The sequence below is a fragment of the Xenorhabdus sp. SGI 60 genome (genome assembly GCF_056632175.1).
Map to the genome: position 1 here is coordinate 1,950,159 of NZ_CP196860.1, position 115,343 is coordinate 2,065,501.

A 115,343-nucleotide genomic window follows, 5' to 3' on the forward strand; every position below is an offset into this window, starting at 1 on the left:
GGTTATTGACTATAGCCAGATTTTCTACAGGCTGGTTTATCGTGATGGTCCGGTCATCTGCCGCTATCCGTATCGGCGGCTCTGCCTGAGTATATTCCGCCAAGGTTGTCAGATACCGTTGCTGGGTGAGGAGACACGGGCTTTGGGTATCTTGCAGAATAAACTGCACCCGCTCCGGCGGGTATTCAGGGGAAATCGGTACATACGCACCACCGGCTTTCAGTACCGCCAGAATACTGATGACCATCTCCAGACTGCGGTCAAGATAGAGGGCGATGGGAGTGTCTGCTGACAAAGGGGCATTTTTATGTTGCTGATAATGTTCACGAATAACCCGGGCTAACTGATTGGCCCGTTGATTTAACTGCCTGTAGGTTAAGGTTTCTCCTTCAAACACCAGTGCCACATTATCTGGCGTCCTTTCTGCCTGTACTTCAAAGCGTTGCTGTAAGGTTTTATCTTGTGGGTAAGGCGCATCGGTCTGGTTCCAGATGTGCAGTAAGGTATAACGCTCTGCTTCACTGAGAAACAAGATGGCGGTATGAAGCTGGTGTGGATCACCGGACACAGCATGTAGAATGCGTTCAAACTGATGCAACAAGCGCTGTGCTTGTTTGTCGGTCAGCCAGTCTTCACCATAACTCAATTTAACCGTAAGACAGTTATTCTGCTCATAGGCCATCAGTGATAATGGATAATCGGTTTTTTCTATGGATTGGCGGAATATCAGGGTGTTTTCAAGAGCGGCCTTATTTTCGCTTGCCACGGGGATAGGGTAGTTTTCAAAGACAAACAGGCTATGGAATAACCGTTCCCCGTTAGATTGCAAACTGGCAAGTGAGACGGCACTGTGGCTGTTAAGTGCAGCGATATCTTTCTGTATAGCTTGTAACACGCTAATAACACTGCGGTTATTATCCCACTGCACCATTAATGGTAAGGTATTAATATACAGGCCGACGCTGGATTCAATACCGTCTACCGGTACATCGCGCCCGGATACGGTGGTGCCAACAATGGTCTGCTCATCTCCAGTGTAACTGTGCAGTAATTTATGCCAGGCAAATTGCAAGACCACGTTCAGGGTAATACCTTGTGTCCGGCACATATCTCTAAGCTGCGCATAATCGCTCCCCTGCACAGTGAGTGCCTGTTCAGCCGGTTTTTCGATGGTTTTTATCTGCGTCAAGTTAACATGACGATTTAATAGGTTTGACAGATCATTAGTTGCCTGGAAATGTGTTTTACGTTCCGCCCAATACCGCTCAGATTCGGCCAGATGCCCCAGATAATATTGCTGGGTTGCCAGATAAGCTTTCTCCACTACGATCTGAGGCATTTGCCCTTGCACCAGCATGTCGTAATACCCGTGCACAGTTTGTAATAAAATCGGACCACTCCAGCCATCAGTAATCGTGTGGTGTTGGGTTATCAGCACCGTTACCAGTTGTTCATTCTGTTTAATTAGGGTAAAGCGGATTAAACCAGGCTGACGTAAATTAAAAGGCAGAGTACGGTCATGTTGTTGAATTGTTTCAATTGCCTTGTTTCGTTCTTCTGCGGGTAAGTGGCTGATATCTTTGCTCTCGAAGTTAGCCGGACTAATACTGGCACCCGTAGTTACAATCTGCAAAATTTCCCCTTCCCAATCAAATGCTGTTCTGAGGATGGGGAAGCGCAGTGAAGCCAGAGACCAGGCTTGCTGATAGGCGGCAGGGTTGAGTGCGGTGTGATAATCCAGCAACAATTGCACACGATAGGCATCATCTTGTGGTTGAGCCAGATGATGATAAATAAATCCCTGCTGCAAGCTGGTTGCGGGATACAGAGTTTCCATCTGATAGTTTTGTTGCAAGCGCTTTAAGCGTTCGATTGAAACTGCTTTAAATTCATAATCACTGGGTGTTTTCACACTACCTAATTGGGCCTGTTTTTGGCCGGCGGCGATGACACTATTGAGTGCTTGCTCAAAGGCTGTGATAAATATGTGTGTTTGGGTTGACGGTAAACGAGACAATACACTGAATTGCAGCTTTCCTGCCTGAACTGCGCCATTGATATCTAGCAGTAAATGGCTTATGTTCTCGCTGGCAATCATTGAACCACACTCTTCATTGGTCAGCGCCCAATCCTGATGGTTCTCACCGCCCAATTGACCAAGGTAGTTAAAACTGATGGCTGGTAAATCCTCTGACAAGTATCCAACCTGACGTAGCGCCCCATAACCGATACCTTTGTTTGGCACGGCACGCAGCATCTCTTTCGTGTGAATAATCGTCTCAGCGATATTGTCCTGCGTTACCAGACGAACAGGATAGGTGGTTGTAAACCAGCCCACAGTTTCGGAGATATCCACAGCACTGTCGATGGCTTCCCGCCCATGCCCCTCAAGAGTAATGAAGTTCACCGCACGGGAGAACGTTGTCTGCAATGCCAGAGTGAGAGCACTAAGCAGCAAGTCGTTAATTTCCGTGTGATAACCTAGATTAGCCTCATGTAGCAGAGTATTTGTCAGTTCAGTTGATAAACTCAATTGATGCGTGTTGAGTTCTCCCATCAGCGGGTAAGTTTTTTCACCTGCCATGACTCCCTGCCAGTAGGGCACTTCATCTTGATGCTGTATGGCATAGTGATAGACAGCAGCAACCCATTGCCGGTAACTGCTGGTTTTCGCTGGCAGCGCTGTTCCCTGTAGCAGCAGGCGTATATCTTCCACAATAATCCGCCAGGACACGACATCAATAATCAAGTGATGAAATGCGAAGAATAAGCGGGCGCTGCCATCGGTATATCCGGTCAGATGAGCGGCTTGCCACAAAGGGCCAGTGCGATAATTAAAGCCACTTTGCCATTGTGTCAGCTGTTGATGATTTAATTCATTGAAATCACAATGCTGTAATGTGGGTAACCAGGGGGGTATTTCTGCGGAGTAGCACTGACGATAACCCTGTTCAGTTTTAACAAAATGGACGCGTAACATATCATGTCGCTCAGTCAGTGCGATCAGCGCCTGTTCAATCGCCGCGTGACTGATATTGCCTGGCAGCTGGATCATAAATGCCTGATTCCAATGGTGCGGGCATGTCAGGTTCAGGTTGAAGAAATCTTGCTGGATAGGCAATAAACCAAATTCCCCATGTAATAATCCCTGTTCAGCCACTACAGATACATGGGATGAAGTTTGTGTCAGCAATTGCGCCAACCGCGCTACCGTTGGTGCTTCAAAAATCGCTTTGGCTTGCAGGGAGAAACCGATTTGCCGCAGTTTGGAGACTAACTGGATGCTGACAATCGAGTCGCCACCGATACGGAAGAAATTATCCTCAATACCGATCCGTTCTAATCCTAAAACGTCTTGCCAGAGCATACACAATTGGGTTTCCAACTCAGTGCGTGGCGCTATATAACGATCCCGATCTTCCCATACCGGTGCTGGCAAAGCATGGCGGTCGAGTTTGCCGTTGATAGTCAAGGGGATGGCATCAATGCGGGTAAAACTGGCGGGTATCATATACTCCGGCAGGTGGGTTAAAAGATGCGCTATCAAAGTGTTATTGGTCAAGGCTTCGTCTGTGACCAGATAAGCCGCCAGTGCTTTATGGCCTGCATGATTTCGGTCGATCACCACTGCCTGTTTCACTTGCGGATGAGAGGATAAAGTAGTTTCGATTTCACCCAGTTCAATGCGGTAACCACGAATTTTGACCTGAAAATCATGGCGTCCCAGATATTCCAGGTTACCGTCTGGCAGCCAGCGTACCCGATCACCGGTTTTGTACAAACGAGTATAACCACGGGCGTTATCTTCATCTGTGGCAAACGGATTTTCCACAAAATGCTCGGCAGTCAGATCTGGACGATTACGATATCCCCGCGCCAGCCCTGCACCGCCGATATACAACTCTCCAGGGGCGCCAATGGGAGACAGTTTTCCATGATGGTTAAGGACATACAGGCGGGTGTTGTTATGAGCCTTGCCAATCGGAATAATGCCACCAATCTCATTGGTTACCTCAAAGTGAGTGACATCATTTGTCGTTTCTGTGGGGCCATAGAGGTTAATTAAAGTGCTTGAATGACTATTTATAAATCTAAACGCGTTGACATGGGACATCGTCAGCGTTTCCCCGCCACACAGAACGTAACGGATAGTGCGGGGTAATTGCTGTCCTAAGTCCCGTACTGTCTGGCAGAAAGCGCCTAACATGGACGGGACGAATTGCACCACCGTTACGCCAGTTTTCTCTATCAGCTGATATAAGTCCTCCGGCTGTTTATGGGTATCCGGTGAGGGCAGTACGATAGTGCCACCAAAACAGTTAGCTGCAATTAACTCCCAGACTGAAGCGTCAAAGGTATAAGGGATTTGTTGCAGGACCTTATCCGAGGCACTTAGTGGGTATTGGGATTGCATCCAACATAAATGATTGATGACGTTTCGGTGGGTCAACTCAACGCCTTTCGGCTGTCCGGTTGTCCCGGAGGTGTAGATAATGTAGGCCAAATCAGAACTTTTGTTCACTGGCACTAAATTTTCTACTGACTGGCCTTGGGTGACTGTTCGGTCATCTGCGGCTATCAGCGTCGGCTGAATTGGCAACGCGTAAGTATGCTGCTCTAGTGTTGTCAGATAGCGTTGTTGGGTGAGTACACATGGGCTTCCGGTATCTTCCAAAATAAACTGGACTCGCTCCGGTGGATATTCAGGGGAGATCGGTACATAAGCGCCACCGGCTTTCAGTACCGCCAGAATACTGACTACCATCTCCAGACTGCGATCGAGGTAGAGAGCGATGGGGGTATCTGCTTGCATCGGTGTATTGCATTGCCGCTGAATGACAACGGCGAGCTGGTTTGCCTGTTCGTTGAGCTGACGGTAGGTCAGAGTTCTCTCTTCAAACACCAGCGCCACGTTATTCGGTGTTCTTGCTGCCTGTGCCTCAAACAGTTGCTGTAGGATCTTATCCTGCGGGTAAGATGCATCAGTTTGATTCCAACTGTGCAGCAGGGTATGACGCTCCTGTTCTAATAAAATAGGTAATTCATGGACGAATAAAGAAGGCGTGTTAAGCAAAGCAATCAATACATTCTGCAGTCGCACAAGTAGTTGTTTTACATCTTGATCACTAAAATATTCCTGTAAATAATCTATCGCTATTGTTAGCTCCTGATCATATCCAAAGTCTTGCAAGCGAAAAACGATAGGGTCAGTGTTAAACCCGCCATCTACAATATAATGCTGCGCTTGGTTGATTTCAGATGCTGATGCTGAAAGCCTTTCATAGAAGATAAATATATTCGGTAAAGCAATGCCCTGGTTATTAGCCATGCGAATCAAGTGAGAGCGAGGAAATTGGCTGTGGTGGTAGCTCTCTTTTAGCGCTAGTTCGATTAGCTTAATCTGTTCGGTGACACGGATTGTGTGAGAAACATGGCAATGTACCGGATAAATATTGGTTTGCATCCCTACGACATATTTCTCTGATTTTGTCCTTCTGCCATGAGTAATGGTATTAAATGTTAATTCCTGTTGCCCTGTCAGTTCTGACATCATCATAATGACTAAGCTCGAAAAGACAGCAAGAAAGTTCGTTTTATTTTTTTCGCAAAAGGCAAGCAAATCAGCTTTAATTGAAAGCGGTAATGCCAACGTATCATTACGAGAACCCTTATTTTGATAACAAGGGGTTAATTGATGTATATCGTTTTTTGTTAAAAAATCGCCCCAGTATTTTTTGTCTTTTTCGTAACAAGAGGAAGTCAGATATTCTTCTGCTTTTTCTATCGTATCTAAATATTGTGGAATTTCTGTTAACCAGGTGGTTGAAGTTTTATTTTTCAGACATGCATATAACTTATGAGCATATTCATGGAACCGAAATAAACCAACCCCATCCATCATAATATGATGGAACTTAGTGAAGAAGTAATATTTCTCGTTGGTAATACGAAGCAATGCGGCCTGATATAAGGACTCGTTTGGAAAGTTAATGGGGATATTTATCTGTTGCTGCATCCAAAGTTTTGCTTTTTTTTCAGGATCAGGTTGCATTGTAAAATCATGGAATATGACTAATTCAGTCTCACTCTGATTCTGAACATATTGGGTTGCTTCATTATCTGAATTAATGGATATGCGTAACCTCAGCGTATCAATATGTTGATATAGCAATCGCCAGGCTTGTTGCAGGATGGCTATATCAACTTCACCTTCCATCAAGGTATACCAACCCAGGTTATGTAATGGGCTGTTTTCGTGAAAAGTTTGCTCATAAAACACATCCTCTTGAGCAGGATGAAGGTGATATAAGTTCGAATTCAACGAACCTTCAAGTGTTCTCATAGTCAATTATACGAATGCATTCCGTTTACAAGTTATTTGTCATTCATGATACAAATGAGTAGATTTCAGTGTTTGCCTAACCTTAATTTATTTATGTTTTGGCATTAACATAATTTATTACGTTATATCTGATGTTTTATGGTTTTTAACATCAGGTTATTATTTTATTTAATAAGTGTTGGCATGAGCTATCATGGTATCACTGCAACTAATCTCGCAATCTTTCAGCATTCTCCTTCATTTAAAATAGCTAATATTGTTTGTCCAAGGGTTTAAATTTTATTTTTTTGTCTATTTCAGTGTATATCTTCGACACTTATCCTGTTTCGCGCAGTTTGTTTTTATTTTCGAGAATAGTCATTATTTCCATCCATTATTCCATGATCATGATTTTATAGTCATAGTTCTTCAGGTTTCAATAGTGATAGTCATTTGTATTGAAGTCTATAATATTTTTATTTGTTATGGTTATATTTTTTAATTGCTTATGAATATAATGTTAGCTAAATAGGTTTTCATAATACTGAGAGTATCAGATGTTGGAGTTTCTTACCCCGCGCGGAGCGCGGGGTAAGGAATACTCCTATCATTTTGAAACGCTATTTAATTTAGTTTCTTTATGGTTACCTGTTGGTATTTAAATTGTTGTTATATACGCATTAAACTTCAAGTCGCAATTTACAACACGATATGAAGCCTGATTTCTCCCTACGAAGTAGGGAGAAATCACACGCATCTTGAAGTTAGATTGGTATAGTGTTTTTATCGCAAAAAAATAATTCCCTGTTCTTTTCTATATTGAAATAAATAATTTCTTTAGGTCATTTTCAGGATAAATTATTTGAGATGGTTTTTATAGGTAAAATAATATTGATGCCTGTGGATAGATTAACGAGGTAATCATTTTTATTTTATTGAGTCATTTCCTGCCAAATTTATATTTTATTTTTTCTTTATCGTTCTTTTTTTATCAAGAAAAAACACCTCATTTCTTTAAGGAGTTATATTTTAAGTTATGGTAGATTAAGCAGTTTTTCTGAAATTTGGTCTGTCTTATAACTTTGGCTTGGTGAGTAATATGAATGTATGGGGTTATTTGTTTATCGCGATTTTGTCTGAAGTGATAGCGACAACAATGTTAAAAACTGCTGATGGCTTCACTCGTTTAGTGCCGTCTATTGTTGTAGTGATGGGTTATTGCTTATCGTTTTGGGCGTTATCACAAGTAGTCAAAGTGATGCCTTTGGGGATTGCTTATGCTGTTTGGTCTTGCCTTGGTATAGTTTTAGTCTCTATTGCAGGTATATTTTTATACCAGCAAAAATTGGATTTACCGGCAATTATCGGTATTCTTCTTATTATTGCCGGTGTTTTAGTCATCAATTTGCTTTCTAAAAGTACAGGGCATTGATCTATACCCTAATCCGATAGTTAAACTGGAGAAAATATGCTGTTAAAGCGGGGAGTTATCCTTGTCAAGTTGTTGCTGGTAGGCGTTATATTAGCGGGTTGCAGCGGGCACCAAGCAGATATTTCATCAAGCCGATACAAACATTATCAATATTCTGATCTGGGTATTTATCTGAGTAAAGATGCCAGTGAAAGTTGCTCTGATGCTGGGGGAATTCCGGCATTAACCAAGCAATTGAGTGGTCATCAAACTCCTGTTTGCCAATTGGCGAATGGTCGTCGTTGTAATGAACAGGCTTTGTTGGATGGTGGGTGTACATCCTTTTAACTTAGGGAAAACCAGATATCACTCTGGTTTTCCCCGGAAGTATTATTACGGCCTATTTCAATATACGTTTAGTTTTCTTTGGCGGAATAAGGACGAACATATTTCATAATGCACTCCAGTTTTTCACAGGTTTCCTGCCATTCTCTTTCTGGCTTTGAATCTCTGACCAAACCAGCACCAGCCTGAAGCCAGCAGCGTTCTTTATGCTGATAGAGGGAACGTAATACCAGTGCAGCATCCAGTTTACCCGCGCTATCTAAGAGCATGACACAACCACTATAAAGCCGACGTGGTTCACCTTCATAACGAGAAATGGCGTGTAAAGCAGGTTTTTTCGGTATCCCTGAAGCAGTGACTGCCGGGAATAAGGCAATAAATGCATCCCAGCGGTTTTTGTCTGTGTGTAGCAACCCTTTTACTCGTGATGCCAAATGTTGTACCGAACCACGTTCACGAATAGCCATAAATTCTGATATATAAAGCGTTTCTGGTTGACAAATCGGTGCTAATTCTTCTAATGCAAGTTTAACCGAAACAGCGTGTTCGGAAATTTCTTTCGGATCAGAAAGTAAATCGGCTCGCAGTTGCTGATCTTGCTCCTTGTCATGTGTCAATGCCCTGGTGCCAGCCAACGGTTGGGTATTAATCCAACCCGAACCCTCTGCCTCAACGACGGTTTCCGGGCTGAAACCATAAGCAGAGAAATCTCCATCACGTAAGAAGAAAGAGCGGGCAGGTGTGTTAGCCTGACGGCCCAGCCAGTAACTGTGTGTAATATCAATATTTGAACCAAGCTCAACCCGGCGTGACAGGATCACTTTTTGGTAGTGACCTGAGGCAATATCCTTAACCGCATTGGCAACGTTGTCTTGATAATTTTTTGCCGTGTCTGCTGTGTTGATAATTTCCACCTCTTTTGTCTGTGGAAAATCTGGCGTGCCTAATTGATCTGCCCGCTTGATTCTCTCGCTCAATATGGATACTTGCGCTTCTTCAAGTGTTCGTATCAAAACCTGTCCTTGAGTTATGCGTAATTCATGTTGTGGAATAGTGATTTTTATTAATGCTTCATTTTGTTGTACTAATGATGGTTCTAATGGTAACCCATACGTCATATGGGAAAACTCAAATAATGTTCTGCCATAAGCACGCCAGTCTTTAATCGGAAGAGCGTTGAGCGTTTGCTCAAGTTTCTGGCTTAATGTATTGATATCGTATGGATGACGATGACCTTGTGAATCAATCAATTGTCCCGATGCATCGGCACTGATGGTTGCGGCGCAACCTATTCCCAATGACCATTCACCTTTCATCTCATAGAGCGTACAAGGTTGTGCATCATTATCGGCAAGCAAATGGGTAACCAGATCTAACGGCGTGCTGGTAATAGCAATAGTGTGTTCATGATACTGCTGCATCAGGCTGTTATTTTTTGCTTTTTCTGTATTTTCTGCTTGCGCCATTTGTACTAACTGGAGTTTGTTGATTTTTCCCACCGCGGTTAATGGCCAGTACGCCACAAATAGCCATTGATCAGGGATTTTATGGCGCTGAACGCCTTTCTGATGCAAGAATGCTTGCATTTGTGCAGGATCGGGTTGGTTGACACTTTTTGGCAGGCAAGCACAAATGCGTTCACCCAATAGTTCGTCCGGGACAGCGATCACAACTGCGTCATCAATATCTGGATGTTGCAGTAATAATGTTTCAACTTCTAACGTTGAAATTTTTTCACCACTGCGGTTAATCTGCTCTTTAATCCGTCCTTCAACGATCAGGTTGCCATCAGGTCTGATGCGAACCAAATCGCCTGTGCGGTAGAATCCATCCGTGGTGAAAGCGACGGTATTGTGCTGTTCAGCACGGTAATATCCTGTAATGGTGTAAGGGCCGCGTGTAATCAGTTCACCGACTTCACCCGGTGTAACAGGTTGCAGATTGGTATCAACAAGGTTGATCTCATCTTCTTCTGACAATGGGCGTCCTTGGGTATAAATGATAACCTCATAAGGGTCGTCTAGTCGGGTATAGCAAAGCAATCCTTCCGCTGTACCAAATACCTGTTGCAAAGGACCAAGGCGTGTCATGACCTGTTCTGCCAGTTCCGGTGTGAGTCTGCCACCACCGACTTGTAAGCAGCGCAGGGATGAAAGGTCGCTTTGTTCCCAGTCACGAGCTTGTTCCCAGAGCCGTGCAAGAGCCGGTACTAATGCTAAATGTGTTACCTTATGCTCTTCGATCAATGGCATGGCTTCATCACAACTCGCTGTATCACTGAGGAGTACACATCCTCCCTGAGAAAACGTGCCCAGAATCCCGGGGCTGCCTAAAGTGAAGTTATGTGCAACAGGCAATACCGCTAAATAAACGCTTTCAGTATTTACTGCGCACAGACGGGCGGAAAGCACAAAATCATAGGTATAAGCATCGTGAGTACGCGGGATTAATTTTGGTGTGCCAGTCGTGCCGCCGGAAAGCAGAAGTACGGCAATATCGCCATAACTTGGACCAATAATATTGAGCGGTTCATCCTCAATGGAAGCGAAGGGGATAAATTCTTCTGCCTCGCCATCAACGATAATATGTTTCAGTTCAGGGCAAGATGCTGCAACTTCCCGTGCCATTTCTCGATAATCAAAGCCGTGGATACAATCAGGAATAATATAAGCCACCGGACGGGCAATCTGGCAAAGCGCCTGAACATCATGTGCCCGTTGGGTAGGCATTAATAATACTGGGTGAGCACCTAGCCTAAACAAGGCGAAACAAGTGACAACAAAGGAGATACGGTTAGGTAGCTGTACCATAACGTTATCACCACGGCGTATTCCACGATGGTACAAGCCGCTTGCCAGCCTTTCCGCAGATTGATGGAGTTCATGGTAAGTTAGCCGCTGTTCTTGATAGATCAGCGCTGTTTTATCCCCCCAGATACTGGACCATCCGGCAAGCTGCTGATCCAGAGTTTTGCCATTCCAAAGATAGTTTGGCGTCGTAGTAAGTGTTTTCTCTGGGATAGAAAAAGGTGCCATTATGCGAACTCCTTTGAATAAACATATTGCATGAATTGGGTAACGTGAAAAATAAAATTCTGTGGTTTTTGCGTAATGTAAAAATGATCGCCGGCAATCTCTTGGCAGCAATACGCAAGATTTTGTTTGTCACTTGCAAGCCAATGGTGCCATTGCTGAACTTCCAGAGCGGAGGCCTCTTTGTCTTCATCGCCATAAAGCAACAATGCAGGTGTTTGTAGTTTTACTGAATCAGGCTGAATAGCGTGGTAATAGTGCTCTGTAGCAAAAAAATCAGCCCGTAACATGGGTAAGAACAGGGCAAGTAATTCAGGATCTTCCCGTAAAATCGGGCTGCAACCGCCAATATCAATCAGTTGTTCAATGAATTCATGATCAGGTAATCTGCTCAGTTGGCGGCGGGATTGAAGATGAGGGGCATGACATCCCGAAAGTACCAATGCCTTGGGGGCACAGTGATGTTGTTCGAGGCGTCGGCAAGTTTCAAAAGCGACTTGAGCTCCCATACTGTGGCCGACCAGTATCAGGTTTTCTCTCTGTGCGGGAGTCAATAATCTGATCACATCAGAAAGTGACTGAGCTAATGGCGTAATGCGGGTAACGGCATGTTCATTCATACGGCTGTCACGTCCGGGATAAATCACCAGTGAAACCGCAATATCTGAATCTTCCAATATGGACCAATTCCGAAATGCACTGGTACTGCCCCCGGCAAAGGGGCAGATTAGCAGCGTATATTTGGGTTTGTTGTGCGTCGTCAGGCATGGACGGATCATCGGATGGGCTGGGAGTTTCCACGTCATCAGAATACTTCCTTCGTCAGCATCAATTGTGCCGGATCAATCCAGACCGGTGGCTGCAAATCCTGAGTCACCGGCTCTCCCATCATGCGTAAAATTTGTTGCCACAAGCCTGCCAGCTGCAATTGGTAGTCGTAGTTAAAAGCAGGGGGACAGAGTGCACCATTCAATACCGAACTTAAGGTAGTGAGTAACAATGCCACACCTTCGGCACCATCACATTCAAATGCGGTCATCCAGTTTTGGGTGGCCGGACAAAGAACTTGTGATGTTGCCTGGTGCAGATAAGCGCCTTCAGGCTGACTGGCATTCAGGTAAAGGCTTTGTTCATTATTTAGATGGTTTGGCGCATGAAGAACCGGTGTCCAGATAACCGGTCCATAGCTGGCTTCCTGCGTAAGATAACCGGCTGGCCAGATCAGCGTCATTTTATGCATAACCAGGTTGTGCATATCGGGATCTCTGGGGTCCAGATAGGATTGAACGTCTAACGTTATTGTTGTTCCCGCAAAGCTGAGTTCAAAGCAATGAAATCCGTTACTCCGTTGGCCCACATAGGCTATCTCAATCTGTTCTGGACAATGACAGGCTTGTAACAGCAGATCAAGGGCTGAAAAGAGTAACTGGCGGCTGGTTGTCAGATAACCGCTTACTGGATGTTGCTGTGATAACTGATTGATTTGATGAGCCGCATGTAACCAGCTTCTGCCAGCATGGCATTGGCTGTAAAAGCTGTTTACCCAAAACATCACATTATGCTGGTTAGCTGTTGACTGGTGTCTTTTGATCGCTTCTGCATCAAGAGGGTGTTCCTGAATGACAGAAATACCCCGTGCCAATAACGCCTGGGTTAATTGGTCGCCTTTGCCACCAATAACCTCTGCACGTATTACCACACAGGCAATATCGATATCATCCGGCAATTCATCCAATGAGCGGAATAGGGGCACACTGAAATCGCGGGCAAGTTGCTGCGAACGAGGGCTTCCTTGCGCCAAGATCCCGGCCAGTTCCAGATCTGACCGAGGCTGTAGAAACGCATTAAGATACAGTTCACCAAATTTTGAACCGACAATCAAAACCCGCCGTGGCTTTATCATATGTTCTCCTTAACAGGCTCAACAGTTGGAACTGAACTCAGAATGTTTTTCAGGCACGCAACCAGAGAGCCGACATGTTTGTGGAATAGGCTGTAATGATCACCATCAAGTTGTGTCACATTGACTGGCCCGAAAGCTCGCCAACCAAGATCAGTTGCGGTGATGGTTGTTGGATCGAGGTAATCCATAAAATCAGGCAATGCCTGCTTTGCCCGGATAAGGCAGAAAGGGTGTGAAGTCTGGGGTGGACAATAGTCAAGCAATGCCTGCAAATTATGCTGCCATATGGCATAAAGTTCAGCCAGTGAGTTATCAATCTGGGCAGATTGCGGTAAGGCTTTGAGCAGTGCTTGCAGGAAGATTTCAGTATTTGCTGCAATAGCGCTGTTATTCAGTTCGAGGCCAGGGAATTGTCCCTGCAAATCGAGCAGGAAATGACGATGACCGAATGCATCATCCAGCGTCAGATCCGTGCGTATGTTCGGAGCGAAACTATCAATCAGGATGCAATCAGAAACGCTTTCTCCGGCAGCACGTAATTGATGAGCCATTTCATAGGCCACTAATCCACCGAAAGACCAACCCGCCAGTGCATAAGGTCCTGTAGGTTGGAACTTACGGATTTGTCTGATGTAATCAGCAGCCAGCGTAGCGACAGAAGGTTTATCGATATTCATGCTCTCTGGCGCAAATGCCAGACCAATCAGGCGCTGAGTACCCCAATTGGCTGCCAAATGACGATATCCTAACAGATGCCCACCAATTGGATGGACGATAAACTTTAAGGTAGATTGTTTTAAGGTAAATTGTTCAATGTTTCCCTTGTTCAATATTACACACTGGCAAGTGTTTTCTGGTTGATGCTCAATAAATTCCGCCAATGAATGTACGGTATCGTAGGTTTGTAACAGGCTGAGTGGATATTGGCGATTAAATGTCTGATTGATTTGCACCATTAATCGCACTGCTGCCAGAGAATCCCCACCAAGAGTAAAGAAACTCTCGTGTACGTTAATATTTTGTTGCTCTAATACTGATTCCCAAAGATTTAATACCGTTTTTCCTGTCGCGCTGAGAGTCACCGAGGGGGCTGAATCCGCTTCTTGCGCTTTTTCGACCAGGGTAATCAATGTACGTTTGTCGATTTTACCGTTGTCGGATACAGGTATCGTATCGAGAATAATAAATCGCTGTGGGCACATCCAAACCGGCAAGGTTTGCTGCAACCAGTGAGGCAGTATCGGTAACAGTTCGGCAGATACTGGCGCAGTATCGGTTAAACGTAAGCCTGCAACGAGTTGCAATGCACCATTTGACGTCGTATGTGCAAAGACTATCGCTTGTTGTATATCAGGGTGTTCACATAAGCGATGCTCGATTTCGCCCAGTTCAATCCGGTAGCCACGAATTTTAATCTGGTGATCATTGCGCCCTAAAAATTCGATATTACCGTCTGGCCGCCAGCGACCTAAATCACCGGTGCGGTAAAGCCGCTCGCCCGTTTGGGGATGGATGATAAAGGCTTGTTCCGTTTTTTCTGCATCATCCCAATAACCTAAGGCGAGTCCTCGTCCACCAATATAAAGCTCGCCGGTTACCCAGACTGGACAAGGTGACAGTGCTGAATTAAGCACGTAGAAAGTCTGATTTGCTAAAGGCTTGCCATAGGGGATGCTGCACCAATGAGGATCAACCTGTGCGATAGGATAAGCAATAGACCATATTGATGCTTCGGTTGCGCCGCCCAAACTGAGCAGGTTAAGCGCAGGGTGAAGGGCAGACAATTTTGCCGGTAAAGGGGTGGGTATCCAATCACCACTCATCAATATCCAGCGCAGGCCATTCAGGGGATATGGAGAATGAGAATAGCTTCGGGCATATTCCTCAAGCAGTTGCACAAATGCCGGCACGGAATTCCAAACAGTCACCGATTCTTGTTGTAACCATGTCAGCAGTTTGTCAGGTTGCCGAATGTCACCAGGAGCAGGAATAACCAGTTTTGCCCCACAACTCAACGTACCGAAGAGGTCATAAACGGAAAGATCGAAGGTTAACTCTGATATTGCCAGCACGCTGTCGTGTTCATTGAGTGCAATGCGTTGGTTAATATCCAGAATAGTGTTGACTGCGCCCCGATGGTCTATCATTACGCCTTTTGGTTTTCCGGTCGAGCCGGAGGTGAAGATAACATAAGCTAAATCTTCTGGCTGTACAGATAAACGTTGTTCTTCGGTTACGGATAAGTTACTGAGCAATGTTTCATCCAGAGAGATGACGTGGACATGCTCAGGCCAATTCATCTGTTGAGCAAACTTAGGTTGTGTCAGTACGGTATCAACTTGCCCTGATGCCAATAACTGATGGTTCCGCTGTTGCGGATAACTGGCATCAATAGGCAGATAAGCCCGTCCTGCCAATAAAATGGCAAGCACGGCGACAACCTGTTCCCAGCCTTTTTCCATGACCACACCAATCAGGGATGAAGTCTGATTTTCCTGTGCTTGCAGATGGGCCGCCAGTGTCAGGCTGTGTGACCACAAAGTGCGATAGTCGATCTGACGCGAGGTATCGACCACAGCGGTACGTTGAGGATAACGATTTACTGCCTGTTCAACGAGTGAGCAGAGTGTATGCGATGGAAAAACGTTTTGTGTCGCATTGCTGTTCTGGCACAAAGCGCGATCGGTTGTCGGCAGCCAGTCAGGAAGCGGGGTGTCCCACTGGTAAACCGGTTCAAGCAAGGCAACAACACAAGCTTGATAATGGGCAAACATGTTTTCTGCCACTTGGGGTTGGAACAGTTGTGGCAAGATCGCCCATTGTAGGGTGACACCCCCTTCTGTACCGGAAATTAACATACAGTCGAGATAAACATGGGGAGTTTGCGCACCAAAGAGCTTGAGTGTTCCCAACCCTGATGGCCCTTTGCCCGCTGTACCGGTTGTATCGTTGAATACAATCGGCATACCGGCGTTTAGGTTGTGGCGGTGTTGATTTTTCTCCCTAAGTACCAGTTGCCCGTCAAACAGCGCATGTTGAAGATCGGCCAGCCATTGCCGTTGTATCCGGCTTACAGCATCACTGAACCCTGTAATATTGCGCAGATCCACTTCCAGCAATGATGTGGTCGACAGATTGCCGACTAACGTATCGCAATACTGAGGCATTAACAGGCGGTTACCATGCAGGACATTGATGGTGAAATGCTCGTTGTTGCTCCACATGGACAAAACATGAGCAAATAGGGTTAGCATCACTTGTGAAGGTGATATGCGATATTCTGCGGCACGTTGTTGCAAACGCTGCCATTGTTGTGGGCTGATATGTCCGGTCAGGCACTGTTGATCGAGTTGCTGTGACTGATGATCTTGTAGTGGTAACACCGGAGCATCAGGTAACGAAGGTAAGCGATCAAGCCAGTATTGCCGGCTTTGTTGCCAGATTTCTCCGGTTTTCTCATTCTCCAGTGCCTGAATATAGTCGCCAATCGTTGCTGCCGGTGGCTCTGGTTGCCAGTCAGGTTCCTGATATCCATGGTGTAAATCACGTAAGATTAACGTCAGGCTTTTACCATCCGCAACCAGCAGGTCGATGTTCAAATGCAATAAATATGCCTGATCATCGGTATGGTACAGCGTTAAATCAAACAGCGGCCAGTTGTCGCTGGGAACGCCTTGAGTACGTAGCGTGTCGCGGGCATGATTCAGTTGCGCCTCGCGTTCATTTGACAACATGTCACGGCAATCAATGATTGTTGGTGTATAGCGGGGAACTGCCGGCAAAATGCGATATTGCCCATCCTTCACATAACCGCGTAATTGCGCATGATGGTTTATCACACGGTTCCAGGCGGCGGTGAAACGAGGCAGGTCAAGCCCGTTGATAGCCAGTTCCGCATAGAAATGAGCGATACCGTTACCAAATTGGAACAGTTGGCTCTCTCCCAGCCAATAAGCGTATTGTAGTGCGGTAAGTGGCAAAATCTGCTCAGATGCAGGTTCAGTTTGAGGCGGTATCACAAGTGTCGCTGAACGGGTTTCGGCTACCCGCAGAGTACGACAAAATTCACTTAACTTAGTGTGTTCGAATAGCTGTTGCAGACTGGCTTGTTCGTAACCTTGGCGGCGTAGTTGCACCACCATTCGGGTGGCAATCAGGCTGTCTCCGCCACTTTGGAAAAAGTCACTGTGACGCTGTATTGACTGAGGCAGCAGTGAACGCCAGAGCGCAATAACTTGTTGTTCAATATCATGAAGTTGGTCATCTTCTGTTTCTGGTTGACCGGTTTCTGTGATTAACGGTTGTACCATGCTCTCTTTCGCTGTCATTATCAATGGTAACTGCTCTTGCTGTTGAATATGCAATGAGTAAGGCAAGGTGGAAAATTGGGCTGCTATTTCACTGATATTAAGCCGTGCTTGTTGTTCAACCCGTGCCAGGATCAGCTGTTGATGCAGTTCAGGCCCGTTTTGCCCCGGCCATTCCAATGAAACCCGATAACCGGATTGCGTCAGGCACTGACGCCAGCCTGCAAGTTCCATCAATGCACTATTACCGTGATTATCACCGCGATCGTCAACCCAGGCGTTAATACCTTCAATAAATCCGACACTGGTGAGTTGCATGGCACTTTCGTGTTTGGTTGATTCAATAATCAGCAACCATCCACCGGCTTTCAATAAACGGGAGAGGCGTCGCAGGGTATTTCTCAGATGGATCGCATCATGTAATACGTTAACCGCCATAATCAGGTCATAACCGGATGCTGGGTGCTGACTAAAATCAATACGCTGGTTAATATCGAACAGGGCAAATTTTACCGTTTCTCCGTAATGATTGAGTAACTGGCGGGCATCATCCAGGAATAGCGGTGAAACATCCGTAAAGTGGTAGCTTTGAATGACTTGTGCATTGTGTGTCAGTACTTTCTCTGAGGTTGCTCCGGTTCCTGCACCAACTTCCAGTACAGAGAAATGTTCGGATGTCTGGCTCAATTGCCGGACAATTTCAGCGGCAGCTTGGTTCAGGCAACGTAAGGCGGGGTTCTCACTGTAGAGGCTGGTTGTGATTTGTTTATCGGCGAACAGCAGTTCCAATGCATTGCCACGTCCGGCAAGCAGGGTATCATGTTGTTCGATGCAGGCGGTGACATAACGACTAATGGTTTGACACCATACTGCATCATCCAGTTTTGCTGTAGGGACCGGAACATGGCTAAGTGGTTGCAGGCAACGATATCCGTCAGCGGTTTTTTCAATAAACCCCTGATTATTGAATAACGTCAGCCATTGGGTCAGCAGGCGTTGATACTGTGGCGCCAGTTGTAAGCGTTGTTCAATCTCTTCACGAGAGTGATATTGTTGTGCAGCAGTGAATAAGTTATGGCGCAGTAAGGTCTGGCTCAGGCCAAATAACGCTTGTTGCTCAATATGTTGCCAGGAGCGCTCAAACACTTGTTGTTCTGCCAGCGTCGGTAACGGTAAGGCATCGGTGTTGATAACCAGCGGTTCTGGCAGTGATAATGGCAAATGATCTTCTGCAACCAACCATATGTTGTAACCTTGTGTATCGTCCTGACGAGGCTGAATTTCTGCCAGCCGTATTTCAGGTTTAGTACGCAGATAGTGTTCGGCTTGACGCAATTCAGGGTGTTGCGGCCAGAAGTCATAACGCGTATGACCAGACGGTGGCGTATGCAGATCATAATACTCCATGCGTTCAGGCTGGTGGCAAATTTGCACTAACAGCGCGTTATAAGCGGCAAACAGTGATTCGATAACACCTGCCTCTAGCACATCATCCATGCAATACCAGTTAAACAGCAGCTCCCCCTCGACTTCCATGACCTGATGATCTAACCAGACTTGTGGTGTCTGGCTCAGAACAAAGACCGGATCGCCCAATAATTGAGTGATGGATTGTTTGATAGCGACACCTTCTTGTGCCATTCCTAACATACTGGTGAAAACGACCGGTGTCAGTGGCTGTCTGCTTTGAGTTTCGCCATTTTGTTGGCGGCCAAGTTCCCGCAACACTTCAACACCATTGACATGACTATGGCTTAACCGTTGCCAGAACAAAGCCTGAGTTTTTTCCATGCTGGCACGCAGGGAGGTTGTCTTGCGTAAATCAAAATCCATCAACATCACTGAGGTAAAATCACCAATCAGTTCTTGCACCTCTGGATGGAAAGGTTGCCGATTAAAGAAAGTCAGGTTAAGGGTGAACAGCGGATGACGGCTGTACCATTCAAGGGTATGGGCAAACAGCGTCAACAAGCCAGCGGAAGGTGTGACTCCCCATTTTTTCCAACTCTGTTTAAGGCGTTGCCAGTCAGATTGCGCCAACCGACCTTCATAAGTCGTGAATTGTGGCTGATTACGTTGAGACAATTGTGGTTGAGATAATTGTGGTTGAGATAATAGTGGATTCAACGGTAATCGTGGCGCGGGCGGCAATGAAAGTAATTGTTCCTGCCAGTATGCCCATGATGCCCGCCATTCTTTACTTTCACGTTGCGCTTGTTCTGCCATCACATAATCGCGGAAAGTAAATGCTTGTGGGGCCAGAGGTTGTTGATGATAAGCGAGTTGTAGATCGTCCATCATGATCCGGAAACTTTGTACATCAAACTGCAACAGATCCAGGTTCATATGTAAGCGACAACGTTTATTCGGTAGCAGTGATACAGAGACATCAAACAACGGCCACTGTTCTGCCGGTGGTACTTGGTAGGAGAGGGTATGACGACGCTGGGCCAAAGCCTGTTCGCAGGCGGTATTATCCCGCGTGCGCAAATCAGCCTGAGACAGAACATACCACGGCGTTTCCGGCAAGATCCTTTGTTGCCCATCTTCGTCGACTATCATGCGTAACATGCCATGGCGCTGAATCAACGCATTCCATGCCTGTTCAAAACGCGGGATATCAAAGTTATCCAGTGCCAGATCCCATTCAAATAAGACGTGACAAGCGACTCCCCCAAAATCAATGGCCTGTGTACGACCAATCCAGTAAGCGTGCTGAATGGGGGTCAGAGGAAAGGGAGCGTGACGCTGGGAACTGTCAACAATTATCTCAGGTTGGGAAGAGATGGCAGGCTGCTCAGGCAGGGCATTCCCAATGAGCGTATTAAGTCCCTCTAGTGTCATATTTTGATAAGCCAAACCAGCGGTCAATCTAAAGCCAAATTGCTGGTGGATCGCCGCGTTCAACTCCAGGAATAGCAAGGAATCCAAACCGAATTGTAATAAATCCTGTTGTGGTTCTAAACATTCAGGCTGTTCCAGGCGCAATAAAGTTGCAACACGCTGACGCAACCAGTTAAGCCGTTGTTCATTGTCCAGATACCGTGTGTTATCGGCAGAGAGTGAAGATGCGGATTTTGCAATTATATGGGGGACATCAGTCTGCAAGCGTCGCGAAATATCAGGGTGATGTTCATCTAGCCGCATTGCCAGATAGCAAGGAGATACGGTGTACAGAAATTGATTGAGATGCCAGATACCTTCATTTGTGCTGAACGGCAACATGCCATCTTGCGCCAGTTTTTCTACCAACCGCCGGTCGCTGGCCATACCAATGCCACCCCAAACGCCCCAAACCAACGTTTTAACCATCAATTGATTTGGTGCTGTTAGCGCTAAAGATTCCAGACAAGCGTTGGCGATGGCATAAGCACCCTGCCCTTGGGCACCTAACATTGAGGCGGCAGAAGCGTGCAGCAACAGGTATTGTGCATTATGTTGTTGGAGCGCAGTTTGCAACGCCGATGCGCTGTGAGCCTTGACGGATAAGAGTTGTGACAGGTGTTGACGCTCAAGTTTTGCCAGTGGAGTATGGTCGGCAATGCCTGCGGCATGGATCGCGCCCGCGATACGATCTTCTTGTGCCAGAGCTTGCACCGCATTTAGTAAGGCTGGTGTATCAGTGACATCAAGGTTAATCCAACGTATTTCACCTTCGCTACTCAGTGACAATTCTTGCACAAAATCATCCCAATCCGCATGTTTGCGGCGGGCAAACACGGCAATCTTGCGTGCGCCCTGGGTCAGCAACCAACGGATGGAAATGCGGCCGATACCGCCCATGCCGCCTGTAATAATGTGCCAACCCTGATGGGGAATTGATATCGGCTGCTGTGACAGTTGTTGTGATAATGGTAATGATTGGCGTTGTAAAACCGGCACAGCGATTTGATTTCCGCGTACTCTCAGCCAGCGATTGTGTCCATAATTCTGTGCATCCAAATAGCCAAGCGCTAATGACAAAGCGTCCGTATCGTAGATATCAGCGATATCAATCGCCTGAATGCGGCGGTGGGGATACTCTTCAACCGCGACACGCAGCAATGCCCAAATAGCGTATTGGGCAGGATTGATATCCTCTTTTAATAAGGTGGATTCTGGTTGGGCACAGCAGGTTACAACGGTTAAAGGTGCTGTTTCATCGCGTTTTAGTTCACTAATAACCTGATCACATAATTCTGCAACATCATTGCCTTCAAGCAGCAATAACCTATTTCCGTTTTCAGGCTGTAAATGAATACCTGCCTGACGCCAATGATTGATCATCTCGCCATTTGCGGTATTTATTGTGCGCCAATGCAAGGCATAGTGAGTATCAGGGCATGGCCGCGGTGTAGGAAGCCAGGCTTTTGTCATAGATCGAGGTGCCACCGACTGACGGGGCAGATCAGCACGATCACTCAACAGAGCGAATAGGCGCTCACCCGCATAAATCAGTGCCGGGAAAGCCGTGAACAAACTCGCCTCTAATAACCGGCGTCTGGCATAAGGCAAGGCACGGTAAGGACGATATATTTTACTTACCGTTGGAGCGGAAATTTCCTGGTAATAACCTTGCTGCACACAGTGGGTTAATAACTGCTCCAGCAACGGACGCCAGCAAGGTTGTAGCCGACCAGCCCGAATCGTGTCGATGGCACTGAAACCTTGTCCGGCCTCACGCCCATGACACTGATATATCAATGCATCGGTATACAATGCCCGCAGTATTGCTGCATCGGAGTTTTGTTCAATGGCAGGATCAAGCAGGGAATTGACATCAAGCTTAGTGTTGGCTAAGAGTGGCTCGGTTTTGCTTACAGGTAATTCGGTTGCGGAGAAGCGGTAATGCTGCTCATCAAATGGATAGAGTGGGGCATGGCATTTTACTCCGGTGAATGGGAAGAGATGCTGCCAGTCAAGATGTGTACCGGCACAGTAAAGTTGCACGAGTGCCGTTTGTTGAGCTGCTTCTGGGGAGCTTTGACGATATGCACTCGCAATCCAGGTTTCCTGCGGCAGACTGGCACGTCGTCCGATCCCTGTTAGCTGTGCATCAGCACCAAATTCCATGAACAGTGCAACACCTTGTTGGCGGGCAAACTCAATAGCCTGATGATAACGTACCGTGTGGCGCATATGGTTACACCAGTAATCTGGTGAGCCTAATTGCTCATCATCTGCCAGATTGGCTGTCAAGGTAGAAATGAGTGGAATTTCTCCCGATGCAGGTTGTAACCGACTGCAATACAGGGAAAATGCTGCCAGAACAGGATCAAGCATGGCTGAATGTGCGGCACAGGCAACATTAAGCCGTTGGCAACGAATCTGCTGCTGTTCCAGACGTTGTGCCAGGATAGCAATTTCTGTCTTAGTACCGGCCCAAACCCAGTGTTGCGGGCCATTGCAAACCGCCAGATCCAAAGATAATGAATGAGTAAAAGGAAGAATATCTTCTTCGTTGGCAAAGGCTGCCAGCATTGCGCCTCCCTGGGTGCAGCTTTGCATCAGTTTGCCCCGTACCGCGACCAGCGGCATGATTTGTTCAGGCGTGAAAATGCCGGCAACAACGGCAGCCGCGAACTCACCGACAGAATGCCCCAGTACATAATCCGGTTTTAACCCAAGTGCACGCCAATGTGCTGCCAACGCAATTTGATGAGCCACAATGGCTGGTTGTGCATATTCGGTGGTCGCTAGTGCGGCATCATGCTCGCCGAACATAACGGCTTTTAGTGGCAGTGCTAATTCGGTGGCACAGGCGGTACAGCAACGATCTAACATGGCGGAGAAAACAGGAGAACTGGCATACATGGCTTTTCCCATGCCAGACCATTGACAACCCTGACCGCTGAATTGCCACAGTTGCTTGTTTTCATTTTTGGTTTGCCCGCTAAAGAGGTTTGGTGTTGCGATATTGTTCGCAAAAGCGGATAGGCTCTCCGCATTTTTCTCACTATCTTGTGGCGATAATGTCAGCGCTAAACGCCAGGGCAGTGAAAGATCGCGCCCCTGCAATGCAGTCCAGGCCAGATCGGCATAATGTTCCGGGGTATTATTGAGTGCAGTCGCGTAGCGTTGCGCCAACTGACGTAATGAGGCTTCAGAAGCTGCAGAAAGCAGCAACGGTGCTGTTGGTGAATGGTTAATACGGCGACGATGTAATTCTGTTGGCAATGATTGCACCACAATATGACAGTTAGTGCCGCCAATACCGAATGAAGAAACGCCGGCGGTACGCAATTCTTGCGTCCAACGTTGCCCTTGTGTTGCCAGCCTGAACGGGCTTTCTTGCAGTCGTAATGCCGGATTGGGTTGCTGTACATTGAGAGTTGGAGGGATGTAACCATGCCTGACGGACAGAACCACTTTGATCAAACTGGCAATACCTGCGGCAGTATCGAGATGACCGATGTTGCTTTTTACTGAACCAAGATAACAAGGCGGTACTGACCCACTGCGGTCAGAGAATACAGTGCGTAATGCATCAACTTCAATGGGATCACCCAGTGGTGTCCCTGTGCCATGTGCTTCAATCATGCCGACGTCATCAATGCTGACATCAGCCAATTGTAATGCTTCGCTAATCACACGGCGTTGACCCTTCAACGAAGGTGCCGTAAAGCCAACTTTTTCGTTGCCATCGTTATTAATTGCACTGCCACGCAACACGGCCATGATGGGATCGCCATCGCGTAAGGCATCACTCAGACGTTTCAGTGCGACAACACCAACACCATTGCCGCCGTAGGTGCCATTTGCCTGACTATCAAAGGGTCGACAATGCCCGTCAGGTGAGAAGATCATCCCTGGTTGATACAAGTAACCGCTTTCTTGTGGGAAAGAAACCGCCACACCACCGGCCAGGGCCATGTCACACTCACCGGAACGCAGGTTCTCACAAGCCATATGTACGGCAACCAGTGAACTTGAACAGGCTGTTTGTACGGTGAGTGCAGGACCTTTCAGGTTTAATTTATAGGCAGTACGAGTCGCAAGATAATCTTTATCATTACTCATTAACGCCTGTAATCCTTTCACCTTGCCAACATCGGTCATCGCAAACTGTGACCATGAAGGCCAGGTACTGATCCGGCTGCAACCAAAGACACCGGTTTTCAGGGGGACATGACGCGGTGCATAACCGGCATGTTCAAGCGCATGCCAGGCTGTTTGCAGGAATAGACGCTGTTGAGGATCGAGCATTTCTGCTTCCTGACGCGAATAGCCAAACAGCGTGGCGTCAAATTGTTCCGCGTTCTCCAGTATTGCAGCCTGATTGACAAAGTTTTCACTATCAATGAGTTCAGGAGGAATACCTGCATCCAATAATGTTTGACGGGAAAGTGTCGTTGTACACTCAACCCCATGTTGCAGGTTATGCCAAAAAGTATCGCTATCTGGTGCCTGTGGAAAACGACAGGCAAGGCCAATCACTGCGATGGGATCGCAATTATCGTAGTGAGGCGTTAAGTGAGTCATTGTACAGCTCCTTTATGACGTTTTTCCCGTTGTTGCAGCCGCTTTTGTTGTTGACGTTGACGAAGGGTGATTGACTGGCCATTTTCGTTTGGGGCCTCTTTGCGGCAACGTAAACTGAGCGCCTCTGGTGTCGGATAAGCAAATAAATCAGTAACAGCAAGATGCTGGAAGCCCGCATGTTGTAATTTGTTATGCAGTTGAACGAGCTGTAGCGAGCTGGCTCCTGCCTCAAAAAAGTTTTGTTGAGCATTTATCGGGCAATGGGTTACAGATAAAAACAGGCGTTGAATTTCATTGCATGTTTCACGGCATATTTGTGGCTCGAATCCTTCTACGCGTGGTGATGATGCAATAGCCACAGCAGGATTATCTGCAACGATCATGCTTTGCTGACGTGGCAGCAGTTGCTCCAAAGCTGAATGCCAACTTTCTGGTTGTGCAGCGAGGGTGCGCAATAGCGCCATATAGCGGTTGAACATGTTTTGTAACTGGTGTGGTTCAAATAATTCTTCGACTGCATCCCAGTTCAGGCAAAGTTCATCATCAGATTCGTAAACCTGATGATCCAGCCAGATTTGTGGGGTTTGCGAGATCCCCCAAACCGGTTTCATCCATGATGAACGTGAAAGGAATTGTCCTTCGTGTGTTCCCAACGCACTGGTGAAAACGACTGGCATAACGGCAGCATCAGGGCCACGGCGCTGTGCCAGTTCGCGCATCACTCTGATCGCTGAAATATGGCGGTGATCCAGATCTTGCCATAGCTGTTGTTGCAACCTGCGTGCACTTGATAACCAGTTTTTCTCTGGATGCCAGGCCAGTAGTGATAGTGAGGTGAAATCACCCAAAATATGTTTAATATCCTCATGCCAGTGTGGGCGATCGAATAGGGTAAGATTAAGGGTTAACTCCGGTCTGGTACTGAATGCGGACAGAACGGCGGCATAAGCGGCAATCAGGAGCGCAGAAGGCGTTATTTGATGGGCGGCTGCCTGTTGTTTTAATTTCTCCCATTCATGTGCAGATAACTGATCGCTATAGCGCACAAAATGCGGGGATTGAACACGTTCTGGTGCAATACGCAATGGTAGTTGCGGAGCCAATGGCAATGTTTTCATTTGCTCTTGCCAGTATTGCAGTGAACGCTGGTGTACCGGCATTTGTTGCTGGTGTAATACACAATCACGGAATGTCACTTTCAGTGGCGGTAATGTGTGCTGTTCGTTGAGATATAGCTGCTCTAATTCAGCCAGCAATATCTGCATACTTAACCCATCTAATAGCAGGTTATCCAGACTAACAAATAGTCGGGAGACAAGGCCGTTGTCTTGTGCAAGTTGGAAATCGAACACCGGCCAGCGACTGACATCGAATACTTGATGTGACAGACAGTCGCGTAAGGTGTCTGCCTCAGTAATATCAGCAAATCGGTGTTGTTTAACGGAGAAGGTCGGGACATTTTGTAATATCTGTTGTTGTCCGTTAATCACAACCGTCCTGAGCATAGGATGACGTTGGATCAGGCGATTTAACACCCGATTCAGGCGCTGAACATCTAACTGTTCTATCCGGTATTCGATAAAGAAATGCGCACCAATGCCGCTCAGAGAAAAACCAGGGTAGCGCCCGACCAGATAAGCTTGCTGAACTTCGGTTAATGGGAAAGGCTCATATTCATCTTGCTCTTCTGAAATTGCATAGGTTGCTGATGAAGATTCGGACAAAGAAGCCAGTGTTGAGGCAAACGCCGCTAATTGCGGGTTACGGAAAAGGTGACCCAGTTCGCCTTTAAGGCCTTGTTGTGCTAGTTCACCAATCAGACGGGTAGCTAAAAGACTGTCACCGCCAAGTTGGAAAAAGTCGCTGTTACGGCCCAATTGCGCTGTATTCAGCAGGCGTTGCCAAATATCGCCAACGGTTTGCTCCACCGTATTTAACCAGGCCATTTCAGGCTGAGGCGTTGTTGTATCTGTTTTTGTGGCGGATGTAGTGGCGAACTGAAGAGATTGTGCCAGCGCTTTACGGTCGATTTTGCCGTTAGGTGTCAGGGGCAGACGCGGAATAACATGCAAACGCTGTGGGATCATATAGCTTGGCAAATGGTGTGCCAGCGCTAATTTGATTTTTTCCCGATCAGGTATAGTGACGTTGTCACTTGTTTGCATCAACAACACACTCAGGTTGCCGACGATAACCGGTGTTTCCGCTTGCAATGGAAGAAGAGATAACCATTCTGATGCAGAGCGTAACTGAATACCTTGAGGTGAGAGCAACTCGGCCGTAATCAGGGAGATAGAGGATACTTGTTGCAACTCCATTGCCAATATCAACGCACCCGGTTGTGCCAGTGGAAGTAATGCCTTGATGCAATTTGTTGGGTCTTCCTCGCGGTGTAATACATTGTTTAGCAAGATGATATCTGCCTGATACTGTAGCGATTCGGGACTATTTTTCTCAGACCAAGAGTGTACTGATGTGTGAGTATAGCCACTTAACCTTGTTTGCATCTGGTTAATCAGAGCCTGAGAACGTTCAAAGCCGATATAAGACAGATGTTGGTCAGTAATATGTTCTGCCAGCCACTGAGCACAGAGGCCGCTGCGGGCATCGAACTCTATTAAAGTAACGGGGCGTTGTAACCGCTGGGAAAGGGCAATGATGACCTGTTTCAATCCTGTCAACCATTGCTGGGTTTCTGGTTGGACAAAGAGTTGTTGCTCCGGTGCAAATTGCGGATCATCAAGTAATGTGACGGCTGCCTGCTGTCCGGTCAGAATATTACGCAGCGTAGAGTGCCAGCGTGCGGGAATGCGTTTCGCTTCATTACTGAATGGGATGGATGGCAATCCAGCCTGATAGATATGATGTGCAGGTTCAGCCAATAGTTTGCATTGGCAAAGATGCGTCAGCATACGGGCAAACCAGCTATGGTATTCCGGCAGTGGTTGATAGTGTTTCAGACAATCGGTGAGCGATTGAGGTGCAGTAAATGTAATGCCGTGACGAGACAGGTGTTCAAGTAGAAATAGCGCAACTTCGTCATGATGTTTATGATTGCCATCGGTTATTGCCTGCATTGCAGGGAACAGATCACGATAGTGCGTTGGTAATTGTGGCGCCCGATTTATGCGCTGGCACAAAGCATCGCCTGCCAACTCCAGGAATGCCACCAGCGATTTCTCTTTTTCGCCACAAGCTAAGGCTACGCCTTTACTGATACCTATGACTTGATTGAGGGCCGCATCGATTTCTCCCAGTTCAATTCGGTAACCCCCAATTTTCACTTGGCTATCACGGCGGCCCATAAATTCAAGCCAGCCTTCGGGGTGATAACAACCCAGATCCCCGGTACAGTACCAGCGTTCACCTTGATCAATAACAAATTGGGCAGCCGTGCGTTCTTCATCATTAAAATAGCCTAGCGCTACACCGGCACCACCAATCCACAGTTCACCAACAACCCAGTCAGGGCAATCACGGCCATCTTCACCCACGACACGGTAACATTGGTTTGCGAGAGGATAGCCATAAGGGATAGAACGCCACTGCTGGTCAACTTCCTTAACGATATATTCATTTGACCAGATAGCCGCTTCCGTTGCGCCTCCCATTGCACTTAATACACCATCAGGATTGAATGCACGGTAACGTTCAGGCAGCGACAAACCGATCCAATCCCCGGACAACATCACAGTACGCAGCGTTTTCGGTGTATCAATTTCCATCCCTTCACAATAGGTTAGCAACATATCAAACAGTGCCGGTACACTGTTCCACAACGTAACGTGATGGCGCTCGATCAGCATTTCCCAGCTTGATGGATCGCGGCGTTGTGCTTCATTAATTAATACCAGCGCGCCTCCGGCACTGAGAATGCCAAAAATGTCATAAACAGAGAGATCGAAATGCAGGGCGGAGAGTGCCAGCAAACGGTCATGGCTTTGAACTTGATGACGCCGATTGATATCCAGACAGGTATTCAGTGCGCTTTGGTGGCTAATCACCACACCTTTTGGCATACCGGTCGAACCAGAGGTATAAATGATATAAGCCGGATCAGTCACCGCGCGTTCAACCCTGTGTGTTAAGGGCAGTAACTGCTCATCCTGATGCCAGGAAATGCAATATATATCCTGTGACCAGTCATTATTCTGCTGCTTAGGATCAATGATAACGACATTGATTCCGGCACTTTCACAGATAGCCCGACGTCGGTTGAGTGGCTGATCCACGGGAACCGGAACATAAACACCGCCAGCATAAAGTACAGCCAGTACAGCGACAATTTGTCCGATGCCTTTGTCCATGCTAATAGCAACACGATCTCCCGGCATAACCGACATTTTTTGCAATCCGGCGGCTAATCGGCGGGCTGCCAGGCAGAGTTCGCTATAACTCATTTGTTCGTGATGAGTCATTAAAGCGACAGCATTGGGGGTCTGTTCTGCTTGTGTAAACACCGCTTCATGCAACAAGGCATTGGGTAACGGTTCAACCGTTTTATTCATTTGGCGTCGCAGACGGTATTGCGACTCAGGCATCAGATCCGGTAACTTTTCGTGCCATTGTGTCGCGTTTTCCGTCAGGTTCTCAATCAACCCCTGATAGGTTGTGAATAGCGTATCCATCAAGCCGGCAGGGAACAGTCCGTCGTTGCTATCCCACTGGATATTCAGGGCGTCTTCATGTTCAAAGGCAACGAAATCCAGCCATACCTGAGGTGTTTGTGATATTCCCCAATTAGGTTTACCCAGGACATCACGGGTATTCTCACCATATAAAGGCCGGCCTAAATTGCTGGTAAATACAACTGGCGCGCCATGAGGGTGGTTACCTCGCTTCTTGAGTTCACGCAGAACTTCTACACCAGACCAATGACGATGTTCGTAAGCTTCGGTAAATGTTGCTTGTGCATCCTGAGCCAGTTGGCAGAACGGTAAATTATCGCCAGGGATGTCCAACAGCAGAATATTAGTAAAATCGGCCAGAATGTTATCAACCGCGTTATGTAGCGGAGCTCTGTCAAATAACGTCAGGTTGAATAACAAGCGTGTTGCATTGCTCCAGCGGCACAATAAAGCGGCAAATGCCGTCGCCAATGCCATCGTTGGCGTTACGCCATTTTGTTGTGCGAGTTGCTTAAAACATTCCCAATGCTCAGGCGATAAACGAAAACATCTGCGCTGGACCCGAACATTTTTTATCAGGGAAGGATCTCTGGCCAACGGAAGTTGGGGGGCAAGTGGCAAGGTGTCTAATCGGTTACGCCAGAATACCTCTGCTTCCTGTCGTGCTTGCTTAAATTGTGCCTGATATTGTGTCAGGTAACTGCAAAAATCATAGTCAGAAGAAATAGCAGGCAAGCTGCGTTTGGCAATTAATGCCGCCAGTTCGGTAAAGAACAGACTAAAACTGGCGGCATCCATGATCAGCAGATCGATATTGGCATGCAGCCGATGTTGATTATTACCAAACAGGCTAAGTTGGAGATCAAACGTTTCCCCTTCTTCAACCCGTAATACGCGATGGCTGAGCTGTTCACGTATATTGTCCAGCGCTTGTTGCTGTTCATCAACTGACTGATGGCGGAGATCGTGAACCGTTAATTTTTTCCAGTAAGCACTGGTCATACCTTGCTGGCGGGCATCCGGCAAAAAATGCACACGTAACATCGGATGCCGCTGGATCAGCCTGTGAATAGCCGCTTCCAGTCGTTCTGGTTCCAGCCCGATACCATCAAACTCCTGGTACAGATGACAACCCACTCCCCCCAACATTTGCTCCGGTGAACGCCCAACAAAATAAGCATGTTGTACCGCCGTCAATGGGAATGGGCGAGCATCAACAATCCGTGGCTGTGGCGCTGTCTCTTGGGGGACGGTGTGGGTGACCGGGGTATAGCGTTGCAGAAGTTGGCTCCAGGCATGCAGCGTTGGCTTTTGGTAAAGTTCGCGCAGGGTGACACGATGTCCTTGACGTCTAAACTGGTTTAGCAATGCCATGATTTGCATTGAATCCAGCCCATTGCGGATTAAATCGTCATGATCGCCCACCAAAATATTTTTTTGATTAAACAGGCCAGCGATAAGCTGGCGCAATGAATCAGGAGAGAGAAGGTCCGTGTGCATGAGTAAATCCTATAAAATGACAGTACCTGATAAATCAAATGGATGTGTTACACCTTATTTAAGTGAATACTGGGATGTAAGTGCCAATGCTCTTCTGAGCCAAGGTGATTTTTCCAAAGGGATTGGTAAAGCGGACAACGCTTCAGTAATTCATCATGTGTACCGCTATCACAGAGGGTTCCATGATCCATGACCAATATTTGATCAGCACGGGTTATCGTGCTCAGACGATGAGCGATAACAAAAACGGTTTTATCCTGAGTGAGAGAATCAAATGCTTCTTGTATCAATCGCTCATTTTCGGGATCCAGCGACGCTGTTGCCTCGTCCAGGAATAGAACCGGGGACTGTTTTAGGATTGCGCGAGCAATGGCAAGCCGTTGGCGCTCCCCGCCAGACAACGTACCGCCATCCACACCTAAAGGTGTATCGTACCCTTGCGGTAATGCCATAATCGTATCGTGAATGTTGGCGAGGCGGGCAGCCTGTTCCAGCTCTGACTGTGTCGCATTCGGATCACCCAAACGGAGATTGTTGGCGACAGTATCCTGAAATAGTGCGGTTTCCTGGAATACCATTGTGACGGTGTCGTACAGCGCTTGAGTCTGGTAATGATGAATAGGGTTCCCACCCAAACGGATTTCACCTTTATCCAGTTGATAGAAAGAGAGTAATAAGTAGGCCAACGTGGATTTACCACTGCCACTTGGTCCTACAATGGCGGTCATACTGCCTTGTGGTGCATAAAATGAAACGTTCTGGATAGCTGGCTGGTGAGTACCTGGGTAGCTAAATGAGATGTTGTTAACTTCAACATCATATTTATTTGGTGCGGCTAATGGCCCGGAAGTTTGCGTTGCAATCGCTTCTATCTCTGCAATATGTGTTTCACCGACTTGTGTCAATGCGGTCACGTTGAGCAGGGGAATGATCCCGCGTAAAGGGGTAATCGTGGCGAACAACAATAGAATAGTGATCAGCATCTCAGGAAGAGTGAGTGCTTCATTAAAGCGTAAAGCTCCGGCCAGAATGCCAACAACCACGCTGGTATCAATAATGATGTAGAACAGACTCAGCAACGGTATGCTTTTGAATATTCCACGGCGGAATGCGGCACGTAGTTGTTCAATTTTTTGGTCAAAACGTTGTTCTACCGTTGTGGTAGCAGCCGCTGCGCGAATAAAAGCCATACCCTGAGCATATTCTACGATTGCTTCGGAGACATCAGCCATCATTGCAGCCCGACGACGCAGTATTTCATTGAGTTTTTGCCGGATACCACCCAGAATCAGTAATCCAACCATCAATACTAATAGGGCACAGCCAGCAACCACCCAATCGAACCAGAATAAAGTCAGATAGATAAGCGTCAGCATCATAATCTGGCAGGTGATTTGTGGGGTGGTATAGGCTGATTGATTTTCCTGCCATTGCACATCTTCGGATAACGTCAGGGCTATTTTTCCGGCACTTAATCCGCGAATTGTCGCTACGGACATACTGACAAGCCGTTGCAGCAAAGCGCGACGAATTTCTATCCCCAGTCCATAAGCCGCAATGGTGAGTTTACGTAATGCGCGAGACATAAAAGCGAACCGCAACAACAGCAAAATAACCAATAATGTCAGTGTGATAAGTGGCAGCATAGCGTTGCCACTTTCTTGCAGATGATTTTCTTCCAGATGAGTGATAGCCCAGGCGGCGATAGCCAGTTGAACCATAATCGCAATGGTATCAAGTTGTTTATATAACAACCCGCCAAACCAAACCCGTTGTAGTTTTGCAGACAGATGTTGTTGGAGACGATTAAATAACCCCATGATTAATTTACTCCTGTTCCGGTATTTTCTCCCCGCCAGGCTGCCCACTGTTTGGCATACGCGCCTTGCTGTGCAACCAGTTCATCATGGGTTCCTTGTTCAACGATGTGTCCTTTATCCAGGACCAGTATTTGATCAAGGTGGCGGATAGTTGGCAGACGATGGGCGATAACAATCACTGTCTTATTGCGGCATAACGCATTGAGTGCTTGTTGCATCTCTTTTTCACATTCGGGATCGGCATAGGCGGTGGCTTCATCCAATACAAGAATGGGGGCGTTTTTCAGGATAGCGGCTGCAACGGCGATACGCTGTTTTTCTCCTACAGATAAGCTGATACCGTTGTTAATCACGGTGTTGTAGCCTTGTGGTAACTGTTGGATAAATTGATGGGCTTGTGCTGCGATGGCCGCTGCTTCAACTTCAGCTTGTGAAGCATCAGGACGGGCCAAGCGGATATTATTGGCTATCGTATCGTTGAACAGAAATACCCGCTGGAACACAAAAGAGATGTTATTACGCAGCGTGGGTTCATCCATGTTGCGGATATCAACCCCACCGACAGTAATTTTGCCTTGTTGAGGGTCCCAAAGACGGGCAATCAGGCTGGCTATCGTGGATTTACCAGAACCACTGGCTCCGACCAGAGCGAGTGAACTGCCGGCAGGGACGGAAAACGAGAGGTTATTTAAGACATTGTCCTGCTTATCTTGATAGAAAAAGCTGACATTATGCAAAGTCACAGTATGATCGGCTGGAACCTGGCTTTGAGTACATGGCGCTAATTCAGGTTGATTCATTAGCCAACGATAACGTGTGATTAACGCCTCTTGCTGCTGCAAACGTGTCATTACAGAGAACATGGATGACGCAATATTGCCGAATGCCATAGCAGCCAGAATAAAGAAAGTGAACTCAAATAAAGTGATCTCTTGTCGGTTAAATAACCAGATCGCTAAAGGGAGGACAAACAGCAAATTAGCACTGGATAGCACAAAAAATCGGCTGGATTTAACCTGCACTTTCTCAACCCAAACATCAATAATTCGTGTCAGCGCGGTAAATGCTTCTTCGGCTCGCTGTAGTGCAATATTGCCACCTGAATAGGTTTTTACTACAGGAATTGCGTTGATAACTTCACCCATTGTCGAAGCAATACGATTTTGGGCTGCGTAAAAACGCTGGGTTGTAGTTTGAACTTTCATCTGAATATAGATGAATAATAAGCAGGCACCCAACGTTGGGGCGAAAGCGGCCAATGCTAATCGCCAGTCAATGGCTAACATCACACCCAGAGCAATCAATGGGCCGAACAAGGTTGCTGACATTTCTGGAATAATGTGGGCAATACCATCCTCAAGCTGTTCGACGTCATCTAACATCATCTTCTTTATTTCAGTGCTGTCAGTCTGCATAAAGAAGCCCAAGGGAACAGACTTCAACTTATTGCTGATATGACGACGAATATCGGCCTGAACATCGGCAGCGATCAAATGGGAGACAAACGTTGAACCACTGAAAGTCAGCATAGCGGCAAAGGTAAAGCTTAATAACATGATGCCGTAATTCAGTAAGGTGTCATATTGTCCGTCATAGATAGATTGGGTAATCAGGCCGGCAATTGCCGCTGGCAGTATTTGCAAGCCAGCGGAAACAATAGCCAGCGCAATGGCAACATAACTCAGCGTGCGGTATGGGCGCATCATAGTCCACAATGTCTTAATGACACCGGCGTCAGCAGCTCGCTGCTCTGGAGAGTTTTGAACAGAAGGATCATTACTGAGCATAGGTGTTTTCCTTTTGGAAATCGTGGCGCTTACGTAATGTCCAGAACAAGCCTGCGAGGGTGAAGAGTGATGCAAGAGCGAAAAGGGAGGCATAGCTTGCTTTGGTCACAATCAATCCACCCAGCATTGAACAGATGATCGCAATGCTCATATCTGCGGATTGCATCAACGCAAAATCCACACCAGACTGTATACCTGCCGCCAGAGACATCATTTGGGTATACAAGGCAACAAATTTAGTGGCGGTGATTAACGTAATAAAAACGTATGCGGCTGAAAGCAGGGATAGGGGAGTTTCTGGTTGTTGGGCAAGCCAAAAAATACTGACTAATACCAGACATTCAAGCAGCATTACCGCCAATAATGTCTGGACGGCACCTAACTTACGTACCACGATGCCACCAAGCAGGACACCGGATAAACCGGCTAATGCACCACCACTGGCAGCAATGATGCCTAATTGGGTTAAGTCTACGCCGCGATCGACTAAAAATGGGGAGAGCATACCAAGTGACAGGCGTGTCCCAATCATACACAGCAGTATTAACATCAGCGCTTGTTTAACCGGAGTACGGCGTAATGCATCCTTTAGCGATGGTTTTTGAGATAGATTTGAAGATGCTGTACTTGGCGTTTTTAATCCATTTGATTCTACCTGCCCCTGCGTTTTCCGAATGAACAAAACAGGCAGCGTCATTAATAGGATCGCTATAGCTAACATGCCTGCACCAATGTGCCAGCCATACAATGAAGTAAGATATAAAAACAGGCCGCTGCCGATCATTGCCCCCAGATAACTGCCCCCAACCTGCATGACGTTGCTCCAGGGGCGATGCTGTGGTGATAATCGGTCAATAGCATGACCATCTGTGGTGGTATCTACCACAGTCAGGCAAAGTGTAATCAGAAACAGAGCCGCGATAATGAGCGGCATATGTTCAGCAGGTTTTGCCAATGATATTGAACCAAAAAGCAGGGCAATTAACAGATTGCCGCAGAGCATAAGGCGGCGGGGGTTAGTATCCCCCGAACCTGATTTGCGATAGCGTTCTACAATGGGAGCCCAGAAGAATTTAAACGCCCAAGGTAGCATCAATAGATAGAGTAAACCTATCTTATCTGGGGTAACGCCGTGGTTGCGTAAAAATGCCGGCATACTTTGTAACGTTAACATACCAATGGTACTTTGGATGGTGTAAACACCAGCCAAAGTCAAAAGTAGTAACGAGATATGACGGCGATGTGAGGTATTGTGCATCATAGTGCAACGCTCACATCCAGCCCAACATTCAAGCCTTTACTTATCATGCTGTGCGTACCGTCCATAAGCTGGAAACTAGAGACACGGTACTGTTTGTTACCTAAGTTTTCGCCATAAAGTTTGACATTGATGCCATGATCCATTTCTAAACTGAGTGACGCGTCATAGAGAGTATATCCCCCTTGTTCAAGGGTATTCGCTTCATCAAAGTAGCTTTTTGAATAATAGCGAGTGCCGGCATTGAAATAGAGGTTACCCGGTAACAATGTTTGATCAATCAGATAGTCGAAACTTGCATTAAGCATGACATCTGGTGCATAAGGCAGGCGTTTGCCTTTATAACTTACGCCACTTGTTGTATCAGTGAAATTTGACTTACCTACGCTACCACCAAGAGAAAGTCTAAGCCCTTGCATTGGCTTAATCTGGCTGCTCAGTTCAATACCTTTACTTTCTGCTTTTCCGGCGTTGCGGATAAATTGCCCACCCATAGGTCCAACATAGATCTGCTTATCTTTGGAACGGATGTAGTAAATCGCGCTGTTTAATGTCATTGCGTTATTAAAGAACGAGGTATGCCAACCAAACTCATAATTGTCTGAGGTTTCGGTATCGTAAGGCTTTTTATCATTGATGGAAGAAACGATGTTGTTGAATCCGCCCGCTTTGTATCCTTTGGTGGCAGAGAGATAGAAACGGCTATCAGGTGTCAATTGCCAGCCCAGAGCTGCCTTAGGTATAAATTCGTTGCTGGAAACTTGGTTATCAAAAGCGTCAATCTTCATGATGTCAGATCCTGAATAATTGATCTGAGACTTTTCATGTGATAAACGACCACCAAGGGTAAGGTCCCATTGAGACGCAATGGGTAATTTAACCTCACCGAACAGGGCTAGCGATTTTCCTTTGATTTTGTTATGTGCATTATTATAACTAGTATGATGTTTGTTAGTTTCATCTGAGAACCAGCCACCGAGAACACTGGTAATCCCATTTGAGTATTTGGAATTTAAACGCAGCTCTTGGGTTGTGGCGTGGTGTTTTTCTTTCCATTTACCTCCGATAAAATCACGGAAAATATCGCGATCCTGATAGGCGGTGACACTGGTTAATACGTTGTTGCCAAAATCATATTCCGCTTTGAGTGCATAGCTGTTAACGCGCCGTGTTAAATCCGGGATAGGGCCAGCATATTCTTTCCGACGGAACTGTTCGTCGGTTAAATAAAGTTCTTCATGTGAGTTGAGATCTTCATGGGCAAAGCTAAGTTCTGCGCTGAAAGGGGATTCTTCTGGCGCAAATGTCAGTTTTCCTTTACCGAGCCAGGTTTTGCTGGAGTCAATATTTTTATCACCACGATTTGGCGCGTCAATTTGTCCTGGCTCTTTTACCCAGCGTAGACTCATGCTGCCATAAAGCATATCTTCAATAAGAGGCATTGATCCGCTGAAGGAACCGCCTTGTTTCAACTTTGAATAATGACCAGAAAGGTTAAGCCAAGGGCCTTCTTTGGGAGAATGGGTGATAATATTGATAACACCTGCTTGAGCGTTCCCGCCATATAAAGTGCCTTGGGGACCACGTAATAATTCTACACGCTCTATATTGATTAACTCTTGTGTCAGAAACTGGTGATCCTGTGGAACACCATCAACATAAATGCGAATGGAAGGTGAATAGTAATCGGGTGAACTGATACCCCGAATTGTGGTTGCCGAGTAGGTTCGGTTGCCGCGAGAGCGGATTTGTAAGCCAGGGAAAGCACGTTCAAGATCCTGTACCTGGGTGATACCCGCTTGCTCAAGTTCCTCACCCGTTTTTACCAAAATGCTGCCATTAACTTTATTTAATGCTTCTGCCCGTTTGTTAGCCGTCACAATCAAAACATCTTCTGTGGATTCAGGTGAATGCTCCGCCCAGGCCACAACAGGTGATATCAGACAACATAAGACAGACGCTTTAGCATATTTTTTTTTCATAAATACTCTTTATGCCTTTCCAAATCATGTTTTAAAAAGATCAAATGTGGTAAACCAAACAAGTGTGGTAAACCCGGAAACATATCTGATGAAATTAACTGGAATAGAAAAGAAGAGCTAACGGGATAGGGACAAAAATAGCGCGATGCGTACTATTGATAATGATTCTCATTAATGATAAATTGCGTGATATTCACATTAGTATATAAATATATAAAATAAAAGAATAATGTCTTTAATATGCACAACATGCTGTTTTTATTGTGGAAAGCGTTTTTTTAAAATGGTTGGTGTCTGATGCTAATTTTAAGGGGATTTCATGAAGACGATCTATAGCGAGACATTGGGGATTTTCGCAGCGGGCCATTGCAATAATAGGCATTCACCCGCAGAGGAAAATAACACAACGCCTTCACTGCTAACAGAGGAGCTATCTGATGGAATTCACATCAACCGTATCCATCTTGAATTAAGTCAAGATTTTACAGAATATTGTGAAGGACCGCCAACAGTGTCAATAGCTTTTGTTCTCAGTGGGAAGGGGAAAATGGCAATTGAGAATGGCGAGGTTTTAGATATTAATCCGGGAACGATGGTATTTTTTTATTCGCCTACGATGACGCGGGGTATGAATTTCTTTGGCTGCGGAACCTGGCGTATTCTCGATATCCGTTTTTCTCTGAACGAAATTGAAGCTCAGGAATTGCCATCGTTTACCAGATTAACGGCTGGTTTTGAAAAAAATGCGAGTTATAGTGATGCCTTGATGATGGCTTGCCCTATCTATCCCCCCTTTATGCAGATAGTGAATCAAATAGAAGAATGTCAATTAAATGGAAGTGTCAGAAAGGTCTATTTAAAGGCAAAGGCGTTAGAAATACTCGCTTGTGTGACAGCTCAACTTTATGATTGCCAATATAATGTGATTAGCGGATTGCAACGCCGTGCTGTTTACAATGCGATAAAAATAATTAATAACGATTATCATTACCCCTGGACAATAAAATTGTTATCAAGAGCAGTGGGGTTGAATGAGCGGAAATTAAAAGAGGGATTCCGTGCGGTTGTTTTCCGTACTTTCCATCAATATCTGGAAAACGTTCGTATGACTACAGCGGAGGATTTATTGAAGAAAGGGATGAATGTCATTGAGGTTGCTGCCGCGGTGGGTTATTCCAGCCCAAGTCATTTTTCTAAACGTTTCCGGCAACATTACTTAATCAACCCTAAAGCATGGCAGGCAAAATATGCCGTGAATCACACATTACTGAAAGAAAGTATTACAGCGGAAAGTCAGTAGAAATTTCGAATGTGGCATAAGGTTGTTAATTGGTGTTTAACTAGTTAAATAGGTGCCTTTTCCGCTTAATCCCCGTATGTATCTATCTATCTTTCTTTCATACACAAATCCCCTGAGAAAAAGTCGGGGGATTTTTTGAATCTTTTTCCTCTTACCCAAAACACCGGCGGATATTGAAGCCGCTTACTGATTTACGCGTAATCCATCCTATTTATCATCCCTTTTAATCATATTCATTTCGTTTTTGTTTTGGGTAAATTTAAAGCTCGAATTAATCTGCTTAATGTTTCACATAATGTGTTGTGATTATGTTGGTTTATTGCCATATTGTTGCATTTTTAGAGTTAAATGGCCTGAATTTACGCCATTGTGATGAATATCCCATCGGGCAGCTTGATAATTAACCTCCGCCGACCATAATACCTCATCTTAAAATTACCTTATTACTGTTTAATAATAATTACGTATCCGATGGGTTTACTATGGCAACGGTAACTTCCCGCTACATAATAGCCGGGCTGGCCGGATGGACTGTATTTGTATTCTCCCCCGTACAGGCCGATGATCCGCCCTTTATTCAGCAAAAACAACAATCACAGATAGCAGAACAACGTCTGGCAACCTCGGTGCGACTTACTGCGCCTTTTTCCGATAACACCATGCAAAGTGCGGCGACCCTGGATGCTCAGGAGCAACTCCGGCAGCAGGAAAGGCAGCACGCGCTACAACAGCAACAGACGCCGGATACCGATGTCCGGCTTACTCGACCCGGCGTGCGCCAGCCTGATTATCCGGCTAACGAACATCCCTGTTTTACGATCAATACGTTACGTTTGGAGGGCGACGCTGCCCACCGTTTTCAGTGGGCACTGGACGCGGCAGAGGATGCCAAAGGGCGTTGCTTGGGTGGACAGGGGATTTTGCTGGTCAATAACAAGGTGCAGAATGCCATTCTAGCCAAAGGTTATGTCACCACCCGCGTGATGGTGCAGGAGCAGGATCTGACTGGCGGTGTGCTGACGCTGACGCTCCAGCCTGGACGCATTGCCAATATCCGCTTTGATGAGCCGGTGTCCTGGCGTGGGCGGCTGTGGAATGCGATGCCGGCCGCATCCGGGGATATCCTTAATTTGCGCGATATCGAGCAGGCGCTGGAGAATTTCAAACGGGTGCCCAGTGTGGAGGCCGACATTAAAATCGAGCCCGGTCAGCAGGAGGCGACCAGTGACCTTCGGATCAGCTGGAAAGAGGGCCGCCCGTTCCGGCTCAGTCTGGGACTCGATGACAGTGGTGCCAAAAGCACTGGCCGCTATCTGGGTTCGGTAACCCTGGCGATTGATGCGCCTTTTGCCCAGAACGATCTGTTCTATGCCAATATCGGCCGGGATTTGTTTGAGCCCGGTCCCTTTGGTAACCGCGCCCGTACTGTGAATTACGTCTTTCCGCTCGGCTACTGGGCGTTTTCTGCCAATTACAACGACTATACCTATCACCAGAATATCGCCAACGCGAACGAACCCCTGACCTACAGTGGCAAAAGCGAGAATGTGCAATTCACGGTGTCCCGACTGTTATTTCGCAATCAGTCACATAAAACCACGCTCAATCTGCGGGTCTTTCGCCGCCATTCCACCAATGCCGTGGGGAATATAGAAATAGCACAACAACACCGCCGTACTGCGGGCTGGGAGTTAGGCTTAAGCCAGCGCAGTTACATCGGCAACATCACGTTGGATGCCGGCATCAACTGGCGGCGGGGAACCGGCGCCTTCGGTGCGCTGCCAGCACCGGAAGAAGCCTATCACGCAGGCAGTGCCCGCACAGGGATGGCCCTGGGTGATATCAGTCTGAATGTGCCTTTTAAATGGGGCACACAGCCCTGGCGTTATCACACCAAAGTGCGTTGGCAGTGGAGTGCAAACCCGCTGACACCCCAGGACAGGCTGGCGATTGCCGGGCGTTATACCGTGCGCGGGTTTGACGGCGAGCAGATGCTGTCCGGTGAAAAAGGGCTGCTCTGGCGTAATGAGTTAGCCTGGAATGTCCTGTCGCGCGGTCACGAGCTTTACGGGGCGGTGGATTATGGTCGTGTGGATGGACCGGGCACCCGCTATCTCGTCGGGCATCAGCTGGCGGGTGGTGCCCTGGGTGTGCGCGGCACGCTGTGGCGCCGACTCAGTTATGACCTGTTTGCCGGCGTGCCATTCTACCAGCCCGCGGGTTTTCATACGCCAGGCGTGAGTGGTGGTTTCAGCTTCAATCTGGAAATTTGATAACAACGCTCATCCTTAATCACAAACAAGTGTTGCGTTTATTTATTTGACCTGGACGGACAGGATTTATGAACAAACAGTGTTATTGCCTTATCTACAGCCGCACGCACGGTGAATTGCGGGTGGTATCGGAACTGGCCCGCAGTTGCAGTACCGCACCCGGGCAGCGTCGTGGTATCGGTGCATCGCGCTTATGGGTGACGGTGCGCCGCGCGGTGTGGCTGTTGGGGGCGGCACTGTTTGCTGGGCAGGCGTTGGCTGACGGTATTATCGCTGACAGGCAGGTACCATCTGGCCAGCGTCCGGAAGTGATAACCACTCAGAATGGTCTGCCGCAGGTCAATATCAATGCGCCCAATCAGGCCGGCGTATCACATAACCCCTACCAGCAGTTTGATGTCGGCCAACGAGGTGCCATCCTTAACAATTCGGCGCTGATGACCTCTACCCAACTAGCCGGGATGATACAGGGTAACCCCCGCCTTGATCCCAATGCCGCGCCGGCTCGGTTTATTATTAATGAAGTCAACAGCGATAAGCCCAGCCAGCTGCGGGGATTTCTGGAAGTGGCTGGTGGGCGGGCACAGGTGATTGTGGCTAACCCGTCGGGGATTGTGTGCAACGGCTGTGGCACCATTAATGCCGGGCGCATGACTCTGACTACCGGCAAGCCGCAGTTGAACGCTGACGGTAGTCTGGCTGGGTATCAGGTCGAACGAGGCGTGGTGAGCATTGAGGGCGGTGGACTCAATGGTGACCCGCGCCATGATACCGGTTATGTTGATATTCTGGCGCGGGCGGTGAAGGTGAATGCCGGTGTCTGGGCAAAAGCGGAACTTGCCGTGGTGGCGGGGCGTAATCGCATCAGTGCTGACAGCAAAACAGTGACGCCACTAGCCGCAGATGACAAAAAGCCCGAACTGGCGATAGACATGGGGCAGATGGGTGGCATGTACAGCGGTTATATCCGTATGATAGGCACGGAAGCGGGCGTCGGTGTGCGTAATCAGGGCGGGCACTTGCAGGCGGGAAAAATGTTGACCGTCAGCAGTGAAGGCCGGCTTAGCTGGCAATCGAGAGAAGAGAAAGAGCCAGTCACCCAAGTGGTGGGGGATGTGACCTTGACTGCCCGGGACGGTATTGAACATCACGGCAAACTACACAGTGGCGGGCAGCTTGCGGTACAGAGCCGTGACGGTGACATTCAGCAGTCCGGCACCCTAGCGGCAGTGGGCGATATTCGGTTGACGTCGGCTCGGGGTATTCAGAGCCGCGGGCATGTGCTGGCCGGCAGCGATATCAACAGTACGCTGAAGCATAAGGCGAATTTGACGCTGAACAGTCAGGGGAATATCCAGGCCAGCGGCCATTTGCTCAGTCTGGGCGATATCAAAGTGACCGGTCACCGGGTGGATATCAGTCAAAGCCAACTGGCGGCCAGCCGGGCTAAGATTGGCGCACAAGCCGGTGGCGTTGCCCTGCAACAGGCCAAAATTGACAGTCAACAGCTGACCGTGAAAACCCCGGGCAATATCGACGCGCAACAGGCACAGGTACGTGTCGGACGTTGGGAGATAGATGCCAACAATCTGTTCAACCAGAAGGCAGTCTGGTCTCAGGTGGAAGCCGGGGAAAGCCGTTTTGCGCTGGCCGGGGTACTGGATAACACCGGTGGCCGCATTGAAGCGCCACAACTTAACCTGAATGCCGGTTCCTTGAACAACCAGCAGGGGCATCTGGTGGCGCTTGACAAGACGGTGCAACACTGGCAAGTGAGCGGATTGCTGAACAATACCGACGGCCTGCTGGGTAATAACGGTGACCTGCGGCTTGATACCGGCAGCCTGAATAACCAGCGCGGCACGTTACAGAGTCAAGCGGCATTGGACATCATATCGGGAGACGATATCAATAACAGCGAGGGTAAGCTGCTGTCCGGCCAACGACTGACAGTGAAGGCTGAGCGCAACATTGATAATCAGGGCGGTCTATTGGAGAGTCCGTTAACATTGGACGTGACATCGGGCGCGGATATTAAGAATTCACAGGGCAAACTGTTTGGCCAACAGCTGACGGTGAAGGCCTCTGGCAGTATTGATAACCTGTCCGGAGAGATGCGGAGTGAACACTTGTTGCTGACGGCACATAACCTGACTAATACGGAAGGTAAGGTCGTCAGCCAGGGGCGTCTGAAGCTTGACATCCGGCAGTCGCTGGTTAATCAGCACGGGTTTCTTGATGCCGCTGACGCCCTGGATATTCTCACCCAGGGCAACTGGGATAACCGCAGCGGAACCGCTCAAGGCGGCAAACAGATTGATGTCTCCGCCCATCACATCGATAACAGTGACGGCAAACTGTTGGCTGATCAAGCACTGACCGTGAACACGACGGGCAATATCGATAACCAGCGCGGCACGTTGCAGGGGCTGTCCGCCTTGAACGTGACGTCGGGGGGCGATATCCAAAATGGTGAAGGCAAGCTGTTGTCCGGTCAGGCGCTGACCCTGACAGCGACTGGCAGCGTCGATAACCAGTCCGGCAATATCCAGGGCAAAGCGCTGGAACTGACGGTACAGAAACTGACGAATACAAAAGGTAATATTGTCAGCCAGGGGCATTTGCAGCTTAATATCAGTCAGGACATTGATAATCAGCACGGACTCATTAAAGCTGATGATGCACTGAATATCCACACGGAGGGTCACTGGGATAACCGTGGCGGCACTGCTCAGGGCAGCAAACAGGTTGATGTCTCCGCCCATAGCATTGATAACAGTGACGGCAAACTGTCGGCCGCCCAAGCGCTGACCCTGAACGTGGCCGATAATATCGATAACCAGTCCGGGGACATCCGGGGCGAAGCGCTGCAATTGACGGCGCAGCACCTGAATAATGCACAGGGTAAAATCGTCAGCCAGAGCCGTTTGCGGCTTGATAGTCATCAATCGATTGATAATCAGCACGGGCTTCTTGATGCGGCTGACGCCCTGGATATTCTCACCCAGGGCAACTGGGATAACCGCAGCGGAACCGTACAAGGCGGCAAACAGATTGATGTCTTCGCCCATCACATCGATAACAGCGACGGCAAACTGCTGGCTGATCAAGCCCTGACCGTGAACACGACGGGCAATATCGATAACCAGCGCGGCACGTTGCAGGGGCTGTCCGCCTTGAACGTGACGTCAGGGGGTGATATCCGAAATGGCGAGGGTAAGCTGTTGTCCAGTCAGGCACTGACCCTGAAAGCGATCGGCAGCGTCGATAACCAGTCCGGTAATATCCAGGGCAAAGCGCTGGCGCTGACGGCGCAGAAACTGACCAATACAAAAGGTAATATTGTCAGCCAGGGGCATTTGCAGCTTGATATCAGTCAGGGCATTGATAATCAGCACGGGCTCATTAAGGCCGATGATGTCCTGAATATCCACACGGATGGCCACTGGAATAACCACGGCGGCACCGTACAAGGCGGCAAACAGGTTGACGTCTCTGCCCATGGCATTGATAACAGCGGCGGCAAACTGTCGGCCGGGCAAAAGCTGACCCTGAACGCCGCCGATAATATCGATAACCAGTCCGGGGACATCCGGGGCGAAGCGCTGCAATTGACGGCGCAGCACCTGAACAATGCACAGGGTAAGATCGTCAGCCAGGGCCGTTTGCGGCTTGATAGTCATCAGTCGATTGATAATCAGCACGGGCTGCTTGATGCGGCTGATGCCCTGGATATTCGCACCCAGGGCAACTGGGATAACCGCAGCGGGACCGCTCAAGGTGGCAAACAGGTTGATGTTTCTGCACGCCATATCGATAACAGCGACGGCAAGCTGCTGGCTGATCAAACACTGATCGTGAACACGACTGACAATATCGATAACCAGCGCGGCACGTTGCAGGGGCTGGCCGCCTTGAACGTGACGTCAGGGGGGGATATCCAAAATGGCGGGGGCAAGCTGTTTTCCGGTCAGGCACTGATCCTGAAAGCGACCGGCAGCGTCGATAACCAGTCCGGTAATATCCAGGGTAAAGCGCTGGCGCTGACGGCACAGAAACTGACCAATACAAAAGGTAATATCGTCAGCCAGGGGCATTTGCAGCTTGATATCAGTCAGGGCATTGATAATCAGCACGGGCTCATTAAGGCCGATGATGTCCTGAATATCCACACGGATGGCCACTGGAATAACCACGGCGGCACCGTACAAGGCGGCAAACAGGTTGACGTCTCCGCCCATGGCATTGATAACAGTGGCGGCAAACTGTCGGCCGGGCAAAAGCTGACCCTGAACGCCGCCGATAATATCGATAACCAGTCCGGGGACATCCAGGGCGAAACGCTGCAATTGACGGCGCAGCACCTGAATAATGCACAGGGTAAGATCGTCAGCCAGGGCCGTTTGCGGCTTGATAGTCATCAGTCGATTGATAATCAGCACGGGCTTCTTGATGCGGCTGACGTCCTGGAGATTCGTACCCAGGGCAACTGGGATAACCGCAGCGGCACCGCACAAGGCGGCAAACAGGTTGATGTCTCCGCACGCCATATCGATAACAGTGACGGCAAATTGTTGGCTGAGCAAGCCCTGACCGTGAACACGACGGGCAATATCGATAACCAGCGTGGCACGTTGCAGGGGCTGTCCGCCTTGAACGTGACGTCGGGAGGTGATATCCAAAATGGTCAGGGCAAATTGTTGTCCGGTCAGGCGCTGACCTTGAAGGCCGTCGGTAGTATCGATAACCAGTCCGGCGACATCCAGGGCGAAGCACTGGAACTGACGGCACAGGCGCTGACGAATACGGAAGGTAAGATCGCCAGCAAGGGGCATTTGCAGCTTGATATCCAGCAGACGATTGATAATCAGCGTGGGTCAATCAAGGCGGGTGACGCACTGGATATCCACACGGATGGCCACTGGAATAACCACGGCGGTACCCTACAAGGCGGCAAACAGGTTGACGTTTCCGCCCGTAGCATGGATAACAGTGACGGCAAACTGTCGGCCGGGCAAAAGCTGACCCTGAACGCCGCCGACAGCATCAATAACCAATCCGGGGAGATCGAAGGTGAACACCTACAGCTGACGGCATCACGCCTGGATAATACGAAGGGCAAGGTCATCAGCAAGGGACGCCTGAAGCTTGATATCCGGCAGGCGATTGATAACCAACGCGGCCTTTTCGAAGCGGCTGACGCTCTGGATATTCGTACCCAGGGCAACTGGGATAACCGCAACGGCACCGCACAAGGCGGCAGGCAGGTCGATGTCTCCGCCCACTATATCAATAACAGCGGCGGTAATTTGTTGGCGGATCATGCATTAATCGTGAATACGACGGGCAATATCGATAACCAGAGCGGTACATTGCAGGGGCTGTCTGCATTAAACGTGACGTCGGGGGGCGATATTCAAAACGGCCAGGGCAAGCTGTTTTCTGATCAACAACTGACCGTGAAGGCCGCTGGCAGCATTGATAACCAGTCTGGAAACATGCAGGGCAATTATCTGCAACTGACGGCACAGCACCTGAAGAATACCCAAGGTAATCTGGTCAGCTTGGGGAACCTGCGGTTTGATATCCAGCAGGCGATTGATAATCAGCAGGGATTTATCGAGGCCGGTGACACACTGGATATCCATACGGAGGGTCACTGGGATAACCGTGGCGGTACCGCACAAGGCGGCAAGCAGGTGATCGTCTCCACCCACAGTATAGATAACACCGGCGGCAACCTGTTATCAGGCGGTGATCTGACGCTCAATAGTGTAGGCGATGTCATTAATCAGGCGGGTAAACTGTCAGCAAAGCAACATCTGCGTTGGCAGGGTGGTTCGGACAGCTTACTGAACAATGACGCGGGGACGTTGTATAGCGAAGGCGTGATGTCACTGAGGGGCGGACAACTGACCAACCGAGAGAAAGGTGAGATTCAGGGCAAACAGGGGCTGAAGTTGGATCTGACGGGCCGTTGGGATAATCAGGGGGGAGAACTGACCAGCGGCGGGCACAGCACGGTGAATGCGCTGAGCTTCCTCAATGCACAGGGAAAAATTCAGGTGCTGGACAAGCTGGATATGCACGTCACCCGGGCACTGGATAACAGCCAGGGCTATATCTTCAGTAAGCTGGCGCAATCCCTGCGTGCGGAAAACATCCTGAATACGCAGGGATGGATAGGCACCCAGGGGGGCTGGTCCGCCACGGCTGGCCAGTTTGACAACCAGAAGGGCAGTGTGTCGAGCCTGCAGGATGCCCTGCTGGCCGTCAGCACGCTGGACAATCAGAAAGGCGCACTGGCGTCAGCAGGTGCGCTGATGCTGCGCTCGGCACAGGAGATTAATAACCAGGAAGGTAAAATCAGCGCCCTGGGGCGGCTGGATGTGCAGGGCGCTACCGAGGGATCGGCGGCCGGCCGTGTGCAGAACGTGGGCGGGAAACTGCTGGCGGACGGCGACCTCGTTGTCACGGCGCAGAGTCTGGACAACACTGACGGCCTGATTGACAGCCAGAAATCGGTGCGGCTGAACTTAAACGGTAGGCTGGATAACCGTGACGGTAAACTGCAAAGCAACGGAGAGATGCAGCTTAATGCCCGGTCATTGCTGAATGGCACCGGTTCGATAAGCAGTCAGCGGCAGCTTGGGCTGCGCATTCAGGAACTTTTGGATAATACCGGAGGAACGCTGAGAAGCAATGGTGACCAGAGGATCTCTGCCGGGCAGGTCAACAACCGGCAGGGACTGTTCAATAGTCTGGGCACGCTTGACGTCACCGCCGATCAGCTTGATAACCCGGATGGGACGTTTATCAGCCGGGGTAACGGCATTTACCGCATCAATGTGCTCAATAACCAGCAGGGAAAAATCCATGGCGGCGGCACCCTGACCTTTAAGGGGGACGCGATAAACAATCAGACCGGACAGCTGATTGCCACCGGATCGATGCGGATCGACAGTCAAACACTCAATAACCACGGGCAAGGGAAAATTACCAGCCAGAACGCGTTGGTTGTGCACAGTGACCGGGTGAACAATCATGATGGCGGCTTGTTGCTGGGGACAACGCACACCGCAGTGACAACCCGTGAGCTGGACAACACGGCAGGACGTTTGCAAAGTACCGGCTCGTTGACACTGTCAAACCTCGACAAGCTGGTCAACCGGCAGGGGAAGATCCGTGCCAATGGCGCACTCGACCTCAATGCGGGCACCCCGTCTGTGCTGGCGTTGTTCAATCAGGGTGGACTCGTCCAGAGCGGGGGACAGCTGACGGTCAATACACGCGCCCTGGATAACACAGGCGGGACATTGCTCAGCCAGCAAGGATTGACACTGGCCGTGCAGCAGGATTACACCCACCGCATGGGGGATACCATTAGCAGTAATGGCGCGCTGACCTTCTCGGTGGGCGGGACGCTGACTAACCTGGCCGACTGGCTGTTGCCCAGTCACCTGATCGTCGACAGTACCCACTTCATCAACCAGGGGATGCTGGCCGGGAAAACATTGCAGCTGACGACCGGCATCCTGCGCAACGAAAAGCGCCTGGAAGCCGACAGCATGACACTCACCAGTGATACGCTGGATAACACAGACACGGTGATGGGAGATGTTATCACTGTGCGCAGCCGGGTTATCGACAACCACGGGCAAAACGCGGTAATTGCCGCGACGGAACGCCTGGATTTGCAGGCCGGTGAGCGTCTGACCAATCGGGATGGCAGCCTGATTTACAGTGCTGACACCCTGCACCTGGCCAGTGATGACTTGATTGAGAACAAAGCGAGCCGCATTGAGGCCGACGGGAATGTGTCGATTGAAGCCAACCGGTTGAATAACCTGCGCGAAGGGCTTGAAATCGTGCGCGAGGCAGAAAAAGGCGAAACCCAATGGCACCGTTATAACTACTATTGGCGCTCTTACGCTTCGGGGGTGAATCGCGACAAAAATACTATGGCGCCCACCACCCAGCGCTTGACATTCCGCGATGACGCCGCGGTGGAAAACAACCGTTACGGCACTCTGCTGGCCATTGATGCGGCCGGTAAGCGTGCCCAGGTTCGCGTCAAGGATCATAAAGGACAACCCTATGAATTGTGGGTGAATTATCTGGCACTGACGCCGGATCGCGACGGTAGTTACGCGATGACGTTCTATGAGACGCGCGGTCATCGCCAGAATACGGTGCCAACCCCTTATCACAACACGGTCTGGCGCGAGCACAACCGGGGACGGCTTGAGCAGTGGGACCCGGAGAAACATCTCGACATTGCTCATGTGCCGTTTGTAGATGATTACAATAACTTCCGTGAACGCTCGGCCACCGGCACGGTGACGCGGGACAAACTGGTGTCCGAAGGTATCGGTGCCCATATTCTGGCGGGGGGCAACATGACGCTGCGGATTACGGACGAACTGCTGAATGATGCCAGCACCGTCAGTGCCAACGGCGACCTGCTGACGAAAGGTGACGGCAAGGTCACCAACCGGGGCTATTCCGTGAATGAACGGCGTCAGGAATTCCTGGTCGACCATTACGACCGGGATACCCGGCACTGGTATCCGAAGCACCACAGTGATGAAACTGTCGCACTGGCGACCATTGATGCGATCATGACCGGGCACGGCGATGTCGCCATCAACGGCGCACAGCTGGAAAATACCACGGTCAACCCGGCGCAAATCAGCGTGGTTGAGGCCGCCCAGCAGGCGGCGGAAGCCGAGCGGGCGGAATGGGAACGTAACCCGCTGGCGGTAACGGTGGAGGGCGTGGCGTGGCAAGAGAAGGGCAGTCAACTGGTGTTGGTTAACCAGCTGCTTACGCCGCTTAAGCGGGCACTGACGTCGATCGACCAATCTCACTTATCGGACGATCAATGGCTCACATTGCTTAAGCGAGAACTCATGTCGACCGACCACCCTGTTATACCGGGTGATCAATTACTCACGCTGCTTAAGCGAGAACCCACGTCGACCGACCACCCTGTCACACCGGATGATCAATGGCTCACACCGCTTAAGCGGGTATTCACACCGGTCGATCACCCCCTCATCTCGGACGCGCAATTGCTCACGCTGCTCAAGCGGGAACTCACCCCGGCCGACCAGCCCCTCAGGCCGATCGAACGTCCCCTGACGCCGGCTGAACTGGCACTGACCCGTCAGCAACAACTTGACCGGGTTGCCCCCTTTGTGCCCAATAACGGTCTGTTCCGTCAGCACCCGGCAGAAGGCAGTCCTTATCTGGTGGTAACGGATGAACGCTTTACCAGCCGGACCCGGTTTATCAGCAGCGATTACCTGTTGCAGCGGGTAGGGTATGACCCAGCGCAGGTGCATAAACGGCTGGGTGACGGCTTTTATGAGCAACGCCTGGTGCGTGAGCAGATACTCAAGCTGACGGGGCGGCCTTCCGTGCGCGGTGAAGATGCGATGGCGCAGTACCAGACCCTGATGAACAATGGGACGAAGGTGGCCAACGACTTCCAGTTGGTGCCGGGCGTGGCACTGACGCCGGCCCAGATCGCGGCGTTGCAGCAGGATATCGTCTGGCTGGTGAGCGAGACGGTTGAGACTGCCAGTGGCCCGCAGACGGTATGGACCCCCAAGGTTTACCTGGCCAACACTACGCTGCGGCTGACCGGCCAGGGTGCCCTGATTGGCGGGGGTAACCTGCAACTGTCAGCGAACAGCCTCACTAACGCCGGTAACCTGTTTGCCGAGCGGGCACTGAACATTGACGCGGGGCAGTTTCTGCACCAGGGCGGGGATATCCGCGCAGACAGTATTGACGTACAGGCGGACAGCCTGACCTTAAGCACCCATCTGCAGGATGCCCTGCGCCAGGCCTCCATGAGCGCCCGTGAGCTCAGTCTGAGCGGGGGGGATATCCAGCTGCGCGGCGCGAAGCTGGAGGCCACCCGTCACCTCAGCCTGAATGCCCGCAATAATCTGGATATTGCTGCCGCCAGAAGGACCACGACGGGCAACATTGAGGTCATCGCCGGGGCCATGGGTAACCGCACCAGTGATGGCATGGAAGAGGTCGGAAAACGCAGGGCAACCGTCAGCGGCGAGTGGCAACAGGCGCTGGGCAGTACGCTGAATGCCGGGGGTAACCTCAGCCTGCGTGCGGGGCAGGATATCACGTTGCAGGGGAGCCAGGCCAAAGCCGACGGTACTGCCCGGGTGCAGGCCGGCGGCAACGTGAGCATTCTGGCAGAAAGTACCACCCACCGCACGCAACTGGAAGCCAATAGCCGGACCTCGTCGGTGAGTAACCAGCGTGAGGAAGAACGGCTGCATCTCAGTACCCTGAGCGGTAACCAGGGCGTGACGGTTCAGGCGGGCGAAAACCTGACGGCCGAAGGCGCGCAGGTTGACAGCCGGTCAGGGCATATCGGTCTGAATGCCCAGGCGGTTATCATTAAAGACGTGCGTCAGCGTGTGGCGGATCAGGACAGTGAGCGTAAGCGTGAGGGCAGCACGAAAAGCCAGCGGGAAATGGAGACGGTCAGCGAGCGTAGCGTGGGCAGCACCTTCAGCGGGCGGGACGGCGTTTCGGTGAGGGCGCGTGAAGGGGATATCACGGTCACCGGCAGCACACTGCACAGTGAGCAGGGGGTGCTGGCATTGCAAGCGAAACAAGACATTACACTGGACAGCGCCACCGAAAGTGATTACCAGTTCTCGGCATCCAGCGCAAATAAGAAGGGGATGCTGTCGAAAAGTAGCCACCATACGGTACAGCAAGACCACGTCACCCGCGAGAAAGGGACCCTGCTCAGCGGCGACAGCATCAGCATCACGGCGGGCCATGACCTGACCGTGAGCGGGTCGGCGGTCGCCGGGGATAAGGCGGTGACCTTGCAGGCGGGTAATAACGTAGCGATGAACGCGGCCACCGAAACCGAGTCCCATTATTTGCTGGAAGAGAAGAAAAAGAGTGGACTGCTCAGCAGCGGGGGCATTGGTTTCACCGTGGGCAGTCAGTCTACCCGTCATCAGATCAATGAAGACGGCACCACCCAAAGCCAGAGTGTCAGCACGGTGGGCAGCAGCCAGGGCAATGTGACTATCACGGCGGGTAACCGGGTACAGGTCGGGGGTACCGATTTGGTGGCCGGCCAGGATATCAGTCTCACCGGCGACAGCGTGCAGATTGACCCGGGGCAGGACAAACGTCGCCGGGCAGAGACGTTTGAGTCGAAACAGTCCGGCCTGACGCTGGCGTTGTCCGGCACGGTGGGCAGTGCGCTCAATACTGCGGTCAGCACGGCACAGCAGGCCAAAACAGCGGGTGACGGGCGGCTGAAAGCGCTGCAAGGCACGCAGTCGGTGCTGTCCGGGGCGCAGGGCTATCAGGCGTGGCAGCGCAGTGAGGCTGAATCCGCGAAAGCCGACGCGATTAATCAGGCGGGCGGTAATGCCGAAAAACCCACCGACACCATTGGTATCCAGCTTTCTTATGGCCGCCAGTCGGCGAAATCAGAAACCCGCACGGAACAGACGCAGTCACAGGGCAGCAGCCTGAGTGCCGGGCGCGATATTCGTATCAAAGCCACCGGGGACAATGCGGTTTCTGACAGTGGCGATATTCGGGTCAAAGGCAGCAGCCTGAAAGCCGGGCATGATATTGATATGGCGACGAAACGCGATATCGTGCTGGAATCGGCTGAAAACACCCGGACCACGCGGGGTGAAAACAGCAGTAAAGGCGGCAGTGTCGGCGTGGGACTGACCGCCGGACAGGGCGGTTACGGCATTAAATTCTCGGCCAGCGTTAATAAGGGCAAAGGCCACGAAACCGGCGACGGGGTGACCCATACCGAAACCCTGCTTGATGCCGGTAACCAGGTCAGCCTGAAATCGGGGCAGGATACGCGGCTTAAAGGGGCACAGGTCAGCGGGGAAACAGTGACAGCTGATGTTGGCCGTAACCTGCACCTGCAAAGTGAGCAGGATAAGGACAATTATGATGCCAAACAGGAAAATATCAGCGCCGGGGCGAGCTTCACCTACGGCTCGATGAACGGTTCCGCCAGTGTCAATGCCCGCCGCGACAAGCTGCACAGCACGTTTGATTCCGTGAACGAGCAAACGGGTATTTTTGCCGGTAAGGGCGGGTTTGATATCAAGGTGGGGGAACATACCCAGCTTGACGGTGCGGTGATGGCCAGCACGGCGGATAAGGATAAAAACCGACTTGACACCGGCACACTGGGCTTTAGTGATATCCAGAACAAGGCGGAGTACAAAACTGAGCACCAAAGTGTCGGTATCAGTACCGGCGGTGCGGTTGGCAGTCAGCTGGGCACCAATATGGCCTCAAATATGCTGGCTGGCAGCAATAAGCATGACAGCCAGTCGTCGACCACACATGCAGCGGTCAGTGATGGCACGATTGTGGTGCGGGATGCCGATAAGCAGACACAGGCTGTGGCTGACTTAAGCCGGGATACTGATAACGCCGCCAATGGCCTGAGTCCGATTTTTGACAAAGAGAAAGAGCAGCAACGCCTGGCTCAGGCGCAGGCTATCGCGGACATCGGCACCCAGGTGATGGATATCTACAATACGAACGAAGCGATTAAAGCGACGAAAGCCGCGACGGAAAAACTGAAAGACCCGCAAACGCAGCAAACACTGAAACAGGCTGCGGAAAAACAACTGAGGGCAGAAGGTCAACCCGCCGATGCGAAATCGGTGGCTGATCGGGCGCATCAGATAGCTTATGACGGTGCCATCAAAGCGCAGGGTGCCGATATCGGCAGCCGCCAGCGTCAGGCGGTGACGGCGGTCATCGGGGCGTTGCAGGGCCTGGCGGGCGGCGATATCAAATCAGCCATTGCCAGCGGCGCAGCGCCGTATCTGACCAATGGCGTGAAGGCACTGACTTATAATGGTAAAGACCACTATGATGAGTTGACGCCGGCAGAAAAAGCCACCAACCTGATGGCACATGCGATCTTAGGCGGGGTTATCGCCGAAATGAAAGGGGGTTCTGCCACTGCCGGGGCAACCGGTGCGGTGAGCGGGGAATTGGCGGCGTCTGCTATTATTAATGCACTGTACGGAGATAAAAATCCGAACGATCTCTCACCGGATGAGAAGGAAACCGTCAGTAACCTGTCCACACTGGCCGGCGGAATAGCGGCCGGACTGGCAACCAATTCTACGGCAGGCGGTGTGGATGGGGCGCAGAGTGCCAAAAACGCGATTGAGAATAATGCGCTGAGCTTGCCAAAAGGCATGGCGGAATACGGTCGGGCACAGAGTTCACTCGCCATGCAAATGCTCAGGGAAGGGGCGACCCCGGATGAATTGTCGGAAGCGTTGGCAAAACAAGCGAGAGGTACGCACCCTGAAGGGCAAGATCCGGCCAGAGGGCTGATTGTGGCGTGGGGGAACTTCTTCGGTGTGCCGTTGGATGTGGTGATGTCCAATGAAAAAATGACGCCGGAGAAAGCGGCTGAAATTGTGGCCAGCGGTGTGCCGACCAGTGAAGCGAAGGTGATGCAGTATGTGGCGGCTAAGGCATTCTTGGCACTGGCTAAAAATCCTGTTTCGGGTAGCAAAGCCGAAGGTTCATCACCGCAATGGAAAGTAGGAGAAGGGAAATTTAGTCCGAAGGATAAGGGCACGGTGACGAATGTTGAGCATCCGGTTGGTAAGTTTGATGGAAAGTCACTACCTAATGGAAAAGAAAACATTGCAAGTGACAAGACAATCAAAAATGACGTATTAGAGCATCAAAGGGTTGGGAGTGGCGAGAAAGGAACTGGTAGTGGAAATAAAGTAGATCAACTACCTAATAAAACTGTTGTTGATATTGATGGGAAAGAAATATCTGTTTATCCGAATAGGAGTAAGCCAACAGTGACACAAGAATTTCCTTCAGTAGCTAAGGCTCATGGTTTCAATGATATTGTTGACAATTATGCTGGCTTAGCAACACAAACGAAATTGAAAAATGGAGCCACTCTTTATCAATTGCCAGGAAAATTAAATGGGGTTGAAGGACGATTTGAGTGGATAGTAGATCCAAAATTAGGTGGTGTAAGCCATAGAATGTTTGTTACTGGCGGAACAGTGAATGGAGTGCCATCAAAACCATGATGAATGATATGTACTTGTTAGCTAAAAAAATGGAATTACTTGATTGGGGAATGATTTTTCTTGGAGCCAAGGGAAACCCTGTTGGTCGTTTATCTGCTCCTAATATAAGTGAGTTTGCATGTAATGAATTAACAAAACTTGATCTGTCTGATTCAATTCTGGTCGAGGTGTCTGAAGCTGCATTTTGCACAGAAATCAATCGTGAAGTGATCGATAGCTTAGAAGTCATATGTGATAAAAAAAATATAAATATACAGTTATCAGAAAGGAAATGGAGATATGTCGCTTTATATATCCTATTACTCAATGAATTGCCTGATGATTACGTATATGGTCTTCTCAAATTAAACGAGTTTTGGAACCTTTGGGGAGATAGTGTTGATTCACCGAATATAGTCCAAGGTGTTGGTAATAATCTTTCACCAACAGAGTATTATTCGGACGAGAATTACCACCTATTAATAGAAAAGCATCGTAACTGGTTAGATAGAGAGATTAAGCAATTGCAATAGAGTTGATACAGATCCCAGTCTAAGCGCTGGGATCTTCCCTTTAGCCGTCAATTATTCTCAACAAGCTGGATAATCAACTGTCCCCGTTCAACGGTGATATTCACCGCCTGTCCGGTGGTAAACCCAGCTTTTTCCAGCCAGTTGCCTTTAAGATGCAAGCTGGGATGCTGGCTGTAATAGCGGGTCATGCCGGTGTTCCGGTCGGCGTGACATCGGCTGATATAGCCGACCTTATAGCGGCGTTGCGCTTTCGAACTGCCTGAATTTACATTACAATCGCGTTCAGCCATAGCTAACTACCTCTGATAGTGGGTTGTGGTTAGCAGCATTATCCGGGTGGCCGCCCGGTAATGCTGCGTTGATAAAAGTCGTCTCTTCTGTAGCAAATGTCTTCTACGATGTCAGTAACTGTGTCATCTTGGAACGTTTAAGTAAACTGTCCATTAATACAATCAGCGCCTGCTGATCTTCATCCGAAAGAGAATCCATCTGAGTCACGAGCGCCTGTAAACGGGGATTATGTATCTGTGGTGGTGCCATCGGTTCCAGCCCGACGAGTGCATCCAGGCTACTTTGTAATACCTGAGCGATCATGTGGGGGACCGTTGGCTGGAATGCCGGCATGGGAGCAGCGGCAAGTGCTTTGAAAGGGGATGATCCATTTTCAATTGGTACAAGTGCTGTAAGTTCAGGTGTAGGTTCTGCCCTGGGATATGGTTCAGGTAAAATTATTAGCAATGGATGGAATCAATATGGCTTATGGAAATCCGGGGGCTGGGATCCAAAATACAACCCTAAATTGCAGGGCGGAGCAATAAAAGGGGAATTTGGACTTTCGAAAGATATGAAACCTCATCCATTACCTGGTGTTGTGGGAAATATGGGGGCCGCTTTTACAACAGAAATCACAAACTCTCTGATTCAAAGTGAAATTAAAGAAGCTCAGGGAAACGTCAATAAGATTTCTGGCACTGTTGGAAATATGGAATCTACTGGCACAACAGGGGTAACAAACACTTCGATTCAAGAAGGAATTAAGCATGTCAAGGAGGAAGATAGTGAATAAAAATATTAATCAATTTGAATATTTTCTTGTTGTAACTATTTTATGTGTGGTAAGTCTGTGCCTTATGGGACTGTTTATCTACTGTACTGTTAAGTGCATTATTTGGTTATTCATTGGTGGAGATTTTCTTTTTTCGTTTGAGTATGTGAAGAAAATTTTTAAAGCAAGTGTGATTGCAGGGTTAGTAGCCGGAATAGGGACTTGGTTTATAGAATATAAGCTACGTAAATGACGTTAAGATCCCAGCCAAGTGCTGGGATCTTCCCTTTAGTGGTCAGTTGTTCTGTAAGCGTCCGGTGATCTCACCTTGCTTTATCAGATAAGTACAACATTGGGATTTAGCTAAACGGGTTACTCAGGCCAGGGCAGGGGTTCATTCAACGATTGTTCGGCTAACGAAAGGGGCACAGGTCAGCGGGGAGAGTGTGACAGCCGATGTGGGCCGCAACTTACATCTCGCCAGCGAACAGGATAAGGACAACTACGACAGCAGGCAGGAAAATGCCAGCGCCGGGGCGAGCTTCACCTATGGTTCCATGAGCGGTTCGGCCAGTGTCAATGCCAGCCGTGACAAGCTGCACAGCACGTTTGATTCGGTAAACGAGCAAACGGGCATCTTTGCCGGCAAGGGCGGCTTTGATATCAGGGTGGGGGAACACACCCAGCTTGACGGCGCCGTGATTGCCAGCACAGCAGAGAAAGATAAAAACCGGCTGGACACCGGCACACTTGGATTTAGTGATATCCAGAACAAGGCGGAGTACAAAACCGAACACCAGAGTGTCGGTTTCAGTACCTGCGGTGCGGTGGGCAGCCAGCTGGGCACCAATATGGCCTCGAACCTGCTGGCCGGCACGAATAAGAGTGGCAACCAGTCGTCGACCACGCATGCGGCGGTCAGTGACGGCACGATTGTGGTGCGGGATGCGGATAAGCAGAAACAGGATGTTTCCGACTTAAGCCGGGATACCGATAACGCCGCCAATGGCCTGAGTCCGATTTTGATAAGGAAAAAGAGCAGCAACGCCTGGCTCAGGCGCAGGCTATCGCTGAAATCGGTACCCAGATGATGGATATCTACAATACGCATGAAGCGATTAAGGCGACGAAAGCCGCGACGGAAAAACTGAAAGGCCCGCAAACACAGTTGGATCTGAAGAAGGATGCCGAAAAACAACTGAAGGCTGAAGGTCAGGCCATCGATGTGAAATCGGTGGCTGATCGGGCGTATAAGATAGCCTATGACGGTGCCATCAGAGAGCAGGGCGCCGATATCGGCAGCAGCCAGCGTCAGGCGGTGACGGCGGTTATTGGGGCGTTGCAGGGGCTGGCGGGCGGTGATATTCAATCGGCCATTGCCAGCGGCGCAGCGCCGTATCTGACCAATGGCGTGAAGGCACTGACTTATAATGGTAAAGACCACTATGATGAGTTGACGCCGGCAGAAAAAGCCACCAACCTGATGGCACATGCGATCTTAGGCGGGGTTATCGCCGAAATGAAAGGGGGTTCTGCCACTGCTGGGGCAACCGGTGCGGTGAGCGGAGAACTGGCCGCTTCTGCTATTATGAGTGCATTGTACCCAGATAAGACGTCGGGCGAGCTATCACCCGCAGAGAAAGAGACCATCAGCAACCTGTCCACACTGGCAGGCGGGATTGCCGCAGGGCTGGCCACTAACTCTACGGCAGGTGGAGTGACCGGGGCGCAGGGTGCGAGAAACGCGGTCGAGAATAACTTCCTGAGTTTTGATGAAGCGCGTGCCTTTGATAAAGAAATGACGGCTTGTAAAGCCGCAGGCAGCGATTGTCAGCCAGTCATTGACAAATATGCTGCAATACACAAGGAAAACTCCGAAAGATATCAGAAGGCTTGCCAAGAAAACTCATTGGTATGTGCAGCGGGTGAAGACAAGCTGAAAATAGATGGCGGTATCTCGGCAGCATCAAGACCTAAATGGTTGTATGGTTCGCTAGCATCAAGACCTAAATGGTTGTATGGTTCGCTGGATAATGAAGAGGTCAAAAATGCGGTGCTTTATGTCAATAGTCAGGATGTGGAATACGGTAACAAGCATACGGACAATTGGGACAGGGCAGGTGCTTTCATTGCTGAACCCGAAAATGTAAGCGGTTTGGTAGCAGGAGGACGTTCTTTATTTAATTCAAATGCATCAACAGGAGCTAAAGTAGTAGGTACTGGGCTGAGTATGGGGGCGAATGCGGCTGTTCAAGTAGGTAATGGAAATATCGGTGATAAATTTGATTATACGAGCTTATTCTTGGCTGGCTTCACTGGTTGGACAGGGACAGGTCGGTCACTGCATTCGAATGTGCAATTAAATGTCGGTAGTGCGTATTTTGGTAGCCAAGTGACGGGACAAAACTCAGAGGCGGCAATGGTTGGAGCTGCGTTTGGTACAACACTAGGATACGGGGTTGGTTCTGCAATCACAAGCAAGTTAGAAGCGAATGCAATTAAAAATTACTTTGGTATGCCAGCAAGCAAAAATGCGTTGAAATATGCAGAACAACCTGTGTATTCCAATTTTATATCCGGGGAAGTTAATTTGAGTCCGCTTCCTGGGATATTGGGTGGCTTTGCTGGTTCTTTTGAATTAGAAATGGGCGGTTCAGCTATGAGTAGTTATATCATGAATAATAAAAAGACAGATGACATAAAAATAAATGATGAAAAAATGAATGAGAAATTTATTAACCAAAATAGTAAGAAAGATTTAAACGTTAAGGAGTCTAATTAATGAAAGCATCATTATCGTCATTATTTTTTATGGTATTTATATGTGGGGTGTCATTTTCATTTATAGCAATATCGGGAGAATGGCTTTTAACTGATAAAAGTATTCATCAACTCAACTGGCTACATAATATTAAACTCGGTAGCCTAGTTGGTGGAGGAGGTGGTGCAATAATTTGGTTGGCATATCGTTTTAGATGGCTTTGACTTCAAAGATCCCAGCCCAAGCGCTGGGTCTTCCCTTTAGCCGTCAATTGTTCCCAGCGAGCCAGATAAGCGCCATTTTCCCACGGCGTGTTCCCCGTGAGTACGGGGATTGTAGTGATGTGATGGACGTCCCCTTTTTCAGCGGCAAACAGTGTCATCTTTCTTTCCGATGCACTGAATTGCGGGAGAACATCTCATGAATACGATCCTGTGCCACTTCTCACTATTGGGGTAGAACCCTTCAGGCGATGGTGGGATTTGTCATCAGGCTTGTGCCGACCCAGCATGTCAAGGCTTTCAGTCATCATCAAAAAAATGATGCCAAGGATGCACTGGCTATCTGCGAAATGGCCTGCCGACCTGACATCCATTTTGTTCCAGTCAAGACGGTAGAACAACAAGATATTAAGGCACTGCGCAATGCCCAGCAACTCATCGTAGAACAACGTACCGTATCCCCGTACTCACGGGGAACACAAAGCCAAGACACAGCCTAATCGCGAGAAAAACGGTTTATCCCCGTACTCACGGGGAACACTTCAGTATCACCAATTGCTGATAATATTTTTTCGGTTTATCCCCGTACTCACGGGGAACACCTGCTAAAGTAAATAACAAAGGTCAGAATATCCGGTTTATCCCTGTACTCACGGGGAACACAGAAGTTTGCCCTCTGTCACCAACTGCGCACCCGGTTTATCCCCGTACTCACGGGGAACACTTACTCCTGTGCATCTGTAATAACGTTAAGTGCGGTTTATCCCCGTACTCACGGGGAACACCTAGGTAAAAGTGATTTCCTTTTTTTTAAACGCGGTTTATCCCCGTACTCACGGGGAACACGCCAAAAACAGAAGCTATGGCAGCGGTTATGACGGTTTATCCCCGTACTCACGGGGAACACATGGAATCACGCGTAGAAAAACTTGAATCAGACGGTTTATCCCCGTACTCACGGGGAACACAAAATATTCCAGCGCGGTCAGAATTAGATAACCGGTTTATCCCCGTACTCACGGGGAACACTCATATGATAAGGAGACTATATGAATATTATTCGGTTTATCCCCGTACTCACGGGGAACACTGCGAACTGGTCAGCATTGCCAGACGCGATGGCGGTTTATCCCCGTACTCACGGGGAACACAAGGTGCAGGCGCTGTCCAGTAACCCTAAAAACGGTTTATCCCCGTACTCACGGGGAACGCAATATCACTGTGAGTGCAGAAAATTCAAGCATTCGCCGGTTTATCCCCGTACTCACGGGGAACACTGTTTTTAACACATAAGATTTAATTATCGCTTGGACGGTTATCCCCGTACTCACGGGGAACACAGATCCTCACGAATAGCAATTGCTTTGTAGACGCGGTTTATCCCCGTACTCCGCGGGGAGCACCAACCAGGTTTAATCCCGTCAACGCCTACCCCTCCCGGTTTATCCCCGTACTCACGGGGAACACATCCGGTTGTTGATTTCGTTAGGGATAATTTTCGGTTTATCCCTGTGCTTACGGGGAACACATTACCCCTCAACAACGGTATTGGCAGGAACGCGGTTTATCCCTGTGCTTACGGGGAACACCCTAATTTTATCTGACTGTTTTATAAAATATTTTTTTAACTTAAAAAGTTTACCATTTTTTCAGCCTATAAATCAGTAAAATTTACTTTTCCATTTTTTCTGATTTATCAGCTGCAATACAGATCACATTTTTTATTATTGTGATAGAGAACTGAATATAGAGAAGGTATTAAAGGAGCCTTTAGCGACTCCTTTGGGGGCAATTTTTTACTCTTAAATCTATCCTGAATCCGAAAAAATTGGCTCATTAACACCAATATACTCACCAGCAGATAAGCGGCAAAAATGCCAATCAGCCATTGCGGCATATCCAGCGTTAAAAATTCCCACTGTTTCATCGAACAATCCCCAAACGCCTGAAACACCGAGGGTAGCCAATCATTCAACGGTAACCAAGATGGGAATTGGACAAAAAATTCACAAGTATTAAACGGAGAAGGGTATAACTGCATCATGGTGTGATCCCATGCCAATTGTAATCCTTGCCATGCGCTATAAATCCACAGCAGGATCGCCAACCAGCGCAAAGGCGTTTTAGGTGCGATTGCACCGAGCAGCGCCGCACCTAGAATACCAAACAACGCAACACGCTCATAAATGCACATTACGCAAGGCTGTAATTGCATCACATGTTGAAAATAGAGTGCTGTCGCTTCCAAGATAAGAGCTGTCAATGCCATCAATATCCATGCGCCTCGCCCTTGGGAACTCTGATTTAAAAATTGAAACATTTTTTTCTTCCCATCTTTTCAATATAAATAACTGGTTTATTGTGCCGTTTCATCAGCTATAAAAAAATAAAATTAAAATCAACTGAGTTCTTTTTTCAAGAAAGTGATTAACAAAAAAGAGATTAACAAAAAACGGATAGTGTGCAAAATCACACCATCCGGCAGAATATAACGATAAATTTAGTCTCCAATTATAGTGGAGTGATCAAACCAAGTTTGATGAGATATTCAGTGGCTGGCACTAACCAGAATTCAACACACAACAGACCCACTAGTGTCATCACAACGGTATAAGGCAAGGCCATTATTACCATGCGACCATAAGAGAGACGGATTAATGGAGATAAGGCAGACGTTAGCAGGAACAGAAAAGCGGCTTGTCCATTAGGGGTTGCTACGGATGGTAAGTTAGTTCCTGTATTGATAGCAACGGCCAAATATTCGTATTGCTGTTGTGAAATCAGGCCACTTTTCAGGGCATTTAGCGCTTCATTAATGTAAACCGTCCCGACGAAAACGTTATCAGAAACCGTGGAGAGCAATCCGTTGAACAAGTAGAATAAGGAAAGCTGTGAAGCTGGTGAAGACTGCAAGACAAATTGAATAAATGGCGTAAACAGTTGTTGGTCAACAATGACAGCAACCACAGAGAAAAACACGGTCAACAGGGCAGTAAACGGTAAGGCTTCCTCAAATGCTTTACCTAACGCATGTTCTTCGGTAATACCACAGAATGCAGTCGCTAAAATAATGACTGATAGGCCAATCAACCCCACTTCAGCCAAATGAAAAGCCAGTGCGACAATCAGCCAGATGCCGATCAATACTTGAATAGCAAGCTGGGCTTTTTCTTGGCGGGTACGTTTTTCACTGGCTTTTTGGTCGTAATCTTCCAGAACAGAGCGAACACGCTCAGGCAATTCAGCACCGTAACCGAACAATTTAAAATGTTCAACCAGCAAACAGACCAGCAAGCCACACACAAACACAGGAATGGTGACTGGCGACATACGAATAAAGAAGGTGACAAAATCCCAATCAACATGTTTGGCAATAATCAGGTTCTGGGGTTCACCAACCATAGTCATCACGCCGCCCAGTGCAGTACCAACCCCCGCATGCATCATCAAACTGCGCAGAAATGCCCGAAACTGTTCCAGCGTCTGTTTTTTATCCTCACTGTCAATGTACTTATCATCATTCAGTTCAGAACTGCCATTGTGGGAAAGGAATCGGTGATAGATGGCGTAAAACCCGATTGAAACACTGATGACAACAGCAATTACAGTCAGAGCATCAAGGAAAGCGGATAAGAAAGCACTCGCCAGACAGAATGCCAATGCCAGCATTTTCTTGGAGCGGATACTTAGTAGCAGCTTTGTGAAAACAAACAGCAATAATTGTTTCATGAAGTAAATGCCCGCAACCATGAAAATCAGCAATAAAATGACTTCCAGATTGTTGGCAATTTCATGACCTATTTGTTTTGGCGAAGTCATTCCAATGATGACTGCTTCAATAGCGAGTAATCCTCCAGGTTGCAGAGGATAACATTTTAATGCCATTGCTAGTGTGAAGATAAACTCAACGACGAGCATCCAGCCAGCAACAAAGGGGCTGATAAAGAAGTAGACCAGTGGATTGATAATCAGAAAAACAATGATAGCTAGTTTGTACCAATCCGGCGAATTGCCGAGAAAGTTCTTCACCACTGCACGTTGGATACTGATTTCCATTATTATTAATATTCCTCTTTGTGGATATGTAGAAAAAATCTAAGTAGCGATAAATCAAAACGACCACTATAGATATAGAAACATATCGGAGCGGTATTGTACGCTCAATACGATAGCAATTTAAGGGCATTAGCGAATAATTAATCTACCAATGATCGCATTTTTTATGAACCCTTTCACTCTTTCACGGTTTATTTACCAGGTAACTATGTCGGGCAAGCACATTCTGGTATCATCAACCGCTATTATTAGCCAAGAAAACTGCTTTGGAATAATTAAAATTATGGTAATTAAGGCTCAAAGTCCTGCGAGTTTCGCGGAAGAGTATATCATTGAAAGTATTTGGAATAATCGCTTTCCACCCGGCTCCATACTGCCTGCAGAACGTGAATTATCTGAATTGATCGGTGTCACCCGTACGACCTTGCGTGAAGTATTGCAGCGCCTTGCCCGTGATGGTTGGTTGACTATTCAGCATGGTAAACCAACCAAGGTTAATAATTTCTGGGAAACATCCGGTCTTAATATTCTGGAAACTTTGGCGCGTCTTGATCATGATCGCGTTCCCCAGTTGATTGATAACTTATTAGCTGTGCGAACCAATATTGCAGCCATCTTTATCCGCACGGCATTTAGGAACAATCCTGAGAAATCATTGGAAATTCTGGCGGAAAAAGAAAACGTGGAAGATACCGCTGAAGCTTTCAGTTCTGTGGACTATGATATTTTTCGTGGTCTGGCTTTTGCGTCAGGAAACCCAATTTATGGTTTGATTATTAATGGGCTGAAAGGGTTGTATACCCGTGTTGGTCGTTATTATTTCTCCAGTCCTGAAGCACGTAATTTAGCGTTGAATTTCTACCAGCAGTTAAGTTCACTATGTCGGGAAAAAGCCTATGACAAGATCATGGGTTGTGTGCGTAACTATGGTAAAGAGAGTGGCATTATCTGGCATAGTATGCAAAGTATTATGATCAATGAATTGACAGAAAGATCAACGAATTAACAGAAACACGTCTTAAGTTGGTTAAACTCTTCGTTTTTTTGTTTGCCTCGCTATTGGTTACATTTATTTACCCCAGTTGTGTAGTTATATCATGGTCAGGTCATATAATATGCAATTATATGATGCATAATTATCTATGTTTCTGGGGCATTTCTCTAATCATCACTTAACACATGAGTGCTATTTAGAAACACGCCCAACTGTGTAATGCAATTTTTTAAATTATTATTCTACTTAATTAATGGCGGTGTTATATAAAATTCCAAAAATTTTCATTTATCTGGAGTTTTGTGAATTTTGTCATTGTGAATGCAATGTTTATTTTTTGCCATAAAAAACACTTTAATAAGTAGGAAATGAAGGGGTAAATAGTATTTTTATCTTATTTAACTTTATGATTTATTTCAATTTTTATTGAAATTCTACGCTTGTTGAAGAAATGTATTTTTTGTATTCTGTAATGTAAATGTGACTTAAATCCTAAAAGTTAATTAATTGTCTCATGGTCTATTATTCTGTATTGGCTTTTTATGTTTAGCATATTATGCTTGCGAACATCACTTGCCAGTAGGGGGTAAAATGAAGGTCCTTATTTTAGGCAGCGGTGTTATTGGCGTAACCAGCGCATGGTATCTTGCACAAGCAGGCCATGAAGTTACCGTAATTGATCGCCAGAACAGTGCCGCGGAAGAAACTAGTGCCGCTAATGCCGGTCAAATCTCACCAGGGTATGCGACCCCTTGGGGGGCTCCAGGGATCCCACTAAAAGCAATAAAGTGGGTGTTTCAACGTCACGCGCCTTTGGCTATTCGCCCTGATGGTTCCCTGTTTCAGTTACGTTGGATGTGGCAAATGCTGCGTAATTGTGATGCAAGCTATTACGCGATGAATAAAAGCAGAATGGTACGCTTGGCAGAATATAGTCGGGATTGTATTAAACAATTAAGGGCCGATACGGGGATCCAATATGAAGGGCGCCAGGGAGGAACTCTGCAATTGTTCAGGACCACCAGGCAATTTGATAATGCAGCCAACGATATCAAAGTGTTAGAGCAAGAGGGGGTTTCTTATCGGTTATTGACTGCCGAGCAATTGGCTACAGTGGAGCCAGCGCTTGCCAATGCTTCCCATAAACTGACAGGCGGGTTGCAATTACCGAATGATGAAACGGGTGATTGTCAGCTTTTTACCAAAGCTCTGGCTAAAATGGCAGAAGATATTGGTGTGCAGTTTGTATTCAACAAACGGGTTAAACAGATTTTGGTGGATGGAAATAAAGTCACGGGTATTCAATGTGATGATGGCATCATGACGGCGGATCACTATGTGGTAGCGATGGGATCTTATTCCACTGAAATATTAAAAGAGCTGGTTAAAATTCCGGTTTATCCGCTGAAAGGTTATTCATTAACAATGCCGATCATGAACGAATCAAAAGCACCTGTCTCAACTGTGCTGGATGAAACTTACAAGATTGCTATTACGCGTTTTGATAATCGTATTCGCGTTGGTGGTATGGCGGAAGTGGTTGGATTTAATTTGAATGTCCTCCAGAATCGTTGTGAAACATTAAAAATGGTTGTACAGGATCTATACCATAATGGTGGCAATATTGCGGAGGCCTCATTCTGGACGGGTTTGCGTCCTATGACCCCTGACGGTACTCCTATTGTTGGGCCAACCAAATATGCGAATCTTTATTTAAATACGGGACATGGAACACTAGGTTGGACGATGGCCTGTGGTTCAGGGAAGTTACTGGCTGATTTAATTTCAGGCAAAAAGCCCGATATTGCGGCAGATGATCTCTCTGTATTCAGATACATTGATGGCTTCAATATAAAAGTGTTTCCAATGAAGCCTCATTTACATACTGCATAAACTAATAAACTATAAGAAGGGGTCGTCATGCTACGTCCTATTTTGGCAACGATCCATCTCGATGCATTTCGCCATAATCTGTCGGTTATTCGTCAAATGGTGGGTAACAGTAAAATTTGGTCAGTAGTAAAAGCGGATGCGTATGGGCATGGGTTGGACAGAATATGGCAATCACTCATGCAGACAGATGGATTTGCACTGCTTGACATGAATGAAGCTATTTATTTAAGGGAGCAGGGATGGCAAGGGCCAATCTTGCTATTGGAGGGTTTTTTCAAGCCCGCCGATTTACAGATTATCAATAAATACCGTCTGACAACCGTAGTACATAGTCATTGGCAGCTTGATGAGATAGGAAAAGCCAAATTGGATACTCCTATTGATATCTATTTGAAACTCAATAGTGGCATGAATCGGTTGGGATTCATCCCAAAAGAGTATCCACAGATAGTTTCAATGGCGAGAAAGGTTAAAAATATTAAGTCAGTGACTTTAATGACCCATTTTGCCAATTCGGATAATGAAATTGGTATTGATGAACAATTCGCGGTTGTTGAATGTTTGCAAATGAATTCACTGCCTCATTGTCTGGCGAATTCTGGTGCTGTGTTGTGGCATCCTAAAACACATAAGGATTGGATACGGCCAGGTATTATTCTTTATGGCGCGTCCCCGAGTGGAAAGTGGTGTGATATTGCTGATATTGGGTTGAAACCAGCCATGACGTTACAAAGTGAAATTATTGCAATACATGAACTTCCCAAGGGGAAAAAAATTGGCTATGGCAGCCGCTATACAACCCAGAAACCCATGCGTGTCGGTACAGTTGCCTGTGGTTATGCGGATGGATATCCGCGGCATGCCCCAACGGGAACGCCTGTTATGGTTGATGGTGTTTGCACCCAATTATTGGGTGCAATATCAATGGACATGATGACGGTTGATTTGACTCCGTGTCCTCAAGCAAACATAGGCAGCATTGCCGAGTTGTGGGGAGAAAATCTACCCGTAGATGAAGTCGCAAACCCGGCAGGAACCATTGGTTATGAGCTTTTGTGTGCTTTAGCGAAGCGCGTTCCTGTCACTGTGGTTTAATCCTTTCTGTCGTTAAGAATTCAGGCATTTTTACCTTGGTTTTGGAATAAATGCCTGTTCTATATTCCACTTGGTTAATTATTATCTGCGAATTTACGACAGCGGATAATGACAGAAAGTCTGTCAGGGTTACCATTTTTAGGCTGCAATGGGTTATTGATACGTGCAGTTTCGATACAAGCCATATTCTTATAACCCTCTTTGCTCATATCTTTCATACTACTGGAAAGTGCAGCGCCAGGATTCCAACATACTACTTCGCTATGGTGATAGTGGTGTATTTCAATTGTTCGTTTCCATAGCGGATCTCTGAGCAGGTTAAAATCGTCTGGTTCGGTATAAATGCGGTCTGTTCTTCCGTGGAAGACTAAATCTTCATCAATATATTGCTCACTATCGGTGAGAGTATCAATAAAATGTGAACCAAGCCCACTAATTTGAATTTGATTGATGTCACTCACATTGAAGTAAGAGTGAAGGGCGCACGTGGCTTGATATTCACCGTGAGGCTCTAATTCTATTTCGCAAGTTTCCCCCAATTTAAAGCGGGCAATCAGCGTGAATTCGTGTGGCCATAACTTACGGGTATATGCGTTGTCCTGCAATGTGAATGTCAAAATAACACCATTTTCATTCTCATTATGAGCTTTGAGTTCCCAGGGTAGTATCCGTGCAAATCCATGACTGGGAGCTGCAAACGAACCAAACCAAGGCCAACAGATGGGAATACCACCACGAATAGCAGTGCCTGCGCTGAAAAGAGTGTTATCACTTACCCATAATACGGGTTTTTCGTTATTGGGTTGCCAGGTAATCAGATGTGCACCTTGAATACTGATCACGCCGCGAGCTTTAGGATGGGAAACAACAAGTAACGGAAAACCATCAATGTTTCGCTGGCTAATATAAGGGGAGAGCTGTTCTACAATCGGTAATGAGAAAATTTTATCAAGCATCTGTCATGACCTTATGTAAACTTATATTGGTAGTTGAACCAAGGGACAAGAATATCTCAATATTTTAGTTATATAAATATAAAAGCCATCTGTAAACAGATGGCTTTTGAAAGTGGATAAAAGCTCAATTATTTGGAGATATGAGCGATCAGATCCAGGACTTTATTGGAATAACCAGTTTCGTTATCATACCAGGAAACCAGTTTTACAAAGTTATCGTTCAGCGCGATACCTGCTTTTGCATCAAATACAGAGGTCAGTTTTTCGCCATTAAAATCAGTGGAAACCACGTCATCTTCAGTATAGCCCAGAATGCCTTTCAGTTCTCCTTCTGCTGCTTCTTTAATCGCGTTACAGATTTCTGCATAAGTTGCTGGTTTAGCCAGACGTGCAGTCAGGTCAACAACAGATACGTTAGGAGTAGGAACACGGAAAGACATGCCGGTCAGCTTGCCGTTCAGTTCTGGGATAACTTTGCCTACTGCTTTTGCTGCGCCAGTGGAAGATGGGATGATGTTCTGTGCTGCACCACGGCCACCGCGCCAGTCTTTTGCTGAAGGACCATCAACAGTTTTCTGGGTAGCGGTTGTTGCGTGAACTGTAGTCATCAGACCTTCAATGATACCGAATTTGTCATTAATAACTTTAGCCAGTGGGGCCAGACAGTTAGTGGTACAGGAAGCGTTGGAAACGATATCCTGGCCTGCGTAGGCATTGTGGTTGACACCCATAACGAACATTGGCGTATTGTCTTTGGATGGACCGGTCAGAACAACTTTTTTCGCGCCAGCAGCGATATGCTTACGTGCAGTTTCGTCGGTCAGGAAAATACCCGTTGCTTCTGCAACAACATCAACACTGACTTCGTTCCATTTCAGGTTAGCTGGGTCTCTTTCAGATGTCACACGGATGGTTTTGCCGTTAACAACCAATTGACCGTCTTTAACTTCAACAGTGCCGTTAAAGCGGCCGTGGGTTGAATCGTATTTCAGCATGTATGCCATGTATTCTGCATCCAACAGATCATTGATCGCAACGATTTCAATGTCTGAGCGCTCTTGAGCAGCACGGAAAACAATACGGCCGATACGACCAAAACCGTTAATACCTACTTTGATAGTCATAGTATTCCACCAGCTATTTTTTAGTGAATTAAAAGTTGTTTCTAAAGTTACCAAAATCTTGCCAGCCGTCAAGCGGAATCGTGTCAACAATTGAAAAAGATCAATTTAATAGTCACTATCTAGACGATTGTTATACAGCTGGAACAAGCTCTACGTACCCCATTATCGGGGTATAAGGAGATATTTAAAGTTACCATTGGTTAGTTATGTGAGACTTATCACAATTAGTAAAGTAAATTGCTATGTGGGATGGGTTAGAATTCATTTTGACATTTTGGTGTTAATTTTGGGTTGTTTCCGATGATATTTTATTGAAAATATTGACCTTAAAAGGTGGTCATTATGACTAAAAGTCAAAATATTTCCCTTTCTATAGAACAGCTTAGTAAAATGCAACGCTATGTTACGCAAGAAGCAGGTACTGAGCCGCCATTTTCAGGAAAATTACTCCACAACAAAAAAAATGGCATTTATTATTGCTTGTGTTGCCGCCAGCCATTATTTGTTTCTGATATGAAATTTGATTCGGGATGTGGATGGCCGAGCTTCTGCCAACCGATTCGTGATGGTTCTGTCACATATCTTGATGATTATTCTCATAATATGCATCGGATAGAGGTGCGTTGTAGCCAATGCCAGGCACATTTGGGGCATGTCTTTCCCGATGGACCAAAACCGACAGAAGAACGTTTTTGTATTAATTCAGCAGCGCTGCGTTTTGTTGATAAAGAAACAGGCGAAGAAACGGCAGGTTAATGTTACGTTTGAATACTCTGAATTTAAATGAGATCTTGTCTTTGTGCTCTAAAAAGAAACGATTCAGCTTATTTTTTAATAAAATATTATTAACTGTTCTTAAGGTCAATATATGATTAATAATCATGCAGGCTTACAGCCATACAAGTAAAATATGTAGTATATGTAGTGAAATAGAGCACATAGCTATTAAGTAAGGAAATTTCGATGAAGTTGGATGATTTACTCTCCGCCATGACTCCTGAAATTTATCAGCGATTAATTCAGGCGGTTGAACTAGGAAAATGGCAGGATGGTGTACCGCTCACACCAGAACAGAAAGAATACAGTTTACAGGCGGTGATGCTCTGGCAAGCAAAACATAATCATGATCCTGAACATATGACGATTGGCACAGACGGCCAAATTACCATAAAAAGTAAACAAGAGTTAAAGGCGATATTTCAGTCTGACATGGTCGCAAAATTAAAACCCCAGTCGGAAGATTGAAATGGCATGAATTGAGAACCTCGTCCTGTTTTTTGTTAAGGACGAGGTTCTTTTTAGTTTTATAGATTAATTTTATTAATGGTTTTGGCTGCTGTAGCAATGGGTTGGGTCATAAAATGGATATAATTTCATTTTGTAGAACTAACTCAGCTCCTTTTCTGGCCATTTCTTCAAACGCTCGCTGGCTATCCTCTTTCTGGATATTAACACCACGGCAGCCATCAACAATGACATAGGTTTCATAACCTAGTGTCAAGGCATCAAGTACGGTAAATTTTACGCAGTAATCAGTGGCGATACCCATGATAAGCAGGCGTTGTATATTTTGCTCTGTTAACCATGCATCCAGGCGGGTTTTACTACTATGGTCATTATCGAAGAATGCACTATAGCTATCTATCTGGGGATTTTCACCTTTGCGGAAAATTTCTTGAATAGCAGATTGTTTTAACAAAGGATGAAACTCTGCACCAAACTCTCCTTGTATACAATGGTTCGGCCACCATACTTGAGGAATGCCATTGAGTTTTCCTAATGTACCTACTTTTTTTCCTGAGTTTTCTGCAAAGCTCATATGGTTAGCAGGGTGCCAATCCTGAGTTGCGATGACCGGGATATTGTTTTCCTGGCATAGCGCAATCACATCATTTGCTGTCTCAATCACTGCGTCGCTATCTTTGACTGCCAGTGCTCCTCCGGTACAAAAGTCATTTTGCAGATCGATAAGTAATAATGCTGTTTTCATCATATTTCTCGATTTACCTATTTGTTATTCATCGGTGTAACTCAATTCTCCCCGCAGATTTTGTTGCATCAAGTAGCGGATCTCTTCAGGGGGATAAGATTGACTCAATAAATAGTGCAATTTTGTTAAAGCAGCCTCGAAAGTCATGTCATAACCGCTGATAACACCTGATGCCGCCAGAGAATGACCCGTCGCATAACCTCCCATGTTGACTCGGCCAGAAATGCATTGTGTCAAATTAACCACAATAATGCCTCGTTCCGTTGCTGTCTTTAACGTTTGCAACAAATCAATGCGTTGTGGAGCATTGCCAACACCGTATGAGCGTAAAATCAATGCTTTGACTGGCTGCATCAGAATATTTTCTACCACCTGACTGGATAATCCCGGATAGATGGTCACGACACCAATTGGTTGCGATTTGATTGGATTTACAACGAATTCGCCTTGACTAACAGGTATAGGGTTTGTTTTGAAAGTGCGAATATTTATCCCGGCTTCCATCAGTGGAGGGCAGTTCGGGGATGAAAAAGCATCGAAGCCATCTGCATGGGCTTTAATTGTTCTATTGCCACGAAATAACTTATTGTTAAAAAACAAGCTGACTTCGTTAATAGGGTAATTTGCTGCGAGATACAGTGCATTCAGGAGATTGGTTTGTCCATCGGAACGCAAGGCTTCCAGAGGAATTTGTGACCCTGTCACAATAATAGGTTTATTCAGGTTTTCGCACAGGAAGGAGAGTGCTGATGCAGTGAAAGCCATGGTATCTGTACCGTGCAGAATAACAAAGCCATCATAGTCATGATAATTCTGATAAATATCATTTGCGATAATGTTCCAGTCGTCAGGACTCATATCAGAAGAATCAATCAAGGGTTGGTGTTCACGGATCGTGAATGTCGGCATTTCTGGACGGTGAAATTCTGGCATTTTAGCGAGTTGTTGTTGTAAATGACCGGAAACGGGAATGTATCCATTGGGGGAATGTTGCATCCCAATAGTACCGCCAGTGTAAACAACATAAATCGATCTCTTCTGCATGGTAACACCTCAATAAAAACATTTAGCCGGATTATAGGGAGTATCAAGAATAAAAAAAGCCTGATGGTGAAATCAGGCTTTAAATTTGTTGGAAACTTAGTCAATTATTTTAACGAATATCGACACAATTCAGACAGAATGTGTAGATATTCTGTGGATCTTTCATATTGTTATAAAATGTAGCTTGTTTTTTCACATCTTGAGCGACTTCGGCAAATGGAGCCGGCAACATTGACTGCAAAGTATTTGGCAATAGTGCTTGTGCTGATGAAGTCATTCCCCACATGAATTTTTCCGAGAATGAAAGTTCAGGTTGCATCCAGTCCAGTGATACATCTTTGATCTTTGCCAGTTCAGCGGCTTTTTTAACGGCGTCATCAAAATCACCCAGCTGATCGACCAAACCATGCTTTTTGGCATCAATGCCACTCCAAACACGCCCCTGAGCGACGTTATTGATTTCGTCCAAGGATTTATTACGAGAGTTTGCAACTAGTCCGATAAACTTACTGTAACCATTTTCAATAGCGAGCTGCATGACATCTGAGAATGTCTGATTGATACCTTTAGTTGCAGAAATATCGGCTAATGGTGTTGTTGAAACCCCATCAGTATTCACACCAACGTAATTGAGACTCTTTTCAAAGGTTTGAATGACACCAAAAACACCTATCGAGCCTGTTAAGGTACTCGGATCAGCAATAATGTAGTTAGCAGGGGTTGATATCCAGTAACCGCCTGAAGCAGTCAATCCACCCATTGAAACGACGATGGGTTTCGCATTTCCGGTTTTGTCATCTCGGATTGCGGCTAACTCATTGCGAATAATTTCAGACGCACCGATACTGCCACCTGGGCTGTTTACTCGTAATACAATCGCTTTGATATTGGGGTTATGGTGTGCTTCGCGCAGTTGTTCAACAAGGGTGTCGCTGCCAACGATACCCGGTGATTGTTTGCCGTCTAAAATTGCCCCTTCAGCAACAATAACAGCAATGTTGCCTTTATTATTTGAGTTCTGTATTGGTTTTTGGTCAATGTAGTCATAGATACTGATGTAATTGAAATGTTTTTGTTCTTTATTCCAACCAAATTTTTCCTGCATTTTCTTTTCAACGACACTGCGTGGCTCAATATAGTCCACCAGTTTGTTTTGGTACGCATACAGTGAAGCATCTCCGCCTGCTTTACGGAATTTCTCGATAAAGTTTGCTGTGCCAGGGAAGACCTGATCAGCAGGGATATGCCGGTTAACTGCGATGGTATTTAAATAATCGTTCCACAGTTCGTTGAGCCAGAGGCTGTCAGATGCACGAGCTTCTTTTGACATATCGTCACGTAACATGGGTTCGACGGCTGATTTATAAGTACCTACACGGAAAATATGGGTAGACACTTTCAGTGTATCTAACAATGACTTGTAATATAACTGGTTGGTGGAGAAACCATGGATATCAACAGAGCCTAATGGAGAGAGAGAGATTTTATTGGCATAGCTGGCTAAATAATATTGTGATTGGCTATAAGAATCGCCAATCGCAAAAACAGGTTTGCCCGCCGCTTTAAATTCGTTGATGGCCTTGCCAAGATATCTCATAGAGGTCTGGTTTGTACCGATAAAATCATCCAGCTTTAATACCATGCCAGTAATTTTGGGATCGTTTTTTGCGCGGCGAATGCTGTCAACAATGTCAAACACGGAGGTTTCTTTGTAATTGCTATTGGATGGCCCAAAAAGATCTTTGGCGAATTGTTCAAATGGACTGCGATCAGTTACGCGATCAAGAACAATACCAGATAAGTTAACATACAACGCCCCGTGATAGTTATCGCCAAGTTTGGATTGTTGTTGGTAAACGATGACGCCAACAACGACAACAACAACCAACAGAATAAAAATAAGATTGAAAATAAATTGGCGAACAAAATTTAGGAGCTTCCAGCTCCATTTAAATAATACTGCCGTGAAGTGCCATAATTTGCGCATATTATCTCCGGTTAGGGTATCAAATGGGGTTATCCTAATCATCCTGCTTGAAAATGTCAGCTGGAAATCAGTTATTGATTGAAAAAACAGTTTATGTGCTTTCATTCATTAACGAATAAACAGAGAATGTTGGTTTGAGACAGATTATCTTACTTTAGGAGAAAATAATGAATGCTTTGGAACTTTTGTTAAACCGTCGTTCAGTTTCACGTTTAACAACCCCCGCACCAAAAGGTAATGAATTACAACATATTTTAGCCGCAGGGATGAGAGCGCCTGACCATGGGGCTTTGCGTCCTTGGCATTTTATTGTAATGGAAGGGGAAGGTATAGATAAATTCAGTAATCTCCTTGAAAAAGCGGCAATTGAGGGCGGAATGGGCAAGGAAGTTGAGGAGAAAGCAAAAAATGCCCCTTACCGGGCACCAATGATTATTACCGTTATCGCCAAGGTCGTTGAACATGCAAAAGTTCCGGCATGGGAACAAGTCGTTGCTGCGGGGTGTGCCGTTCACGCAATGCAAATGGCCGCAGTCACCCAAGGTTTTGGCGGTATATGGCGTTCAGGCTCATGGACAGAAGATCCCATTGTCAGAGCGGGCTTGGGATGTGAGGAAAATGACAAGATTGTTGGCTTCCTTTACTTAGGAACCCCAGAACTCAGGGCACCTGCAAAAGTCGCCACACCAGATTTGACAAATTTTGTCAGTTATTTCTAATTTGTCAGTAACTTCTTAACTGGATCGACTAATGTCAACTGAAATCCGTCTGACTCAATACAGCCATGATGCCGGATGTGGCTGCAAAATTTCGCTTAAAGTGCTGGAAACTATTTTGCACAGTGAACAGACTAAGTTTTTTGATCCTAATCTTTTGGTAGGCAATGAAACCCATGATGATGCAGCTGTGTATGATATTGGTAACGGTACAGGCATCATTAATACTACGGATTTCTTTATGCCTATTGTTGATGACCCGTTTGATTTTGGTCGTATTGCGGCGACTAATGCCATTAGCGATATTTACGCGATGAGGAGGGAAACCCATCATGGCAATTGCGATTTTGGGTTGGCCGATTAATAAGCTGGCCCCAGGTATCGCACAAAATGTCATTGAGGGAGGCCGGGCTGTTTGTCAGGAACGGGTATTTCCCTGGCTGGAGGGCATTCTATTGATGCTCCTGAGCCCATATTCGGCTTGGCAGTGACGGACATTATCAATATTGAACATGTAAAGCGTAATAATCAGGCAAAAGCGGGAAGTCTCTGTTCCTGACTAAACCTTTGGGCGTTGGTGTATTAACGACGGCCGAAAAGAAAGGATTGCTTTAACGGTAAACACCAAGGTATTGCGAAAGAAACGATGTGCCAGTTGAATAAAGCGGGGACAGATTTTGCAGGAATTGAGGGGGTTACAGCTATGACGGATGTAACAGGCTTCGGTCTGTTAGGGCATTTGAATGAAAGTTGTGAAGATTCTGGCGTTCAGGCGAAGGTCAAATTTTCACAAATTCCGAGATTGCCAGATGTTGATGTTTATATTGAAAAAGGTTGTGTACCTGGAGGCACGGGACGCAACTTTGACAGCTATGGGCACTTAATTGGAAAGATGACTCCCCGTCAACGTTATCTCCTGTGTGACCCACAAACTTCGGGTGGTTTATTGCTGGCAATTTTGCCGGATGCCGTGGAAGAGGCGAAAGCCGTTGCACGAAGCCACGACATTGATTTTTTTGCTATTGGTGAACTGACTGAGCCAGGCTCAGGTGGAACACTCATTGAAGTTTTTGAATAATTCCATGCGTCTTTTTATTGCAGAAAAACCCAGCCTCGCGAGAGCCATCGCGGATGTTTTACCGAAGCCTCATCGACGTGGAGATGGGTTTATCGAATGTGGTGATAACCAGTTTGTGACTTGGTGTGTTGGTCATCTATTGGAACAGGCCGAACCCGATGCTTACGATAGCCGTTACGCTCGTTGGGTATTGGCTGATTTACCGATCATTCCTGAAAAATGGCAACTAAAGCCACGGGCAGCCGTGGCCAAACAGCTCAACACTATTAAATCCCTGCTGGGAAGAGCGACCGAAATAATCCATGCAGGTGACCCTGATCGTGAAGGTCAATTGCTGGTGGATGAAGTGCTGGATTTTTTAGATCTGGATACCGAGAGAAAATACAATGTCCAGCGATGCCTGATTAATGACCTGAATCATCAGGCGGTCGCAAAAGCGATTGAACGGCTAAGGAGCAATCGGGAGTTTATCCCCTTATGTGTTTCTGCACTCGCCAGAGCCAGAGCCAGAGCGGATTGGCTTTATGGTATCAATATGACCCGTGCTTATACCTTATTAGGCAAAAGTGCAGGTTATCAAGGGGTATTATCGGTTGGGCGGGTCCAAACTCCTGTTTTAGGTTTGGTTGTGCGCCGTGATGAAGAGATAGAAAATTTTGTGCCGAAAAACTTCTTTGAAGTCAAAGCACATGTTGTTACACCTAATGAAGAGCGATTTACCGCTTTATGGCAACCTAGTGAATCTTGCATTGATTTTCAGGATGAAGAAGGGAGAATTATTCATCGGCCGTTAGCTGAACATGTTGTTGCGCGTATTGCCGGACAACCCGCCTATGTCTCTTCCTATCAGGATAAGCGTGAATCTGAAACAGCACCATTGCCTTTTTCTCTTTCATCCTTACAGATTGAAGCGGCCAAGCGTTTTGGCTTGAGTGCTCAGGATGTACTTGACATTTGTCAGCGGCTTTATGAAACCCATAAATTGATCACTTATCCGCGCTCTGATTGTCGTTACCTGCCGGAAGAACATTTTGTTGGGCGTCATACGGTCCTGAATGCCATTTCGGTTCATGCTACCCATTTACTTCCGCAGGATGCTTTAGATATAGGACAAAAGAACCGCTGTTGGGATGATAAGAAGGTTGATGCTCACCATGCCATTATTCCTACTGCACGCAGTAGCCAAGTCAATTTAACCGAAAATGAAAGCCATATTTATAGCTTGATTGCGCGACAATATCTGATGCAGTTTTTTCCTGATGCGGTATTTCGGAAATGTACGATTGAACTTGATATTGCAGGTGGAAAATTTATTGCCAAGGCACGTTTTCTGGCAGAAGCGGGTTGGAGGACTCTGCTTGGCAACAAGGAACGGAATGAAGAGAATGAAGGCACGCCATTACCTGTTGTTGCTAAAGGAGATGAGTTATTGTGTGAGAAAGGCGAAGTGGTGGAAAGACAGACACAACCTCCGCGGCCTTTCACTGATGCAACATTATTGTCTGCAATGACTGGCATAGCTCGGTTTGTGCAGGATAAAGCTTTGAAAAAGGTGCTTCGTGCCACTGATGGCTTGGGTACGGAAGCGACCCGAGCAGGGATCATTGAGCTGCTATTCAAACGGGATTTCCTGTACAAAAAAGGGCGTTATATTCACGCGACTCCGGCTGGCAGGGCTTTAATTCATGTATTGCCGGACATGGCGGTATTGCCAGATATGACTGCACATTGGGAATCTCGGTTGACGCAAATCAGCGAAAAGCAATTCCGTTATCAGGATTTTATGTTCCCCCTTCAGGAAACATTGCAGCAGTTGATTTGGCAGGCAAAACAACATCGTAATTTGACGGCTTTTAGGGACTTGCCTCCTGTTCCCGTTAATGCCAAAAAAGGGAAAGGAAAGCAGGTAAAATCCAGCAAGAGCAGGGCAAAGAAAGATCAAGCCAATCAGGGATGATTCCGAAATGCTGACACAGCACCATAATGGGTGGTGCTGTGTTTCATGGCCGCAGTTTATATCTTAAACTGAGTCCAAACAGGGGCATGATCGGATGGTTTTTCCATGCTGCGGATAGCATAATCGATACCAGAAGAGATACATCTTTCTGCCAACGGATGGCTGGCAAGCAGCAAATCAATGCGCAGCCCACGATTATCATCAAAACCTTTTGAGCGATAGTCGAACCAAGAAAACTGGTCATTGACTTCGGGGCTTAGTGCTCGGAATGTATCGATGAGTCCCCAATTTTTCAAGCGTTCCATCCATTCACGCTCTTCTGGCAAGAAAGAACATTTTCCCGTCTTTAACCAGCGTTTCTGGTTGTTTTCTCCGATGCCAATATCGAGATCTGTTGGACTGATATTCATGTCTCCCATAATCAGAATGTGTGACTCTGGAGAATGGTTAGTTTCCAGGTAAGACAGTAGATCCTGATAAAACTTTTCTTTTGCAGGAAATTTAATCGGATGATCACGACTCTCCCCTTGAGGAAAATAGCCATTGATTACCGTTAATAAACCAAGAGGTGTCTCGATATCGGCCATAATAATGCGGCGTTGTGCATCATCGCCATCAGTAGGAAAACCTTTACGGATATCTACGGGTTGTTGGCGAGTCAACAGGGCGACACCGTAGTGCGATTTTTGACCATGATAAAAGACGTGATAACCCAGCTTACTGACTTCTTCCAGAGGAAACATTTCATCATGGACTTTTATTTCTTGTAATCCGATAACATCAGGTTGGTGTTGTTCAACAATGGCAGCGAGTTGATGATGACGTGCTCTTAACCCATTAATATTGAATGATATAAATTTCATATTGTTATAATCACCTATGGAATATTCTTATTCTTAATATTAACAGATACAAATAAGGATGTAACTATTTATTAAATAATAAATTTCACCTGATTATCTTGATAATTCGCTATTTTACTCATATATGTAATACTATACTGAATATAATGCTCTCGTTACCCCAAATTTAAAGTGTCGAATCGATTTTTAAATAATAAAAAGACACAAAATAAATAAATAGTAAATTAATGAATTTATAATAATTCACTAATTGTTATATGTTATATTCAACATTTGATATTATAATTTCCCGTGAGGGTTTTTTTATTGAAATTTATTTTATGTTGTGTGTTACAAAAATTAATTAATGAAAAAGTAGAAGAATTAATCAATCTCTGATAGAAATTTGAACTTGTAGGCCATGGTTATATTTATTAATGGCTTACAATCACGGTGGAATATTCATCATGATATAGATGAATAATATAGTTCATCTAAACCGCATTATTGCATCAGGGACTGGCATTTTATATAAATGCCATTTGAAAAATACTTATTTTTATTGTACAAAATTATACCTTCATAATATCAAGTTTGATTTAGCGGTTACCTGATGAGAAGGCCATTTCAAGGAAATTATTTTAGCCACAAGTTACATAGGAACGGTGAATTATGTTTTTTTCTCGTAAATTAGAAGCATTCATGGCGGTGGTGGAAATGGGTTCTTTAAGCAAAGCGGCAAGAGTGATGAACCGTACGACTCCCCCAGTCGCTAAATCAATTAAAGACTTTGAAGCGACGTTAGGAAAGCGCTTATTCAAAAGGGAGAAGTTTGGGATGATTCTGACCAAAGACGGAGTGGAGTTATATAATGACTTAAAAGAGCTCTATTTGAAAGAGAAAGAAATTACAAAGAAACACATTAGCGGGAGTATTTGTAATGTTGTAAATATATACCATGATTGGGGTAAGAAAAAGCATCTGATTTCGCTTTATAAAGCAGCGGACAGAAATAATGCTCAAGTGAATATATTACGCTTCAGTTATGATAACATTGATGAAATAGTTGACTATGAGGGCAACACAATAATTTTAAGTTCAGAAAAAATACTTAGTGATCGATTCAGTCTGGTAAGGAAAATTGATGGCCCAAATTTGGGGATCTGCTGCCGTAAAGAGTTATTGGATGAAGTCAATGGGGACTTTACGCAATTGCTGAGAAAGAGAACGTGGTTATGTGATCCAGTACTCTATAAAGGCAATTTGATAAAGAATTTGGAAGAGGAAATGATAAAAAACGGAGAAAAAGTTAATATTCGACAGATGGATAATATAGAATGCTGTCTCAATTTTATTCAGTCAACCGATTATATTTTTATTACAGATTCCCACTCCGGTGCATTGGAAGAGGGAGAAAGCCTAGGCTTCATTCCTATATCACGGCCTGATGCAATTAATCAGTGTTATGTCTACAAATCAAAATCTCATTCAAGCGTGTTAAATCGTTTCATCGACTCCGTCAGTGATATGGAGTAACTGACTGCATGAGCGGAGTTTCTCAGCTCCGCTATGGGTGTTTTCCTAAATGCATTAAAAGAGCTTAGAATAGATTTTTGATGATGGTGAGGAAGGATGATGTGTCATTTCGTTCCTCACCTTTGGCTTATATAGGTATTACACATCTCGACATTTCATCTTGTTTTTCCTTGCCCATAGCCATTCTGTGGTATTCCAATTGAATGTTAGCTTGAACGTATTAACATTTTCCAAATCGATACATTCTGTGAGCCAGTAAGCTATAATCTACTGTGTAGTAAGGATAAGTCTGTTTTTTTGATTTTATGTAATGAAATGCGAGTTCTTGATGGTGGTGGGGGAAGGATTCGAACCTTCGAAGTCTGTGACGGCAGATTTACAGTCTGCTCCCTTTGGCCGCTCGGGAACCCCACCAGATTTTTGAATTGAATGCTGTTGTTAGCAGCGAGCGGCATAATATCAGATAAACCGCCGCTGTAAAGCAGATAATTGAAAATAAAGTATCGTGCGCTTGTTTTTTGATCCAGATGCTCATATTGCAACCTGCTGGGTAATAAGGTTGCATTTTGTCCAATCAGCTATAGGCACAATACTTTATTGTTTATTAAAAAGATAACATGGTTTATTAAAGAATGACGGTACGGTTGCCATATACAAAAACACGCTGGGAAAATACCCAATGTAATGCTTGGCTCAATACATTCTTTTCAACATCCCGTCCTGCACGCATCATCTCCTCAGCGGTATAGGTGTGATCCACATTTATCACATCTTGGGTGATAATCGGCCCTTCATCCAAATTGTCATTTACATAATGAGCCGTCGCACCAATAATTTTCACACCACGCTCATAAGCCTGATGGTAAGGGCGAGCGCCGATAAATGCGGGCAAGAATGAATGGTGAATGTTGATTATTTGATTTGGGTAATATTGAACAAATGCTGGTGTTAAGACTCGCATATACTTGGCAAGCACAACATAATCCGGCTTATATTGATCAATTTGAGCCATCAATGCTTCGTCATGTTGTTCACGGGTTAGACCCTCATGACTGATGTAATGGAACGGAATATCAAACTGCTCAATCAATTTTTGCAAAGTAGTATGATTGCCGATGACAGCAGCAATTTCGACATCCAGTCCACCATAGACACTTTTGACTAAAATGTCGCCAATGCAATGCGCTTCTTTTGTCACCATGATAACGATACGACGTCGGCCTGCTGTATTTAATTCACGGTTTGAACCCACAGGTAGAGCATCATCCAAATCGGCCAGAAGAGTTTCGTCATTAAAAATACCCTCCAGTTCGGTACGCATAAAAAATCGTCCAGTACGATGATCAACAAACTCATTATTTTGAACGATGTTTAATTGATGTTTGTAACAAATGTTTGTGATTTTAGCGATCAATCCTTTGGAATCAGGACAAATCGTACGCAAGATTTTTTTTTGCACGTTTGCGTTTTGCATGGATTACGAGAACCTCAAATATTCTTCACTGTGTGAGTTGTTGTGTTTGATATTTAGATGCTGATTTAACCACAGCATTTCTTATATTTTTTGCCTGAACTACATGGGCAAGGGCTATTTCGGCCTATTTCAGGGCGAATGCCATCTATATAAAACCAACGTTGATCAATGCGCAAAAAACGTGAGCGCTCATGAATCAATTGCTTATCTTGCTTTCCTTGTTCAATAAAGCAAGCTGAAAATTCAACATAAGCTTCGTTATTATGTTTCCCCTGATTAGTATCGAGGACATTTAATCCCAGCCATTGTACACCGGCAAAACTTTGTTCTATTTCTGTACGCCAATTTTCAGCCTGGCAATCTGGGTGCCAGGTCGCGATGAGATAGTCTGCATTTTGTGTAACGTAAGCACTATATCTGGAACGCATCAGGGATTCAGCATTTGGGGCAGGGTGATGGTTTTCAAGATAGGGGCTACAGCAAAAGTCGAAAGATGAGCCACTGCCGCAGGGACACATTTTTGTCAAAATAACTCCAGTTATTTAAAGTGATTGCAGATTATCGTTAATTGTAAGGTAAATTAGTATTTGTTGAATAGGATTAAATGCCAGTGCACTGTATATCTGGTCGAATTAACTGGTGTATACTCGTGCGCGTTATTTTTTGCGAGTGCAATTTTCCTCACACATACGATTTTTTTTGAGAGTTAATGCTATTGTTTAAACTGTAAAGGAGTTTTTCAGTGAAAACATATCAGTGAAAACATAGCAGTAGGAGACGATGTAATGTCAGTAATAAATAGAAAGGTCAAAAAAGCGGTTATACCTGTTGCTGGTTTAGGAACCCGGATGTTGCCAGCCACCAAAGCCATCCCAAAAGAAATGCTCCCCTTGGTGGATAAACCACTTATTCAGTATGTGGTCAATGAATGTATCAAAGCAGGTATTAATGAGATCATTCTGGTCACACATTCATCCAAGAACTCGATAGAAAACCATTTTGATACCAGCTTTGAATTGGAAGCGATTCTTGAGAAAAGAGTTAAGCGCCAGTTATTGGACGAGATACAATCTATCTGTCCAAATCATGTGACCATCATGCAAACCCGTCAAGGAATAGCAAAAGGATTGGGACATGCCGTGTTATGTGCTAAACCCCTTATTGGTGATGAGCCGTTCGCTGTTGTTCTGCCTGATGTTATTTTGGATGAATACAGTACCGACCTTTCAAAATATAATTTGAGCGAAATGTTATTACGCTTCAACAGCAGTGGTGCAAGCCAAATTCTGGTTGAACCTGTCCCTGTAGAAAGTGTTGCGGATTATGGCATTGTTGATTGCCTGGGTGAAAATTTACAGCCTGGGGATAGCAAACCTATTGCCCGTGTTGTTGAAAAGCCAAAACCGGAAGAAGCACCATCGAATCTTTCCATTGTTGGTCGTTATGTATTATCCGAAAAAATCTGGCCATTATTGGCTAAAACTGCGCCAGGAGCAGGAGATGAAATACAACTGACTGATGCTATCGCCATGCTGATGGAAAAAGAGTCCGTTGAGGCTTATCACTTGCAAGGTCGTAGTCATGATTGTGGTAATAAGCTGGGTTATATGCAGGCATTTGTTGAATATGGCATGAAACATCAAGAATTGGGCAAGTCATTCACGGATTGGATCATGACCTTGCAAAATCAGTTTGAAAAATAATCTACTCGTACTTTAAGGTGTGATATGAAAGTTACTGTATTTGGTATTGGCTACGTAGGCTTAGTGCAAGCAACCGTATTTGCTGAAGTGGGGCATGATGTTCTTTGTGTCGATGTTGATGCAAAAAAAGTCGAGAACCTGAAAAACGGTCAAATTCCTATTTTTGAGCCGGGCTTGACGCCCTTGGTAAAGAAAAATCATGCTGAAGGACGGCTGAATTTTACAACGGATGCCAAAGCCGGTATTGCTCATGGCAAATTACAGTTTATTGCAGTAGGCACACCTCCTGATGAAGATGGCTCTGCTGATCTTAAGTATGTTACTGCTGTAGCCAGAACTATTGCGGAAAATATGGATGGTTACAAAGTTGTTGTTGACAAGTCAACTGTGCCAGTAGGAACGGCTGATAAAATCAGGGCAGTGATGCAAGCAACATTGGCAGAGCGTAATCTGGAACTTCCATTTGATGTCGTTTCCAATCCTGAGTTTTTGAAAGAAGGCGCCGCTGTTGCTGATTGTATGCGGCCTGAACGCATTATTATTGGTTGTGATAATGATGATGTGGTTGATGTCATGCGTGAACTGTATGAGCCATTTAATCGTAATCATGATCGTATGATAGTCATGGATATCCGCAGTGCTGAACTGACTAAATATGCAGCTAACTGCATGTTGGCGACAAAAATCAGTTTTATGAATGAAATTGCTAACTTGGCTGAAATGCTGGGAGCTGACATTGAACATGTGCGCCAGGGAATTGGTTCCGACTCACGCATCGGATATCACTTTATTTATCCTGGATGTGGATATGGTGGTTCATGTTTCCCTAAAGATGTTCAGGCACTGATCCGGACTTCTGAACAAATTGGATATACACCAAAAATTCTTCAGGCAGTGGAGCAGGTTAACGAAAAACAGAAAAGTAAATTACCTGCTTTTGTAAGACACCATTTTGGTGATGATTTATCGGACAAGACATTTGCTATTTGGGGGCTGTCATTTAAACCTAATACAGATGATATGCGTGAGGCATCGAGCCGTGTCTTGATGGAAACGTTATGGAAATGTGGCGCTAAAGTTCAGGCGTATGATCCTGAGGCTATGCAGGAAGCTCAGCGTATTTACGGGCAGCGTGATGATCTCTCTTTAATGGGAACAAAAGAAGCGGCATTAAAAGGTGCTGATGCTTTGATTATCTGTACAGAATGGCAAAACTTCAGAGCACCTGATTTTGATGTGATTAAGGGTTCATTAAAAACGCCTGTGATTTTTGATGGACGCAATCTTTATGATCCCGAACGCCTACAATCGCGTGGTTTTACTTATTATGGTATTGGTCGCGGTGCCTCAATCAAACCCGTCATTTGAGTTAATTTATGAAATTTTTAGTTACAGGCTCTGCTGGTTTTATAGGTTTTCATGTTAGTCAGCGGCTATTGAATATGGGGTATGAGGTTGTTGGTATCGATAACCTCAACGATTATTATGATGTTAATTTGAAACAGGCGAGATTAAATTTATTACTCTCTTATTCAAATTTCAAATTTCAAAAATTAGACCTGGCTGACAGAGTTGCAATACCCGAATTGTTCGCGAAACATCAATTCCAGCGAGTTATCCATTTAGGGGCCCAACCGGGTGTGCGTTATTCAATACAAAACCCTATGGCATATATAGATGCCAATATCGTCGGTCATATCAATATACTTGAAGGTTGCCGTCATCATTCTGTAGAGCATCTATTATATGCATCTTCCAGTTCAGTATATGGCTTAAATAAAAAGCAACCTTTTTCTACTGATGACTCAGTTGATCATCCGGTTTCTTTATATGCAGCAACAAAAAAAGCTGATGAGTTAATGTCTCACAGCTATTCACATCTTTATCAACTTCCCACGACAGGATTAAGATTTTTTACCGTATATGGACCGTGGGGGCGTCCTGACATGGCTTTATTTAAATTCACTAAAGCCATGTTAGAAGGTAAGCCGATTGATGTTTATAATCATGGCAATATGGTGAGAGATTTCACATATATTGATGACATTGTTGAATCTATAATCAGGTTGCAGGATATCATTCCTGCTTCCAATAAAGACTGGTCAGTCGAAGATGGGCAAATATCTGCCAGCTCTGCGCCGTATCAAGTTTACAATATTGGTAATGGACAACCGACAAAACTGGGTGATTTTATTGAAGCCATTGAAACCGCATTAGGAATTGAGACGAAGAAAAACTTTATGGAAATTCAAGATGGCGATGTGTTGTCAACGTGTGCAGATTCAAGCGCGCTTTACAATAAGATTGGTTTTTCACCTAACACACCGGTAAAGGAAGGGGTGAAACGATTTACCGATTGGTATTTAGGCTTTTATCAGAAGCTATGACAGCAGAAATAAAAAAGGAGCGATTCGCTCCTTTTTTATAAGTTTATGTTAATAAAAAACTAAGTTAGTGTTAAATTGTTTTTTATCACATTGAGAATATGAAGATGACTTAGTCATTAATATAGCTCTCTGTGTTTCTACATCAGCCGTAATTAACCTAGTTAGTTTATATTAAGCATAAAACAAAAATACCCTTGATAGGGTATTTTTGTTATCAGGTTTACAAAGTAACTGATTAGATCAGGAAATCGTCCAGTGATTTGCCTTCTTCTTCAATTGCTTTTTTGATTACAGCTGGTGTACGGCCTTGACCTGTCCAGGTTTTAGTTTCACCGTCATCAACGTATGAATATTTTGCCGGACGAGCAGCACGTTTAGATTTACCAGTAGATTTACCACTTAAAGCATCCACTAAATCGCTTAATTCAATACCGTCTTTCTCCAGCATTTCACGGTATTCTTGAAGCTTGCGTGTGCGCTCTTCTAATTGTACACGAACCTGGTTTTCTTCATCACGACGTTCTTCAACAACAGTCGTAAGTTTTTCCAGCATTTCTTCTAAAGTACTAAGTTCACATTCTCTTGCTTGTGCGCGCAAGGTACGGATGTTATTTAAGGATTTTAAATTTTCGCTCATTGTCCTGGTCTCAAATTATAATGATGATAGCTGATGTAGAGATAATAATAGAATGCTATTTTATTTTCTGCAATAGTGAATTTACTTTCTTAGGCTAAAACATATCATTTTAAAATGCAATTTTTGAAGTAATCGATATATTGCGTTTTAATCCGGCTATTAGGTTTACCATTTTTCAATAAGAATGAAGGGGATTACTGTAAAGTTTAGTAAGGGATAAAAAACCCAGGGTATAAAACTAATTTATAGTCAATCCGTAAGAAACATTAACTGTTTTGCTGAAAATAAGCTGAAGAGTAAGTGTAAGATGAAAGTTTTTTATGGGTAATCCATTAGTTATGATCATGGTGGGTGAATTGAACAAAAGTAAACCACTATGATTATTAATATTCAAAGGATGAGAGTAAAAATAACTATTTTCTTTTTATGTTAATTTTGTGCATTTGGCATGCAGGAAGTCCTTGTGGTGCTGATTTTATATGCGCAAATGTGATGATTATCATGGAAATAATCTTTTCTTATTCATTTTAATTTGTTTCTGTTACTCCACATTTGACAATAACAGGGATAATCTTAACCAGAGTTTGTGGTAAACTGGTACTGTTATATCGCCTGATTAAATTTGACAAGAGGATGAGCAGGCCAATGGCTCAGCTTTATTTTTATTATTCCGCCATGAACGCAGGGAAATCAACTTCCTTATTGCAGTCTTCCTATAACTATAACGAAAGGGGAATGAGAACGCTGATCTTTACGGCAGAAATCGATACTCGATTCGGTAAAGGAAAGGTCAGTTCCCGTATTGGATTATCCGCTGACGCGTTGTTGTTTTCACCAAAAACAAATATTGCTGAACTTATCAGAAAGGAAAATGGGGCAGAAAAAGTCCATTGCGTTTTGATTGATGAATGCCAATTTTTAACGAAAGAGCAAGTCGGGCAACTGTGTGAAATTGTAGATGATGATGATATCCCAGTTCTTTGTTATGGTTTAAGGACAGATTTTCAAGGTGAGTTATTCAGCGGCAGTGAATATCTCCTCGCGTGGTCAGATAAATTGGTAGAGTTGAAAACAATTTGTCATTGTGGGAGAAAAGCCAGCCGTGTACTTCGTTTTGGCAGTGATGGCAACATTGTTTACGATGGTGCTCAGGTTGATATTGGTGGTAACGAAAAATACGTCTCTGTGTGTCGTAGGCATTATACTGACGTCATTCGTGAAGCAAGGGCCAAAAAGGTTTAATACACCGCCAGTTGTAATCGAGAAATCTAAATCTATATAGTCTCAGAAGGCTGGAAAATAAAATAATAAAAAGGCGCCGGGTTGCCCTAACGCCTTTTAAGTTACATTCATCAGCCTATCATTTATTATTCTTTCTTACTTATTATTCTTTCTTACTTATTATTTTTTCTATTTGATTTTACTGTCCCCTGAGGTTTGTCCTCTTCGGTGAATTTACGGCCATAAAAAGAATCTAGCAGCAGTTGTTTCAACTCAGAAATTAATGGATAGCGCGGATTTGCACCGGTGCATTGGTCATCAAATGCATCTTCTGCAAGCTTGTCGATTTTTGCCAGAAAATCAGCTTCTTGCACACCTATTTCACGAATTGAAACTGGAATGTCTAGTTGAAACTTCATTTCTTCCAGCCAAGCCAATAGTTTTTCAATCTTGGCAGCAGTACGATCATCTGATGAGGTTAGCCCCAAATGATCCGCAATTTCCGCATAGCGACGTCGTGCTTGTGGGCGATCATACTGGCTAAAAGCAGTCTGTTTTGTTGGATTATCATTAGCGTTGTAGCGGATTACGTTACAAATTAACAGGGCATTAGCTAAGCCATGTGGGATATGAAACTCAGAGCCAAGCTTGTGGGCCATAGAGTGGCATACGCCTAAGAATGCATTAGCAAAGGCAATACCTGCTATCGTTGCTGCATTATGGACACGTTCGCGAGCAACGGGGTTTTTTGCACCTTCGTGGTAACTAACAGGCAGATAATCTTTTAGTAGCTTTAGTGCTTGCAATGCTTGCCCATCAGAATATTCATTGGCTAAAACAGAAACGTAGGCTTCCAATGCGTGGGTTACTGCATCCAGACCACCAAAAGCACATAGCGATTTTGGCATATCCATGACCAGGTTCGCGTCAACAATCGCCATATCAGGGGTGAGTGCGTAGTCTGCCAAAGGATATTTCTGCCCGGTTACGTCATCGGTAACAACCGCGAAAGGTGTGACTTCTGAACCGGTGCCAGAGGTGGTGGTAATGGCGACCAATTTAGCTTTTACACCCATTTTGGGGAACTTATAGATACGTTTACGGATATCCATAAAGCGCAGAGCCAGTTCCTCAAAATGTGTTTCTGGATGCTCATACATCACCCACATAATTTTAGCCGCATCCATTGGGGAACCGCCGCCAAGGGCAATGATGACATCCGGTTTAAACAGATGCATATGTTCGGCACCTTTGCGAACGATGCTTAATGTTGGATCTGCTTCGACTTCGAAGAATACTTCAGTTTCAACGCCATAAGATTTCAAGACATTAATAACCTGATCGGCATAACCGTTATTGAATAAGAAACGGTCTGTCACAATAAAAGCGCGTTTAACACCATCGGTAGCGACTTCTTCCAACGCAATGGGTAGAGAGCCGCGTCGGAAATAAATTGATTTTGGAAGTTTATGCCACAACATATTTTCGGCTCTTTTAGCGACGGTTTTTGTATTGATCAGGTGTTTTGGACCAACATTTTCAGAAATAGAGTTGCCTCCCCAAGAACCACAACCTAGCGTCAGAGAAGGAGACAGCTTAAAGTTGTACAAGTCTCCGATACCGCCTTGAGATGCCGGCGTGTTGATCAAAATACGTGCGGTCTTCATTTTGTTACCAAAGTATTTAATCCGCTCTGCCTGATTATCTTGTTCGGTATAGAGACATGAAGTATGTCCAATTCCCCCCATCTCAACCAATTTTCCGGCTTTTTCGACGGCATCTTCAAAGTTTTTGCCACGATACATGGCAAGCAGTGGTGATAGCTTTTCATGGGCAAAAGGTTCTGTTTCATTCGCCAGAGTCACTTCACCAATCAGAATTTTAGTGCTTTCAGGAACATTGAGACCGGCCATTTCAGCAATTTTTGTTGCAGGTTGACCCACAATCGCTGCATTTAAGTTACCGTTTTTCAAAATAATATCCTGCACGGCTTTTAACTCTTTTCCTTGGAGAAGATAGCCACCATGAGTTGAAAAACGCTCACGAATCTGCTCATAAATAGAATCAACAACAATGACAGATTGTTCTGAAGCACAAATCACACCGTTATCAAACGTCTTAGACATCAGGATAGATGCAACAGCACGTTTAATATCCGCTGATTCATCAATCACCACAGGGGTATTGCCAGCTCCGACACCAATGGCGGGTTTACCTGAGCTATAGGCTGCTTTGACCATGCCAGGGCCACCGGTTGCCAGAATCAGGTTAATATCCGGGTGGTGCATTAAGGCACTGGAAAGTTCAACGGAAGGTTCATCTATCCAACCAATAATGTCTTTTGGTGCCCCTGCTTTCACTGCTGCATTTAAGACAATTTCTGCCGCTTTGTTAGTCGCTTTTTTGGCGCGTGGATGAGGGGAAAAAATAATACCATTACGGGTTTTCAGGCTGATAAGTGCTTTGAAAATTGCAGTAGATGTTGGGTTTGTTGTTGGAATAATCCCGCAAATCAGGCCAATAGGTTCAGCAATAGTAATAGTACCGAAAGTACTATCTTCAGATAAAATACCGCAAGTTTTATCATCTTTATAGGCGTTATAAATATACTCAGAAGCGAAATGGTTTTTGATCACTTTATCTTCCACAATTCCCATACCTGATTCAGATACGGCTGATTTTGCCAGGGGAATACGGGAGTCAGCAGCGGCAAGGGCAGCAGCTCGGAAAATTCGGTCAACTTGCTCCTGAGTAAAATTAGCAAATTCATGTTGGGCTTTTTTTACACGAGCAACTAATTCATTGAGTTCTGCGACTTGAGTTACAGCCATAAAAATTACTCCTGATAAATGTTAAATTTTTTAAGGCAATCAGATGCAATATTGTTAGGGTATTAAATAATATTATGAGATTAATCGTTTGGATTTAATCGTGAATACCGCTAATTGCCTTAAAAAATTGCTTAACAAAATGATTAATGTAGTAATAGTTTCTTTTCTTGAAATTCTATGTCGGATACAGCTTATCATTTACAGCTATTTGTATTGTGATTTAGATCATGAAAACATTAGGCTGACTCAATTCAGCTATTGTTTCTGGTAGTATCAATTGATATCTGAATGGAGTTTACCTGCTGATTTAACGATGAAAATACAATCTATTAACTTTGCAGCGAACTGATATTAATGTGATTACTCGAATATGGAATTATTGTTAATATCTTTATTATAAGACCCTGACCTTATTTTCTGGGTTGCTGTGATATAGCAAAGATAACTTATGCATTTATTTAAACTGTTTATGCAATAAGATGACATTTTACCCTTGGGTTGGGAGTTAATTAACCAAAACTCAACTGATAAATGACCAGTTAAAGCGCGATTAGTCGATAACATCATTTCAGCGTAATTTCCTTGACGCCATTGTTTATATTTTATTCCTTTTTAGTCTGTGTTTTTCTTAAAATAATACTGTAATTTTCTACACATATTTTACGTTTCATAATCTGATTTGACTGGTGGCTTGTGTCGTTGCTTTGTGATGAAGATGGACTTTTACACCGTGGTGATTGCATTTTGTTAAAATAATGTTTATTTTCTCTTTTGATAACATTCCATGAATATCGTTGGGAGATAATAGAATAAAATCCATTATTATCACATTGTTACATTAATTTTTCGAATGCATTGTATGCAGGGGAAACGAATACTATTAATGTTTTCATAAATTTATTATAAAAATTAAATAACAATTATTATGTGGGCATCGTTTTTTAGTAGGTTAATTACTCTTTAGTTAACGTGATAAGTAAATTATTAGAGTTAGTAGATTAAAAACGATTCATTTGCTGTTTATAACTTGGAGCAAAATATGAGAAAAAAAATATCAAAGTTAGGTCAGTTGATTTCGAATATCGTTTTATTCTCTTTTCCCGCAGCGCAGAGTATTGCTGCAACTGTTCCCGCAGGCGTTACACTCGCCGAAAAACAAGAAATAACCGTTAACAATGGTGTCGAAGTCACTTCATTGGACCCTCATAAAGTTGAAGGTGCTCCAGAAACCGTCATCATCCTCAATCTGCTGGAAGGGCTGGTAACGACTGGGCCAAATGGTGAAACCGTGCCTGGCGTAGCAGAAAGATGGGAAAATGAAGGTTATAAAGTATGGACGTTCTATTTACGTCATGATGCCAGATGGAGTGATGGTAAGCCTGTGACTGCGCAGGATTTTGTCTATAGTTGGCGCCGGCTCGCTGATCCAAATACTGGGTCGCCTTATACCAGTTATTTGCAATATGCCTATATTCAGAACGTTGACGATATTCTGAAAGGAATAAAATTACCGGAACAATTGGGGGTTAAGGCGTTAGATGATCACCGTTTCCAGGTAACACTCAGCCAGCCAGTTCCTTATCTGATTGACATGTTAAGCCATACAGCGATGAAACCTGTCAGACAAAATGTGATTGAAAAATGGGGAAATAAATGGACATTGCCAGCAAATTATATTGGCAATGGTGCTTATACATTGAAAGATTGGGTGGTCAATGAGCGAATTGTTTTAACGCGCAATTCCCAGTATTGGAACGATAAAGAAACCCTCATTGAAAAAGGCACTTTCCTGCCGATTGTCTCTGGTGTTAGTGGTGTTAACCGCTATCGTAGCGGGGAAGTGGATATGACTGATAATGCTATTCCTCCTGATTTATACCAAAAAATGAAACGGGATATTCCCGGGCAATTGCAAGTTTCACCTTATCTGTGCACGTTTTACTACGAAATTAATAACCAGAAGCCCCTGTTTAAAGATAAACGGGTGCGTGAAGCCATAAAACTGAGCCTTGATCGCGATATCATTACTGAAAGAATTATGGCACAGGGGCAAATTCCGGCGTATGGATTTACTCCGACTTATATTGGCGGCGGTTTGACCGTTAATCCAGAATGGGCAAACTGGACCCAGGAGCAGCGTAACCAACGGGCGAGAGAATTGTTGAAGGAAGCGGGTTTTGATGCCAGTCATCCCCTTAAGTTCACTTTGTTATACAACACATCAGAGCAAAATAAACAACAAGCCATTGCTGCGGCTTCTATGTGGCAGAAAAATATTGACGCAAAAGTCACTTTGCAAAATCAGGAGTGGAAAACCTCTCTCCAGAACCGCCATCAAGGAAATTATGACGTTGCGAGGGCAACATGGTGTGGCGATTATAACGAACCTTCTTCTTTCTTGAATATGTGGCTGTCAACTAGCAGTAACAATACTGGTTTTTATCAAAGTGAGGCTTTTGATAACTCTCTTAAGCAGGCCCTGACTGCCAAAGATAGCGCAACCCGGAAGGAATTTTATCAGCAAGCCGAAGCCCAGCTTGATAAAGATTCAGGGCTGATACCGGTTTATTACCGCGTCAGCGTGCGCCTCATTCGCCCGACAGTTGGGGGAATGACAGGGAAAATCCCCAAGATTATGTCGATCTGAAGAATTTGTATATTAAAAAGGTGAATAACTAATTATCGTCACAAAATATTGTTTTACCGTAAACAAAATAGTTCCTTTTGGATACGGAAAATAACCAGCCCAATGCGTGGATATGACTTTAATGGGTCAAATGATATCAATTGGAGAGAATAAGATGATAAACACAACAAAGAAAAAACTGGCTACTGGCATTACGGTAGCGTTAGGCATGATAGTAGGGTGGCAGGCCTTTGCAGCGCAAGTGCCGGCTGGTGTGCAACTTGCCGATACTGCAAAACAGGTGTTAGTCCGCAACAATGGCTCTGAACCACAATCGTTGGACCCGCATAAAATTGAAGGTGTACAGGAATCTAACATCGTGCGTGATTTGTTTGAAACTCTGGTGATCAATGCCCCTGACGGTAAAATTATACCGGGAGTCGCAGAAAGTTGGGAAAATAAGGATTTCAAAGTTTGGACATTCCATCTGCGTAAAGATGCAAAATGGTCCAATGGTGACCCTGTCACTGCACAGGATTTTGTCTATAGCTGGCGCCGTATATCAGATCCCAATACCGCATCTCCTTATGCAAGTTATCTGCAATATGCCCATCTTCTCAATGTTGACGATATCATCAAAGGTAAACAGAAACCGGAAGCCTTGGGTGTTAAGGCATTGGACGACCATACATTACAATTAACACTCAGCGAAGCCGTTCCTTATTTAGTCAAATTATTTGTTCACCCGACTACCTCTCCGGTCCATCGTGCAACAATTGAAAAATATGGTGAGAGATGGACACAACCACAAAATTTTGTCGGTAACGGAGCCTACAAGTCGAAGAGTTGGGTGATTAACGAGCGCCTTGTTCTTGAACGCAGCCCAACGTATTGGGATAACAAAAACACCGTCATTAACCAAGTGACTTTCTTGCCAATTTCCTCTGAAGTCACGGATGTTAATCGCTATCGCGCTGGCGAAATTGAAATGACTTATACCAACTTACCGGTCGAACTATTCCCAAAACTAAAAAAAGAAATTCCTGAACAATTGCATGTAAACCCGTATTTATGTACTTATTATTATGAAATAAATAACCAGAAACCCCCATTTAATGATCCCCGTGTGCGCACTGCACTGAAATTAGGGATGGATAACAGTATTATAACTAATAAGGTTAAAAATCAGGGAGACTTACCTTCTTATGGTTTCACACCTCCGTATATTGCTGGTTTTAAAGATGAAAAACCGGATTGGTATACCAGGCTGAACCAGCGGCAACGTAATGAAGAAGCGAAAAAACTTTTGGCAGAAGTGGGTTTTAGCAAAGATAATCCATTGAAAGTTAATCTGTTGTATAACACTTCTGATCTACATAAAAAATTGGCAATTGCTGCTGCATCCATTTGGAAAAAGAATATTGGTATTGAGGTTAACCTCGAAAACCAAGAATGGAAAACTTATCTTGATTCCCGTCATCAGGGAAATTACGACATTGCCCGTGCAGGGTGGTGTGCGGACTACAACGAAGCGTCCAGTTTCCTAAACTCCATGTTATCCGATAGCAGTAATAATACATCCCACTATAAGAATAAAGCTTTTGATGCCCTGATGAAACAATCCCTGCAAGTCAAAACTGATGAAGAGCGTGCTGAGGTTTATGCCAAGGCAAATGCCTTATTGGACAAAGACTCAGCGATAGTTCCTCTTTTTTACTATGCCAATACCCGTTTAGTGAAACCTTATGTCGGTGGTTATACCGGTAAAGATCCCTTAGATAACCTCCATACCAAAGATCTATACATAATAAAACATTAGAAATTAGCAGGTGATCTCGTTGGGTCACCTGTTTGTTAAATAATTAAAAGCCATGGTTTGGCTAAACAGTAGGAACGGGCAATGCTAAAATTTATTTTACGTCGCTGCTTAGAGGCGATCCCGACACTTTTTATACTTATTACTATTTCGTTTTTTATGATGCGGCTTGCTCCGGGTAGCCCATTTACAGGGGAAAGGAAGCTACCGCCAGAAGTTATGGCAAATATTGAAGCGAAATATCACCTGAATGATCCTATTTATAAGCAATATTTCAATTACTTAATCCAACTCTCTAAAGGGGATTTTGGCCCTTCATTTAAATATAAAGACTACAGTGTCAACGATCTGGTTGCGGAGGCTTTGCCTGTTTCTGCTAAATTGGGGCTTGCTGCCTTTGTTATGGCGGTAATATTGGGAGTCAGTGCAGGGGTTATTGCGGCATTGAACCAGAATACGAAATGGGATTACACGGTAATGGGGTTTGCCATGACAGGCGTCGTGATCCCTGGTTTCGTGGTCGCTCCCTTATTAGTTTTGATATTCGCCATTACACTAAAATGGTTGCCGGGAGGAGGTTGGAATGGTGGGGCACCTAAATATATGCTTTTACCAATGGTTGCACTTTCCCTCTCTTATATTGCCAGCATATCCCGTATTACCCGTGGTTCCATGATAGAAGTTTTGCATTCCAACTTTATTCGTACAGCACGAGCCAAGGGTTTGCCACTGCGGAAGATTATTTTCCGTCATGCGTTAAAACCTGCCTTATTACCGGTCATCTCTTATATGGGGCCGGCATTCGTAGGCATCATTACGGGTTCAATGGTTATCGAGACTATTTTCGGTTTACCTGGTCTGGGGCAATTGTTTGTCAATGGCGCATTAAACCGTGATTACTCACTGGTACTGAGTTTGACGATTCTGGTGGGGAGCCTGACCATTATGTTTAATGCCATCGTTGATGTGCTGTATGCCGTCATTGATCCGAAAATTCGTTATTAATACTGGAGCACGCAATGTTACTGAATAAAAAAAATAGCGAAGCTCTGGAAAATTTTTCTGAGCAACTGGAAATTGAGGGCCGCAGTTTGTGGCAGGATGCACGTCGCCGTTTTACGCATAACAAGGCGGCGATTACGAGTTTATGTATTCTACTCCTGATCACATTATTTGTGATCTTAGCTCCGATGTTGTCCCAATTTGCTTACGATGACACTGATTGGAATATGATGACGATGCCGCCGGATTTTGAGTCCAAACACTATTTTGGCACCGATTCTTCAGGGCGTGATCTGTTGGTGCGCGTTGCCATTGGCGGGCGTATTTCATTGATGGTCGGGATTGCTGCCGCTTTGATTGCCGTGTTATTTGGCACTTTGTATGGTGCGATGTCAGGCTATCTTGGCGGCAAAATTGACATGGTCATGATGCGTTTGTTGGAAATCCTCAACTCTTTCCCATTCATGTTCTTCGTTATCCTTCTGGTCACTTTCTTTGGTCAAAACATCCTGTTGATTTTCGTTGCAATAGGCATGGTGTCGTGGCTGGACATGGCACGTATCGTCCGTGGTCAGACACTAAGTTTAAAACGCAAGGAATTCATCGAAGCAGCGTTGGTTTGTGGTGTTTCTACCCGTCATATCGTTTTACGCCATATCGTGCCAAACGTATTAGGTGTTGTGGTGGTTTATGCCTCATTACTTGTACCTAGCATGATCCTGTTTGAATCCTTCTTGAGCTTCCTTGGCTTAGGAACTCAGGAACCCCTCAGTAGTTGGGGTGCTTTGTTAAGTGATGGGGCTAATTCAATGGAAGTGGCTCCGTGGTTGCTGTTATTTCCGGCAGGCTTTCTGGTGATCACCCTGTTTTGTTTTAACTTTATTGGTGACGGCCTGCGAGATGCCCTCGACCCGAAAGACCGTTAAGGAGAGCCTGTGAATAGCGTAGAAACTTCGAAAAATGTTGAATCACTTTTATCGGTAAAAGACCTGAATGTCGTATTCAGCACGCCAGACGGCAATGTGACTGCCGTAAACAAATTAAATTTTGACTTACAAGCCGGAGAAACCCTGGGGATCGTGGGAGAGTCTGGCTCAGGTAAATCGCAGACGGCGTTTGCATTAATGGGATTATTGGCCAGCAATGGTTTTGTCAGTGGTTCTGCTCACTTTAATGGGCGAGAAATCCTCAACCTGAAAGAAAAAGAGCTGAACCGGATGCGGGCAGAAGAGATCTCGATGATATTTCAAGATCCCATGACTTCCCTTAACCCTTATATGCGGGTAGGTGATCAATTAACTGAAGTATTGATGTTGCATAAGCGTATGAGTAAAAGCGCGGCTTTTGAGGAATCCATCCGTATGCTGGATGCCGTTAAGATGCCAGAGGCACGTAAACGCATGAAAATGTACCCACATGAATTCTCTGGGGGTATGCGTCAACGAGTCATGATTGCCATGGCGTTATTATGTCAGCCTAAGTTATTAATTGCCGATGAACCGACAACGGCATTGGACGTAACGGTTCAGGCACAGATCATGATGTTGCTTAATGAACTGAAAAAAGAGTTTAACACTGCCATCATCATGATTACCCATGACTTGGGGGTGGTTGCCGGCATTTGTGACAAAGTATTAGTGATGTATGCCGGAAGAACGATGGAATATGGCACAGCGCGTGACGTATTTTACCGGCCTACCCATCCATACTCTATCGGGTTACTGAATGCTGTTCCTCGTCTGGATGGTGATGGAGAATCATTGGAAACGATTCAAGGCAATCCCCCCAATTTATTGCGTTTGCCAAAGGGATGCCCATTCCAGCCGCGCTGTCAGTTTGCCACAGAGCATTGTGTTCGTGAGGAACCACAGTTGGAAAAATTTGGCCTTGGGCGCTTGCGTGCCTGCTTTAAACGCCAGGAGGAATTAGTATGAGCACGATAGCTGAAAAACGTGTCTTATTGGAAGTTGATGACCTCAAAGTTTATTTTGATATTAAAGATGGAAAACAGTGGTTCTGGCAGCCGGCAAAAACCTTAAAAGCGGTAGATGGCGTTACCTTAAGACTATATGAAGGTGAGACTCTGGGCGTTGTAGGAGAATCTGGCTGCGGGAAATCAACACTTGCCAGAGCAGTTATTGGGTTAGTAAAAGCGTCTGGTGGTGCAGTTACTTGGCTTGGTCAAAACCTGCTGGCTATGAGTGACAAACAATGGCGGGATATTCGCAATGATATTCAGATGATTTTTCAAGACCCTTTGGCATCGCTGAATCCGCGTATGACCATTGGTGATATTATTGCAGAGCCATTGAAAACGTATTACCCCAAAATGAAAGATGGGGAAATAAAAGAGAAAGTGCAAAAGATGATGATGCGGGTAGGATTGTTACCTAACCTGATAAACCGTTACCCGCATGAATTCTCTGGCGGACAGTGCCAACGTATTGGAATTGCCCGCGCCCTGATCCTGGAGCCTAAATTAGTTATCTGCGACGAACCTGTTTCAGCGCTGGATGTTTCTATTCAGGCACAAGTCGTCAACTTGTTGCAGGAATTACAGCGGGAAATGGGACTTTCCCTGATATTTATTGCTCATGACCTATCAATAGTAAAACACATATCAGACCGCGTTTTGGTGATGTATTTGGGGAATGCTGTAGAATTAGGCACTTACGACGAGGTTTATCATAATCCGTTGCATCCATATACCAGAGCGCTTATGTCGGCGGTGCCAATCCCTGATCCAGATAAAGAGCGTAACAAGCATATTGAATTGTTGGAAGGAGAACTGCCTTCACCCATTGATCCCCCGTCTGGATGTGTATTCCGTACTCGCTGTCCAATGGCTGATGCTGAATGTGCCAAGACTCGACCGCTGCTTGAAGGAAGTTTTAAACATGCGGTATCTTGCCTTAAGGTTGATCCACTCTAACCAGTTAGATTCGGTTAATGTGACGCTGTCACGAATTTAAATTCAATGCCCTCACAATGAGGGCATTTATGCCGATCAGAGAAGTATATTGAGGAAGGCTGTCTGATTATTTTTTCCATAGGATATGGCAGATGGGGTGAGATTTTTCCCGGCAGAGCAAGACACGGGCAAAGATGTCATCAATTTCGGCATCGTCTGATTCAGCCAGGCCAATAATGACTTCGGAGAAAAAGTCTGGATCCAAATCAAAATCAACATGTCCAAGCCAGGCTCCTGAAGGTTCCAATAATTCAACCCCCCCCCGTTCTTCAAATTGCAAATTAAACAATAGGCTGTCAGCCGGATCGAGGTGAGAAAGCGCTTGTTCCAAAAAGATGTCGTAAGCTTTTTCAAGCGCTTCATCTTCAGTCATTCGGTTATTTAAGTCTAATTGCATAGAGTGTGTTGGTTGATTTTCCATGATGCAAGGTCCGAGATTAATTACAAGATGAAATTAAAACATGTTCTGTATTGAATGAATACTGTTATTCGTGGTGAAAATATTCATGCTGAAAAAGTGACTGGTCAATTTACTTTCTGTCTGTTTTCAGTCATGAATTATAAAAGCGGACTGAAAAAGTAGCAGATACGTTCAAGAATACGATGCCACATAGGACGTTTTTCCCATTCATTGTTCGCAAGTAGTATTGAACGCATAATGTAGTCTTGTTGAACCAGTGCTAAATCATTGCCAAAGTGTTCATCATCAATGACCACCGTAATTTCAAAGTTCAGCCATAAGCTGCGCATATCTAAATTGACAGAACCGACCATACTGAGCTGGCCATCGACCAAAACACTCTTAGTATGTAATAAACCATCTTCAAATTGATAAATTTTCACACCAGCTTCCAGTAATTCTGAAAAAAACGCACGGCTGGCCCAACGAACAAGAAATGAGTTGTTTTGGCTTGGTACAATGATACTGACATCAACACCGCGCATAGCTGCGGTGCAAATCGCATGCATTAAATCATCGCTGGGAACAAAATAGGGAGTGGTAAGAATAAGTTGTTTGCGGGCAGCAAAAATAGCGGTCATCAGGGATTGTTGGATCAATTCATCAGGGAACCCTGGCCCGGAAGCAATAACTTGCGCTGTATGACCGCTGGCTTGTTCGAAGGGCATGGTAGTACTGTCAGGAGGGGGGGGAAGATGACGCTCTCCTGTTTCCATTTCCCAGTCAAAAGCATAAATGATACCCAATGTTGTCGTAACAGGGCCTTCCATTCTCACCATGATATCGACCCATTGACCGACCCCGGCATCTTGTTTAAAAAAACGGGGGTCAACCATATTCATGCTACCGGTGTATGAAATATGGTTGTCGATCAGAATAATTTTTCTATGCTGGCGTAAGTCCATGCGACGCAAGAATAAACGGAAGAGATTAACTTGCAGCGACTCGATAAATTCAATACCTGCCTTTCGCATAATATCAGGATAAGGGCTGCGGAAAAATTGCCAGCTTCCTGCTGAATCTACCATGATTCGACATTTAATACCGCGTTTGGCTGCGCGCATCAGGGCATCAGTGACCTGATCAACCAGCCCTCCAGATTGCCATATATAAAACACCATCTCGATATTGTATTTGGCGTTTTCAATATCATGAACAATCGCTTTTAGCGAGTTATCATAAGATGTCATTAATTGCATTTTATTCCCTCTGACACCTTTGATCTTTTGTCGACGCTCACACAGCTGAAACAGCGGAGTAGCAACTTCACTGTTTTCATCGGCAAAAATTTGCGGGGAATTTCTTAATTCGGCCAGCCACTTGACTACAGATGAACGCATTTGTTTGGCTTGCTCAACCCTGCGTTTGCCAAGGTGTAATTCGCCGAATGACAAGTAAGCAATGATCCCGACTAAAGGAAAAATGTAAATAATGAGTAACCACGTCATTGCTGATGTCACAGGACGACGTTTCATCAAAACTCGAATAGTGATACCGGCAATAATCAGCCAGTAGAAGAAAATCGCCAGCCAGCTCAGTACAGAGTAGAAAGTTGTCATACGTGGCAATCAATCCTATTTATTTAAGTATCTTATGCAGTCATTGCCGCAAGTTTCTAGAAATTTAGGCAAACTATCAACCTAATAAATTATTAATTGAACAGAAGTAATTTTAGCAAAAAAGCGCTAAGTATAATGAATACCATTACTATTTAGCTACTTATAACGACTTACTTTGGCTTCATGCACTGTATGCAAATTGATACGAAAAAATCATGAATGGTTTATCATAATTATTAAACTTAGTTTAATTTATTTATGCCAAATCCTGTAATATACTATTATGCCGAACCAGATTGGCAATTGGTTGACATTGCGAATAATGACGATTAAGAATAATGTTATTTACCCACTGAGAGAATTAGCCTGGAATAGCTTATGAAACAGAGCAGAAGAGAAGTCGGGCGTTGGAGAATGCTCCGCCAAGGTATTCGTATCCGCCGTCGCTGGTTGGAAGGGCAGTCACGGCGTAACTTACGAATATATGCACTGCGTAAGGCAGATGCTTATAAGCGTCGTAGATCGATTCTATTTATCCAGAATGTAGAGTGGATTTTATAGTAATGCCTTAAATTGATGCATGATACGACCCGTGACGGTGACAATGAGTTCACGGTCGATATCAACTCTGTTCTAGATAATAATGCATATCTGACTCGTTGTTTTCCTCTTACTACCGACTGAAAAATGCAGGTCATGCATAGATGTTTTTGAATCTTTATTGAATATGATAGTCATTTGCATTTAAACTAATACCTATCTGAAAACTGACTATCATGCTGTTAAACAAGAATTCTCTTATGCGTTGGATACATTGGCCGATACTACTTTCTGTTTGTTTACACATTTCTATTGCGGCGGCGCTTTTCCATGCCATTAAACCTGAAAAACAGGTAGAAGTCCCGTCTATATCTGTTGCCATGATCCAGTTGGCTGCTGAAGAGGCGCCTGTCTCTAAACCTGCCGTGTCTGAATCAATCCCTGAACCGGAGCCAGAGCCAGAACCTATTGCGAAAATTGCCCTGCCTAAACCTAAGCCTGAGAAAAAGATTGTCAAAAAAGAAATTAAGCCAAGAGAGAAAAAACAGAAAAAGCTTCAGAACAACCACTGAAACCTGTTTCTGATCAGGAACCTCAGACGGCAAAAAGTTTGGACAATCAAAAATCGGAGCTCCATACCATTGATAAAAAAGTGGGTACACGAAGCGGACCAAAAGCACTGAACAGGCCAGATCCCATTTACCCACCCAGAGCAAAACAGTTGGGAACAGAAGGGTCGGTGAAGGTGAAATTTGATATTGATGATAATGGCCGAGTTAAGAATATCGAAATTCTTTCTGCCAATCCGAAGAATGTCTTTGAACGTGAAGTGAAAAACGCGATGAGAAAATGGCGTTATGAAAAAATTCCTGCTACCGGGCACATAACGACTATCGAGTTTAAAACTACGGGTATTTCACAATCCTAACTTAACCCAAGTTTCTTACCCGAATAGGGGATGCAAAGCATCCCCCTGACTTCATCAGCAAAATGAATTATGACTCTGAATCACTGCTTTCCAATTTAAAGTGTCTTTTATCTTCAGGCAAAGGACGGGAAGCGTTATTTTCATCAACGGCAACATAGGTGAAAACAGCTTCTGTTGCACGATAACGCTGACCGACTGGCTCAGAAGCCACTTTTTTTACCCAAACCTCAATATGAATGGTAATAGATGAATTTCCCGTTTTAAGACAACGGGCGTAGCAGCATACGACGTCACCTACCGCAACCGGTTTCAGAAAACTGATGCCATTTACGCTAACAGTTACTACGCGTCCCAGAGCAATCTCTTTTGCCAAAATTGCGCCGCCAATATCCATTTGAGACATCAGCCAGCCACCGAAAATATCCCCATTGGCATTAGTATCAGCAGGCATGGCCAGTGTACGGAGAACCAATTCCCCGTTTGGTAAGCATTGTTGTTGTGTCATTAGAAAACTTGCTTTATTTGGTGAATACAACAATACCTGCCGCTGCATCGGCAGGTATCCATATGAAGGTCATTATATTATTTTTGTTCGCGAGGCAGATGACGGTAGATATATACCACACTCAATACAGTAAAGACTAGTGTCAATGCCGTTAACCCGAACACCTTAAAGTTTACCCAAACATCTTGAGGTAGCCAGAAAGCGACATAAATATTTGCTAATGCACAGGCAATAAAGAAGATTGCCCAAGCCATATTCAGTTTGTTCCAGACAAAATCAGGTAATTCTAGCTCCTTGCCTAACATTCGTTGAATTAATGGCTTTTTCATCACCCATTGGCTGATAAGTAGCACCAGAGAAAAAATGGCATAAATTACAGTCACTTTCCATTTAATAAATAAATCACTGTGGAAAGCCAGTGTCAGAGTGCCGAAAACAGCAACCATAACAAATGTAATTAAGGAGGATTTCTCAACTCGACGATAAATGAGGTAAGTAATAACAACAGCTAACCCTGTTGCTGCAATCAAGGCGCCAGATGCATAGAAAATATCGTACATTTTGTAGACGACAAAGAAAACGACTAGCGGCAAAAAGTCTAAAAGTTGTTTCATAAATTGAACCCATTGTGAAGTCAATGATGGCATGTTTTTGAATTTGTGCCAGAGTGTACCAGATCTCAATGAAATGGTTTATTTATCAGGTAAAAAACATTTTTCATCTGTTTGGCTAATTTTATCACAATGAACGACAAGCTAAGTATGGGACAGGGAAGCTTGTGGGTTTCCATTTAGCAACGCATTTACCATATGATGTACCGCTTTAACTCTCCACTTACTTATTTTAACGTTGGATATTTCAAAAAACGGATATTACAGCATGTGAACAGTGCTGCAAATGGTCCTGTGTGGTTAGTGGTCGATGCGACGGTCAGTTTTACCTATGATGATGTCAGTGTTTTAGCCGTGTTGGATGAGTTAATCACAGAATTAAAAGAGAAAGGTGTAACATTGGTTTTGGCAGGGCGCAGAACAGAACTAAATCGCTGGATTAAACAGAACAAACTGAGTCGTAGCGATGACGATTTGATAGTTGTGCCGGATCTCTATTTTGCCATTCGTTTGCTGCAAAGTAAGCAGCAAGTGGAGAACAAACAGGAAAAGTCAACTGCGGTTCACCTCGCTGCATTGGTATTACAGCGAGGTGAACTATTTTAAGTGCTTTTTTTATTAAATACCGTTTATGGTTTTATTTTGTGGCTTGACTAACATATACAAACGGAATAGGTAAATCAGTAACAGAGATGATAAGAAATTATCCAGTGTTGATAGCAACATATCAGGCATTTTTGTCAGCACAAGAGCCAGGATTAGCTTGGCGACAAGCCATAACAGTATAGCTGGGATCAACAACCGCATATTACCAAATGCCAACTTCCAACTATTTTGCATGGCCGCAAAAACATTTTTGCTTTTTTCAAACAAAAAAATAGGAGCCAGTGAGAATGCAATAGAAAACAGTACCCCTGGCAGGACCATTAAAGCGTAGCCGATTTGGACCAACAGGGTATAAATCAACATTAGCAAGAACATCTTAGGTAGTTGTGTTATCGATAATGTACTGGCATGAATGGCATTAGTTTTCTGACCGCTAGAGATAGCATTGATGAGTACCAGCACACTGGTCGTTAGTAGGGTATTACCAAATATGTGGGTAAATAAAACCCCGAACATTGTGCGCATTAACGTGAATTGCTCATCTGGCGTTAATTGCATCACGAAACGTTGGATACCTGTATTGCCGGACTCTCTGACTATATTTTGCAACTCGGCTAATAAATTGAGCTGTTCATCATTCGGCATGAGTAAATGCCCCAGCAGTGTTGTCACCAGCGCGGCCAGGACAGAGAGAATGACAATATTCAACAGTTGATTCTTTAAAAAGTTGATGCTGTCACGATACAGGGTATTTGCCGTGATGGGCATGAAAGTGGCTCCTATCAAATAAAACAACAATAGTGCACAATTGTACCTTGTTAGGGGGATTATTGGATACCTGAGATTTACTCCTGTGCTTGATCTTGTATCTTGAGGCTGGTGGGGGTACGAATTTTTGTTTGCCAAGCTCCTCATTGTCGATTTTATAAAAATGATCAATTCATTAACTTTGTGTTAATAAATTGATGAGAGGGGAATGTTAAGTAAAGTTTTTTAATGTGTGATTTCTATTATTTTTTATTGTTATTCATTCAAAAGTTGATATTAAGATATAAATCATGGATGGAATTAAAATTAATACGCAGAAAATTTTGATTTGGATCAATTTAAAATATCCAGTAAATGAAATAATAAAACAGTAAATACTTTACTTAGCCAAAAATATTTAAAAGATGTGATCTGTCTTAGATCATAATAGTAAACAAACGAGTATATTTCTGACTGTTTTAAAACCACATGAATGGGATGGATAATGAAGAAGATTTCTGCGCTTGTATTGGCTGTTGCTACGTTAGCCCCGTCATTGACTTTTGCCCATGAAGCAGGTGACTTCCTGTTCCGTGCAGGTACAGCAACGGTAAGACCGCATGCGGGTTCTGATAATGTATTAGGATTGGGATCTTTTGGTGTCAATAATAATACTCAGTTGGGTTTAACTTTTGGTTACATGATTACTGATAATATTGGTGTTGAATTATTGGCAGCAACGCCATTTCAGCATAAAGTCAGTTTGCCGGGAGCGGGTGAAATCGCTGAAGTTAAACATTTACCACCAACGCTAATGGCACAATATTATTTTGGTTCTTCAGAAAATGAATTTCGTCCTTATGTCGGGATTGGTGTTAACTACACGACATTCTTTAGTGAAAAATTTACTAATAATGCAACGGTAAAGGACGCTAATTTAAATAGCCTGGATCTGAAAGATTCTTGGGGTATCGCTGGGCAGGTTGGCTTGGATTATCAACTGGACAAAAACTGGATGCTGAATACTTCGCTTTGGTGGATGAATATTGAAACTGATGTGAAATTCAAAGCCGGTGATGTAGATAAAAAATATAAAACCCGCCTTGATCCGTGGGTCTTTATGTTCGGTGTTGGTTATAGTTTCTAACTAAAGCTACGTGTGTGTTTGACTTTGACATAAGAGAACCAATGGGGCGTCATTGCCCCATTTTTTGGTAGCGTGCTTATAATTGTGTGGCGTTTTTCATGGCACGAACAAAATCCGTTAACTTTTCCAGCATGATGTTGGGTTGATGTAAGTTATCTTCAATAATTTTGATAACAGCTGAACCTGAAATTGCACCTGCAGCCCCGCCATTGAGAGCGGTCATAACCTGTTCTGGCTCTGAAATGCCAAAACCTTGTATAGCAGGGGCAGCGTGATATTCTTTGAGCTTATTGACAATATGATTAAATGGCTGTTGAGCGCGATTTTCACTGCCTGTCACTCCCGCTCTTGATAGCAGATAGGTATATCCTCGTCCAAATGAAGCAACTTCACGCAGTAAATCATCATCTGCATTAGGGGGACAAATAAAGATCGGGGCAATATCATGCTTTATGGCGGCTGAACGGAAAGGCGATGACTCGGATAATGGCACATCAGCGATAAGTACGGAGTCAACACCTGCACTTTTGCAGCGACGATAGAATTCACCAATGCCATTGTGAAAGACGAGATTGGCGTAAACTAACAGGCCAATGGGTATATCAGGGTGTTTAGCGCGAATTTTAGCCAGCAGGTCAAAACATAATGTGGGCGTGACCTTAGATGATAACGCCCGCAGATTGGCATTTTGGATAGTTGGGCCATCAGCCAGGGGATCTGAAAACGGAATACCCAATTCAAGCGCATCAGCACCACCTGAAATTAAGGTATCAATAATTTCCAATGATAATTCAGGATTAGGATCACCAAGGGTGACAAAAGGAACAAAAGCGCCTTGATTTTGGTGTTGTAACTTCTTAAAAAGTTGTTCGTAACGTCCCATCAGATTTCCCCCTTGGATTTTAAAATATCGTGAACGGTAAAGATGTCTTTGTCACCACGACCAGATAAATTGACAATTAATAATTGTTCCTTGTCTGGAGATTCATGGATCATTTTTAAGGCATAAGCCAACGCATGAGCGGATTCCAGTGCAGGAATAATACCTTCATTGCGTGAGAGTTCCTGGAAGGCTTCCAGTGCTTCATCATCAGTAATTGAAACATAATCGGCTCTACCGATGCTGTTTAAATGGGCATGCTGTGGGCCAACGGAAGGAAAATCTAAACCCGCCGAAATGGAATAAGATTCTTCAATTTGCCCGTCTGCTGTCTGCATAATTGGCGCTTTCATGCCAAAGTAAATTCCCAATCTTCCGTGTTTCAATGGGGCACCATGCTCTCCGGTTTCAATACCATGCCCCGCAGGTTCAACACCGATCAAGCGGACATTATTTTCTGGAATAAATTCAGCAAACAAACCGATGGCATTTGAACCACCACCAATGCAGGCGATAACGGCATCAGGTAAACGGCCTTCTTTTTCCAGAATTTGAGCTTTGGCTTCTTCACCAATCATTCGTTGAAATTCTCGTACCATTGTCGGATATGGGTGAGGGCCAGCCGCAGTGCCTAATAGGTAATGCGCTTTTTCATAGCAACCCGACCAGTCACGCATTGCTTCGTTACAAGCATCTTTCAAGGTTGCCGAGCCGCTGTGGACAGGGATCACTTCTGCACCCATCAAACGCATGCGAAAAACATTAGGCGATTGGCGTTCAATATCTTTTGCTCCCATATAAATACGGCATTTCAGCCCCAATAGCGCACAAGCCAAGGCGGTGGCGACACCATGTTGACCAGCGCCTGTTTCAGCAATGATCTCATGCTTTCCCATGCGTTTTGCTAACAAGGCTTGCCCTAAAACCTGATTGGTTTTGTGAGCACCGCCGTGGAGTAAATCTTCACGTTTCAGGTACAAACGTGTTTTTGTCCCTTTAGTCAGGTTTTGACACAGCGTTAAGGCCGTGGGCCTGCCTGCATAGTTTTTCAAGAGATCCTGAAATGTATGCTGAAACTCTGGATCTTTCTGTGCTTCAATAAAGGCTTCTTCTAATTGGTTAAGTGCAGGGATCAAAATTTGTGGCACAAATTGCCCACCAAAGTCGCCAAAATAAGGATTCAATTTACTCATTGTTCTACTCATCCATTTTTATCTGAAAAATTAGTGATAACAGCGTAATTGTTGAAACACCTGTTTGATTTTCTGGCTGCTTTTGATACCCGGAGACACTTCAACTCCTGAGTTAAAATCCAGTCCATAACAGCCAAATGTTGCGGCCAGTTGGCAGTTTTCAGCGTTCAGGCCACCAGCCAGAAAACTGTTATGCTGAATTAGTGGGTTGATTAACTGCCAGTCAAATGGTTTTCCTGTTCCGCCTGCTCCGTTATCCAACAATAAGTGTTCAACATGAGGTATTGCGGAAACTTCCACAGCCTTAGACATATTAATGGCTTTCCAAATTTCACAATGTTCAGGCAGTACCGAACGTAGGGAGTTAATGTAGTTTTCATCTTCATCTCCGTGCAGTTGAACTGCGGTGAGCGAAAGCTTACGGGCGGTATTACTGACAAAATCAATGGATTGATTTTGAAACACACCAACATATAGAAGAGAGGCTTCATTGATGATGTGTTGAGCTTTTTGCAGGCTGATTTTGCGCGGTGATTTTTCGGCAAAAATTAAGCCACCGTAAACGGCTCCCATTTGCAATGCGGCTTTGGCATCCTGTAGGCGAGTCAGGCCACAAACTTTGTTGTTACCCAAAATCAGGCGGCGTAAAGCGAGATCTAAATTTTGTTGTGCCATTAAAGAACTACCAATAAGAAAACCATCGGCAAACTGGCTCAATTCCCGCACCTGACGATGCTGGTGGATACCGGATTCACTGATAACGATCGTGTCTTTGGGTAAACCAACTGACAGTTTACGGGTACGCTCTAAATCAATGGACAAATCACGCAGATCCCGATTATTGATACCAATAACTTTTGCCCCCAATATAATCGCGCGTTGCTTTTCATCTTCATTACTGACTTCGGTCAGTACGCCCATCCCAAGACTGTGTGCCAGTGATGACAACTCACGATACTTATCATTATCAAGAACGGAGAGCATAAGTAAAATAGCGTCAGCCTGATAATAACGGGCAAGATAAACTTGATAGGCATCAATTATAAAATCTTTGCACAGAACAGGTTGGTGTACAGCAGAACTGACCATTGCGAGAAAATCATAACTGCCCTGAAAGTATTTTTCATCAGTCAGGACAGAGATTGCAGCAGCATAAGGCTGATAAGTTTTCGCAATGCAAACAGGATCGAAATTTTCACGAATTACCCCTTTTGACGGAGAGGCTTTTTTGCATTCCAAAATAAAAACGGTTTGCTTATGGGTCAACGCCTGATAAAACCGACGATGGCTTGGAACGATAACCTCAATAAAGCTCTCCAGCGGTTGCTCTGCCTTACGAGTAGTCAGATATGCCGCTTTATCATCAACAATTTTCTGTAATATGCTGGTTTTCATGATCGGGTCCTTGCTGCCAATGCCGTTACTTTTTCATAAGCCTGGCCGCTGTAAATAGTATTGAGTGCCAGTTGCGTGTTTTCTCGCAGATCTTCATGCCCGTGAATTTTCATCAAAAGAGCCACATTTGCGGCTACTGCATCAGCATGGGCCTTTCGTCCTTGGCCTTGCAGTAGCATTGCCAACATATCGCGATTCTCTTCTGGGGTTCCACCTTGCAGTGAAGATATCGGATGACCCGGTAAGCCAAAATCGGTTGCCGTTAACTGGTATTGATTAACCTCACCATGACTGAGCTCTGCAACATAGGTTGGGGCATGTAAAGCAACTTCATCCATTCCGCCACTGTGTACAACGGCGGCGCGTTGATAACCCAAAGCGTGTAAGGTATGGGCTATCGGTTCAACTAATTCAGGGCTATAGACTCCGATGAGAGACACAGGAGGACGCGCCGGATTGATCAACGGGCCAAGCACATTAAATAATGTTCGGGTTTTTAGTTGCTGGCGAACTTGCACCGCATGACGGAATCCACTGTGATATTGAGGTGCGAACAGGAAACAGACACCAATATCATCTAAGGTTCTGCGTGATTCTTCAGCCTGGGCATCCAATGCAATGCCGAATGCAGCTAATAAATCGGATGAGCCAGATCGACTGGAAATACTGCGATTTCCATGTTTTGCCACCTTAAGGCCACAGGCAGCAGCAATAAAAGCGCTGGCTGTTGAAATATTGATGCTATTGGAACCGTCTCCACCTGTGCCGACGATATCACAAAATGTGTAATCAGGACGAGGAAAGGGGGCTGCGTTTGCCAGGAACGCCTGGGCGGCGCCCGCAATTTCTTGTGGCTGCTCGCCACGCATCTTCAGGCTAATTAATACAGCAGCCAGTTGTGTATCGCTCAACTCACCATGAATAATGGCAGTGAATAGCTGCTGGCTTTCTTGTTGTGTCAGGACTTGCGCACTGAATAATTTTTCAAAAATCAACTGCATCTTCCCATTCCTTTAAGTTTAGTGCCTTTAATTCGATACCCTTAAACTCACTACCTTTAATTGTTAGCTCAATGCCCAGGTTAGAGTTTGTTCAAGCAGCTTGGCACCCTGCGTAGTCAAAATAGATTCGGGATGGAACTGAAAACCACAAACTTTGTGCTCATCATGGCGCACAGCCATCACGATATCACCGCATGAAGCAGAGACAGTCAGTTCTGCCGGAGCGTGCTCAGCGGCAAGAGAATGGTAACGAGCGACAGACAAAGGATTTGGGAGGCCGGAAAACATATTTTCCCCATCATGCATAGCTGATGTGGCTTTGCCATGCAGAATTTCCTGAGCAGCAGAGACTTTTCCTCCGTAAGCTTCAATAATCGCCTGATGTCCAAGACAAATTCCGATTATTGGGATCTGACCTGTCACTTGCTTGAGCAATTCAGGCATACAGCCTGCTTCTGAGGGTTTCCCTGGACCGGGGGATAACATCAAAAGAGGAGATTCCATCTCATTAAGTTTGGTAATAATGATGCTTGCTGACACGGTATTGCGGTAAATAACGACATGATGACCATGAGTACGCAGTTGATCCACAAGGTTATATGTGAAGGAATCTACATTATCAAGTAATAGAATATTAGCCATCAGAATGTCACCTCCACATGATGCGCTTGTGCAATTGCGCGAATAACGGCTCTGGCTTTACTGTGAGTTTCATCTACTTCTGACTGAGGAATGGAATCCAATACCACACCGACTCCAACTTGAATGGTAGCTTGATTGTTTTCCACATAGGCAGAACGGATCACTATGCAGGTGTCAAAATCCCCTTTGCCAGTGAAGTAACCGACGGCTCCGCCATAACTGCCACGCCGTTCACCTTCATATTCTGCGATGAGTTGCATCGCCCGAACTTTAGGGGCTCCCGTCAATGTACCCATATTCATACTGGCTTGATAGGCATGGAAAACATCTAAATCATGCCGGAGTGTGCCGACAACACGAGAAACCAGATGCATAACAAAGGAATAGCGATCGACTTTGGTTAAATCGGCGACATATCGACTGCCTGGTTCGCAGATACGGGCTAAATCGTTGCGAGCCAAGTCAACTAACATCACATGCTCAGACATTTCTTTAGCATCTGTGCGCATTTCCAGTTCAATTCGGCTATCAAGATCGGCATCCAATTCGCCGTTGTTATCGCGTCCACGTGGTCGAGTACCGGCTATCGGATAAATTTCGATCTGGCGATTGTCGGCATCATATTTAAGTGCACTTTCTGGTGAAGCCCCAAACAGGCAAAAATCCTGATCTTGCATAAAAAACATATAAGGACTTGGGTTTTGTTTTTTCAATACATGATAAGCGCTCAGCGGAGAAGGGCATGGCAAAGTAAAACGACGTGATGGAACTACCTGAAAAATATCCCCTTGACGGATAAATTTCTGTAGCTGGCGCACGATATTTGCGTATTGTTCATCACTTTGGTTGCCGCCAACAGTAATACCGGGCAGAGTGACAGGTAAGAGTGGCTGAAGTGGGGCTGAAATGGCTGCAACTAAGGTTGTTAAACGCTTTTTAAGGCGTGTTCTTTCTGAATCGGATTCGCCAAACAATGAAGTTTGCAGACGTGAATGTTTATCTTGATGATCGATCACTAATAGCGTTTCTGCGAGATAAAAACAGAAATCAGGACAGCGTTGGTGATCTTCTACTGTAGGCAATGGTTCAAACCCGGCTACTAAATCGTAAGCAAACAATCCACCAACAAAAATGGCATCGGGAGATTCTGAGAAGGATGCTAATGCTGCCAGGGCACGTAATGCGTCAAAAACTGAATCGGATTTTAGCCGGCTATCTTCGTCCAGATTATGCGCAATGGCAGGAAACCGTGCTCGCATAACCTTTGGCTCTACATCTAATTGGGCTTTGTCTGAAAGTAAATCAGCGAGTATCGGGATCAGATTTTGGCCATTTTCAGTGAGTGCTTCAAAAGTAACTTGACGCCCGTTGGCTGTAATGCGCATGGCACTATCAATGATCAGGATGCTTTTGAGTTTCTTTTTACTGTGAATCTCAGCCGAATCCAGCAATAACGTTGCTGGGCGGTTACTACAAAGTTGATGAAAAAGCAGTGTTGGATCTGTCTGATAGAGAGTATCAACCTGATTTATAGCGATATTAAATTCTTTGCCAGTCATCTTCATACCCCGTTTCTAATCTTTATTCATAAAAAACCCGCCTCTTAGGGCGGGTTTTGGCACTTGCGTATCTATTCTTAACTTATGTGCGCGAGCCAACCGCCCTGATTGGGAAGTTGTGCCACCAACGCTTTGACTGCTTAGTTTGCATAAATACGCTCATTTCGAGTGCCTCATCAGTTCAATAGTTTTTCAATAAAGGTTTTTTAATAAAGAGTGTTTCAGTTAACCCGTGTACTAGTAAACTAGTTCGATGGTTACTTGTCAATGATTTTTTATGTTTGCAAACCACATTCATTATCATTGTTTCAACAAACTCGCCTCTTAAACTTTACTCTTGTGTTATCATTAGCGTTTTGCGCTTGATAGCGCTTCATATCACTTAATCGATAGTGCCTTTTTCCCCACCCGAAAAACAGGTAAAAAAACAATGACTGAAGCCGCCAGTGAAACGACAAAACGCTATGATCTGCATAGCCATACGACCGCTTCAGATGGCGTTTTATCACCTGAGCAGCTCGTGGACAGAGCCATTGCTATGGGTATTGATGTACTGGCCATCACAGATCATGATACGACGGAGGGTATTCCGTCTGCTTTAAACCATATTCAGCAAAATAATTTGCCATTAACTTTGGTATCCGGCGTTGAAATTTCGACATTATGGCAAAATCTGGAAATTCATATCGTTGGCTTACATATTGATATCAACGCTATTTCCTTAAGGAAGTTATTAGCGCATCAGGTTGATTTAAGGCAACAGCGTGGTATTGAAATGGGGCAACGGTTGGCCAAAGCAGGTATTGCTGATGCCTGGGAAGGCGCCTCCAGATTAGCCAATGGTGGACAAGTCACTCGCGGTCATTTTGCCCGTTATTTGGTAGAGGCGGGAGTTGTACCGACTATCCCGAAAGTGTTCAAAAAATATCTGGTAAAGGGAAAAATCGGTTATGTCCCACCGCAATGGTGTACAATTGAGCAAGCTATTGAAACCATTCACCAGGCAGGGGGACAAGCTATAATTGCTCATCCCGGTAGGTATAATTTGTCGACGAAGTGGCTAAAACGGTTAGTAGTTTGGTTTAAACAACATGGTGGTGATGCAATGGAAGTTGCCCAGTGCCAGCAAGCCCCTAATGAAAGACAACAACTTGGTCAACTGGCAAGAGAATATGGGTTGAAAGTATCATTAGGATCGGATTTTCACCAACCTTGTTCATGGATAGAACTTGGGCGCAATTTGTGGTTACCCGGTGATGTTGTACCGATATGGCACGACTGGTCACGGCTTGGGGCTGCATAGAAGTATAGAGGTTATTTGTATGAGCCAGTTTTTTTATATCCACCCTGACAATCCACAAGTTCGTCTTATTGACCAAAGTGTGGATGTACTGAAAAAGGGCGGAGTTGTCATCTATCCGACTGATTCAGGTTATGCCATTGGTTGTTGCCTTGAAAATAAGGAGGCTATGACCCGTATATGCCGTATCCGCCAATTGGAAGGACGCCACAATTTTACGGTGATGTGTCGTGATTTGTCTGAAATTGCCACTTATGCCCATGTAGATAATCAGGCGTTCAGGTTGATCAAAAATAACACGCCAGGCAATTACACTTTTATTTTACAGGCGACAAAAGAA

Annotated in this window: 66 protein-coding genes, 1 tRNA gene, 7 pseudogenes, 1 CRISPR repeat array and 1 other annotated feature (2 of these 76 cut by a window edge); of the genes and pseudogenes, 37 read left to right on the top strand and 37 right to left on the bottom strand. The window is 45.5% G+C overall.

Going from position 1 to position 115,343, the window contains the following annotated elements; translation table 11 throughout:
* A protein-coding gene (locus tag ACSJJG_RS09280) for an amino acid adenylation domain-containing protein (RefSeq protein WP_481089175.1) crosses the window boundary here: on the bottom strand, positions 1–6,322 show its 5' portion. The gene continues 5,849 nt to the left of window position 1, outside the view; only the first 6,322 of its 12,171 coding nucleotides appear in the window; it begins with the start codon at positions 6,320–6,322; the stop codon falls past the left edge of the window.
* A 1,099-nt stretch (positions 6,323–7,421) separates the two neighbouring features.
* On the opposite strand from ACSJJG_RS09280, the gene ACSJJG_RS09285 reads away from it, so the two are divergent.
* Complete coding sequence (locus tag ACSJJG_RS09285; protein ID WP_481089176.1) at positions 7,422–7,754, top strand: DMT family transporter; 333 nt, start codon at positions 7,422–7,424, stop codon at positions 7,752–7,754.
* Positions 7,755–7,790: 36 nt separating this feature from the next.
* On the top strand, positions 7,791–8,081 hold the full coding sequence (locus ACSJJG_RS09290; RefSeq protein ID WP_481089177.1) for a putative hemolysin: 291 nt from the start codon (positions 7,791–7,793) through the stop codon (positions 8,079–8,081).
* A 68-nt stretch (positions 8,082–8,149) separates the two neighbouring features.
* Here the strand turns inward: ACSJJG_RS09290 and ACSJJG_RS09295 are convergent, their stop codons facing one another.
* The 9 genes from ACSJJG_RS09295 to ACSJJG_RS09335 are packed head-to-tail and all read right to left on the bottom strand — an operon-like array spanning position 8,150 to position 37,756.
* Positions 8,150–11,113 (bottom strand): salicylate synthase, encoded by a 2,964-nt coding sequence (locus ACSJJG_RS09295; protein ID WP_481089178.1) that lies wholly within the window; start codon positions 11,111–11,113, stop codon positions 8,150–8,152.
* Entirely contained in the window at positions 11,113–11,916 is an 804-nt protein-coding gene (locus tag ACSJJG_RS09300; RefSeq protein ID WP_481089179.1) for a thioesterase II family protein, read from the bottom strand. The genes ACSJJG_RS09295 and ACSJJG_RS09300 overlap by 1 nt, the downstream gene beginning before the upstream one ends.
* Positions 11,916–13,013: a Gfo/Idh/MocA family oxidoreductase gene (locus tag ACSJJG_RS09305; RefSeq protein ID WP_481089180.1), complete on the bottom strand. Its 1,098-nt coding sequence runs from the start codon at positions 13,011–13,013 to the stop codon at positions 11,916–11,918. The genes ACSJJG_RS09300 and ACSJJG_RS09305 overlap by 1 nt, the downstream gene beginning before the upstream one ends.
* Complete coding sequence (locus ACSJJG_RS09310) at positions 13,010–24,781, bottom strand: amino acid adenylation domain-containing protein (RefSeq protein ID WP_481089181.1); 11,772 nt, start codon at positions 24,779–24,781, stop codon at positions 13,010–13,012. The genes ACSJJG_RS09305 and ACSJJG_RS09310 overlap by 4 nt, the downstream gene beginning before the upstream one ends.
* Positions 24,778–30,909: an amino acid adenylation domain-containing protein gene (locus tag ACSJJG_RS09315; protein WP_481089182.1), complete on the bottom strand. Its 6,132-nt coding sequence runs from the start codon at positions 30,907–30,909 to the stop codon at positions 24,778–24,780. The genes ACSJJG_RS09310 and ACSJJG_RS09315 overlap by 4 nt, the downstream gene beginning before the upstream one ends.
* A 47-nt stretch (positions 30,910–30,956) precedes the next feature.
* Entirely contained in the window at positions 30,957–32,729 is a 1,773-nt protein-coding gene (locus ACSJJG_RS09320) for an ABC transporter ATP-binding protein (protein WP_481089183.1), read from the bottom strand.
* Positions 32,730–32,731: 2 nt separating this feature from the next.
* Entirely contained in the window at positions 32,732–34,516 is a 1,785-nt protein-coding gene (locus ACSJJG_RS09325) for an ABC transporter ATP-binding protein (protein ID WP_481089184.1), read from the bottom strand.
* Positions 34,506–35,777, bottom strand: coding sequence for an MFS transporter (locus ACSJJG_RS09330; RefSeq protein ID WP_481089185.1), 1,272 nt, complete (start codon positions 35,775–35,777; stop codon positions 34,506–34,508). Before ACSJJG_RS09330 ends, ACSJJG_RS09325 begins: the two co-directional genes overlap by 11 nt.
* Positions 35,774–37,756 (bottom strand): TonB-dependent receptor, encoded by a 1,983-nt coding sequence (locus tag ACSJJG_RS09335; RefSeq protein WP_481089186.1) that lies wholly within the window; start codon positions 37,754–37,756, stop codon positions 35,774–35,776. The genes ACSJJG_RS09330 and ACSJJG_RS09335 overlap by 4 nt, the downstream gene beginning before the upstream one ends.
* 319 nt (positions 37,757–38,075) lie before the next feature.
* Between ACSJJG_RS09335 and ACSJJG_RS09340 the strand changes: the two genes are divergently transcribed.
* The 4 genes from ACSJJG_RS09340 (at position 38,076) to ACSJJG_RS09355 (ending at position 55,967) form a co-directional block, all read left to right on the top strand.
* Complete coding sequence (locus ACSJJG_RS09340; protein ID WP_481089187.1) at positions 38,076–39,056, top strand: helix-turn-helix domain-containing protein; 981 nt, start codon at positions 38,076–38,078, stop codon at positions 39,054–39,056.
* Positions 39,057–39,538: 482 nt separating this feature from the next.
* On the top strand, positions 39,539–41,329 hold the full coding sequence (locus ACSJJG_RS09345; protein ID WP_189759375.1) for a ShlB/FhaC/HecB family hemolysin secretion/activation protein: 1,791 nt from the start codon (positions 39,539–39,541) through the stop codon (positions 41,327–41,329).
* 68 nt (positions 41,330–41,397) lie between these two features.
* Positions 41,398–55,455: a hemagglutinin repeat-containing protein gene (locus ACSJJG_RS09350; RefSeq protein WP_193836314.1), complete on the top strand. Its 14,058-nt coding sequence runs from the start codon at positions 41,398–41,400 to the stop codon at positions 55,453–55,455.
* Positions 55,452–55,967 (top strand): DUF2247 family protein, encoded by a 516-nt coding sequence (locus ACSJJG_RS09355; protein WP_105399873.1) that lies wholly within the window; start codon positions 55,452–55,454, stop codon positions 55,965–55,967. The genes ACSJJG_RS09350 and ACSJJG_RS09355 overlap by 4 nt, the downstream gene beginning before the upstream one ends.
* A gap of 47 nt (positions 55,968–56,014) precedes the next feature.
* On the opposite strand, the gene ACSJJG_RS09360 is transcribed toward ACSJJG_RS09355, so the two are convergent.
* Both ACSJJG_RS09360 and ACSJJG_RS09365 read right to left on the bottom strand, forming a co-directional pair.
* Positions 56,015–56,257, bottom strand: a complete 243-nt coding sequence (locus tag ACSJJG_RS09360; RefSeq protein WP_189758927.1) for a SymE family type I addiction module toxin — start codon at positions 56,255–56,257, stop codon at positions 56,015–56,017.
* A gap of 103 nt (positions 56,258–56,360) precedes the next feature.
* Positions 56,361–56,591, bottom strand: a complete 231-nt coding sequence (locus ACSJJG_RS09365) for a hypothetical protein (RefSeq protein ID WP_189758928.1) — start codon at positions 56,589–56,591, stop codon at positions 56,361–56,363.
* On the opposite strand from ACSJJG_RS09365, the gene ACSJJG_RS09370 reads away from it, so the two are divergent.
* The 5 genes and pseudogenes from ACSJJG_RS09370 to ACSJJG_RS09390 all read left to right on the top strand — a co-directional run bounded on the left by ACSJJG_RS09370 (position 56,590) and on the right by ACSJJG_RS09390 (position 59,997).
* Complete coding sequence (locus ACSJJG_RS09370) at positions 56,590–57,033, top strand: hypothetical protein (RefSeq protein WP_189758929.1); 444 nt, start codon at positions 56,590–56,592, stop codon at positions 57,031–57,033. The genes ACSJJG_RS09365 and ACSJJG_RS09370 overlap by 2 nt on opposite strands.
* Entirely contained in the window at positions 57,026–57,265 is a 240-nt protein-coding gene (locus tag ACSJJG_RS09375; protein ID WP_189758930.1) for a hypothetical protein, read from the top strand. Before ACSJJG_RS09370 ends, ACSJJG_RS09375 begins: the two co-directional genes overlap by 8 nt.
* A 169-nt stretch (positions 57,266–57,434) precedes the next feature.
* Positions 57,435–58,163: pseudogene (locus ACSJJG_RS09380) on the top strand (hemagglutinin repeat-containing protein); the annotation flags it as partial.
* Positions 58,164–58,600: 437 nt separating this feature from the next.
* Complete coding sequence (locus tag ACSJJG_RS09385; RefSeq protein WP_455570254.1) at positions 58,601–59,794, top strand: VENN motif pre-toxin domain-containing protein; 1,194 nt, start codon at positions 58,601–58,603, stop codon at positions 59,792–59,794.
* A complete protein-coding gene (locus tag ACSJJG_RS09390; protein WP_189758933.1) occupies positions 59,794–59,997 on the top strand; it encodes a hypothetical protein in 204 nt (67 codons plus the stop codon). The genes ACSJJG_RS09385 and ACSJJG_RS09390 overlap by 1 nt, the downstream gene beginning before the upstream one ends.
* A gap of 2 nt (positions 59,998–59,999) precedes the next feature.
* Here the strand turns inward: ACSJJG_RS09390 and ACSJJG_RS09395 are convergent, their stop codons facing one another.
* Entirely contained in the window at positions 60,000–60,155 is a 156-nt protein-coding gene (locus tag ACSJJG_RS09395) for a hypothetical protein (protein ID WP_189758934.1), read from the bottom strand.
* 90 nt (positions 60,156–60,245) lie between these two features.
* Between ACSJJG_RS09395 and ACSJJG_RS09400 the strand changes: the two are divergent.
* Positions 60,246–60,389, top strand: a pseudogene (locus ACSJJG_RS09400) (IS110 family transposase); the annotation flags it as partial.
* A 56-nt stretch (positions 60,390–60,445) separates the two neighbouring features.
* A CRISPR array of direct repeats spans positions 60,446–61,335; the repeat unit is 29 nt; unit sequence CGGTTTATCCCCGTACTCACGGGGAACAC.
* A gap of 466 nt (positions 61,336–61,801) precedes the next feature.
* Here ACSJJG_RS09400 and dsbB read toward each other — a convergent pair.
* A pseudogene (gene dsbB / locus ACSJJG_RS09405) lies at positions 61,802–62,314 on the bottom strand (disulfide bond formation protein DsbB); the annotation flags it as partial.
* Between the two features lie 191 nt (positions 62,315–62,505).
* Positions 62,506–64,050 (bottom strand): sodium/proton antiporter NhaB, encoded by a 1,545-nt coding sequence (nhaB, locus tag ACSJJG_RS09410; RefSeq protein ID WP_481089188.1) that lies wholly within the window; start codon positions 64,048–64,050, stop codon positions 62,506–62,508.
* A 283-nt stretch (positions 64,051–64,333) separates the two neighbouring features.
* Between nhaB and fadR the strand changes: the two genes are divergently transcribed.
* The 3 genes from fadR (at position 64,334) to alr (ending at position 68,032) form a co-directional block, all read left to right on the top strand.
* Entirely contained in the window at positions 64,334–65,056 is a 723-nt protein-coding gene (gene fadR, locus ACSJJG_RS09415; RefSeq protein WP_481089189.1) for a fatty acid metabolism transcriptional regulator FadR, read from the top strand.
* Between the two features lie 579 nt (positions 65,057–65,635).
* Complete coding sequence (locus tag ACSJJG_RS09420; protein ID WP_481089190.1) at positions 65,636–66,937, top strand: D-amino acid dehydrogenase; 1,302 nt, start codon at positions 65,636–65,638, stop codon at positions 66,935–66,937.
* A gap of 27 nt (positions 66,938–66,964) precedes the next feature.
* Positions 66,965–68,032: an alanine racemase gene (alr, locus tag ACSJJG_RS09425; RefSeq protein ID WP_481089191.1), complete on the top strand. Its 1,068-nt coding sequence runs from the start codon at positions 66,965–66,967 to the stop codon at positions 68,030–68,032.
* 74 nt (positions 68,033–68,106) lie between these two features.
* Here the strand turns inward: alr and ACSJJG_RS09430 are convergent, their stop codons facing one another.
* Together ACSJJG_RS09430 and gapA are read right to left on the bottom strand one after the other, a co-directional pair.
* Positions 68,107–68,988: a D-hexose-6-phosphate mutarotase gene (locus tag ACSJJG_RS09430; protein ID WP_481089192.1), complete on the bottom strand. Its 882-nt coding sequence runs from the start codon at positions 68,986–68,988 to the stop codon at positions 68,107–68,109.
* Positions 68,989–69,116: 128 nt separating this feature from the next.
* On the bottom strand, positions 69,117–70,112 hold the full coding sequence (gapA, locus tag ACSJJG_RS09435; RefSeq protein ID WP_481089193.1) for a glyceraldehyde-3-phosphate dehydrogenase: 996 nt from the start codon (positions 70,110–70,112) through the stop codon (positions 69,117–69,119).
* A 342-nt stretch (positions 70,113–70,454) separates the two neighbouring features.
* Here gapA and msrB point away from each other — a divergent pair, with 342 nt between their 5' ends.
* Both msrB and ACSJJG_RS09445 read left to right on the top strand, forming a co-directional pair.
* Positions 70,455–70,868, top strand: a complete 414-nt coding sequence (gene msrB, locus ACSJJG_RS09440; protein ID WP_481089194.1) for a peptide-methionine (R)-S-oxide reductase MsrB — start codon at positions 70,455–70,457, stop codon at positions 70,866–70,868.
* Between the two features lie 207 nt (positions 70,869–71,075).
* Positions 71,076–71,357: a YeaC family protein gene (locus ACSJJG_RS09445; protein WP_047769800.1), complete on the top strand. Its 282-nt coding sequence runs from the start codon at positions 71,076–71,078 to the stop codon at positions 71,355–71,357.
* Between the two features lie 109 nt (positions 71,358–71,466).
* On the opposite strand, the gene pncA is transcribed toward ACSJJG_RS09445, so the two are convergent.
* The 3 genes from pncA to sppA all read right to left on the bottom strand — a co-directional run bounded on the left by pncA (position 71,467) and on the right by sppA (position 75,133).
* A complete protein-coding gene (gene pncA / locus ACSJJG_RS09450) occupies positions 71,467–72,102 on the bottom strand; it encodes a bifunctional nicotinamidase/pyrazinamidase (RefSeq protein ID WP_481090416.1) in 636 nt (211 codons plus the stop codon).
* A 24-nt stretch (positions 72,103–72,126) separates the two neighbouring features.
* The gene (ansA, locus tag ACSJJG_RS09455; protein WP_481089195.1) at positions 72,127–73,146 is read right to left on the bottom strand and encodes an asparaginase; all 1,020 of its coding nucleotides are present in this window, start codon (positions 73,144–73,146) and stop codon (positions 72,127–72,129) included.
* 109 nt (positions 73,147–73,255) lie between these two features.
* Entirely contained in the window at positions 73,256–75,133 is a 1,878-nt protein-coding gene (gene sppA / locus ACSJJG_RS09460) for a signal peptide peptidase SppA (RefSeq protein ID WP_481089196.1), read from the bottom strand.
* A gap of 167 nt (positions 75,134–75,300) precedes the next feature.
* Here sppA and ACSJJG_RS09465 point away from each other — a divergent pair, with 167 nt between their 5' ends.
* The 3 genes and pseudogenes from ACSJJG_RS09465 (at position 75,301) to ACSJJG_RS09475 (ending at position 78,884) form a co-directional block, all read left to right on the top strand.
* Positions 75,301–75,852, top strand: a complete 552-nt coding sequence (locus ACSJJG_RS09465) for an NAD(P)H nitroreductase (RefSeq protein ID WP_481089197.1) — start codon at positions 75,301–75,303, stop codon at positions 75,850–75,852.
* A 31-nt stretch (positions 75,853–75,883) separates the two neighbouring features.
* Positions 75,884–76,927: pseudogene (gene selD, locus ACSJJG_RS09470) on the top strand (selenide, water dikinase SelD).
* A 4-nt stretch (positions 76,928–76,931) separates the two neighbouring features.
* Positions 76,932–78,884, top strand: coding sequence for a DNA topoisomerase III (locus ACSJJG_RS09475; RefSeq protein ID WP_481089198.1), 1,953 nt, complete (start codon positions 76,932–76,934; stop codon positions 78,882–78,884).
* 56 nt (positions 78,885–78,940) lie between these two features.
* Here ACSJJG_RS09475 and xthA read toward each other — a convergent pair whose 3' ends face one another.
* Entirely contained in the window at positions 78,941–79,747 is an 807-nt protein-coding gene (gene xthA / locus ACSJJG_RS09480; RefSeq protein ID WP_481089199.1) for an exodeoxyribonuclease III, read from the bottom strand.
* Positions 79,748–80,398: 651 nt separating this feature from the next.
* Here xthA and ACSJJG_RS09485 point away from each other — a divergent pair.
* Positions 80,399–81,262: a helix-turn-helix domain-containing protein gene (locus ACSJJG_RS09485; protein ID WP_047770987.1), complete on the top strand. Its 864-nt coding sequence runs from the start codon at positions 80,399–80,401 to the stop codon at positions 81,260–81,262.
* A 329-nt stretch (positions 81,263–81,591) separates the two neighbouring features.
* Here ACSJJG_RS09485 and ACSJJG_RS09490 read toward each other — a convergent pair.
* The 3 genes from ACSJJG_RS09490 to ACSJJG_RS09500 form a co-directional block, all read right to left on the bottom strand.
* Positions 81,592–81,676, bottom strand: a tRNA-Tyr gene (locus ACSJJG_RS09490).
* 211 nt (positions 81,677–81,887) lie between these two features.
* Entirely contained in the window at positions 81,888–82,736 is an 849-nt protein-coding gene (purU, locus tag ACSJJG_RS09495; protein WP_481089200.1) for a formyltetrahydrofolate deformylase, read from the bottom strand.
* A 65-nt stretch (positions 82,737–82,801) separates the two neighbouring features.
* Positions 82,802–83,263 carry a YchJ family protein gene (locus ACSJJG_RS09500; protein ID WP_481089201.1) on the bottom strand — a complete coding sequence of 154 codons (462 nt, stop codon included), beginning with the start codon at positions 83,261–83,263 and terminating at the stop codon, positions 82,802–82,804.
* Between the two features lie 258 nt (positions 83,264–83,521).
* Between ACSJJG_RS09500 and galU the strand changes: the two genes are divergently transcribed.
* From galU to ACSJJG_RS09515, 3 genes are read left to right on the top strand one after another with little or no spacing between them, the layout of a single operon-like run.
* Positions 83,522–84,439, top strand: a complete 918-nt coding sequence (gene galU, locus ACSJJG_RS09505; RefSeq protein WP_481089202.1) for a UTP--glucose-1-phosphate uridylyltransferase GalU — start codon at positions 83,522–83,524, stop codon at positions 84,437–84,439.
* A gap of 24 nt (positions 84,440–84,463) precedes the next feature.
* Positions 84,464–85,807, top strand: a complete 1,344-nt coding sequence (locus ACSJJG_RS09510) for a UDP-glucose dehydrogenase family protein (protein ID WP_481089203.1) — start codon at positions 84,464–84,466, stop codon at positions 85,805–85,807.
* Between the two features lie 8 nt (positions 85,808–85,815).
* A complete protein-coding gene (locus ACSJJG_RS09515) occupies positions 85,816–86,826 on the top strand; it encodes an NAD-dependent epimerase (protein WP_481089204.1) in 1,011 nt (336 codons plus the stop codon).
* Positions 86,827–87,061: 235 nt separating this feature from the next.
* Here the strand turns inward: ACSJJG_RS09515 and ACSJJG_RS09520 are convergent, their stop codons facing one another.
* Complete coding sequence (locus ACSJJG_RS09520) at positions 87,062–87,463, bottom strand: H-NS family histone-like protein (protein ID WP_481089205.1); 402 nt, start codon at positions 87,461–87,463, stop codon at positions 87,062–87,064.
* Positions 87,464–88,108: 645 nt separating this feature from the next.
* On the opposite strand from ACSJJG_RS09520, the gene ACSJJG_RS09525 reads away from it, so the two are divergent.
* A complete protein-coding gene (locus ACSJJG_RS09525; protein WP_481089206.1) occupies positions 88,109–88,705 on the top strand; it encodes a thymidine kinase in 597 nt (198 codons plus the stop codon).
* 152 nt (positions 88,706–88,857) lie between these two features.
* Here ACSJJG_RS09525 and adhE read toward each other — a convergent pair whose 3' ends face one another.
* A complete protein-coding gene (gene adhE, locus ACSJJG_RS09530; protein ID WP_481089207.1) occupies positions 88,858–91,515 on the bottom strand; it encodes a bifunctional acetaldehyde-CoA/alcohol dehydrogenase in 2,658 nt (885 codons plus the stop codon).
* Positions 91,516–92,554: 1,039 nt separating this feature from the next.
* On the opposite strand from adhE, the pseudogene ACSJJG_RS09535 reads away from it, so the two are divergent.
* The 6 genes and pseudogenes from ACSJJG_RS09535 to oppF all read left to right on the top strand — a co-directional run bounded on the left by ACSJJG_RS09535 (position 92,555) and on the right by oppF (position 99,891).
* A pseudogene (locus tag ACSJJG_RS09535) lies at positions 92,555–94,194 on the top strand (ABC transporter substrate-binding protein).
* A gap of 122 nt (positions 94,195–94,316) precedes the next feature.
* Positions 94,317–95,960 (top strand): oligopeptide ABC transporter substrate-binding protein OppA, encoded by a 1,644-nt coding sequence (gene oppA / locus ACSJJG_RS09540; protein WP_481089208.1) that lies wholly within the window; start codon positions 94,317–94,319, stop codon positions 95,958–95,960.
* Between the two features lie 81 nt (positions 95,961–96,041).
* A complete protein-coding gene (gene oppB, locus ACSJJG_RS09545) occupies positions 96,042–96,962 on the top strand; it encodes an oligopeptide ABC transporter permease OppB (protein WP_481089209.1) in 921 nt (306 codons plus the stop codon).
* Positions 96,963–96,976: 14 nt separating this feature from the next.
* Positions 96,977–97,885 carry an oligopeptide ABC transporter permease OppC gene (gene oppC, locus ACSJJG_RS09550; protein WP_481089210.1) on the top strand — a complete coding sequence of 303 codons (909 nt, stop codon included), beginning with the start codon at positions 96,977–96,979 and terminating at the stop codon, positions 97,883–97,885.
* A 9-nt stretch (positions 97,886–97,894) separates the two neighbouring features.
* Entirely contained in the window at positions 97,895–98,893 is a 999-nt protein-coding gene (gene oppD / locus ACSJJG_RS09555; protein ID WP_481089211.1) for an oligopeptide ABC transporter ATP-binding protein OppD, read from the top strand.
* Entirely contained in the window at positions 98,890–99,891 is a 1,002-nt protein-coding gene (gene oppF, locus ACSJJG_RS09560; RefSeq protein WP_481089212.1) for a murein tripeptide/oligopeptide ABC transporter ATP binding protein OppF, read from the top strand. The genes oppD and oppF overlap by 4 nt, the downstream gene beginning before the upstream one ends.
* Before the next feature lie 106 nt (positions 99,892–99,997).
* Here oppF and ACSJJG_RS09565 read toward each other — a convergent pair whose 3' ends face one another.
* The gene (locus tag ACSJJG_RS09565) at positions 99,998–100,327 is read right to left on the bottom strand and encodes an HI1450 family dsDNA-mimic protein (RefSeq protein WP_481090417.1); all 330 of its coding nucleotides are present in this window, start codon (positions 100,325–100,327) and stop codon (positions 99,998–100,000) included.
* A gap of 161 nt (positions 100,328–100,488) precedes the next feature.
* Complete coding sequence (gene cls, locus ACSJJG_RS09570; protein WP_481089213.1) at positions 100,489–101,949, bottom strand: cardiolipin synthase; 1,461 nt, start codon at positions 101,947–101,949, stop codon at positions 100,489–100,491.
* Positions 101,950–102,327: 378 nt separating this feature from the next.
* On the opposite strand from cls, the gene ACSJJG_RS09575 reads away from it, so the two are divergent.
* Together ACSJJG_RS09575 and tonB are read left to right on the top strand one after the other, a co-directional pair.
* A complete protein-coding gene (locus ACSJJG_RS09575; protein WP_481089214.1) occupies positions 102,328–102,510 on the top strand; it encodes a YciY family protein in 183 nt (60 codons plus the stop codon).
* 239 nt (positions 102,511–102,749) lie between these two features.
* A pseudogene (tonB, locus tag ACSJJG_RS09580) lies at positions 102,750–103,417 on the top strand (TonB system transport protein TonB).
* Positions 103,418–103,484: 67 nt separating this feature from the next.
* Here the strand turns inward: tonB and yciA are convergent.
* Together yciA and ACSJJG_RS09590 are read right to left on the bottom strand one after the other, a co-directional pair.
* The gene (gene yciA / locus ACSJJG_RS09585; protein WP_481089215.1) at positions 103,485–103,922 is read right to left on the bottom strand and encodes an acyl-CoA thioester hydrolase YciA; all 438 of its coding nucleotides are present in this window, start codon (positions 103,920–103,922) and stop codon (positions 103,485–103,487) included.
* 77 nt (positions 103,923–103,999) lie between these two features.
* A complete protein-coding gene (locus ACSJJG_RS09590; protein WP_099132379.1) occupies positions 104,000–104,536 on the bottom strand; it encodes a septation protein A in 537 nt (178 codons plus the stop codon).
* Positions 104,537–104,731: 195 nt separating this feature from the next.
* Between ACSJJG_RS09590 and ACSJJG_RS09595 the strand changes: the two are divergent.
* A pseudogene (locus tag ACSJJG_RS09595) lies at positions 104,732–105,139 on the top strand (STAS domain-containing protein); the annotation flags it as partial.
* A gap of 12 nt (positions 105,140–105,151) precedes the next feature.
* Here ACSJJG_RS09595 and ACSJJG_RS09600 read toward each other — a convergent pair.
* Entirely contained in the window at positions 105,152–105,907 is a 756-nt protein-coding gene (locus tag ACSJJG_RS09600) for a YciC family protein (RefSeq protein ID WP_481089216.1), read from the bottom strand.
* Positions 105,908–106,391: 484 nt separating this feature from the next.
* Here ACSJJG_RS09600 and ompW point away from each other — a divergent pair, with 484 nt between their 5' ends.
* Positions 106,392–107,033 (top strand): outer membrane protein OmpW, encoded by a 642-nt coding sequence (gene ompW / locus ACSJJG_RS09605; RefSeq protein ID WP_481089217.1) that lies wholly within the window; start codon positions 106,392–106,394, stop codon positions 107,031–107,033.
* A 76-nt stretch (positions 107,034–107,109) separates the two neighbouring features.
* On the opposite strand, the gene trpA is transcribed toward ompW, so the two are convergent.
* The 6 genes from trpA to ACSJJG_RS09635 all read right to left on the bottom strand — a co-directional run bounded on the left by trpA (position 107,110) and on the right by ACSJJG_RS09635 (position 113,709).
* Positions 107,110–107,916 carry a tryptophan synthase subunit alpha gene (gene trpA, locus ACSJJG_RS09610; protein WP_481089218.1) on the bottom strand — a complete coding sequence of 269 codons (807 nt, stop codon included), beginning with the start codon at positions 107,914–107,916 and terminating at the stop codon, positions 107,110–107,112.
* Complete coding sequence (trpB, locus tag ACSJJG_RS09615; protein ID WP_481089219.1) at positions 107,916–109,106, bottom strand: tryptophan synthase subunit beta; 1,191 nt, start codon at positions 109,104–109,106, stop codon at positions 107,916–107,918. Before trpB ends, trpA begins: the two co-directional genes overlap by 1 nt.
* Before the next feature lie 30 nt (positions 109,107–109,136).
* Positions 109,137–110,501 carry a bifunctional indole-3-glycerol-phosphate synthase TrpC/phosphoribosylanthranilate isomerase TrpF gene (trpCF, locus tag ACSJJG_RS09620; RefSeq protein WP_481089220.1) on the bottom strand — a complete coding sequence of 455 codons (1,365 nt, stop codon included), beginning with the start codon at positions 110,499–110,501 and terminating at the stop codon, positions 109,137–109,139.
* Positions 110,498–111,502 carry an anthranilate phosphoribosyltransferase gene (gene trpD / locus ACSJJG_RS09625; protein WP_481089221.1) on the bottom strand — a complete coding sequence of 335 codons (1,005 nt, stop codon included), beginning with the start codon at positions 111,500–111,502 and terminating at the stop codon, positions 110,498–110,500. The genes trpCF and trpD overlap by 4 nt, the downstream gene beginning before the upstream one ends.
* A 63-nt stretch (positions 111,503–111,565) precedes the next feature.
* Positions 111,566–112,144, bottom strand: a complete 579-nt coding sequence (locus ACSJJG_RS09630; RefSeq protein WP_481089222.1) for a glutamine amidotransferase-related protein — start codon at positions 112,142–112,144, stop codon at positions 111,566–111,568.
* A complete protein-coding gene (locus ACSJJG_RS09635) occupies positions 112,144–113,709 on the bottom strand; it encodes an anthranilate synthase component 1 (RefSeq protein ID WP_481089223.1) in 1,566 nt (521 codons plus the stop codon). The genes ACSJJG_RS09630 and ACSJJG_RS09635 overlap by 1 nt, the downstream gene beginning before the upstream one ends.
* A gap of 21 nt (positions 113,710–113,730) precedes the next feature.
* Positions 113,731–113,836, bottom strand: a sequence feature (Trp leader region).
* Between the two features lie 297 nt (positions 113,837–114,133).
* On the opposite strand from ACSJJG_RS09635, the gene rnm reads away from it, so the two are divergent.
* Both rnm and ACSJJG_RS09645 read left to right on the top strand, forming a co-directional pair.
* Positions 114,134–115,006: an RNase RNM gene (rnm, locus tag ACSJJG_RS09640; protein WP_481089224.1), complete on the top strand. Its 873-nt coding sequence runs from the start codon at positions 114,134–114,136 to the stop codon at positions 115,004–115,006.
* Positions 115,007–115,025: 19 nt separating this feature from the next.
* Positions 115,026–115,343 carry the 5' portion of an L-threonylcarbamoyladenylate synthase gene (locus ACSJJG_RS09645; protein ID WP_481089225.1) on the top strand. Its footprint extends 303 nt past the window's final position, so only the first 318 of its 621 coding nucleotides appear in the window; the start codon lies at positions 115,026–115,028; its stop codon lies beyond the right edge, outside the window.

What these genes read in the sequence shown, in the direction of transcription:
- galU (WP_481089202.1), top strand. Translation starts at nt 83,522, where the DNA reads ATGTCAGTAATAAATAGAAAGGTCAAAAAAGCGGTTATACCTGTTGCT.
- sppA (WP_481089196.1), bottom strand. Translation starts at nt 75,133, where the DNA reads ATGCGCAAATTATGGCACTTCACGGCAGTATTATTTAAATGGAGCTGG.
- ompW (WP_481089217.1), top strand. Translation starts at nt 106,392, where the DNA reads ATGAAGAAGATTTCTGCGCTTGTATTGGCTGTTGCTACGTTAGCCCCG.
- ACSJJG_RS09635 (WP_481089223.1), bottom strand. Translation starts at nt 113,709, where the DNA reads ATGAAGATGACTGGCAAAGAATTTAATATCGCTATAAATCAGGTTGAT.
- ACSJJG_RS09575 (WP_481089214.1), top strand. Translation starts at nt 102,328, where the DNA reads ATGAAACAGAGCAGAAGAGAAGTCGGGCGTTGGAGAATGCTCCGCCAA.
- rnm (WP_481089224.1), top strand. Translation starts at nt 114,134, where the DNA reads ATGACTGAAGCCGCCAGTGAAACGACAAAACGCTATGATCTGCATAGC.
- ACSJJG_RS09350 (WP_193836314.1), top strand. Translation starts at nt 41,398, where the DNA reads ATGAACAAACAGTGTTATTGCCTTATCTACAGCCGCACGCACGGTGAA.
- ACSJJG_RS09465 (WP_481089197.1), top strand. Translation starts at nt 75,301, where the DNA reads ATGAATGCTTTGGAACTTTTGTTAAACCGTCGTTCAGTTTCACGTTTA.
- ACSJJG_RS09335 (WP_481089186.1), bottom strand. Translation starts at nt 37,756, where the DNA reads ATGAAAAAAAAATATGCTAAAGCGTCTGTCTTATGTTGTCTGATATCA.
- ACSJJG_RS09590 (WP_099132379.1), bottom strand. Translation starts at nt 104,536, where the DNA reads ATGAAACAACTTTTAGACTTTTTGCCGCTAGTCGTTTTCTTTGTCGTC.
- ACSJJG_RS09295 (WP_481089178.1), bottom strand. Translation starts at nt 11,113, where the DNA reads ATGGCACCTTTTTCTATCCCAGAGAAAACACTTACTACGACGCCAAAC.
- nhaB (WP_481089188.1), bottom strand. Translation starts at nt 64,050, where the DNA reads ATGGAAATCAGTATCCAACGTGCAGTGGTGAAGAACTTTCTCGGCAAT.
- trpA (WP_481089218.1), bottom strand. Translation starts at nt 107,916, where the DNA reads ATGGGACGTTACGAACAACTTTTTAAGAAGTTACAACACCAAAATCAA.
- ACSJJG_RS09510 (WP_481089203.1), top strand. Translation starts at nt 84,464, where the DNA reads ATGAAAGTTACTGTATTTGGTATTGGCTACGTAGGCTTAGTGCAAGCA.
- ACSJJG_RS09360 (WP_189758927.1), bottom strand. Translation starts at nt 56,257, where the DNA reads ATGGCTGAACGCGATTGTAATGTAAATTCAGGCAGTTCGAAAGCGCAA.
- ACSJJG_RS09365 (WP_189758928.1), bottom strand. Translation starts at nt 56,591, where the DNA reads ATGCCGGCATTCCAGCCAACGGTCCCCCACATGATCGCTCAGGTATTA.
- ACSJJG_RS09370 (WP_189758929.1), top strand. Translation starts at nt 56,590, where the DNA reads ATGGGAGCAGCGGCAAGTGCTTTGAAAGGGGATGATCCATTTTCAATT.
- ACSJJG_RS09515 (WP_481089204.1), top strand. Translation starts at nt 85,816, where the DNA reads ATGAAATTTTTAGTTACAGGCTCTGCTGGTTTTATAGGTTTTCATGTT.
- fadR (WP_481089189.1), top strand. Translation starts at nt 64,334, where the DNA reads ATGGTAATTAAGGCTCAAAGTCCTGCGAGTTTCGCGGAAGAGTATATC.
- ACSJJG_RS09395 (WP_189758934.1), bottom strand. Translation starts at nt 60,155, where the DNA reads ATGACACTGTTTGCCGCTGAAAAAGGGGACGTCCATCACATCACTACA.
- ACSJJG_RS09320 (WP_481089183.1), bottom strand. Translation starts at nt 32,729, where the DNA reads ATGGGGTTATTTAATCGTCTCCAACAACATCTGTCTGCAAAACTACAA.
- ACSJJG_RS09300 (WP_481089179.1), bottom strand. Translation starts at nt 11,916, where the DNA reads ATGACGTGGAAACTCCCAGCCCATCCGATGATCCGTCCATGCCTGACG.
- ACSJJG_RS09420 (WP_481089190.1), top strand. Translation starts at nt 65,636, where the DNA reads ATGAAGGTCCTTATTTTAGGCAGCGGTGTTATTGGCGTAACCAGCGCA.
- trpD (WP_481089221.1), bottom strand. Translation starts at nt 111,502, where the DNA reads ATGCAGTTGATTTTTGAAAAATTATTCAGTGCGCAAGTCCTGACACAA.
- trpB (WP_481089219.1), bottom strand. Translation starts at nt 109,106, where the DNA reads ATGAGTAAATTGAATCCTTATTTTGGCGACTTTGGTGGGCAATTTGTG.
- ACSJJG_RS09430 (WP_481089192.1), bottom strand. Translation starts at nt 68,988, where the DNA reads ATGCTTGATAAAATTTTCTCATTACCGATTGTAGAACAGCTCTCCCCT.
- xthA (WP_481089199.1), bottom strand. Translation starts at nt 79,747, where the DNA reads ATGAAATTTATATCATTCAATATTAATGGGTTAAGAGCACGTCATCAT.
- oppB (WP_481089209.1), top strand. Translation starts at nt 96,042, where the DNA reads ATGCTAAAATTTATTTTACGTCGCTGCTTAGAGGCGATCCCGACACTT.
- msrB (WP_481089194.1), top strand. Translation starts at nt 70,455, where the DNA reads ATGACTAAAAGTCAAAATATTTCCCTTTCTATAGAACAGCTTAGTAAA.
- ACSJJG_RS09445 (WP_047769800.1), top strand. Translation starts at nt 71,076, where the DNA reads ATGAAGTTGGATGATTTACTCTCCGCCATGACTCCTGAAATTTATCAG.
- trpCF (WP_481089220.1), bottom strand. Translation starts at nt 110,501, where the DNA reads ATGAAAACCAGCATATTACAGAAAATTGTTGATGATAAAGCGGCATAT.
- ACSJJG_RS09325 (WP_481089184.1), bottom strand. Translation starts at nt 34,516, where the DNA reads ATGCTCAGTAATGATCCTTCTGTTCAAAACTCTCCAGAGCAGCGAGCT.
- yciA (WP_481089215.1), bottom strand. Translation starts at nt 103,922, where the DNA reads ATGACACAACAACAATGCTTACCAAACGGGGAATTGGTTCTCCGTACA.
- ACSJJG_RS09330 (WP_481089185.1), bottom strand. Translation starts at nt 35,777, where the DNA reads ATGATGCACAATACCTCACATCGCCGTCATATCTCGTTACTACTTTTG.
- ACSJJG_RS09340 (WP_481089187.1), top strand. Translation starts at nt 38,076, where the DNA reads ATGAAGACGATCTATAGCGAGACATTGGGGATTTTCGCAGCGGGCCAT.
- adhE (WP_481089207.1), bottom strand. Translation starts at nt 91,515, where the DNA reads ATGGCTGTAACTCAAGTCGCAGAACTCAATGAATTAGTTGCTCGTGTA.
- ACSJJG_RS09525 (WP_481089206.1), top strand. Translation starts at nt 88,109, where the DNA reads ATGGCTCAGCTTTATTTTTATTATTCCGCCATGAACGCAGGGAAATCA.
- oppC (WP_481089210.1), top strand. Translation starts at nt 96,977, where the DNA reads ATGTTACTGAATAAAAAAAATAGCGAAGCTCTGGAAAATTTTTCTGAG.
- gapA (WP_481089193.1), bottom strand. Translation starts at nt 70,112, where the DNA reads ATGACTATCAAAGTAGGTATTAACGGTTTTGGTCGTATCGGCCGTATT.
- ACSJJG_RS09310 (WP_481089181.1), bottom strand. Translation starts at nt 24,781, where the DNA reads ATGACTCACTTAACGCCTCACTACGATAATTGCGATCCCATCGCAGTG.
- ACSJJG_RS09485 (WP_047770987.1), top strand. Translation starts at nt 80,399, where the DNA reads ATGTTTTTTTCTCGTAAATTAGAAGCATTCATGGCGGTGGTGGAAATG.
- ACSJJG_RS09305 (WP_481089180.1), bottom strand. Translation starts at nt 13,013, where the DNA reads ATGATAAAGCCACGGCGGGTTTTGATTGTCGGTTCAAAATTTGGTGAA.
- oppA (WP_481089208.1), top strand. Translation starts at nt 94,317, where the DNA reads ATGATAAACACAACAAAGAAAAAACTGGCTACTGGCATTACGGTAGCG.
- ACSJJG_RS09565 (WP_481090417.1), bottom strand. Translation starts at nt 100,327, where the DNA reads ATGCAATTAGACTTAAATAACCGAATGACTGAAGATGAAGCGCTTGAA.
- ansA (WP_481089195.1), bottom strand. Translation starts at nt 73,146, where the DNA reads ATGCAGAAGAGATCGATTTATGTTGTTTACACTGGCGGTACTATTGGG.
- oppF (WP_481089212.1), top strand. Translation starts at nt 98,890, where the DNA reads ATGAGCACGATAGCTGAAAAACGTGTCTTATTGGAAGTTGATGACCTC.
- cls (WP_481089213.1), bottom strand. Translation starts at nt 101,949, where the DNA reads ATGACAACTTTCTACTCTGTACTGAGCTGGCTGGCGATTTTCTTCTAC.
- ACSJJG_RS09630 (WP_481089222.1), bottom strand. Translation starts at nt 112,144, where the DNA reads ATGGCTAATATTCTATTACTTGATAATGTAGATTCCTTCACATATAAC.
- ACSJJG_RS09600 (WP_481089216.1), bottom strand. Translation starts at nt 105,907, where the DNA reads ATGCCCATCACGGCAAATACCCTGTATCGTGACAGCATCAACTTTTTA.
- ACSJJG_RS09390 (WP_189758933.1), top strand. Translation starts at nt 59,794, where the DNA reads ATGAAAGCATCATTATCGTCATTATTTTTTATGGTATTTATATGTGGG.
- ACSJJG_RS09385 (WP_455570254.1), top strand. Translation starts at nt 58,601, where the DNA reads ATGAGTGCATTGTACCCAGATAAGACGTCGGGCGAGCTATCACCCGCA.
- ACSJJG_RS09355 (WP_105399873.1), top strand. Translation starts at nt 55,452, where the DNA reads ATGATGAATGATATGTACTTGTTAGCTAAAAAAATGGAATTACTTGAT.
- ACSJJG_RS09285 (WP_481089176.1), top strand. Translation starts at nt 7,422, where the DNA reads ATGAATGTATGGGGTTATTTGTTTATCGCGATTTTGTCTGAAGTGATA.
- pncA (WP_481090416.1), bottom strand. Translation starts at nt 72,102, where the DNA reads ATGAAAACAGCATTATTACTTATCGATCTGCAAAATGACTTTTGTACC.
- ACSJJG_RS09345 (WP_189759375.1), top strand. Translation starts at nt 39,539, where the DNA reads ATGGCAACGGTAACTTCCCGCTACATAATAGCCGGGCTGGCCGGATGG.
- ACSJJG_RS09475 (WP_481089198.1), top strand. Translation starts at nt 76,932, where the DNA reads ATGCGTCTTTTTATTGCAGAAAAACCCAGCCTCGCGAGAGCCATCGCG.
- ACSJJG_RS09520 (WP_481089205.1), bottom strand. Translation starts at nt 87,463, where the DNA reads ATGAGCGAAAATTTAAAATCCTTAAATAACATCCGTACCTTGCGCGCA.
- purU (WP_481089200.1), bottom strand. Translation starts at nt 82,736, where the DNA reads ATGCAAAACGCAAACGTGCAAAAAAAAATCTTGCGTACGATTTGTCCT.
- ACSJJG_RS09290 (WP_481089177.1), top strand. Translation starts at nt 7,791, where the DNA reads ATGCTGTTAAAGCGGGGAGTTATCCTTGTCAAGTTGTTGCTGGTAGGC.
- alr (WP_481089191.1), top strand. Translation starts at nt 66,965, where the DNA reads ATGCTACGTCCTATTTTGGCAACGATCCATCTCGATGCATTTCGCCAT.
- ACSJJG_RS09315 (WP_481089182.1), bottom strand. Translation starts at nt 30,909, where the DNA reads ATGCACACGGACCTTCTCTCTCCTGATTCATTGCGCCAGCTTATCGCT.